The following is a 111,756-nucleotide window of genomic DNA, read 5'->3' as shown; positions in this document are numbered from 1 at the left end:
AAGCGCCTTTGTATAGGCTGTCGAGCAGATCGTTCCCCCGCTCTCCCCTTTCGTGAAAAACTCTTCTTCCGTAACGACCTTGGCCTCCGTATGATGCGCGATGAATTCCAGTTCAACATGTTCATACTTTGTGCGGAGGAAGCGTGTCATCCAGAAAAACACGCTGCGCGCCATATATTTTTCGAACTTCCCCATCGATGCGCTCGTATCCATCATCATGAGGACGACCGCTCTTGAATGGGGCCGCTTCACTTCATCCCACGTCTTGAACCGGAGATCATCATTATGGATAGGAGCAATCTCCGCTTTTCCCTTCATGGCGTTCCGTTTGATGGCACTTAGAATCGTCCGTTTCTTATCAATATTTCCAATCAGGCCTTTCTTGCGGATGTCGTTGAACACGATAGAGTCAATTGTCACATCCGCCTGTTCCTTCTGCTGCATCCTTGGCAGTTCGAGCTCTTTGAAGAGCACTTCTTCGAGCTCCGCGAGTGAAATTTCCGCTTCGTAATAATCGCTGCCCGCCTGGTCTCCCGCCTGCTTCCCCTGGCCCTGTCCTTGCCCTTTAGCACTGCCGTCTTTCGCGATCACGTCACCCACTTCGGAGGAACCGCCGCCTTGCCCGACATGTTTCCGCTTCTCATAATTGTATTTAATCTTATATTCATCCAATGAACGGATCGGGATTTTGACCTTTTTCCGGCCGTCCGACATAATGATGCTTTCTTCGCTGATGAGGTCCGGCAAATTGTTCTTGATCGCTTCCTTCACTTTTTCCAAGTGACGCTGCTGATCCGTATGCCCTTTCCGGTGAAGAGACCAGTTTTCCTGAGAGACGACAAAACTTTTCTGATTTTCGTTCATGCTCATCCTCACCCCATCCTTGTACCGATTGTTTCTTTCATCATATGCAATACGGAATCGGTTATTGACCAATTCTCTATAGTCAAAAAACAGGCGAAGGACACCGGTTCCGGCTCCCCCGCCTGTCACAATCACCTGTTCAGAAGGCTGCCGACATAGCGCAGCAAATCGTTCGCGGACGTTGAATTATATCCGTAATCATCAATAAGGCGGGCAACAACCTCATTGATCTTTTTCAATTGGGACTCATCCGGCGCTGCTTGAGACGTCGTGATCTTCACGACATCCTTCAAATCGGCGAACAGCTTCTTCTGGATGGCTTCCCGCAACCGCTCATGCGATTTATAATTGAACCGCTGACCTTTCCTAGCAAAAGCGGAAATCCGGATGAGGATCTCTTCGCGGAACGCCCGCTTCGCATTTTCCGAGATGCCGATCTGCTCCTCGATCGACCGCATCAGTTTCTCATCTGGACTCATCTCTTCCCCGGTAAGCGGATCGCGCAGTTTGTGCTTGTTGCAGAACGCCTCGACATTATCCAGATAATTGTCCATCAGCGTCTTCGCCGATTCCTCATAGGAATAGACGAATGCCTTCTGCACTTCCTTCTTCGCGATATCGTCATATTCCTTACGGGCAATTGAAATATAATTGAGGTACCTCTCCTTGTCTTCAGCTGAAATGGAAGCGTGCTGATCGAATCCGTCCTTCAGCGATCGAAGCACATCAAGCGCATTGATGGCGGGCACTTCTTTTCGGATGATGGCAGACGAGATCCGGTTGATGACATACCGCGGATCGATGCCGTCCATCCCTTCGTCCGGGAATTCCTTCTTCAGCTCCGCCAAGTCATTGAAACTGTAACCATCCACATTCTCCCCGTCGTACAGCCTCATCTTCTTGACGATATCAATGCCTTGCTTCTTTGACATTTTCAGCCGCGTCAGCACCGAGAAGATCGCCGCCACGCGGAGCGCATGCGGTGCGATATGGACGTGAGCCATGTCGCTGTCCTTGATCATCTTTTCGTAAATACTTTCTTCCTCGCTCACCTTCAAGTTGTACGGGATCGGAATGACGATGATCCTCGAATGGAGCGCCTCGTTTTTCTTATTGGAAATGAACGATCGGTATTCCGTCTCGTTTGTATGGGCGACGATCAATTCATCCGCACTGATCAGCGCGAAGCGGCCCGCCTTGAAATTCCCTTCCTGCGTCAATGACAACAAATGCCATAGGAACTTTTCGTCAAGTTTGAGCATTTCCTGAAATTCCATGATGCCGCGGTTCGCCTTGTTCAGTTCGCCGTCGAAGCGGTAGGCGCGCGGATCGGATTCCGATCCGAATTCCGCAATCGTTGAGAAGTCGATGCTTCCGGTCAGATCGGCGATGTCCTGCGACTTCGGATCAGACGGCGTAAAAGTTCCGATGCCGACCCGCTTATCTTCGGAGAAGAAGATCCGTTCGACGGGCATCTCTTCAATTTTACCTCCGTACTCCTTTTCAAGGCGCATCGTATTCAGCGGAGATAAGCTCCCTTCGATGCGGATGCCGAATTCCTCGTAAAAATCTTCTCGCAGATGATGCGGGATCAGATGCAGAGGATCCTCATGCATCGGGCAGCCTTTAATGGCATAGACCGCTCCTTCATCTGTCTGCGAATAGGCCTCAAGCCCGCGCTTAAGCATCGTCACGATCGTGGATTTCCCGCCGCTCACCGGTCCCATCAAGAGAAGAATCCGTTTCCGAACATCCAGGCGTTTTGCAGCTGGATGGAAGTACTCCTCCACGAGCCGCTCAATCGCTTCTTCCAAACCGAAAATGTCGTCATCGAAAAAATGATAATGCGTATGTCCGTCTTTCTTCGTGGAGCCAAAGCTTTCGATCATATGATAAACACGAGAATGTGCCGACTGGCCGACTTCCTTTCGCTCCCGAAGCAACTCCAAATACTCCGCAAACGTCCCTTCCCACTTCAACTGGTCCTCATTGTCGCGGGCCAGCTTCACTTTTTTCAAAATATCCATCCTGTTCCCCCCAGTTGGAGCATGATTTGAACTAGTCTATGCACCCGGCTTCGTAATGATGTTATGGATTTGGATTACCCTCAGCGTTTCGATTGTTTGACCTGGCTGACCCTGCGTTTTACAATGGACAAACCGCCAAGCAATAAGACGGAAAATCAGACATCAGGAGGATGCATCTTATGAAAAAACTTTTTATGCTGACAGCGGTCGCCCTAGTACTCGCGGCTTGCGGAAACGACAAGTCGGACACGCAGCCTGACACTGACAAGCCGGCTTCTACAACAACCGTGGATCCGGCAGCAGAACAGCAAAATACCGATAACAGCAACGCAGAAACTTCCGAGGCTGCTGATTCAAGCGAGAATGCCGGGACACAAGCAGAGGATATGAAGAATGATGAACTGGCTGATTATGAGGAATACAGCGTCCTCGCAGACCAGATCGACCTTTCCTCCTATCAAGCGGTCATCGAAACTGATAATCCCGGCACAAGGGTCATCCTTTTCGAAGACGCTGATGGCAGCAAGAAATTCAAGAGTGTCTATGTAAAACATGACAACCATCTGAAAATCATCGACTTGAAGGATGACGGTCTTCTATACAACGATCAATTGAATTGATGACAGCGCAAAAAAGCTTGAAACGGCGGATCAGTCAGATCCTGCCGTTTCAAGCTTTTTATTTGATTGCAATGCTGTATAGAAAAATGCACGCGGTGAAACCTATTCGTACCGAAAGGAGATGAAACACCGTATGTTGCCTTTAGAGACTGCTATTGAGGGAAGACAAGCACGTTTTGGTTCATTCCGCAGTTCCGTGGACGGCCTTGGCTACAAACTAGGTGGCGGCTGGGATTATGACGGCGGCTGTTTTGATACGATACTTCATAGGGAAGGCGGAGAAACAATCTATCTGCGTGTCCCATTTGAGGCCCGCCATGGCGAACTGGATGATGACAATGCACAAATCGTCTTTTCAACGCCCTATGTCATAAAACATGTTGTCCACATTGGGCTCGACATGGATGCAAGTTCGCTTGCTACTGCCTCTTTCAATCAGTTCCAGGAACCGATTGATAAAGACGCGTCCATACAGGACAAAAGCCGCTGGCAGGAAGCCGGCGAACAGGCAGTGGAGGAAATCATCCAGCTCCTGCAATAACTCCGCCGAACGTCTGAGAGGATAAGCTATCCGCTCTCAGACGTTTGTTTCCTTTTCAGCTACATACTCATCGTTGCCAGCCTTCATTCCGAACAGCAGCACAAGTACCGATGCAACCAGCAAGGTGATCAGCGAAATATCCCAGTTTCCAGTCATGTCATAAAGGGAGCCGAAGACGACCGGGCCAGCGGCTGCAAGCAGATAGCCGAGCGATTGCGCCATGCCCGATAGTTCCGCAGCCTGCATCGGAGTATGGGTCCGAAGGGTGAAGAACATCATCGCGAGTCCGAATGATGAGCCGCCTGCAATTCCTAGGGAGATCATCCAGACGACTACGAGTTCAGGCGGTCCGGCCAAAATCCCGAGAAACCCGATGAGATAAAGCAGGACCAGCCCTGCTACAAGCGGACGCTGTGTCTTCAGTTTGCCCGCCACGACAGGAATGATGAATGTCATCGGCAATTGGGCAAACTGCAGCAAGGAAAACAGCCATCCCGCCTGCCCTGCACTGATGCCGCTCGATTTCAGCACTTCCGGCAGCCACGCCGATAAGGTGTAAAACAGCAAGGACTGCAATCCCATGAAAAACATGACGCTCCACGCAACAGGTGATTTGAAGAGGGTCGACGATTTCTTTTGGAGATGCTTGGAGACAGGCGGCGCTGCTATTTTCTTCTTCCTGATCTGCGGCAGCCAGATAAATAAGGCCACAAGTGCAAGGACGGCCCATATGCCAAGTGCGCCTTGCCAGCCGAACTGCGTCTTTTCATAAATCGGTACGCTTAATCCGGATGCGATGGTTGCAGAGATATTCATTGATACGGAATAGATGCCCGTCATCAGGCCGATATGTAGCGGGAAGCTCATCTTAAGCAGCGCTGGAAGCAAAACATTGCCAAAGGATATGGCGACCCCGATCAAGAACGTGCCTATGAATAAAGTGGACGCCGGACCGATGGAGCGCAGGACGATGCCCCCTGTCAGCAGACAAAGTGCCAGGAACAATGTCAATTCCATCCCTAAACGGCTCGATACTCGGGGAGCGAATGGGGACACTAGCGCAAAGGCCAGAAGCGGGATTGTCGTGATCAAACCGGCTGTTACGCTCGAGATATCAAGCGCCTCTTGAATCGGAGCGATAATCGGACCAACAGAAGTAAGAGGAGAACGGAGAGTTGTGGCGATGAAAATGATGCCAATCAGCAATAACCAGCTGGGTCGCTCGAACGTAAGTTTTTTAGATATGCGTATTTCCGTCTCTTTCACTCGGTTCACCCTCTCATGTACTAATATCATTCAGTTGCTCTTTCAAGAATATCATAGTGAGGGGATTCAGAATAGGGCAATCCCCTCTTTTCTGCCTATCCGCAGACAGCAGCCAGAATAGTTTCCGATGTGCCATTGCCTCTCTCGATTAAGATGCATTCGGTCACTAATAACTTTCAGTCCTTAGTTTTGCAAATGTATATATTGTGATATACTCGATTTATTACTAGGTACTAATAGAAGGTAATAGACTTATACCAGTCCAGGAGGTCATTATGGAAGATTTACTGAAATTGAAGGGAAAGAATATCGTTGTCATGGGTGTAGCGAACGAGCGGAGCATCGCATGGGGGATTGCAAAGTCATTGTTTGAAGTAGGAGCGAATGTCATTTTCACATACCGGAAAGAACGCTCCCTCGCAAAGCTTGAAAAAGCACTTGAGAAAAATGGTCTCGAACCTAAAATGATCGTCCAGTGTGATGTCAATGAAGATGAAAGCGTCGAGCATGCTTTCACGCAAATCGGTGAGACGTTCGGCACAATCCACGGCGTCGTCCACTCGATTGCGTTCGCAAATTCGGAGGACCTGCATGATGACTACATCAACACCTCCCGTGACGGATATGCATTCGCCCAAGATTCCAGCTCCTACTCCCTTGTCGCGACGGCACGCGAAGCACGCCGCTACATGACCGAAGGCGGTTCTATCATCACGATGAGCTATCTAGGCGCAGAACGGGTCCTTGAAGGCTATAATGTGATGGGCGTCGCGAAAGCGGCACTGGAAGCATCCGTCCGTTATCTGGCGCTTGATCTTGGAAAAGACGGAATCCGCATCAACGCCATCTCAGCTGGCGCAGTACGCACTCTTTCCGCAAAAGGCGTGCCATCCTTCAACACCATTCTCGGCCAGATCGAGGAACGGGCTCCCCTGAAACGCAACATCACAAATGAAGAAGTCGCGAAAATGTCCATCGCCATGCTCAGCGACCTCTCAAGCGGCGTCACCGGCGAAATCGTCTATGTCGATGCGGGCTATAATATTATGGGATAAAGAAGCGCCAAGGCTGCCGCCTTGGCGTTTCTTTATCTTGTAATCAGCCAGCTGCCTGTTGACCGGGATCGTCTTAAATATGTCAGCAGAAATCCAGCCCTATCCCTACCTTTAGCCATTCAACCATGCGATAATTGAAGTTGTACGCTTGGAGGTGCAAACCATGAAGAAAAAGCCGATCTACGTGGAGATCCATATGGAGACCGATCTTCCTGCTATCTGGAACGCTTCGCAGGATCCTGCCCTGCACTCCCAGTGGGATCTCAGGTTCTCCTCCATCACCTACTTGCCAAAAGAGAACGGCAAGCCACAGTTGTTCACTTACCAGCGGAGCGTGCTCCCTTTCCTGACCGTGGAAGGTTGGGGGAAAAGCACAGGCTCGTCAAATAATAAGGATGGCACCCGTTCATCCGCACTTCATTTCGGGACAGACCAATGGTTTTCGCCGATCAAGGAAGGCAAAGGCTATTGGAAATACATCCCCGAGGAATCCGGCACGACATTTTTGACGCAATACGACTATGAGCCGAATTTTGGAAAGTTCGGCCGCTCGTTGGATGCACTTATATTCCGTCCCATTATGGGATGGGCGACCGCCTTGAGTTTTGACGTATTGAAGCGCTGGCTGGAACGGGGGGAAACCCCGGCGTCTCAATATTTGCGGTTTTTCACGTACTACGGACTCGCATTGCTTTTCGCCTTCGTCTGGCTTTACCAAGGCATTGTCCCGAAACTCGTCGCCCTCCATCCTAAAGAGCAATCGATGATCGGGATTGCGTTGCATTTGACAGAACACCAGGCGGCGTCCGCGGTTCTCTCTGTCGGCGTCCTTGAAGCTTTATTCGGTCTGCTGTGGCTCCTGTATAAGAGGAAAAAGCATTTGTTTGCCCTGCAGATGATCGTGTTTCCCATCTTGACTTCGGGCGCACTGCTGACCGAGCCGGGCATCGCCGCTCATCCTTTTAATCCAATCGTTTTGAATAGTACGCTGCTTGCCATTTCGATCATCGGTTATTTTCATGGCCGCGATGTTCCGACAGCGGCGTCCTGCAAGAGGAGGCGATGAATTATGTCCATTTATAAGGAAATCCTTGGCGAAGAGTATCATAGGCTGCATCCTGCCTTGCAGGAGAGGTACGCAATCGTTCCGGGCTCTCCCTTTCACGGAAAAGGTATGATGCGGGTGATCAAAGGCGGGCCAGCTTGGCTGTATCCACTGTTTCGCCTTGGTGTCCGCTGGAAACTTGTTTTTCCGGAACACGGGCGCAATGTCCCTTTTTCCATCCGGAATAAATACTTGATCAGCGCGCGTGGCGAGCAGCAGGTGCACTGGGAGAGGATTTTCCACTTTCCTTCTGAAAAGCGTTATTTCAATGCGCTGATGAGCAAGGATCCCGATCGCGCTGTCATCAAGGACTACCTCGGGGAACCGCCCTTGGTCTATTCGGATCTGCTCTTCTCTGTCACGGCAAGCGGCGGGCTGCGGATCGACTCGAAAGATCAGCGGTTCATCCTCGGGGGACGGGAAATTCCCCTTCCGTATTTCCTGCAAGGGCTTGCAACGGTCGTCGAGGAATATGACGATGAGAGGGATGTATACCTGATCCGGGTCCGCGTCCGCAATCCGCTGATCGGCCACGTCTTTTCATATGAAGGGGAGTTCGTAAGAGATGCGTAACTTTTTCATAGTCCACGCCGTATTGTTCATCACCATCGCACTGATCACCCCTGACCCGTGGCCAAGCTTGCTGCTGACAGCGGCCCAGATCGTATACGTGCCGACGATGCTGAAAATGCTGCTGCCATCTGACTGGTTCATGAAATGGTATCCGTTTCTAGCCGGCCCAGCTTATCTATCAGTTGCGGCTGTGCCTTTTCTGGATTCCTGGGCCTTGTGGATTCCTGCAACGGTCTATTTCCTGTTCACACTTGTGATTGCTTGGCTCGGCCTACGCCGTTTCCTGCAGCGCGGCTTTACAAATATTGAGGAGTTCGCGATCGACGCAGGCATGATGTACTTGGCAATGGGCGGCGCCTGGTATTTCGCCTATCTAATAGGCATGGACACCGGGTTTACACCATTACTCACATGGCTGACCGCCATCCATTTCCATTACTCAGCATTTTTGCTGCCGATTTTCATCGGATTTGCCGCCCGGACCAGGAAACCCGCGCGTTTCGCAGCGGTTGCGGCCATACTGCTGATTGCACCGCTTGTCACAGCTATCGGCATTACGTTTTCCCGGTACATCGAATTATTCTCGGTGCTGCTCTATATAGCAGGCCTGGCAGGAATCAACCTCATGGCTTGGAAGATCCCTCTGCAAGGAATCCAGAAATGGCTGATCCGCCTTTCTTTCGGATCGCTTGCCATCACGATCCTGTTTTCCCTTTTGTACGTACTGGGCAATAGTTTCGGGCTGCTGCGAATGACGATCGACGACATGCTGATGCTTCACGGCTTCTTGAATTGCGTCGTTTTTGCATTATGCGGTGTGATCGGCTGGGCCGTCAGTACACCCCCTCCCGTTTACCGTCCCCAGGCATTTCCAGTGAGCCGGATTCGCGGAAAACAGACTGCCGACCGGCTCGGGAAGCCTGGCAGCGGCCGCGGGCTCGTGGATGATATGGCTATATACCGTTTAGAGAAGTTGCATCCTGCCATCTCGGATTTCTATGAGAACACGACCGGGTACAGACTGTTCGCGACCGTGCGCTGGCATGCCTGGTTCAAGCCATTCGCCCATATCTATTCATTGATCAGCAGGAGGACCGAGCAGATCAATTTGCCGACTCACGGCAGACAGGTGGAAATGACGGGGGATGTTGTCATGCTCCCTGATAACCTGGATCACCGGGAACTCGTCAGGGCCTGGCTGCGGAAAGTCGATGACCGTTATGCGTTCATCGCCCTCTACTCCTATCATCATGACGCTGCCGGCACCCCGTATATGAATATCGCACTTCCGCTACCCTTTATGACGATGACCGGGATACTCGAGCTGAGGGACCTTCCGGACGGCCTTCTGTTGACAAGTGTTCGCACAGATCAAGATTCTGACGCGGGCGTATATATGAGTGGGAAGCGCGGCCATCTGTTCAAATTGCCGCTGTCTGAGCGATTTGTCGTCAAGGTGTCGGATGACGGGAGCCTTGAAGCGTCCCATCGCATGAAGATCTTCGCCATCCCCTTCTTGTCCATCAAATATCGGATCGTGAAAAAATAGAATCGGCGAGGTGCCTGGAGGGGGACAGGCACCTCGCTGATTCTTCACTTGAGCATCAGACCTTTATTCCCTTTTGAAAGGATTTTTTCGTAGTCGATATACTCGTATATATCACCTTCTATCAATTCGCTGAATGTAACCAATTCCCCGATTGTCAGATCCTCGATCGCCTTCTTTTCCGCTTCGCAATGAATGATGATTTTGCCGACGACTTCATGAGCATCCCGGAATGGCATCCCTTTCGCGACGAGGTAATCCGCTACTTCGGTCGCATTCAGGAAACCCCCTTTTATGGCGGCTTTCATATTGTCCGCATGGACGGTCATCGTCTCAACCATCCTCGCCATGATCTCCATGCAATCGAGCACCGTGTCGACCGCATCAAAAAACTGCTCCTTATCCTCCTGCATGTCTTTATTGTAGGTGAGCGGCAAACCTTTCAATGTCGTGAGGAGCGCAAAAAGCGAACCGTATACGCGTCCTGTCTTCCCTCTGATCAATTCTGCCGCATCCGGATTCTTTTTCTGAGGCATGATGCTGCTGCCTGTCGAATAGGCATCCGCCATCGTGATGAATTTGAATTCCTGGCTGCTCCAGAGAATCAATTCCTCGCTCAGGCGGCTCAGATGCATCATGATGATCGAGAAATCCGACATCAGTTCAAGCAAATAATCCCGGTCGCTCACTCCGTCAAGGAAATTATCCACCGGCTTTGCGAAGTGTAACAGCATCGTCGTTACATTCCGGTCGATCGCATGCGTCGTCCCGGCGAGCGCCCCGCAGCCGAGCGGGTTTTCGTCCAGGAGTTCAACCGCGTTCGCAATCCGGCGCTTGTCACGCTTGAACATCTGCCCGTAGGCGTCTAAATGATGGCCGAACGTCACGACCTGCGCTCTTTGCAGATGGGTGTAGCCCGGCATGATGGCATGATTCGCCTTTCCTTTTTCATGCAGTGCATCGATGAGCTCCTGCAAGCCGTCCATCACTTCAACCGATTTGTTTTTCGCATACAAGCGCATATCGACGGCGACCTGATCATTCCGGCTGCGTGCGGTATGCAGCTTCTTCCCCGTCTCGCCGATTCGCTCCGTGAGCTCCATTTCGATGAAAGAATGGATATCCTCATAGTCTCCATCCACTTGCAGAGCGCCAGTTTCAATATCGTGCAAGATGGAATCCAGTCCCGCCGCAAGCAACTCGCCCTCTTCCGGCGACAGAAGATCGCAGTGGACGAGCATCGTGACATGCGCAAGGCTTCCCGCAATATCCTCCCTGTACAGCCTGCGGTCGACTGGCAAAGATGTATTGAATTGTTCCATGATCTGATCGGCCCTGCTTGTGAAACGTCCGCCCCAAAGCTTCATAACTATCAGCTCCTATGTATAATTATTCATAAATACAGTATATAGATTCAACACAAGAGAAGCAAATGGTTCTTCCGATATTTTTCAGTTGCAAATTAGCAGTACTGGTGATATGCTAACCGGACTGACTATACGATAAATGAGGGATTGCGTTGTATACAACGATTCGGTCTGTACATGATATGAATAGATGCCAGGAGCTTTTTGACAGCCATATGTCAAGAAGCTCCTTTTTTCTTTCCTTGGGGAAAAATGAGCCGGAAGGAGATTTCTCATGACGACACATCAGACACAGCATAACCATTCGAGCGCTTCCATCGCCGCCATCTGGATCAGCTTGATGAGCAATATCGTGTTAACGGCACTTAAGATCATTGTCGGATTCTTGTTCCGGAGTCCAGTCCTTCTTGCGGACGGCTTCCATAATGCGGGCGACGTGGCAGCGTCTGCTGCGGCCCTCACTTCCATGAGGATTTCTAAACGCCCGGCAGATGAGGACCATCCGTATGGGCATGGGAAAGCGGAAGTGATCGGCTCCTGGATTGTCGCCTTCATCCTTGGGATTGCTGCCCTGTACATCGGATATGAATCGATTTCCACCTTTTTCGAAGAACCCGCCAAAGCGAGTGTCATCGCCCTGATCACCGCAGTCGTCTCGCTTGTATGGAAGTGGGTGCTGTATGGATATACGATGCGTGTCGGCAAAAGTGAGAACAGCAAAGGGCTGATTGCCACTGCGTATGACCATCTCGCGGATGTATACGCCTCGCTTGCCGCGGTTATAGGGATCGGGCTTGCGCTGATCGGGGATGCCTATGAAATCCCCTTCCTCGCATACGGCGATCCATTTGCTGGAGTTGTCGTCTCCGTGCTCGTGTTGCGGCTTGCCTATGAAATCGGAAAAGAGGCAATCGATATCCTTATGGAGAAAAACGTCAGCCATGAGCGGATCGTGGAATTTGAAGCACTGATCCGCACCTTTCCGGAAGTGAAGCGGATCGACCGCCTGCGTGCGCGGGAGCATGGCCATTATGTCCTCGTCGATATGCGCCTTGGCGTTCCTGGCAGCCTGACGATCCAGGAAGGCCACGATATCTCAAGCCATATCCGTGACTTGATATTGAAGGAACATGATGATGTAGATGAAGTGCTCGTCCACTTGAATCCATGGTATGCGGACGAAGAATAGACCCGGGATGGATCGGTAGGCTATACTAGATAGAGATAAAGGAGTGTCGAATATGCTGAAAGAAATGCTACAAGAACGCCTGTCTGCGGGTGATTCATTATTTCCGGTTGAAAAGGAATACGCAGAGAAGCACGGGCTTCTGCAATCGGGCAGGCAGCCAGCGGAAAAGGAACTAACGATTTCGGTAATTGACCGGTGCCTGAAAGAGACGGAAGAAGCGGCGGAGACAGATGCCCGGGAACTGGCAGACTCTCCCCTCTCCTATCTGAAAGGACATATGGAGGAATTCATTTATATCGATGCACCGGCGTTCGAAACCGTTCGCATGGATGGGCTTGCTCTGGAGGTCGATGATGTATTCAAGACATACACCGCCCTGTTTGGGCTCGGTGTCCAGAAAAAATGGACGGCATCCATTAAAAAATTTCTAGACCGTGCAGCGGGTGAACATCCATACAGCGCGGCATTCAGCCAAGATGGCGTCTGGGACATTAATCTTCCCCTCGACGGGCTTGAGGGCTTCTCGGAGAGCATGACGATCCAGGAAGCTGCGGAATTGACGCACCGGACCGTGTTCCAGCTGCTCGCATTCCTTGAGGCTGACGAGTGAGACAGGCTGGTGAACAGGAATTCATCTATACGTATATCAGGCATGTAGACGAACATGAAATCTGCCGGATGGAGATGCGCGCTTTTTTCGGATCCGATACGGATGGCAATGTGCTCAGAAGTGATGTCAAGGTTGATCCAAGCCGCAGTCCCTATATGAAAGAACGGCTTGCGCTCCTGTTTGAAACCGGCTCATGGGATGAAACCCTCAAAATTGCCGGATCAGTGCAGGTGGATGAAGCGTTCCGCGTGACATGCCTTAATACGATGGAGATCGGCAATACGCCCAAAATCCCGCATCCAAAACGGCGAAGGCTGGAGCGTGAAATCGGGGAGCGCATGGAGGGGGAAGCCGATCTGGTCAATCCAGTGAAGGAATTCGGCTTGCTGAAGCTTGACGGCATATGGCATTTCGGCCTGCTTGAAGTGAGTGAACCTGTCTGGGAACGCCATACAAAAAAGCCGCATATGTATTCAACCGCCCTTGGCACGCGCCTGGCGAGGACGGTCGCGAATATTGCCGCCCCCAATCCGGAAGGTGTGCGCGTCATCGATCCTTGCTGCGGCATCGGAACGGTCCTTGTGGAAGCGAGATCGATGGGCATCGACATCGTCGGCCGAGATCGCAACCCGCTTGTCTGCAAGGGGTCACGCAAGAATCTCGCCCATTTCGGCTACCACTGCGATGTGGTCCTCGGACCGATCGCTGAGATCACGGATACATATGATGCCGCCATCATTGACATGCCCTACAATTTGTTCACGCATATCACGGATGATGAACAACAGGATATTTTGACGGCAGCCCGCCGGATCACCGACCGCCTCGTCGTCGTATCGATCACCCCTGTCGACGATCAGCTCGCGCAAGCCGGATTCCGTATTGTCGACCGGGCCGTCGCACGGAAAGGGACATTTGAGCGCCATGTATTGCTATGTGAATGAGAAAAGCCATTCTCCGGGATACCGGGAATGGCTTTTTGGCTGCTTTCGGAACTAAATGCAGAGAGCTGATTGATTGCGTCGTTCTAGAAATTGCTCGATTTTCAGCAGATGTTGCTTTGTTTGGCGAGTGATTGCTTACTTTTTGCTGGGCATTGCTTCTTTCGGCAGGTCGGTAGCTTATTTTTTGCTAGGTGTTGCTTACTTCGGCTGCATGATTGCTTCCTTCCTAGGACGGCGCGGCTTATTGCGGCCGCGTGACTGGTCTTCGGACGGCGCGGCTTCTTGCGGGCCCGCGACTGCTTCTTCGGCGGGCATTGCTTCATTACGCCGCCTGATTGCTTGTTTCCTGATGCTCATTGCTTCTTTCTACTGCCCGGTTGCTTACTTTCGTCGCTTCCTTGCTCACTTTCGCCGCCTTGTTGCTTCATATGGCTGCATGATTGCTTCTTCGGGCGGCACTGCTTCGGGCGGCTGTACGATTGCTTCACTGGTCGTCATTGCTTCGTTTTGCTGCATGGTTGCTTACTCCAGCTGCTTATTGCTTACTTTCGTCGCCTTGTTGCTTACTTCGGCTGCCCCTTGCTTACTTTCGCCGCCTTGTTGCTTACTTCGGCTGCCCCTTGCTTACTTTCGCCGCCTTGTTGCTTCATATGGCTGCATGATTGCTTCTTCGGGCGGCGCTGCTTCAGGCATCTGCACGATTGCTTCTTCCGGTGAACATAGCTTCGTTTGTCTGCCTGGTTGCTTACTTCAGCTGCTCATTGCTTCTTTCTACTGCCCGGTTGCTTACTTTCGTCGCTTCCTTGCTCACTTCCACCGCCATGTTGCTTCATACGGCTGCATGATTGCTTCTTCGGGCGGCGCTGCTTCAGGCATCTGCACGATTGCTTCTTCCGGTGGCCATTGCTTCGTTTTGCTGCATGATTGCTTACTCCAGCTGCTCCTTGCTTACTATTGTCGCCTTGTTGCTACCTTCAGCTGCTTCTTGCTTACTTTCATTGCCATGTTGCTTCATACAGCCCCATGATTGCTTCATTGGCACACATTGCTCTCCATCCGCCCGCTCTCTTGCTTTTTTCCATCGTGTAATTGCTCGCTTCCACTACTTGCTTACTTCTCGGCACGCATTGCTCCATCCGGCTGCACGTTTCACAAGCATGAAAAAGGCCGCGCGCTGAAAGCGGCGGCCTTGCATGTTATTCGGAAATCTTGACCGTATAGTCCGCGAGGAGGCGAGCGCCGTAGCCAGTCGCAGATTTTGCGTAGTAGCCGGCTGCAGCGGATTTGTCCATCATGCCCGCCATGTCGACATGGAGCCATTTGCTGTTCTCCGGCACGAAGCGGCGGAGGAACAGGCCAGCCGTAATCGAGCCGGCGAAGCCGAGTGTGCTGATGTTGTTCATGTCTGCATAATCGCTTGCGAGTGATTTGTCATACGCATCGATAAGCGGCATCGGCCAGACGAAGTCGCCGTTCTGTTCACCAATTTCTTTCATGACGCGGGATAGTTCTTCGTCTCCGAATACTCCGCCGATCCCTGTGCCGAGCGCGTTGACGATGGCTCCAGTTAGCGTCGCGATATCGACGATGTACTCGGCATCAAGTTCACCTGCGCGGATCAGACCATCCGCTAAAATCAGGCGGCCTTCCGCATCCGTATTGCCGACTTGTACTGTTTTGCCGTTTTTGTATTCGATGACTTCACCCGGATAGACAGCCGTATTGTCCGGTGCGTTTTCAACGATCGGAATGAGTGCGACTACATTGACCGCCGCTTTGGATTCGACAAGAAGCTGCATTGCGCCTGCGACTGCAGCGGAGCCGCCCATATCCATCCGCATATCGCTCAGATCGCGGCCGCTTTTCAGGCTGATGCCGCCGGTGTCAAATGTGACGCCCTTACCGACAAGCGCAACAAGCGGCTTGGAAGTGTCGCCCTGGTACGAGATTTCCACAAAGGACGGGCTGTATTTGCTGCCGCGGCAAACCGTGAGGACGCCATTCATCTTCATCTCTTCCAACTGTTCTTTATAGTAGACTTTCACGTCAGCAGCTGTTCCTGCAAACTTCTCCTTCAATACTTCAGGATATGTCTCCGGGTTCAGTTCGCTGGACAGTTCATTCATCAGGTCACGGGAGAATGCCATCGCCGCTGCACGGATTTTACCGCTCTGTACGGCAGCATCTTCACCTTTGATGTTCAATTCTGTCGTGCCCTGTTCGTTTTCGGATTTGTACTTGCTGAATTGGTATCCTCCAAGGTCCCAGCCTTCCGCAAATGCTTCTGCTGCCTTGCTCGTGTCGACGGAAGCAAATGCTTCACCAAGTAAAGCACTGTCCAGTTCCGCGCTTTCAATCTTTTGGGAGCCGAGGTCTCTCGCAATATTTCCGGCAGCCGCCCGTACATCCTCAAGCGTCGCCTTTCCTTCTTTACCTTTTTTCAAGACGATGTATTGCTCGTCGTCGATCAGAAGAGAGCAATGTCCGCCTTTCTGACTGGACACAAATTGTTTTCTCGCTTCGCTGTTTTGAATTAATCCATCGTTCTCAAAAATGATTTTCACTGACATTCCAATTCCCCCAACTCTATTATTTCGAATCTAGAAATAGTTTATCATACTGCTGCCGAATTGGAAGTATTATTTCTTTTCTGCAAGCACTAAAAAGAAAGTCGCGAATGGGCCGAGCAGCAAAGAAAGCAGAAACCAGTTCAAGCCGCTCCGGTTCTTGCCTTGCGCAAGTCCCGCATTGATGAGTGCGAGGGTTCCCCACCCTACGAAATATTGTCCTTCCATGCCATCTCCTCCGTTCTATCTACATTTACGTCCTAAACAGCCATTTGGTTTCAACATTTCAGTACCTTGCATAGGATAATACCGTGTGATATAGTATTCATAACGCAGTACTGTTCAATGAATAATAGCGAAAGGAGCCTGACTATGAATATCCAATTCAAGAAAGGCGTGCTGAACTTATGCGTCCTCGTTCTGCTCGACAAACAAGACCGGTACGGATATGAACTTGTACAGAAGATTTCAGACCAGATCTCGATTTCAGAGGGATCTGTGTATCCCCTTCTGAGACGATTGACGAAAGAGGGATATTTTACAACTTATTTGCAGGAGTCGAATGAAGGGCCGCCCCGAAAATATTACCGGCTTACAGACCTTGGCAGAGCATATTTGGCTGAGCAGCTGGCCGAGTGGCGCGCATTCTCAAACGGAGTCAATACATTGATAGAGGAAGGTGCAGAGGATGAATGAAAATCGTTTTATCGCAGAATTGGAGCAAGCGCTTGAAAGGCTGCCTCTAGATGAAAAGCAGGATATCCTGCTCGATATCCGTGAGTTTTTCCAAAATGGACGTGAAGACGGAAAATCGGACGAGGAAATAGCGGCTTCTCTCGGAGAACCTGCCAAAATCGCAGCAGAGCTTCTGGATGCGTATCCAGCGGAAGAAAAGCAGGCGAAATCATCCGGTTCCTCTTCCGATCAGTTGCAGCGATTCACGATAGAAGACAACAGTTATACAAAAGTGGACATTGACGCAAAGAACGGGTCACTCATTTTGCTTCCCTCTTCTGACAATGTTACAAGGGTCGAGCTGTCCGGTCCGGCGGAAAAATTGGAGCTGACAGCGGAAACAATCGGAGATACGCTGACAATCCGGCTGAAGCACAAATTTCAGTGGTCTTCTCTCTTTACTTTCAATATAAAGGCGGTGGCGCTGCGCGTGTTCATTCCTAAAAAAGTATACCAGGCAATCGAACTCCGTACTGACAATGGACGCATCCAGGGACAGAAAATGCTGGCGAAATCATTTAGTAGCAAAACGGATAACGGGCGGATTGAGCTGTCCGAAATTGCCTCTGACAGCATGGCGGCGAAATCGGATAACGGACGGATCGAACTGGAGAAAGTTCAGACGGGCCGCTTGAAGGCAGAAACAGACAATGGCAGGATCACTTTGCGCTACGTGGAGGCGGATACCATTTATGCGGAATCTGATAATGGCCGCCTGCAATTCGAGGAGACGATGGCATCTCTCATGAAGGCGGTCACTGACAATGGACGCATCCTCCTGTCTACAGAGAACCTTGACAGGGAAATCGATTTTGAAACGGATAACGGGACAATAGAAATTACGACGAAAGAAATGCCGAAGAATGCCCAAATCCTAGCGAAGACGGGTCACGGCAGGATCAATGTATATGGAGAGCGGAACAGCCGTACGACATTCGGGCCGGGAGAACATACTGTGAAAGTGAAGACAGATAACGGACGGATCATCATCCGCTGAAAAAGGGGCTGCCGGATTCGGCACGCCCCTTCAGCTATTAACAGAATTCATCACTTTTGCGTCTTTCAAGTTCTCATAATTTGTTTCGCCGACCCGCTTCTTGATCTCCTCTTCGGACAGTGGCGGCGGTAATTGGTCTTCCGGGATGATTGGCTCTTCCGCGTAAAGCTCCATATTTTCATTTGCGGCATTTACAGCATTGATCTCCCTGCCGTACCGCTCGGATTCCTCAACGGACATCTTCGATTTGTTTTCATCCATTTCGGCATGCCTCCATTCTTTTACCTAGCTTTACCCTTCTTGAATGAGGGTCAAACCAATGAATATGATATAGTTATCCATACAACGAAACTATACAGGTGGTGACATGGTGCCGACGATATATATTGATGCAGATGGCTGTCCGGTCGTTAATGAGACAGTGAAAATCGCCAAGCAGTTTAAAATGGGGTGTGTCCTCATCTGTGATACGGCGCACGAAATGCAGCGGGATGGCGCAGAAACAGTCATCGTTTCAAAAGGAGCCGATGCAGTCGATTTTGTGCTTGTGAACCGAATGCAGGCAGGCGATGTCGTCATCACGCAGGATTACGGGCTGGCCGCAATGGCACTCGCCCGGAAAGGGCATCCGCTCGACCAGAACGGCAGGCTCTATACAGATGACAATATTGACCAGCTTTTGCTCGCACGGCATACCGCTAAAAAAATCCGGATGGCGGGCGGCCGCCTGAAAGGGCCGAAGAAAAGGTCTAAAGAGAATGATGAAAGATTCATATCAGCCCTCCGTGACCTATGCAGGAGACTGACTGAAACGTGAGCGATCAGCAAAAACAGGCGCTTCCTGCTGAAGCGCCTGTTTTGCCGTTTTCATAGTTTGTCCAGATTGACCATATAATTAATCGAGTCTCATGGAGTGATTTGGAATACGAGCACATCGGCATCCGTCAATGCCCGGAGGCTATGTCTTTCCTTCGGTTGCATATGAAGGATATTCGACGAGGTCACGATAGTTTCGGTCCCTTCCACCGTAAACAGCACCTCTCCGCTTCTCACCACGATGATCACTTCCCTTGCAGAATCATGTTCAGCAACTTCTTCGCCTTGGGACAGCTGGATATTCAACAAGTTCACATTCGCAAGTTTCATCACATTTCCGATTTGCCGGTTCGTCTCATCCAGTCTCCATGGTGTATCATGTATCTCCACTATACATCCCTCCCGTTGTTACAGCTATTGTACATGATATTCCGCTGCCATTCATATCTCCGGCTTCCATGTTTAGCAAGCGAGCTTTGAAGGGAAGACATAAAGAATGAGTACTAAATAAATCCGTTGGAGGTAACACATGCCGAAAATTCAATCTGTCAGCACGTTCCTGCCGCCTCATGAAGTGAAGCAAGAGGAGGCCGCAGCACTGACCCGCTCTTTATTCAGCGAGAAGTTCCGGGATATCGAGCGGCTCCTGCGTGTATTTGAAAACGGGGATATCGAGCAGCGCAATGTGTGCATGCCGCTCGATTGGTATGGGAAACATCATGATTTCGAGGAACGGAACCAGTTATATATTGAGCATGCGATCGAATTTGGCATCCAAGCGGTAGAGCGCTGCCTGGCGGCGGAAGGCATGCTTGATTCTCCGGTTGATGCGGAGCAGATCGACGCCATCATTTTCATATCGAGCACCGGCATCTCGACGCCAAGCATCGAGGCCCGGATCATGAACCGGCTGCCATTCAGGGATGATGTGAAGCGGATTCCCGTTTGGGGGCTTGGCTGCGCTGGAGGCGCTTCCGGACTGAGCCGGGCATATGATTATTGCCTCGCACATCCTGAAGCGAATGTGCTCGTCCTGTCCCTTGAGCTTTGCAGCCTGACATTCCAGAAAGACGATTATTCAAAGAGCAATCTTGTCGGCGTCTCCCTGTTTTCAGATGGCGTCGCTTGTGCGCTCGTATCAGGGGACCGCTCCTCCATCCGTTCATCCATCCCGAAGCCGTCCATCCTGGCGACCACATCCAAGCTGATGCCGGATTCGGAAGATGTCATGGGATGGGATATCCGCAACAACGGACTCTATGTCGTCTTTTCAAAGAGTATTCCGTCCATCATCACGGAATGGCTCGGCCCGTTTGTCCATCAGTTCCTGGAGACACAGGATCTCTCCATCCAGGACATCGAGCATTTCGTCGCTCATCCGGGCGGCAAGAAAGTGCTCCGCGCCTATGAGGAAGCTCTTCATTTCGACTCTTCGAAAACCGAGATTTCACGGGATGTCCTGCGGATGAATGGCAATATGTCATCACCTACTGTCCTGTATGTCCTGAAAGAATATATGGAGAAGGGCCCAGCCGCAGGCGACTATGGGCTGATGGCGGCGCTTGGCCCCGGATTCAGCGGTGAGCTTCTCCTGCTCCAGTGGGATTGAGGTGACCGGCATTGCTATTTTTTGTCGTCATCGGAATTGTTATTATCCAGAGGCTCGTCGAACTGCTCGTCGCGCGGCGCAATGAAAAATGGATGAAAAGCCAAGGAGCAATCGAAGCGGGCGCTTCCCATTACCGGTACATGGTATCGATGCATATCGCATTTTTTGTCTCGCTGCTTGCAGAAGTGCTCTTTTTCGACTTGCCCCTTTCACCGATCTGGCCTTTATGGCTTGGCATCTTCCTGCTCATGCAAATGATGCGCATCTGGTGTCTGTCGTCCCTCGGGAAGTATTGGAACACGAAGATCATTGTCCTGCCTGGAGCGAAAGTTGTCCGCAGAGGGCCTTACCGCTGGATCCGCCATCCGAATTACGTCATCGTGGCGACCGAGCTGCTCGTGCTTCCGCTCATCTTTAATGCCTGGTTCACGGCCGCCTTATTTTCCCTTCTTAACATCTGGATGATGTCTGTCCGGATACCGGAAGAGGAGCGGGCTCTTAAGGAAGTGACCGATTACCGGGAAGAATTCGGTCTGAAATGAAAAAGACGAAAGGACAATCGCTGTCCATTCGTCTTTTTTCATATGCGGGTTAATGTTTTCCCCAGGAATCCAAAGAGCACCGTTAACACCGGCGACAGCAGGCAAAAGAAGGCGAACGGCAGATAATCGAGCACCGGGACGCCGAGTGCACCGGCGATGAAGATGCCGCAGACGCTCCACGGCACAAGCGGATTGACGACCGTTCCGGCATCTTCCATGACGCGGCTCAAGTTTTTGCTGGCAAGCCCCACTTTTTCGTACTGCGGCCTGAAGGCTTGGCCCGTCAGAAGGATGGATAAGTATTGCTCCCCGATCAGCACATTGATGCCGATGGCGGTAAGTGCGGTCGCTGCGATGACTGAATGCGCCTTCTGCAAAAGACCGCTGACGAACTCGAGCAGCCGCTGGACGATGCCGAGCGTGAACAGCATTCCACCCATGGAAAGAGCGAGCAGGACAAGGCTGATGGTGAACATCATGCTGTCCATCCCGCCGCGGGATAACAGCGCATCGACGTCTGCAATTCCCGTCTCGGATGTAAACCCGGCAAACAGGATAGTGAACACGTCATTCACCGAATACGTGTGATGCAAATAGGACAGCAGGATGGCGGCAATCGAACTGATGGCGAGTGTCATCATCGCAGGCACTTTCATCATAGTCAGGACGAACAATACGGCGAGCGGGATGAGCGTATACCAATGGATCATCCCCGTCTCCAGCAGTCCGGCCTTAAACAGCTGGATCTTGTCAAAGCCTGCCGGTTCCGCTTCGGGCGACAGGATTGCAAACCCGATGAATGACAGGACGAATGCCGGCACGGTCGTCCACGCCATGTTCCGGATGTGCTCGAACAAGTCGACACCGACGATGGAAGAAGCAAGGTTGGTCGTATCGCTGAGCGGCGACATCTTATCGCCGAAAAACGCCCCCGAAACGATGGCGCCCGCCGTGATGGCGAGCGACAGGTCCATCACTTGCGCCATGCCGATGAACGCGACCCCGACAGTCGCCACAGTCGTCAAGGAACTACCGATCGAGATGCCGATCACCGAGGTGACCACAAAGACGATCGCGAAGAAAAATGCCGGTGTCACAAGCTGGAACCCTGCATAGATGAGGGTCGGAATCGTGCCGCCCATCATCCAGCTGCTGACGAGGAGCCCGATGAAGAAGAATAGGAATACGGCGCTCATGCCGGCTCCCGCCCCTTCGACCAGGCCTTTCTCCAGTTTCCGGTATGGAATCCTCCGGACTAGTCCGTAGCCGAACAGAAGCAGAATGGAGATCAGGATCGGGACGTGCGGAACGGCATCGAATTTGATGATGCTCAGGCAGATGATCAGAATGATGCCCGCCACTAGCAGAATGGATTCGGCTAGATTCGGTTTGTGGATCGCTTTAATCTGAAACATAAATGGTTCCCCCTCAGGCATGATGGACTTTCGGGATGCAAAAAACCCCTTGCATCCCTTGGACAAGGGACGAAGGAGTTCTCCGCGGTACCACCCTAGTTGACGGTGCTATGAACACCATCCGCTTTCACGTGCCAGGAACAGCCAGACGGTGTAGTTCATCCTGCCCCTGCCTGGATTTCCACCTGCCATCCAGTCTCTGTGTGCTGCCCAGGGCAAAACTATGCGTGCCGTCTTCCTAGCCTTATGTATGTTTTGTTAAGAATCTTATCATGTTTTAATGGGATGTCAAGAAATGATTATATCATGCCGCCAAGCGCGTATCCGGCGGCTGCGAGCACCACGCCTGTCACATATGTGCTTGCCAAATAGAGGAGTGCCCTCTTCTTGTCTCCGTTCCCCCATAGCTCCACTGCCTCTTTCGTCATCGTCGAGAATGTCGTTAACCCGCCGGCAAAACCGACAGCTGCAAAGGATACCATCGTTCCATGCCATCCCGAACCGAAGAAAAAACCGATGAGCAGCGAGCCAAGCAAGTTGACCGTCCATGTGCCGTACGGAATTCGTCTGCCTGCATTCAGCGCTCCTGAAGCCAAGTACCTAGCAATTGCACCACAAAATCCGCCTGCCATCACTGCGAGCACATCAGGAAACGCCATGCGGGCCTGCCTTCTTTCCAAAGCCGATGACAGCCGCTGCCACGCCGCCAGTGATGCTCGTCAGCACATACAACCCGGCCATGCTGTACGCCCCCGCCTGCAGCAGCTCAAGCGTTTCCATGCTGAGTGCTGAAAACGTAGTGAACGAGCCGATGAAACCCGTAGTGATCGCCGTATAAATGGTTTCATTTGCAAACAAGGCACGTGCCGTCTCCCTTGCCAGGAAACAGAGCAGGAACGTGCCGAGCAGATTTACAGAAAGTGTGCCGATTGGAAAAGGGATGAGATCCGCCATCCCGAAGCTGACGATGGACCGGCACAGCGCGCCGAGTGAACCCGCTGCTCCAACCGCGAGAATTTTTTTCATACTACTACCTCTTTCAGCAGCCGGCGCGTCAAGATCGTATCTAGTGATAGTTTCTTTACGGCGTCCCCGAACCGTATCTGAATGTCCGTGTCGCTGATCGTCTCGATTGTGCCTCGGCCAAACACCTTATGTGTGATAAGCATCCCTTCTGAAAGTTCGGACCGGTTTGCAATCCCGTCCGGGTCAAGCGGGATGGACAGATCGGCTTTGCGGATTTTTTCCATTTTTCCTCGCTCCTTCGGCTTCAGGATAATCCCCCGCACTTCATTGACAAACCTGGAATCCTCCTTTTGTTTTCCTTCCATGTTCCGGTACGACAGCAGCTCGAGCCGCTGCTTCGCCCGAGTCATGCCGACATAGAAAAGCCGGCGTGCCTCTTCCAGCAAGTCTGGATCGGTTTCATCCTCCTCAGACGGGATGATCCCTTTGACGAGATCAATCATGAAGACACGGCTGAATTCGAGCCCTTTTGCGCTATGGAAGGTGGACAGAGTGACGGCATTCGCTGGAGGGCTGAATTTCGCTTCCTTCACTGCCTGCTCGAGCTCTTTCAGCCTTTCCGCAAATTCCACCATCGTACGAAGCTGCGATGCGATCCCTTCCAGTGTATCCAGAATGCCAAGCAGCTGGTCGATCCGGTAGCCGAACTTGTCAGCACGGCTCCGAAGCGCTTCCTCATACTCCAGTTCGTACCGGATTACGCGGATCACTTGAGCGGGTCGCATGGACGGAATCCGCTTATACGTCTCCCTGTAATGCTCCAGCTTATCCATCTGGCTTTGTTTCAAGGAAGCCGAACGGATGAAACCGTCAAAGACATTTCCGGCCGTCTCTGAATGTCCATAATGCGTCAAAGCGGCTCGAGTAATGAACAGATTCATTTTCATGGCGATCTTCACAAAGATATCTTTCCGTTCCGTGTTGAAGCTGAGCCGCATGAAATTGAGGATATCTTCCACGACCCAGTGAGAAAAAAACCGATCATCCGCATCTTTCATATAAAACGGAATTCCTCTGCGATGCAGCTCATTGACATAAAGAGTGGAAGAGGCGTTATTCCTGAACAGGATTGCCACTTCATTCAGGTTTTGCTCATCAAGCACTTCATAGGTGACATACTCGAGCTGCTGCTTAGGTCCGTCAAATTGCTTGACGAGAATCGGGCCGGCTTCTTGATTGACCGTTCTCATCTCTTTCACATACCGCTTTTGATTGCGTTTGATAAACCGGGAAGCTGTTTCTACGATTTCCTTCGAAGATCGGTAGTTTTGCTCCATCATCAGCACGGAGGCATCCGGATAGACGTCTTTGAAATCCAGCAAATAATCGGGAGCTGCGCCGCGCCACGTATAAATGGATTGGTCATCATCCGCGACAACGCATAGATTCCCATGGTGTGCGACTAGATGCTCGACAATCCGGTGCTGGACAAGTGATGTATCCTGGCTTTCATCGGTCAAGATATAGTCATAATGACTTCGAAAACGGTCTGCCAATTCATCGTCTGTCCGCAAAGCCTGCTCGGCGATGGTCAGCATGTCGTCGAAGTCGACGAGGAGGCGTGCGGGAGTTCTGGATTTCGCCTGCTCGTATAGAAGAGCGATGGCTCCCGCCTTGTCAAATGGCCCCTTCACCGTCTCCCACTTTTTCAGGGGCACCATCGTGTTTTTCAAACAGCTGATGAAAGTGGTCAGGCTGCTAAGCTCATCTTCAGTTGCGTCTTCCTTCATTTCCCGTTTGTATAACTGCTTCAGCAAACCGGCTTTCGTGATGGCACCTGGGCCACCCTTACTTCCCTCAATCAACTCAAAAGCAGTGCCTTCCTTTTGCAAATACATTCGGGTGATCGTAAAAGCAAGGCTATGTATAGTCGAAAAGTCAATAGACGGCTGCCCTGGAAACAGGCGTTTGAAACGCTCTGCCATATCAGCGGCAGACGCTTTGCTGAACGTAATCGCCTTGATACGATGCGGTTTTATTCCCTTTTCCTCCAGTAAGTAGCCGATGCGCATCAGCATGGTCGTTGTTTTCCCTGAGCCGGGGCACGCCAGCAAAAGCAGCGGGCCTTCCGTCTTGAGAACCGCCTGGCGCTGCACATCATTCAGCTCGATTCCGAGTTCCTGTTTCTTTCGTTCAAAAAAGTCTTCCATACATGCGTTCTCCTTTTATGCCTGCACTGCTACCACCTTACCATAATCAGGGGCATGGAAAAACCCCTCGCACACAAGTGCCAGGGGCTCAATCACATGTTAAAATCCACCGGACTCCAACTTGTCATCCTTCAGATCGGTCTTTTCATCTTTGCTTCCCATATAAGCAGTGGAAGCGACTTCGTTCTTATGGCGCTGCTCATCCGAGAACTCAGTGCCCGTCATTTTCGGCGCATCGTCTTTTTTCCCGTTCTGCTGTTTGTTCTTGTTGCCGTTTGCCATGATTCCATCACTCCTTCATGGGTAGTCTATATAAGAATACCCGGATGAAGAAGGATTAATCATTTTGGAATGCCGATGGAATTGAATGGAAAGAAGCGGAATTCCACTTTGCCGACGACAGCGTCCTTGTCGATGCAGCCGATGATGCGGCTGTCTGTGCTGTTCCGCCGGTTATCACCGAGGACGAACAGCTGGCCTTCAGGGACGGTCACTTCGAAATCCTCTGTCAGTTTCTGGTCTTTGAAGATTTTATCCTTGTTTTGCTGGATATATGGCTCATCATAGGCTTTGCCATTAATGAAAAGCTGGTCGTCTTCCATTTTCACTGTATCTCCCGGCAATCCGATGACCCGCTTGATGTAATCCTCTTTCGTGCCGGGTGCGTGGAAAACAATGAGATCGAAATGATCGAGCTTGTGGATTTTCGAAACGACGACACGGTTATTCGATTCAAATGTCGGTTCCATGGATTGTCCTGATACGACGACTGGCGCAAACAGGAATTGGCGGACGATAAACACTATGATAAACGCGATCGCTAACGACTTGATCCACGACATGATTTCATTTTTTGTTTCTTTTTTCACAACGGGTTTCCTCCGTTTCGTATTCGTTCACAGTAAGTAGACATCAGGGACGCAAGAAAAGTTTCATTTCATAGTTGTTCAGGTAATTGTTTATATGCCATTTTCATAATAATTTCATGATGATCCGGATATGCTGCCAAAAGTTCATCCTGGGTGAAGAGCTCAAAGTCTTTAAAATCGAATCCCGGAGCGACCATGCAGCCGACGAGGGCAAATTCATCGTTATTGCCTAGGGAGGAACCGAAGATGGTGCCGCTCTCAACTACTGCTTGCGGCTGCTCTCCTTCATGAACGGAAAGGCCGAGCTTCACTTCAGTATATGTCCCCTTTTCATCAATCATATGCACAGTCAGCGGACTTCCTGCATGGTAATACCATACTTCGTCCGATTTCAAGCGATGGAAATGAGAGATATCGCCTGGCTGCAGGAGAAAGTAGATGCTCGTGTATAATCGTCGTGCCTGTCCATCCCTTTCCAAGTCCTCGCTTGAGGAATAGGTGCTGACATAGTATCCGCCTTCCGGATGCGGGCTCATGTTCAATTCCCGGATATAATAATTAGCGTCCTTGATCAAAGCTTTCCCTCCTCCAGATGCACCGTACAATTATACAGGCTGCAACGATACTGTCCCTCTTCCAAATGGACGATGGAGAGGGATGTGTTTTCAAATCCATGGCTGACGTCCAGGTCAGGCACAAGCCGCATCAGCAGGCGCTTGATGAACCCGCCGTGGCTGACGGCAAGCACCTTTTTGCCTGCATATTGCTCCTCGATCTCCCTGACGAACGCCAGTCCGCGCTCAACGACATCCGCTTCCTTTTCGCCTCCGAGGTCCAGTGTCCGCCACGACGGGCCCCATCTCTCCAGGCGTTCCGCTTCTGTCGTCCCTTCAATCTGTCCGCCGCTATTCTCGCGCAGCCGTTCATCTTCAATCAGGGGAATGCCGGGCATTTTCCTCGAGATGAGCTCAGCCGTCTGCCTTGCCCGTTTCATTGGACTAGTGAAAATTACGTCCCACTGCTCTTGTCCCAGGCGCCCGGCGACGCATTCCGCCATTCGCACGCCTTCTTCATCAAGCGGGATATCAGAGCTTCCCTGCACTCGCCCTTCCTTGTTCCATGTCGTCACACCATGGCGCACAAATCCGATCGTTGTCACGCATTTCCCACCCTTTTTGTTCAGACTACATACCCAAGACCGCGGAGCACATTGTCCATGAATGATTCGATATAGGTAAACACTTCGTCTCTCTCAGGCTCTTGATACAAATCATGGTAAAGCCGTTTCCATTCTTTATAATGGAATTCAGTGAGATCCTGTTTGAGGAGCCACTTCTTTGACGTCTCAATGTATGTGATCTTGTCCCGGCCGCCTGCGTGCAATAGGACAGGAATGTTTTGTATCGTCCTTTCCTGCATGGTGATCGATTTCATCTGGGCAAGCAGGTCGCGATACCACACAGCCGTCACGGCTGAACTATAATCACGGTCTTCGTTCGCTTCTATATATAATTCCGAATTTCTCGTAAGGAGCTCCGCCGCCATGCCATGATTCACTTTCATGGACGGTGACAGTTTTGTGAGCATCGCCTTGTATTTCGGCGGCTGATGGCGCAAAGCGAGCCATGGTGAGCTCAATATGCATCCTGCGCATTCCACCTTGCCGCCGCTGAGCAGCTGGATTGCGAGAGTCGCGCCCAGACCGTGGCCCAGGATGAAAAGCGGCAAGTTATCGAGCAATGCGACTTCCGCCATTCTCTTTATATGTTTATGGTACGCTTCGAACGCTTCATCATGGGTGCGGCGCCCGGTCCCTTCCCCATGTCCCGGCAGATCGCCTGTGACGACATGGAAACCGCTATTTCGCAGCTTTTGGGTGAGCCACGCATATCTCCGGTGATGTTCATATGCGCTATGAATGATCATGACAACCGCTTTCGGCTGTCCTTCCGCTTCCCATTTCCACATATGATGCCCTCCCTCTTCCGGCCGGACATTCATCCATCCTAAATCGATCCGACTTTGATACAATGAAAAAAGCAACTTTGATATAGTAGATTATACACGATTTTATTGGAAAGAGGGATGTTCATGATTTATCCATACAAAGATAAAACACCGAAAATCGATCCGACCGCTTATATCGCCGATTATGTGACCGTTACAGGAGATGTGTCAATCGGCGCACACTCTTCCATCTGGTTCGGTACCGTTATTCGAGGGGATGTCGCACCGACCATCATAGGCGAAAGGGTCAGCATCCAAGACCTCAGCTGCCTGCACCAAAGTCCCGGTAAAACGCTTTTGATCGAGGATGATGTGACAGTCGGCCATAAAGCGCTGCTGCATAGCTGCACGATCCGTAAAGGGGCGCTTGTCGGCATGGGAGCCATCATCCTGGACGGCGCCGAAGTCGGCGAGGGGGCTTTCATCGGAGCGGGAAGCCTTGTTCCGCCCGGGAAAAAAATTCCGCCGGGCTGCCTGGCACTTGGATCGCCTGCCAAAGTCGTCCGCGAGCTGAATGAAGCGGATCTGGAAGATATGAAACGGATTGTGGACAGTTATGTCGAAAAAGGAGCCATCTATAAAGAGATGCAAAAGTGAAGGCCATGAAGGAAAGCAGAGACGGAAATCCGCTCAGCTTTCCTTTTTGCCTGTCTCACTTCTCCGTGACAAACAGATATAGAATAGCCGACAAAATCGCAGCGCCGATCAGGCCCACTGCCAGCATGATCCAAACATTCATATCGACCACCAGATTATATACCCCCATTGTATGTACAATTCACTTCTTTTCTACCATACCAAAGCAGGTCGGACAAATCAAAAAAGGAGCCGGCCGCCAAGGGCTTAGGCTCCTTTTCCATCCATTCAATTTCAGCGGACGGCAAGTCCGGACTTTTCCAGGAGTGCTTCCGCTTTGTCCGTCTGTTCCCATGGCAGTTCGACATCTGTACGGCCGAAGTGGCCATATGCCGCTGTCTGCTTGTAGATCGGACGGCGAAGATCGAGCATCTTGATGATGCCGGCAGGACGCAGATCGAATAGCTCACGCACGAGATCGACCAATTTGCTTTCCTCGATTTTGCCTGTTCCGAATGTATCGACAGAAATGGAAACAGGCTGGGCAACGCCGATGGCATAAGCGAGCTGCACTTCACAGCGTTTCGCCAAACCGGAGGCTACGATGTTTTTCGCCACGTAGCGGGCTGCGTACGATGCGGAACGGTCCACTTTCGTCGCATCCTTCCCGGAGAAGGCGCCGCCGCCGTGCCGTGCGTATCCGCCGTACGTATCGACGATGATCTTGCGCCCGGTCAAGCCAGCATCACCCTGCGGCCCGCCGATGACGAAGCGGCCTGACGGGTTGATGAAGTACTTTGTCTGAGCGTCCAGCAAGTCAGCCGGGACCACTGCGTCGATGACATATTCTTTCATGTCACGCTTGATCTCCTCAAGTGTCGTGTCAGGGTGGTGCTGCGTCGAGATGACGATTGTATCAACGCGAAGAGGGTTGTTATTTTCATCATACTCGATTGTTACTTGCGTCTTGCCGTCTGGGCGCAAGTACGGAAGGATCTCCTCTTTGCGCACTTCCGCAAGGCGGCGGGATAATTTGTGCGCAAGGCTGATCGGCAAAGGCATCAGCTCAGGCGTCTCATCGCATGCGTACCCGAACATAAGCCCCTGGTCTCCCGCGCCGATCGCTTCAAGTTCCTGATCGGACATCAGCCCTTCCCTCGCTTCAAGCGCCTGGTTCACTCCTGCAGCGATATCCGGAGACTGCTCGTCGATCGAAGTGAGGACGGACGAAGTTTCCCAGTCGAAGCCGAACTTCGCACGCGTATACCCGATCTCCTTCACTGTATCTCTTACGACTTTCGGGATATCGACGTAGGTCGTTGTCGTAATCTCCCCGATCACGAGGACAAGTCCTGTCGTGATGGTCGTTTCGCATGCGACACGCGCATTCGGGTCTTCTTCTAAAATGGCATCCAGGATGGCATCCGAAATCTGGTCACACATTTTGTCCGGGTGTCCCTCTGTTACCGATTCCGATGTGAATAGTCGGCGGTTCGTCAATGTAATTTCCTCCTTAAACAACTTGCTCATATTGATACGGTACTCTATTTGTCCCAGTTTAATCCGCTCCCAGAGAGAGTCGATGTCAACATATACAAGGAATAAGGGTCTGACAATATAAAAAGCCCTTCTCTCACGTAATGCATACATGAGGAAAGGCATCATTTCAAAGCAGCACCTTTCACTCTTATCGTCCAAGGCATGCGCCTTGCTCCAGGTTGGCACCTTTTCGCGTCAAAAGCGCGCAGGTTGCCGGGTTTCGTAGGGCCTGTCCCTCCACCAGCTCGGGATAAGAGTATCCGTTCATTTATCAATGCTACGAAAAAACGAGCTTTTTGTCAAATCATTTCGATTGAAATCGCTTGAGTTTTTAATTAGTGTAGATTATTATTCTAAATGTGTTATACTAATCGAGAAAATAAGAAACCCACAATGTGGGACTACTATGTAAAGGACGGTACGTACAATATGATATCAGCGAAGATCGAAAACGGACTCAAGGAACTTCTCGCAGGGCCGAACGTGACGATCCAGCCTTCAGTTCCTGAACTTGTCGAAAAAGCGACAGCTCGCGGAGAAGCGGAATTATCGGCAGACGGCGCACTTAGAGCCCGCACTGGAAAGTATACTGGCCGTTCCCCTAAAGATAAGTTCATCGTCGAGGAAGTCACAACGAAAGATAAGATCGACTGGGGAAAGGTGAACCAACCGATTTCATCCGATATCTTCGACTCATTATACAAAAAAGTTATCGACCATCTCAACTCCAAAGACGAATTGTTCGTTTTCAAAGGATATGCAGGTGCGGATAAGGATTCCCAGCTCTCTTTGCAAGTAATCAATGAGTTCGCTTGGCAAAACCTCTTTGTCCATCAGCTTTTCATCCGTCCAACAGAAGAGGAACTGAAGACACATGAGGCACAGTTCACAATCCTGGCGGCACCAACATTCAAAGCGGACCCAGAAGTCGACGGCACTAATTCGGAAGCGTTCGTCCTCGTTTCCTTTGAACGCCGCATCGTTCTGATCGGCGGAACTGAATATGCAGGCGAGATGAAGAAATCGATCTTCTCCGTTATGAACTTCTTGCTCCCTGAGCGCGGCATCATGCCGATGCACTGCTCCGCAAACGTAGGAGAAGAAGGAGATGTCGCCTTGTTCTTCGGTCTTTCCGGAACAGGCAAAACGACACTTTCCGCAGACGCACAGCGCAAGCTGATCGGTGATGACGAGCATGGCTGGTCGGATAACGGCGTCTTCAACATCGAAGGCGGCTGCTATGCAAAATGTATCAACCTGTCCCCTGAAAAGGAACCGGAAATCTACGGAGCGATCCGTTTTGGCGCAGTGCTGGAAAATGTAGTGTTGGATGAAGAGACACGTGTGCCGGATTATGACGATAATTCATTGACGGAAAATACGCGTGCCGCGTACCCGATCAATTTCATCGACAATATCGTAGTGCCATCTGTTGCAGGGCATCCGAAGACGATCATCTTCCTGACAGCCGACGCATTCGGCGTATTGCCTCCAATTTCGAAATTATCGAAGGAACAGGCGATGTACCACTTCCTCAGCGGCTTCACTTCGAAGCTCGCTGGTACAGAAAGAGGCGTCACATCACCTGAAGCGACATTCTCAACTTGCTTCGGCGCTCCATTCCTTCCGCTCCCTGCAACTGTGTACGCAGAAATGCTTGGAGAAAAAATTGACAAGCATGACGCTCAGGTCTTCCTTGTGAACACAGGCTGGACGGGCGGCGAATACGGCGTAGGTGAGCGTATGTCACTTAAACATACTCGCACAATGGTCCGTGCCGCTCTAGCAGGCAAATTAAACGATGTAGAGACAGAGACAAACGAAGTCTTCGGCCTTGCGATGCCTAAAGTGATCGACGGAGTGCCGAGTGAAGTGCTGAATCCGCGGAATGCTTGGGCAGATCCGGCAGCCTATGACAAGAAAGCTGCTGAACTTGCAGATCTTTTCCGGAAGAACTTCGAGAAGTTCGACAATGTATCTGAAGAAATCATTGTAAAAGGCGGACCGGTTGCCTACTAACAAATAAAATCCAGGTGCGATCAGCGCCTGGATTTTTTATTTTTGCTGCTGTTTCATCCAATCACATAATTCCCTTACGATACGTGCATTTTCCGCTGCAGGGAAATGGTGGGTGTAATCGGGAAAATACCATGTTTCATATGTCTTTCCTTTATCACGGAGAGCATCTTCCAGCATGATGGCCTGCTCGAAGGACACATTTTCATCTTTCATTCCATGGATGATCAAGACGGGTGCATCGATTTCATCGACACGGAACAGGGCCGTCCGTTCCCGATATGCATCCGGCATATTGTTTGGAGTCCCGCCGATGACGCGTTTCATCATCCTGCGCATATCCTCACGTTCATTATACGTGAAGACGACATCTGATAATCCCGCCCATACTACCACCGAGGTGATGTCATCGCGCAAGATCGCCGTCCATAACGCCATAATGCCGCCTCGTGAAAAAGAATACAGATGGATGCGCTCCTTATCGAGTTTCGGATGCTGAAGCAGCACGTCAACCCCAAACACCGCATCTTGGCGGTCTGCTCCGGCGAATTCATCCCTGCCTTCCCCGCCCCGGTTGCCCCTGTAATATGGCGCAAATACTACAAAGCCTTGAGTCGCGAATTGTGCGACGCGCGCCGGCCTCACCATGCCAACATGCTGCATGCCGCCCCGCAAATAAAGGATTCCCTCATACTTTCCGTCAGCGACCGGTTCTGCCAGCAGCCCTTTCACTTTAAGGCCATCCGACATATATGTGATCTCCTCAAGACGGACGGCGGGATTAGGAGAAGGATACTGTTTTCGATGAACAATGCTTCCGTTATCAGGCATGGCGTTCCACCCACTTCCGGATTTCCTTCATGCCTTCATCTTTCATATGAAAGCTGAGTTCCGTGCATGCATCCAATTCCTCATCTGTCATCCAGACAGCGCCAGCGGTTTCAAACAGTTGCGGGTGTTCATTGATGGAAACGACATCACCCGTCAATACTGCCTTGCAGAAGGGCGTTTCTGTTTCCACGACATATTCCGCGAATTTCACCAGATTACTGATAGTGACGCCGGTCTCTTCGATTGTCTCCCGTATCGCCGCGTCTTCGATTGTTTCACCAAGTTCCGCCTTGCCTCCCGGGAACTCGATACCGCGCTCACGATGCCGGGTGAGGAGCCACTTCCCATCATGCTTCAGCGTGATGAGGACATGTCTGGCTTCCATCCCTTTCAAGTTTTCACCGAAGGTCAATTCGACATGGGCGCCTTTCAAATCGTTAAACGTAATCATTCCCTCACATCCTTTATATTAGTGTAGCGAAGGATGACTATTTTGGAAAGAATCCCGTCTCGCCGAATCATTGCAGTGGAGACGGCTTGAAAAAAGGCAGCTGCTCTACAAACTCCTTCGTTTCCTTGTCGCCGAATTCATGGATCAACGCATAGATTTTTGCAGTCCGGCGATCAATATCATGATTGTCGCGGTCAAAGTGATACGGCACATACGGCAGATGGGATCGAAGGAAATTCCGGAACTCCAGGCGGCTCATCTGCTCAAAAAGCTGTTCAAATACCGGTATATAATCTTTCGAGACTGCGACTTCGTATTCCCAAGGTGATGAGTATTTATCATTCAATATTTGTTGGTTGACGACCGACACGTACATTTTCACTTTTTCCTGTTCCATTGATATCATCCTTTTTCTCCGTAGTATGAGAAAGAATGTCCAGTTCATACTAAAACCCGATGAGCGGAATTTCGCCCATCGGGTCATTCAATGCATTATTCGGTTCCATTAGCAGCGCGTTCTACAGCAAGCGCCACATTTTGATGTACCATCGGATCAAGCGGATGCGGGACCAGATCTCCTGGTTTCGTCGTTTCCAGGATGGCAAGTGCCGCCGCGATGAGCATTGGATACGTTATATCGTTCGTACGGGCGTTAAGCGCACCTCTGAAAATGCCGGGAAAACCAAGGACGTTGTTCACTTGCCGTCCATCAGCTGCAAACGCTGCTCCAGCTTTCAAAGCGACTTCCGGCTGGATTTCAGCATTCGGATTTGAGAGGGCTAAAATAATTTGTCCCTTCCTTACCATCTCAGGTTTAATAAGACCTTCCACGCCTGTCGTCGCAATGACGATGTCGCATGTATCCATAATGTCCTGCACGGAATGCAGAGCTTTCCCTCCGAAACTCTCCAGCCTCTGCACGGCAACCGGATTCAAATCGGAGCCGTACATCTCCTTGACACCATAATTGATCAGCATACGGCTGATCGCAAGTCCTGCCGCTCCTAGACCGATTTGGCCTACGACCGAATTGGAAAGATCTACGCCAGATTGCCGGCATGCTGATAATACAGAAGCGAGTGTGACGACTGCTGTTCCATGCTGGTCATCATGCATGACCGGAATCGGTAATTCCTTCTTCAGCCTCTCCTCTATCTCGAAACAATGCGGGGACCCGATATCTTCGAGTAAGATTCCGCCAAACCCTTTATGGATATGCTTTACTGTTTCGACGACTTGATCGGGATCGCTCGTATCGAGCAAAATAGGAATGCCGCTGATGCCCGCGAATTGATCGAACAGGACCGCCTTGCCTTCCATTACCGGCATCCCCGCGACCGGTCCGATATTTCCAAGTCCTAAAATAGCAGTCCCGTCTGTGACGATGGCGACTGTATTAGGGATGCCTGTAAAGTAATTCGCCTGCTCAGGGTCTGCCTCGATCGCTTTACACACACTTGCGACACCGGGTGTGTACACTCTGCGCAGATCGCCAAGCGAGCGGATCTCCATATTGCGCTTCATATGGATCTTTCCGCCTTCATGGGCATGAAGAACATCGTCTGTCACGGCATGGACTTGTACTCCGCCGCCGATGGCATTAATCGCATCGACAATGCTATTCAGCTGCTTTTCGCTGATACATTGCACGGAGACGTCCCGGATCATTGAAAGTGTACCGACTTTTATCGTCTGAATATCCCCGATATCTCCATCCAGCTGGCCGATTGCGGTCGCCACTTTGGCAAAGCTGCCTGGGACGGATGGTGTCTCGATGATCAAATTACGTATGAATTGCACTTCTGCCATATTAATAACCTCCACTGGTCGAACGTAGTATTGCGAAACGCACTCTATATTCTACCTCTTTCCCATTTCGGATGCCATTCATTAGACAGTAAAAATGAGCATGGCTCCTTTTCAGGTTTACACATGCTCATTCCCTTTACGCTTTTATGTCTATCGCCAATCCTTTATGTGGATGGGCTGCCTGCTCCTGCGACATCGATTTCAGCATATCAACCGCAGCGCTTGCATCCATTGTCATGGATTTCTGCAACACGGATAACTGAACAGTCGACTGCAGACTTCTCAGCTGGCTCGACATGATCGAGTTGAGATCCACCTGCATCCCCCCTAACGATACTTATATCGGCAGCTGGATGGAAATCTGAAGACAATGCTTTATTTATTGTCTTCTCCGAGGAAAGCGTTCAGCATCCATTGATGTTTTTCAATGCTTTGATATGTTGCATTCAGCAAGTCCTCCGTCATGACGTCACCTGCATCCCCTGCAAGTTCCATCCCTTTTTTCAAAGAAGACATGATTGCGGTAAAATCATCGACCACTTTTTTGACCATTTGGCCTGCGCTCTCCGTTCCGTCCGCTTCTTTTACGACAGATAGCTCAAGATGCTCTTTCATTGTGGCAGACGGCTCTCCTCCAAGGGTCAGCATACGTTCTGCGATTTCATCCATCGTTGCTGTCGCCTCGTTATATAGCTCTTCGAACTTGGCATGCAATGTAAAAAACTCCCGTCCCTTGACGTACCAGTGGAAGTTGTGGAGTTTCGTATACATGACAGACCAGGTTGCGACCTGTTTATTCAGTTCCTCAAGAAGTTCTTTCGACATTTGCTCTCTCTCCTTACGAATCGCTCTAATAATGGGTAATGCGTGTCCCTGTTAATTTACCTCTAAAAGAAATAAACTAAACATACACGATGACAAGGAGAAATGATGATGAAATATATACTGATGGGAATCATCAAATTCTATCAGAAAGCCATATCGCCGCTGACACCTCCCTCATGCCGTTTCTACCCTACCTGTTCCCATTATGGGCTCGAGGCGATCCAGAAACATGGCGCAGTCAAAGGAAGCTGGCTGGCGGTCAAGCGCATTTCAAAGTGCCACCCTTTTCACGAAGGCGGCTATGATCCAGTGCCTGAGCCAAAAGAGAAATAAGAGAAACCGGCAAATTGCCGGTTTCTTTTTTTTATTGCTTGCATTATGGGAAACACTCTTGTATTATGAGAAAGCGAATCCAAACAGTAATCATTACTAAATAGAAAAGAGGCAATAGTATGAAGAGGCTTTTATTCCTGGCTATATCAGTCCTGCTAGTGCTTGCAGCGTGCGGAAAGCAGCAGAAATCTGAACAGGCCGGCAGCGAAGGAAAACTGGATATATATACGACCGTCTATCCCCTTCAATATTTCACAGAACGAATTGGCGGTGACCAAGTATCCGTACATACCATCTACCCGCCCGGCGCTGATTCCCATTCATTTGAACCGACCCAGAAGGACATGATCACCCTGGCTGATTCCGATATCTTCTTTTATATCGGGCTTGGTCTGGAAGGTTTTGTGGAAAACGCCAAGAAAACGCTAAAATCACAAAACGTTGAAATGGTCGCAACGGCGGATGGGATACCTGCCGATGAATTGCTGAGCGGCCACCATCATCATGACGGGGACGAAGGCGAAGAACATGGACATGGACATGAAAAAGAAGGAGGCGACCATGACCATGACCATGCCCACGGCGAAATCGACCCTCATATATGGGTTTCACCATCAAAAGGGATTGAACTGGCTGAAACGATCACCAATACATTGATCGAGAAACGGCCGCAGCAGAAAGAGATGTTCACGGATAACTTCCTTTCCCTTAAAAAGGATCTCGAAGGGCTTGATCAGCAATTCAAAGATATGACTGATCAGGCGGACCGGAAAACGTTTTTCATTTCCCATGCGTCGTTTGGCTATCTGGCTCACGATTATGGCCTTGACCAAGTGTCGATCGCAGGATTGAATTCTCAAAGTGAACCTTCCCAAAAAGAGCTTGCCAAAATAGTTGCCCAGGCGAAGAATGATCATGTGGATTATATCCTGTTCGAGCAGAATATCTCATCGAAACTGACGGAAGTGATACTGAAAGAGGTCGGTGCCCAGCCGCTGACACTTCACAATCTTGCCGTCCTCACGCCTGAAGATATCGCGGCAAAAGAGGACTATTTCACCTTGATGAAGCACAATATCGAAACACTCAAGACTGCATTACGCTCTAAATGATGCAAGAGAGGGAAAGGCCATGTGCCCTTCCCTCTTTTTTATAACCAATTCTGCAATTCACGGCGAACTAATTTGTTCGCGGCATTTCGGGGCAGTTCATCGACAAATACAAAACGCTTTGGCACCTTGTAGCGCCCCAGATGCTGACTGCAAAACTCCTGTAACTCCTGTTCTGTCACTGCATCCCCGCGCACGACAAACGCGACTGGCACACTGCCCCATTTGTCATCCGCCTGTCCGCAAACCCCCGCCTCCAGTACAGCTGGATGGCCGCATAGGGCGCTTTCGATTTCAGCAGGATAAATATTCTCCCCGCCTGAGATGATCAAATCAGAACGGCGGTCGACGATATACAGATACCCCTCTTCATCGAGATAGCCAAGGTCTCCGGTCGGCAGCCAACCATCGTTAGTCGGCGCAATTTCGGCCGCCCTGCCAATGTAGCCAGGAGTGACATGCGGGCCTTTGATCAGCACTTCGCCAATTTGTCCCGGCTCCTTCGCATCCTGGATGGAGATCTGGTTAAAGAATAGGGCTTTTCCGGCAGAGCCGATTTTCCGCAATGCATCCTCCGCTGAGAGCGTCGCTGTCTGGGAACTCGTTTCCGTCATGCCGTATGTCTGTAAAACAGGAATGTTGAGCCGGACTGCCCTTTCCAGCATCGGCGCCGGGATGGGCCCTCCTCCCGCCAGCATCGTCCGGAAGCGGGGAGGAATCGGCATTTCATCCTCTTCAAGCTGGCGCATGATGCGGTCCAGTGTGTGTGCGACGACTGACATGCGCGTGACACGGCCTTCCCGTATATCGCGGGCAGCCATGACTTCGTCGAATTTCTCATACAGCCTGACTTCCATGCCGTATATAACGGACCGGACGAGGATTGAGAAGCCGCTGATATGGAACAAAGGCATAGCACAAAGCCATGCATCCTCTTCATCCAACCCTAGATTCAGGACTGACGATATGGCATTGGATGTATGGTTACCCGCCGTTTGCCGGACCCCTTTCGGAAATCCTGTCGTCCCGGATGTATACATGATCGTGATGGTCCGATCTTCCTGCCACTCCCTATCTATCTCAACAGGCGCAGGAGCACTTGCCGCCAAGTCTGAAAACGTCAATACGATCGCAGGGCAAGCCGATAATAGACCCGTTAAGCTCCCTTCCGCAATGACTGTTTCGACATGTGCATCCCTGATCTGCCATGCAATTTCAGATTCCGATAATCTGCTGTTCAGCATGACGATTTCGACTCCAGCATACAGACATGCATGAATGACGAAGACCATTTCTGGAGTAGAGGGACCGAGTAACGCAACCCGATTTCCTTCCTCAAGTCCATTCGACCTTAATTTGGAAGCTAATTCAACAGCCTTCTCATGCAGCTGCCGGAAGGTCCAATATTCATCTCCATAGGATAAAGCGACTCGGCTTGGTGAAAGATTCGAACGCTGCCATAACCAATTCGGTATCATGCGCATCCCTCCTGTAAGGATCAATTCATTCCATATAAAAAGCTGCCATAGCAGGCAGCTTTTATTATTATGGGAAACGCGGGAACTGTCCGAAGTCCGGCTTTCGCTTTTCCTTGAACGCGTCTCTGCCTTCCTTCGCTTCTTCTGTCGTATAGTAGAGAAGTGTTGCATCCCCAGCCATTTGTTGAAGACCTGCAAGTCCATCTGTGTCAGCATTCATAGCCGCTTTGATGAAACGGAGTGCAGTCGGGCTCATCGCCAGCATTTCCTCGCACCATTGAACCGTTTCGTCTTCCAGCTGCTCGTATGGCACGACGGTATTGACCAATCCCATATCAAGCGCCTGCTGTGCGTCATACTGACGGCATAGGTACCAGATTTCACGGGCTTTTTTGTGGCCGATGATCCGAGCAAGGTAGCCGGAACCGTATCCTGCATCAAACGAGCCGACTCGCGGTCCCGTCTGGCCGAATCGAGCATTATCGGCAGCAATCGTCAAATCACAGACGACATGCAGAACATGTCCGCCCCCGATTGCGTAACCTGCGACCATCGCAACAACCGGTTTCGGAATGACACGGATCAAGCGTTGCAAATCAAGGACGTTCAGACGAGGAATTTCGTCTTCCCCTACATAGCCTCCATGGCCGCGGACGGATTGATCTCCTCCGGAACAGAATGCCTTCTCGCCCTCGCCTGTAAGAATGATGACACCGATGCTTTCATCATCACGTGCACGAGAGAACGCATCAATCATCTCCATCACAGTTTTCGGACGGAATGCGTTGCGTACTTCGGGCCGGTTAATTGTCACTTTTGCAATGCCATTGTACTTTTCGTACTTGATATCTTCATATGTACGGATTGTTTCCCATTGACGTGTCATATTGAACCTCCTCCTAATAATACTTCGTTAGCATATTCCTTTACCATTGTAGCAAATCGTTCTGGATTTTCCACGTGAATTGCATGGCCCGCGCCTGGAATGGTGACATGGTCCGCATTCAGTAGCTTTTCTTTCATTTCCCGGGCAATACTAACAAATTTCGTGTCCAGCTCTCCTGTCAACAGCAAAACTGGCAGCTGTAAACCGGAAAGGCTGTTCCAGTAGGACGGCTGACTGCCTGTCCCGATACCGATCAAGCTATTAGCAAGACCGCTTTCTTTCTGATGCAAACGTTCGAGCCGGATACTGGCCCGCTTCTCTTGCGGCAGTTTCTGCTGGGTAGCAAACAGAGGAATATTTTCCCAGTAATCAACAAAACATTCAATTCCTTCTTGCATGATCCGCTCTGCCAGCCTTCCGTCCGCTTCCCTTCGTGCTGAACGCTCCTCTTCTGTCCGAAGCCCCGGCGAAGAGCTTTCGAGGATCAGGGCGGCGATTTTCTGAGGATAGCTAGCCGCATAGCCAAGCGCAACCCGCCCGCCCATCGAATAGCCCAGCAGTCCAAATCGGCTTAGCCCTAAGCGTGAAAAAAGCTCATGCAGATCTTCGACTTGCTCCTCCATGTAGTATCTGCTCGGATCGTCAGGGCTTGCCGTTTCTCCGTGTCCTGTCAAATCGGCCATGACGAGATGAAAATCGTCCTTCAACAGCTCTGCTGTCTCTTCCCATGTAGCCGTACTGCCTGTAAAGCCATGGAGCAGCACGATTGTTTGCCGGCTTTTATCGCCAAGCTGCCTGACAGCTATGCTATTCCCTCTAATTTCATAGTGTTCCATCAAGATTCTCCAGCCCTTTCATGATAGCGTCCCAGTAGGCTTTATGCGTTTTGACATTCACTTGCCGGTCTGTGAACACTTCGATGATTCGGACTGGTTTCTCTTTCGGCTTCTGAAGTTCTGAGAGGAATGCTTCAGGTTCAGCGACCGCCTTGTATTGAGCGTCATACATGGCAGCGGTATTTTCGAATGTCAAACCGGTCGGTGTGCCAAACAGTTCCTCAAAATGGTCAGGGACAGAGGCTTGCGGCAAGTAGGAAAAGATGCCGCCGCCGTCATTATTCATCAGGATGATCGTCAAGTCGGTCTCCTGGAACCTTGAGACAAGAAGTCCATTCACATCATGGAGGAACGACAGATCACCGATCAGCAGGAAGGCAGGCCGCTTTCTGGCCGCCTGCATGCCAAAGGCGGACGAGACGACCCCGTCAATTCCATTAGCCCCTCTATTTGCAAAAATGCCGATGTCCCTTCCCGTCTTTCTGAAGAATGTATCGACGTCGCGGATCGGCATGCTGCTGCCGCTGAAGAGATCGCTGCCGCCGGGCAGTTGATCAAACAAGAGCTTGGCGAACATCCCTTCATCCCCCGGCTCCGTCACATATGCATCATGCGCCTTTTCCGCCACTTCATTCGCTCTTTCCCAGAGTGCCGCGTAGTTTCCTGGCTTGTTATATGGCCGCAAGCATAATACCGCTTCGGGCGATGATTGGACATGATGCGTCACAATACCGAGGGAATCGCGGAAAGCAGGAGATTCATCCACCGCAATGAACACGTCAGGCCGGACATTCTTCAGAAAAAGTGACAGTGGTTTGGAGACAGGCTGCGCTCCAAAACGGATGACGGTGTCCGGCTTAGCCCGCATGCGGAACTTGTCACTTTTCAGCAAAGCATCATAATGGTCGATGCAAATTGCCAGGCAGTCTTTCGGCACCCCGCTCCGCAGATTGGACAGTGGATCGCAGAGGACTGGCCAGCCGGTTGATTTGGCGAATTCCCAAAACAGCTTTTTATCCAGCCCCGGTGTCATTTCACCCGCGATAATAAGCCCTCTTTCAGAGCCTGCCAGCAGATGATTCAGCTCCATCTCAGTTTCTTTGGCGATCCCTAGTACTCCAGGCATCGACTTGTGGAAAGAGAGCGCCGGCATATCCGAATCGAAGTCGATCAACAATGGTTCCCTGAATGGGACATTGATATGAACAGGTCCTTTTGGTGCTGATTGGGCCATGGAAACTGCGCGGTTTACATGCCGCTCCAAGAAATCATCCACTGCCTCATTCTGCTCGGGCAGCGGAAAATCGACACTCCATTTCACATGATCGCCGAACATGCCGATCTGATGGATCGCCTGCGGAGCTCCGACTTCCCGGAGCTCATGCGGCCGATCTGCGGTCATGACGATGAGCGGCACTCTCGCGTAATACGCTTCCGTGACCGCCGGGTGATAGTTCGAAGCCGCCGTCCCGGATGTGCAAAGCAGGACAACCGGCTCCCCTGATGCTTTTGCAAGACCTAGTGCAAAATACGCCGCCGACCGCTCGTCCACTTGCATATACGTCTCCATTTCGCCGGATGACGCAAACGCATAAGCGAGCGGAGTCGAACGGGAGCCTGGGCTGATGACTGCCCGGACCGCACCAGAACGGATTAGGGAGCCTGTCAGCCGTTTCACATGATTCGTCAATATCCTACGTTCATCCATCAAGTCTGCCTCCAAGCGCCCTGAGGACAGGCCTGAATTTCACCCAAGTCTCTTCATATTCCGATCGGGGTTCTGAATCCGCCACTATGCCGCCTCCTGCGTATAGATAGGCAGTATCGCCTTTCAGAAGTGCAGACCGGATGCCGACAGCGAATTCCCCATTTCCGGACGCATCAGTCCAGCCGATCGGGGCGGCATAATATCCGCGGTCAATCCCTTCCTCTTCCCGGATCATCTCAAGCGCCACATCGGTAGGGACACCCCCAAGAGCAGGCGTCGGATGCAGCGACCTGACAAAGGAAAAGATGTCGGTATGCTCAGCCAAATCCCCTGATACAGGGGTGTAAAGATGCTGGATATCCCTGATTTTCAACAGCCGCGGCGTTTTAGGGATGGAGGTATTTCTTCCAAGCGAATGAAATACATCAGAGATCATGCTGACGACGCACTGATGCTCTTCCCTATTTTTCTTGTCATTCAGAAGGGCTTCCCCGAGTTCCTTGTCAAGAACCGCGGTCTCCCCCCGGCGGATCGAGCCTGCGATACAAGCAGAGTATGCCCGCCCGTCTTTTATCTGAATCAACCGTTCCGGCGTTGCGCCGAAAAAGAATGACTGGCCATTTTCCAATCCGAAATGATAACTTTCCCGCTGCTCATTCGTAATGGCGCTTAGGACAGCGGCCGCATTCGCATCGCTGGATAGTCCAAGTTTCAGCAAGCGTGCGATGACAACTTTACGTGCCCTTCCTAAGCGGATCTGTTCGGTGACCCGAGAAACGGCCTGCAAATATCGCTCTTTCCCGATTTCCAGCTTGGAGACGATTTCCGGTTTCCCGCCAAACTGGAATTCATGGACCTGTGCGAGATGGATCAGGCGGTCCCTTTCTTCCCGTAAACGGTCAAACTCCTGAGCGCTTTGCTCACTTCGGCCAATCATATTGATGGATACATAGGCCTTGCCTTCTTCCATCGACAATTGAAAAGTGGGCACAACAAAAAAAGCGGATGGGAATGAACTCCACATCTCTTCACCCACTTGAAGGGAATCATAGGAGAAACCGCCGAAAAGAACAGGGTCCCGGTCTTTCTCTTCCTTCACGAGCAGCGAACAGAGCCGGCTCCATTCCTCCGATATCTCATCATACCTGCCTGCGGACCGCTCCGACGTCAGAACGTGGGCATGTCCCAGACCCGCAAGCGTCAGACTCTGGTCAGCATTCTGCCAGTAGAACCGCTCGCCTTTATAATCGGATGCACCCGACTCAAAAAATGACAACGGGGACATTCCCCGGACTTCTATCGTTTCCGTAAAAAAACGGATTGGTTCTGAAATGATCGCTTTTTGACGTTCTCTTTGTTCAGTCAAATTCCGATTCATGATGTTCTCTCCTTACTATACAGTCAAACACCTAGGTTCTTTACCCTTTCCATTATACCGGAAACCGGAGGGAAAGGGACAAATAATGCAAAGTACATAGGCGGACGGCCCATTTTAGAGTACAATAGCAGTATGCGTTAATTTATATTTAAGGAGAGAATCAAATTGCAACAGACGATAAAAGCGGATACAGGATGGAGGATCTGGTGGCAGCTCACAAGGCCTCACACACTGACCGCCGCGTTCGCCCCCGTTTTCCTTGGGACGATGATTGCGGTCTCCTATGGTGCATTCCACGTCCCTCTATTCGTTGCCATGCTAGTCGCCAGCGTCCTGATCCAAATGGCGACTAATATGTTCAATGAGTACTATGATTACAAAAGAGGCCTGGACACGGAACACTCTGTCGGTATCGGGGGCACGATTGTCCGAAACGGTGTACAGCCGAGAACCGTGTTAGCCATCGCATTTTTGCTCTACGGCATTTCGATTTTGATCGGCGTCTACATTTGCATGGAAACATCTTGGACGCTCGCCGTTATCGGCCTCTTATGCATGATGGTCGGTTATTTTTATACAGGCGGACCCTATCCGATCGCCTACACTCCATTAGGTGAATTATTTTCAGGCGTGGTCATGGGAATGCTGCTTGTCTTGATCGCTTTTTATATCCAGACGGGAACGGTGACAGCTGATGCGGTTTACCTGTCTATTCCAAGCATGCTTCTCGTAGCAGGCATCATGATGTCCAACAATATTAGGGACATCGCCGGTGATACGGAAGGCGGGCGCAAAACACTGGCTATCTTAGTCGGACGCCAGCGGGCCATTACTATCCTTCTCGCGTTCTTCCTCATTTCCTATGGATGGATCACCGCTTTAGTGATCGCCGGACATGTGACCGCTTGGGCGCTGCTCGTATTCCTGAGCATCAAGAAACCGCTCCATGCGATCAAAGTATTCAGGACGCACGAGCAACCGCTGCAAGTGATGCCTGCGATGAAGGACACAGCTGTGACAAACACACTTTTTGCCCTTCTCCTGGCAGTCGGGATCCTGATTGGACATCTCATCAAATAATCTATATGCAAAAGGAGCCTGCGCCAGCAGGTTCCTTTTTAGGTTTAGCATATTCGGCTAAACGGGAATAGGACAGTAATCGATTATGAGAGATTGATGAAAGAGGCTGGAGTGAACATACTAAAGCCATTATGGACAAAGGATGTGGAATTCATGTTAGATGAGAGGCAAATGGGCATTTTAAAAAATGAATTGCTTTCCATAAAAGAGAACTTGGTGAAAACAGACGATGAGACGGAAACGAGAGAGAGCCAAACGGATACGGTAGGCGAACTGTCGGCATATGACAATCATCCGGCTGATTTGGGGACAGAGCTGTTTGAACGTCAAAAGGATATCGCGTTAAATGTGCATGCGGATGCAGAAATCGCAAAAGTGGATGATGCCCTGGATGCTATTAAGGATGGCTCATACGGAGTATGTAAAGTATGCGGTGAAGATATTCCCTTTGAACGCTTGGAAGCGATCCCATATACGACCGTCTGCATCGATCATACAACAGAACAGGAAGTGCCGACAGACCGGCCTTCCGAGAAGGATATCCTCATCATGGCAGAGCCTGATACTTTCGCAAACCGGCATAGCGATGATTCGATAGAAGACAGCAAAGACAGCTTCTCGGAGATTGCCCAGTCGGGGACATCCGAAACACCTTCTGACTTCTTTGGGGATCGGGACGATTACAATACATTGTATGAGGATGGAATAATAGACGGAGCCTCGGAAGAGTATGAAGAATTTACAGGAACCGATATTACCGGTGAAAACAGAGGATTTGTCCGCTCTTCAGAAGAAAAGGAATATGAAGAGGAACTGGATCAGGAAGGACTTGAATCTCCAATCGGCGATATCCCTTATCACGAGGGAGACAGCTATATTAACGATAAGGAAACAGAGTAATGCCTAAGCAAGGACCTGCCGCTTAGGCAATAAAGAGAAATAAAAAAAGCTGAACGGTTTATGCCGTTCAGCTTTTTTGGGATGACCCCTACGGGATTCGAACCCGTGTTACCGCCGTGAAAGGGCGGTGTCTTAACCGCTTGACCAAGGGGCCATATGGCGGAGAAGGAGGGATTCGAACCCTCGCGCCGCTTACGCGACCTACGCCCTTAGCAGGGGCGCCTCTTGAGCCTCTTGAGTACTTCCCCGTATTAAAAATGATGGCTCCGCAGGTAGGACTCGAACCTACGACCGATCGGTTAACAGCCGATTGCTCTACCACTGAGCTACTGCGGAATGGTGGGCCTAAGTGGACTCGAACCACCGACCTCACGCTTATCAGGCGTGCGCTCTAACCAGCTGAGCTATAGGCCCATTGGAGCGGGTGAAGGGAATCGAACCCTCATCATCAGCTTGGAAGGCTGAGGTTTTACCACTAAACTACACCCGCAGAAGAATGGCTCAGGACGGAATCGAACCGCCGACACAAGGATTTTCAGTCCTTTGCTCTACCGACTGAGCTACTGAGCCGTTTGTGCTGCATTTTCACTTCTATGTATAAAAGATGAAATGGCGGTCCCGACCGGGATCGAACCGGCGATCTCCTGCGTGACAGGCAGGCATGTTAACCGCTACACCACGGGACCATTTGGTTGCGGGGGCAGGATTTGAACCTGCGACCTTCGGGTTATGAGCCCGACGAGCTACCACTGCTCCACCCCGCGATAATAATATGAACTGCATGTAATTGCTAGCTTGATTGACAAGCACTTTCTTAGTATACCATATGCTGTTTCAAAAAGCAATATGGCGGAGGAAGAGGGATTCGAACCCCCGCGGGCTTTAACACCCCTGTCGGTTTTCAAGACCGATCCCTTCAGCCAGACTTGGGTATTCCTCCGTGATAATATTCAAATAGTGGTGGACCTTGCAGGACTCGAACCTGCGACCGGACGGTTATGAGCCGTCTGCTCTAACCAACTGAGCTAAAGGTCCTTTTGATAGCGGCGGAGGGAATCGAACCCACGACCTTACGGGTATGAACCGTACGCTCTAGCCAGCTGAGCTACGCCGCCGAAAGTACTTATAACTCTCAGTTATTATAAATGGTGGAGCCTAGCGGGATCGAACCGCTGACCTCCTGCGTGCAAGGCAGGCGCTCTCCCAGCTGAGCTAAGGCCCCATTTTGAAAGTGGTCGGGAAGACAGGATTCGAACCTGCGACCCCTTGGTCCCAAACCAAGTGCTCTACCAAGCTGAGCTACTTCCCGTAAAGTGATTGCTATGTAATGGCGCGCCCGGCAGAAGTCGAATCCACAACCTTCTGATCCGTAGTCAGACGCTCTATCCAATTGAGCTACGGGCGCTTGATCCTAACTGGTTCTGATGCCGAGGACCGGAATCGAACCGGTACGGTAGTCACCTACCGCAGGATTTTAAGTCCTGTGCGTCTGCCAGTTCCGCCACCCCGGCAAAATTGGAGCGGAAGACGGGATTCGAACCCGCGACCCCGACCTTGGCAAGGTCGTATTCTACCACTGAACTACTTCCGCGTATAAAGTGCGGGTGAAGGGAGTCGAACCCCCACGCCTTGCGGCACTAGATCCTAAGTCTAGCGTGTCTGCCAGTTCCACCACACCCGCATGATTAAAATGGTGAGCCATGCAGGATTCGAACCTGCGACCCTCTGATTAAAAGTCAGATGCTCTACCAACTGAGCTAATGGCTCTTAGTGGTGCCGGCGAAAGGACTTGAACCCTCAACCTACTGATTACAAGTCAGTTGCTCTACCAGTTGAGCTACACCGGCACATAAGATATATGGTGGAGGATGACGGGTTCGAACCGCCGACCCCCTGCTTGTAAGGCAGGTGCTCTCCCAGCTGAGCTAATCCTCCGTATATAAGCCTGGCGACGTCCTACTCTCACAGGGGGAAGCCCCCTACTACCATCGGCGCTGAAGAACTTAACTTCCGTGTTCGGTATGGGAACGGGTGTGACCTCTTCGCCATCATTACCAGACTTGTACTTCTTTTGAAGACATTACTTATTATATCATCTCTTTAGAGATTTACAAGCACTTTTTTTAGTGAAAAGAGCTTTTTTTGAATGAATTGCTCATTCAAAACCGGATAGAAGTGACATTGGGTAACGTAATCAACGTACTATTGTAACTGTCCAGCCTCAGCGGCCAGTCGCTCGGGTCACAAGCCGTCTCGGCTGCGCGGCAGAAAGCGCCGCTTCGCCAATCCGTCTTGTGCCTGTCGCGCCTTGGCGGCCGCTTCGGCATTTCTTGTGTCCAGCTTCAACTCCCAGTCGCTCGGGGTCATAAGCCATCCTGCTCCGGTGGCTTTCGCCACTTCCGCAGGCTGTCTTATGCCTGTCGCGCCTAAACGGTCGTCTCCGCTTTTCTTGGTTAAGTCCTCGATCGATTAGTATCCGTCAGCTGCACGTGTCGCCACGCTTCCACCCCGGACCTATCCACCTCATCATCTTTGAGGGATCTTACTTACAGAAGTAAAGGGAAATCTCATCTCGAGGGGGGCTTCATGCTTAGATGCTTTCAGCATTTATCCCGTCCACACATAGCTACCCAGCGATGCCCTTGGCAGAACAACTGGTACACCAGCGGTGTGTCCATCCCGGTCCTCTCGTACTAAGGACAGCTCCTCTCAAATTTCCTGCGCCCGCGACGGATAGGGACCGAACTGTCTCACGACGTTCTGAACCCAGCTCGCGTACCGCTTTAATGGGCGAACAGCCCAACCCTTGGGACCGACTACAGCCCCAGGATGCGATGAGCCGACATCGAGGTGCCAAACCTCCCCGTCGATGTGGACTCTTGGGGGAGATAAGCCTGTTATCCCCGGGGTAGCTTTTATCCGTTGAGCGATGGCCCTTCCATGCGGAACCACCGGATCACTAAGCCCGTCTTTCGACCCTGCTCGACTTGTAGGTCTCGCAGTCAAGCTCCCTTATGCCTTTGCACTCTGCGAATGATGTCCAACCATTCTGAGGGAACCTTTGGGCGCCTCCGTTACTCTTTAGGAGGCGACCGCCCCAGTCAAACTGCCCGCCTGACACTGTCTCCTGCCCGGATCACGGGCAAGGGTTAGAAGTCCAATACAGCCAGGGTAGTATCCCACGGGTGCCTCCACCGAAGCTGGCGCTCCGGCATCTTAGGCTCCTACCTATCCTGTACAGGCTGCACCGGAATTCAATATCAGGCTGCAGTAAAGCTCCACGGGGTCTTTCCGTCCTGTCGCGGGTAATGCGCATCTTCACGCATATTATAATTTCACCGAGTCTCTCGTTGAGACAGTGCCCAGATCGTTACGCCTTTCGTGCGGGTCGGAACTTACCCGACAAGGAATTTCGCTACCTTAGGACCGTTATAGTTACGGCCGCCGTTTACTGGGGCTTCAATTCGGAGCTTCGCTTGCGCTGACCCCTCCTCTTAACCTTCCAGCACCGGGCAGGCGTCAGCCCCTATACGTCACCTTACGGTTTTGCAGAGACCTGTGTTTTTGCTAAACAGTCGCCTGGGCCTATTCACTGCGGCTCTCTCGGGCTATTCACCCTACCAGAGCACCCCTTCTCCCGAAGTTACGGGGTCATTTTGCCGAGTTCCTTAACGAGAGTTCTCTCGATCACCTTAGGATTCTCTCCTCGCCTACCTGTGTCGGTTTGCGGTACGGGCACCTCCCGCCTCGCTAGAGGCTTTTCTTGGCAGTGTGAAATCAGGGACTCCGGGGACAATTCCCCTTGCCATCACAGCCCAGCGCATCTGGAATGGGATTTGCCTCATTCCACGCCTCACTGCTTGGACGCGCATGACCAACAGCGCGCTCACCCTATCCTACTGCGTCCCCCCATTGCTGATAACGGCGGGGAGGTGGTACAGGAATATCAACCTGTTGTCCATCGTCTACGCCTATCGGCCTCGACTTAGGTCCCGACTAACCCTGAGCGGACGAGCCTTCCTCAGGAAACCTTAGGCATTCGGTGGAAGGGATTCTCACCCTTCTTTCGCTACTCATACCGGCATTCTCACTTCCAAGCGCTCCACCAGTCCTTCCGGTCTGGCTTCGACGCCCTTGGAACGCTCTCCTACCACTGACACCATCGGTGTCAATCCGCAGTTTCGGTGATCCGTTTAGCCCCGGTACATTTTCGGCGCAGCGCCACTCGACCAGTGAGCTATTACGCACTCTTTAAATGGTGGCTGCTTCTAAGCCAACATCCTGGTTGTCTGGGCAGCGCCACATCCTTTTCCACTCAACGGATACTTGGGGACCTTAACTGGCGGTCTGGGCTGTTTCCCTCTCGACCACGGATCTTATCATCCGCAGTCTGACTCCCAAACAGAAGTCATCCGGCATTCGGAGTTTGTCTGAATTCGGTAACCCGGGATGGGCCCCTCGTCCAAACAGTGCTCTACCTCCGGGACTCTTACGTTTGAGGCTAGCCCTAAAGCTATTTCGGAGAGAACCAGCTATCTCCAGGTTCGATTGGAATTTCACCGCTACCCACACCTCATCCCCGCACTTTTCAACGTACGTGGGTTCGGGCCTCCAGTAAGTGTTACCTTACCTTCACCCTGGACATGGGTAGATCACCTGGTTTCGGGTCTACGACCCCATACTCATGCGCCCTATTCAGACTCGCTTTCGCTGCGGCTCCGCCTTCTCGGCTTAACCTCGCATGGAATCGTAACTCGCCGGTTCATTCTACAAAAGGCACGCCATCACCCATTAACGGGCTCTGACAACTTGTAGGCACACGGTTTCAGGTTCTCTTTCACTCCCCTTCCGGGGTGCTTTTCACCTTTCCCTCACGGTACTGGTTCACTATCGGTCACTAGGGAGTATTTAGCCTTGGGAGATGGTCCTCCCGGATTCCGACGGAATTTCACGTGTTCCGCCGTACTCAGGATCCACTCTGGAGAGGCTGGACTTTCGGCTACGGGGCTTTTACCCGCTCTGGCGGACCTTTCCAGGTCGCTTCGCCTAACCCAGCCCTTTGTAACTCCGTATAGAGTGTCCTACAACCCCAGGAAGCAAGCTTCCTGGTTTGGGCTCTTCCCGTTTCGCTCGCCGCTACTAAGGGAATCGATGTTTCTTTCTCTTCCTCCGGGTACTTAGATGTTTCAGTTCTCCGGGTGTGCCTCGCTCACGCTATGTATTCACGTGCAGCGTACTGCCCCATTACGGGCAGTGGGTTCCCCCATTCGGAAATCTTCGGCTCAAAGCTTACTTACAGCTCCCCGAAGCATATCGGTGTTAGTTCCGTCCTTCATCGGCTCCTAGTGCCAAGGCATCCGCCGTGCGCCCTTTCTAACTTAACCTTTTCGGCATCCTGCAAGAGGTGCCATGGTTTGAGTGGTGTATTTAGCGATAAACACAACCAGCTCGTTACAAAGTATTGCATGTTCAATCACTACGTGATCGACTCGGTTGATTACTTGTTACTTTCAATGTCGTTCTATCCAGTTTTCAATGAACAAGTCTGAAGATATTATTGTCCAGCTCCAAACACCAGCTCACGCGTCCGCTTCGGTCTTTCGGACGAAATGCAAGCATTTCACCTCAAGCCCTCCAGCTGCCGGTTGAGCTAACCGGTGTTTTCCGCTTTTCGATAAACCTTCAAAACTGAACGCAAAACGTCAACTTACAGATCGAAGATCTGTATTCCGTAATTATCCTTAGAAAGGAGGTGATCCAGCCGCACCTTCCGATACGGCTACCTTGTTACGACTTCACCCCAATCATCTGTCCCACCTTCGGCGGCTGGCTCCCGTAAGGGTTACCCCACCGACTTCGGGTGTTACAAACTCTCGTGGTGTGACGGGCGGTGTGTACAAGACCCGGGAACGTATTCACCGTGGCATGCTGATCCACGATTACTAGCGATTCCGGCTTCATGCAGGCGAGTTGCAGCCTGCAATCCGAACTGGGAACGGTTTTATGGGATTGGCTCCCCCTCGCGGGTTCGCAGCCCTTTGTACCGTCCATTGTAGCACGTGTGTAGCCCAGGTCATAAGGGGCATGATGATTTGACGTCATCCCCACCTTCCTCCGGTTTGTCACCGGCAGTCACCTTAGAGTGCCCAACTGAATGCTGGCAACTAAGATCAAGGGTTGCGCTCGTTGCGGGACTTAACCCAACATCTCACGACACGAGCTGACGACAACCATGCACCACCTGTCACCGCTGTCCCCGAAGGGAAAGGCATGTCTCCATGCCGGTCAGCGGGATGTCAAGACCTGGTAAGGTTCTTCGCGTTGCTTCGAATTAAACCACATGCTCCACCGCTTGTGCGGGTCCCCGTCAATTCCTTTGAGTTTCAGCCTTGCGGCCGTACTCCCCAGGCGGAGTGCTTAATGCGTTAGCTGCAGCACTAAGGGGCGGAAACCCCCTAACACTTAGCACTCATCGTTTACGGCGTGGACTACCAGGGTATCTAATCCTGTTTGCTCCCCACGCTTTCGCGCCTCAGCGTCAGTTACAGACCAGAAAGCCGCCTTCGCCACTGGTGTTCCTCCACATCTCTACGCATTTCACCGCTACACGTGGAATTCCGCTTTCCTCTTCTGCACTCAAGTCCCCCAGTTTCCAATGACCGTTCGCGGTTGAGCCGCGAGATTTCACATCAGACTTAAAGGACCGCCTGCGCGCGCTTTACGCCCAATAATTCCGGACAACGCTTGCCACCTACGTATTACCGCGGCTGCTGGCACGTAGTTAGCCGTGGCTTTCTGACGAGGTACCGTCAAGGTACGGGCAGTGACTCCCGTACGTGTTCTTCCCTCGCAACAGAACTTTACGACCCGAGAGCCTTCTTCGTTCACGCGGCGTTGCTCCATCAGACTTTCGTCCATTGTGGAAGATTCCCTACTGCTGCCTCCCGTAGGAGTCTGGGCCGTGTCTCAGTCCCAGTGTGGCCGATCACCCTCTCAGGTCGGCTACGCATCGTCGCCTTGGTAGGCCGTTACCCCACCAACTAGCTAATGCGCCGCGGGCCCATCCTGCAGTGACAGCCAAAGACCGTCTTTCAGAGTTCCTCCATGCGGAGGAACTGATTATTCGGTATTAGCCCCGGTTTCCCGGAGTTATCCCCATCTGCAGGGCAGGTTGCCCACGTGTTACTCACCCGTCCGCCGCTAAATCAAGGGAGCAAGCTCCCTGTCATTCGCTCGACTTGCATGTATTAGGCACGCCGCCAGCGTTCGTCCTGAGCCAGGATCAAACTCTCCATAAATCTGGCGCGCGATACGCGGCGGATTGCGTTGTCAGCTTCAGTCGCGCGGTCGGTCACGTACTGGTGTACGTTCCCTCCCTTGCTCCTTCGCTTCCTAGCACTCCACCACGTCTCGCACACCAGTCTGGCGGACCGATACGCAGCGCATTGCGTTGTCGACTTCATTCGTTCAGTCGGTCACGTGCCAAAGCACGCTCCCTCCTTCACTCAATCGTCTCCTAGCACTGCACTACGTCTCGGCCGCCAGATGCCTCTCTTGTAGGAGAAAGGTTGAAGAAATTCGAGTAGCTCGATTTCTTTGCTGGCATCTTTATGATGTCCATTGTTGTTGTTCGTCCGCCGACGGGGTCGGCTTCGGAACTTTATGTTGACGTTTTGCTGTTCAGTTTTCAAGGTTCATGTTCGCCGCCTCTCTTGGCGACTTTATTATCTTACCACTTGCTAACTTGGAAGTCAACTACTTTTTTTAATTTCTTTTTTCGTTTGACTTTCATGTTGTGCGCCTCTCAAGAGGACATGTACTAATATACAACATGTCCCCTGAAGAAATCAAGCGCTTTTTGAAAATAATTTTCCCTTTATCTTTTCACCGTCGATCACAAACAGCAAAATGCCCGCTATAACAATCATTCCGCCCGCTACCTGGCTGCCGCTGAGTGTTTCGTTGAATATAAAATATGCAAGGATTGCGGCGCCGACCGGTTCGAATAAGATAGCTATAGAGATTACATTGGTGCTGACATACTTCACCGCCCAATTGAAAAGCGAATGGCCGAACAGATTCGGCAGGAGGGCAAGCAGGAAGAACCACAGCCAGTCGGACGGCGCGTACGGTCCAAATGATTCGCCTTTGATGAGTACGTAGAAAAATAGTGTGATTGCGCTTATTGAGTATAGTACGAACGTATACGTAATAAGAGACACACGTTTCCTAACCTCTTGGCCGAATAACAGATACGCGGTAATGAACGCGCAGCCGGCAAGCGCTAGCATGTCACCGTAGAATGCAGTGCCGCTCACTTTGAAATCGCCCCAGCTGATGATGATGCTGCCTGTAATCGCAACAAGTGCTGACACGATCGTCTTGCCGGATAATTTCTCTTTAAAGAAGAAATAGGTTCCGGCGAAGGCGAAGATCGGCTGCAGCGTGACAAGGACTGTCGAGCTTGCGACCGATGTGTAGTTCAGCGATTCGAACCAGAGGATAAAATGCAACGCCAAGAATATGCCGCCAATTGCAGAAAACGTCCACTCTTTCCTGCTTAATGCCTTCACTTCTTTCCGGTATTTCCAGAAGAAGAGCGGAACCATGAGCACGACGGAGAAAAACATTCTATAAAAGGCGATGACCCCGGCATCTGCCGCGGCCAGTTTTACGAATATAGCGGACGAAGCGACAGACAGTACGCCGATGATAATCGGTATGTAAGGATTGATGCCCGGCTTTTCCATAATAGCGATGTCTCCTTTCCACTCAGGCCTGTATGTTACATCCTGAGTGTTTCAGGTTATAGATACTATGAAATTATATCATGGATTGCCGGGCAAACATATATAGGGGGATGGGATGCGTATGGAGTGGATATCGAATAGTGAGATGTATCCAGAAGTATTGATCAAGCTCGGGCTCGCGCTGATCTTGAGTTTAGTCATAGGGGTGGAAAGGGAAATAAAGAAGAAACCGATCGGCCTGAAGACCAGCGCCGTCATTGCGACGTTCAGCTGTCTGCTTACGATCGTTTCCATGGAATCCGCTTATCTTCTGCCTGCGCGGAATGATATCAATATCCAAATGGATCCATTACGCTTGGCTGCCCAAATTGTGAGCGGCATCGGTTTCCTTGGTGCCGGGGCGATTTTGCGCCGCGATAACGACAACATTACAGGTCTGACGACGGCCGCCATGATTTGGGGCGCGGCAAGCATTGGAATCGCAGTGGGGGCCGGGTTTTACTTGGAAGCAGCATTCGCGGTTGCTTGTATCTTGTTTGTCATCGAGATTGTAGCTCCGGGTCTTGATAAATACGGCCCCAAAAGAATTCGTTCTAAAGAAGCTGCTTTCATCGTCATCTTGAATGACAAGCATAAGATCGAGGAATTGGTGGAATTCCTAAAGAGAGAGGAAATGACGATTGAGAATTTGCGTATCAAGAAATTATCATCTGCAACCGGCGGAGAAAAACATGAGCTTGACTTCCGGTTAGCCGCTTTAACTAAGAAAGAGACCGCAGACTTATATATGGAACTGACCGAACTGGCATACATCGATTCAATCGAACTAGAAATCTTCCCATAATGGAGTGAATGCCCTTGAAAGAACTATTCGTTTTGCTAAAGAAAGGGAACAAATCTTCTTTCCTCGCAGCAGTCGTCAATGCCGTGATCGCGCTGATAAAAGGAACAGCCTTTCTCTTTACCGGAAATGTAGCCATGTTTGCGGAAACGATGCATTCATTCGGTGACGCCGCCAATCAATTCTTCGTGTTTTCCGGATCTGCGTTATCCAAAAAGAGTCCGACACCTAAATTCCCGAATGGTTTCGGCCGAGTCGTGAATCTGGTCTGCCTAGGCGCTGTCATCATCGTCGCCATCATGTCTTATGAAGCGATCAAAGAAGGATGGCATCACCTTACACACCCTACAGAAACGTCTGGCGTCTGGATCAACGTCACAGTTCTCGTCATTGCCACCGCCCTCGAGTTCTCTGTATTGTTGAAAGCATCCAAAGAGATCATGCATGATGCAGGCGAACCGAAGAGCGGTATTCCCGCCTTGCTTGCAAGTTTCAAGCACCTGAATAAAGCGAAGCCTGCGACAAAACTTGTTTTCATGGAAGACCTTGTCGCTTCTGTCGGCGGAATTTTCGCCTTCTCGGCCATTTTAATTGCCCACTTCACCGGCTTTCTCGCAGCTGAAGGCATTGTCTCAATCATGATTGGATTAATGATGTTTTATGTAGTCGGGCGTATATTCCTAGAAAATGCGCGGGGTGCCATCGGAGAAACGGATGAGGAAATGCTGAATCATATCGCATTCCTTGTCGCTGAAGATCCGGATGTAAAAGACTTGCAGAAAGTAGAGGTCCTGAAAGAAGGGGAATATTTGCATGTGGAGGTCATCGCTGAGATTGATCCCACGAAGACGGTCGCCTACGCGGATGATATACGCGATCGGCTGATGCTCCTGATCCTAAAACAAAAAGGGGTTCGGGAGGCGGTCATTTCCTTTGATGAAGATGACGGTATTCGCACTTGGAAAGGAATAAACCCAAAAGAGCCGCCCCGCGATATCAGCAGCAAGTTACCGAAATAACAAACGGAAAAAAGGACAGGAGGAGCTGATTCTGCTCATTCCCGTCCTTTTCTTATGCTTACAATGAAGCTTGAAGCAGCTTCACAACGCCATCGCGATCAAGCTTGGCAAACCTTCCAACCGGTCCGTTCGCCGCTGCTTTATCCGCCATGAGCTCAAGCTTCGAATCGTCAATCCCATAATCGCTAAGCTTGGATGGCGCGCCGATTTCTGTCCAGAACTCCCGCAGGCGATCAATGCCTTCCTGAGCAGTTTCCTCATCCGATCTTCCGCCCCGTTCCACGCCAAACACGTTTTCAGCGAGCCGCGCAAAACGGCCGGGATTCTGGTGGATGTTCTGCCGCATCCAGTGCGGGAATAAAATCGCAAGTCCGCCAGCGTGCGGGATGTCATATACCGCGGAAACCGCATGTTCAATATCATGCGTGCCCCAGTCTCCTCCCCCGTTGCCCATGCCGAGGAATCCATTCAGGCCCCAAGTGCCGGAGAGCAAGATGGTTTCGCGAAGCTCATAGTTCTCGAGGTCGTTTACCAGTTTTCCGCCGCTTTCCATAATGGTCCGGAGCGCCGCTTCACAAAGGCTGTCCTGCAGCGGCGTATTCATCTCATCATGGAAATACTGCTCAAAAATATGAGACATCATATCGACAATGCCATAGACTGTCTGATCTTTTGGCAATGAAATGGTGTAGGTCGGATCAAGGATCGAGAACTTCGGCATATTAAACGGGCAGCCCCATCCGTATTTCTCCATCGTCTCCTCGTTTGTGATGACCGAGCCCGCATTCATTTCGGAACCAGTGGCAGCGATCGTCAAAATAGTGCCGAATGGAAGAGCATCTTTCGGACTTTCTTTCCCAATGACGAAATCCCATGGATCTCCATCATATTTCGCAGCATTGACAATCAGTTTTGTGCAGTCAATGACCGATCCGCCGCCCACCGCGAGAACGAAATCGATAGCATGCTCTTTACATAAGTCAGCGCCTCTCCGTGCAGTGGACACCCGGGGATTCGGCTCGACGCCGGCCAGCTCATGGACTTCCATGCCGCCTTGCTTCAACTGCTCCATCACTTCATCATATAGGCCGTTCCGTTTTATGCTTCCGCCCCCATAGACGACAAGCACTTTGTTGCCGAACTTCGTGATTTCCTTGTTCAATGAGTCGATTTTCCCCTTGCCGAATATCAGTTTGACAGGGTTTTGAAATACAAATCCGTCCATCCTATTTCCTCCTTCACGTAATCTTCAAAGCAAGCGGAAAAAGGTATCCGCCATTACGGGGATACCTTCTGCCGCTGACCTTGCGTTTATTATGCCCAGCCGCGGAAACGGGATGCTTCAGCCGTTTTGCGGATACCGATCATATACGCTGCAAGGCGCATGTCAATATTGCGTGTAGTCGCGACATTATATACATTTTCAAATGCAGTGACCATTTTATCGGTCATCCGGTCGCGGACTTCTTCTTCTGTCCAGTAGTATCCCATATTGTTCTGAACCCATTCAAAATAGGATACAGTCACGCCGCCAGCACTGGCAAGGACGTCTGGTACGAGAAGAATTCCTCGTTCAGTGAGGATTTTTGTAGCTTCGGAAGTTGTAGGTCCGTTCGCCGCTTCGACGACGATGGACGCCTTGATATTATGGGCGTTCTTTTCAGTAATCTGGTTCTCAATTGCTGCAGGCACGAGGATATCGCAATCGAGCTCAAGCAATTCCTGGTTTGAGATCGTGTTCTCAAACAAAGTCGTGACGGTGCCGAAGCTGTCACGGCGATCCAGAAGATAATCGATATCGAGCCCGTCCGGATCATGAAGCGCTCCGTATGCGTCGGAGATACCGATGACTTTTGCACCTGCATCATGCAAGAATTTGGATAGGAAGCTTCCTGCATTCCCGAATCCTTGAATGACGACACGCGCGCCTTTCATGTCGATATCACGGCGTTTTGCCGCTTCGTTGATAATGATCGTCACACCTTCTGCAGTCGCGCGGTCACGGCCTTGTGATCCGCCAAGCACGATCGGCTTGCCTGTGATGAAACCAGGCGAGTTGAACTCGTCGATACGGCTGTATTCATCCATCATCCATGCCATGATCTGCGCGTTTGTGAAGACGTCTGGAGCCGGGATATCTTTCGTAGGTCCCATTACTTGGCTGAGGGCGCGTACATATCCGCGGCTCAAGCGCTCAAGTTCGCCCATTGACATTTCACGCGGATCACAGATGATACCGCCTTTACCTCCGCCATACGGAAGATCGACGATGCCCGCTTTCAATGTCATCCACATGGATAGCGCACGGACTTCATCAGCGCTGACTTCCGGATGGAAGCGCACGCCGCCCTTTGTAGGACCCACAGCATCGTTATGCTGGCCGCGGTAGCCTGTAAACACTTTCACTTTGCCGTCATCCATCTTAACAGGAATCCGGACTTCGACCATGCGGATCGGTTCTTTCAGTAGTTCATACATTCCTTCATCGTAGCCTAATTTGTCAAGTGCCTCTTTGATGACAACTTGTGTAGACGTGAACAGATTCAGGTTTTCAGTCATTGGTAAAGTTCGCCTCTTTGATTTCAATATTATGTTTCAACAACGCCCATATTGTAACATAGAGCTATTCACTTTTGTAGACAATCCTCGTTAACTTTCAAAAACTTTCTTGATGCGCTCGATCGCCCAGTCGAGTTCCTCTTTCGAGATCACAAGCGGAGGCGCAAAACGGATGACTGTGTCATGCGTCTCTTTGCAGAGCAAACCGAGTTCTTTCAGTTTCTCACAGTACGGACGTGCTTCCTCAGTGAGTTCCACGCCGATGAATAAACCGCGGCCGCGCACGTCTTTGATGGACGGGTGGTCGATCTTCTTCAGTTCCTCGATGAAGTATTCACCAAGTTTGAGCGACTGTTCCGCAAGCTTTTCGTCCTGAAGCACTTCGAGCGATGCGATGGATACTGCACAAGCCATCGGGTTTCCGCCGAATGTCGAGCCGTGTGAACCTGGGTTGAACACGCCAAGGATGTCTTTGTCAGCCACTACGCAAGAGATCGGGAATACCCCGCCGCCAAGCGCTTTTCCAAGGATGTACATATCCGGCTTGAATCCTTCCCAGTCTGATGCGAACATCTTGCCTGTCCGGCATAGGCCGGCTTGGATTTCGTCCGCGATGAATAGTACATTGTGTTTCTTGCAAAGTTCGTAAGCGGCTTTCATATAGCCTGCAGGCGGAATGATGATTCCTGCTTCCCCTTGGATCGGTTCAATCAGGAATGCGGCAGTATTCGGCGTGATCGCTTCTTCAAGCGCCTTGATATCGCCGTATGGCACAAGCTTGATGCCTGGAAGCATCGGGCCGAATCCGCGCTTATACTCCTCGTCGGACGAGAGGGAGACAGCTGTCATCGTACGGCCGTGGAAGTTTCCTTCGCATCCGATGATTTCCGCTTTGTCCTTTTCCACGCCTTTCACGTCATATGCCCAGCGGCGTGCCGCCTTCACTGCTGTTTCGACAGCTTCCGCCCCAGTATTCATCGGAAGGGCCATCTCTTTTCCAGTGAGTTCACAAACCAATTCATACCAAGGGCCAAGCTGGTCGTTATGGAACGCGCGGGATGTGAGCGTCACGCAATCTGCTTGCTTCTTAAGCGCATCGACGATCTTCGGATGGCGATGTCCCTGGTTGACAGCTGAATATGCGGAAAGCATATCCATATATTTATTACCTTCCGGATCCTTTACCCAAACCCCTTCCGCCTCGGAAATTACGATTGGCAGTGGATGATAGTTGTTCGCCCCATATTTTTCAGTTTGCGTGATGACTTTTTCACTGATTGTCATTAAAAATCCCTCCCTCATAATATGTAGATGGCAGGCCGGAAAGTCCCAGCCTGCCTATTGGAATAAAACTTACAGCGTTTCAGATGTCGTCTTGCCTTGCATATGAAGCTGCAAGTAGTCAGGGCCTCCGGCTTTCGAGTCAGTACCCGACATGTTGAAGCCGCCGAATGGCTGGTAGCCGACGATTGCACCTGTGCAGCCGCGGTTGAAGTACAAGTTTCCGACGTGGAAATCTTCGCGGGCCTGTTCGATGTGCTCACGGTTGTTCGTGATGACAGCGCCAGTCAAGCCGTAGATTGTGTTGTTCGCGATTTCGATCAATTCGTCGAAGTTCTTCGCTTTCGCAAGGCCGACGACTGGTCCGAAGATCTCTTCCTGCATGACGCGTGCGTCTGGCGCAAGGTCAGCGATGACAGTCGGAGCAACGAAGTAGCCTTTCGAGCTGTCGCCTTCGCCTCCAGCGATCAAACGGCCTTCTTTCTTGCCGATTTCGATATAGCTCATGATCTTGTCGAACGAATTCTGGTCGATGACAGGACCTGCGAAGTTGCTGTTGTCAGCTGGATCGCCGTATGTCAATTCCTTCGTCAATTCCTCTACGCGAGAAACGACTTGGTCGTACACGTCCTCGTGGATGACCGCACGGGAACATGCTGAACATTTCTGTCCGCTGAAGCCGAATGCAGATTTCACGATAGATTGAGCTGCAAGTTCCAAATCGCCTTCTTTGTCGACGACGATTGTATCTTTACCGCCCATTTCAGCGATGACACGCTTGAGCCAGATCTGGCCTTCATTCACTTTACCTGCACGTTCGTAGATGCGCATGCCCACTTCGCGGGAACCTGTAAAGGAGATGAAACGTGTGCGCGGGTGGTCAACCAAGTAGTCGCCGACTTCAGAGCCGGAGCCAGGGATATAGTTGACGACGCCGGCAGGCATGCCTGCCTCTTCAAGGACTTCCATGAACTTATACGCAACAACCGGAGTTGTGGAAGCCGGCTTGAGCAACACCGTGTTTCCTGTCACAAGCGCAGCAACTGTTGTACCTGCCATGATGGCTAGAGCAAAGTTCCAAGGAGAGATGACAACGCCGACTCCTAGTGGAATATAATCGAAGCGGTTGAATTCGCCAGGACGGCTCTCAACAGGCATGCCGTCTTTCAATTTAAGCATCTGGCGGCCATAGTATTCCATGAAGTCGATTGCTTCAGCTGTATCCGCATCCGCTTCGTTCCAAGGCTTCCCTGCTTCTTTTACGAGCAATGCAGAGAACTCATGCTTGCGGCGGCGTACGATTGCCGCGGATTTGAAAAGAACGTCTGCACGGAACTCAGGTTTCACTTTGCTCCATGTCTTGAATGTCTCGTCAGCTGTTTTCATCGCTTTTTCAGCAAGGTCACGGCTTGCTTTTGAAACGCGGCCGATGACTTCTTCTTTGTTTGCAGGATTTGTCGAGACGAGCTTGTCGTCAGTCATGATTCGCTCGCCGCCGATGATGAGCGGGTAGTCTTTGCCAAGATAGCCTTCCACTGTCTTAAGTGCCTCTTGGAACGCCTTTTTGTTTTCTTCTTGTGTAAAGTCGGTAAATGGTTCGTGTTTGTATGGAATCATTTGAAATCCTCCTTCTCCTATTAGACGCAAATATTATTTGCATTGTTACACTGATCACTCTTATAATAATGCAAGAGATTATTGCGTTTTTCAAGTGTTTTCTCTCAGAAAAATAATAAACTCAAATTGGATGGTGTTTGAGATGGAACAACGCGGAAATTCCCTCTCCCCTTTTTATCAATATGCGATCAATCATGCCGGTGTCGGCATCCACGCCATAGACAGAAACGGCAGAACAATCATCTACAATGAGAAGATGAAAGAGATTGAGGGGCTTGCGCTTGAAGATGTCGGCGACCGTTCCATATTGGAGCTCTTCAATTTCGAACAGGAAGAAAGCACGCTGCTGCAAGTGCTGCAAAGCGGCAAAGAGCAGCTCAATGTGAAACAGACATACTGGAACCGGAGCGGCATGGAGATCACGACAGTCAACAATACATATCCCGTCCTGGAAGACGGGGTGCTTGTCGGCGCCATTGAAATCTCACGGGACGTGACAGCAATCGAGAAGTTCATCCTTCATCCCCTCAGAAAGGACAGCAGCCCCGTCACTTTCAATCAGATTGTCGCTCACTCAGAGGCAATGAAATCAGTAGTGGCTGCGGCACGGAATGCGAGCAAGGCGCAATTGCCGGTTCTGCTGATCGGTGAGACGGGCACCGGGAAAGATCTTTTGGCCGAAAGCATCCATAATGAATTGTCACCTGCCGGCAGGCCGTTCTATACGCTCTTTTGCCAAAGCGCAAATGAAGAGCTGATCCAGAAACTGGGGACGGAACTAAAAGGCATCGACACATTCACTCTGTTTTGCGAGCGAATCGATCTGCTGCCGCTTCCCCTTCAGCAAAGCCTTTTCAATCTGCTGAAGCCTTCCATAAAAGATGGACGGCAATTTATCGCGAGCATCGGGGATGATCCTGTCGAGCTTGTCAATCAGGGGATCCTCATGAAGGATCTCTACTACTTTTTCGCCTCGTTCACGATCCGGATCCCTCCTCTTCGGAAGAGGAAGGAAGACATCGGGCCGTTTATCGATTCGTATTTTCAGAAGCGGAAAGAGCGTTTTGGCCATTCCCTTGATGGAGTGGATGAAAAAGTTTCCAGACTGTTCACCCGGTATGACTGGCCCGGCAATTTGCGGGAACTCGAATTCCTGCTTGATGAGACTTCATCGCTTGCGACGACGGAGGCTGAGATCACGTATGAGATGCTGCCCCTTCACTTTCGGATCAAGACAGAGGATATGCTCAACAAGCCGGTGCAGGCAGCCGACTTTATTGTTCAATCGAATAAGGATTTAATGCCTCTCGATCAATTTTTGCGTGAAGCGGAAGAGTACTATTTACAGAAAGCGATGGATCTGCACGAGGGAAACATTACGAAAACTGCAAATGCGCTAGGCATGAGCCGGCAAAACCTTCAATATCGTTTGCGGAAAATGAAAAAGTGAGAGGAAGGCAATCGCCTCCCTCTCACTTTTATTGGTAACCTGAACGTTCAATCCAGTCTTTCAACTTATCTTTTAGCGAGTTGAATCCTTCTGCATCATGTTCATTCACACGATCTTGCAGCGACTTGCGCTGCCTTGCCTGTTTCCGGCCGTTTTCCGACGCTTCCATCAAGGCCCGGATCGACAGGCTGATCTTTCCTGCCTTTTCATCCACTTCCAGCACTTTCACTTTTACGTCTTGCCCGACAGAAAGAAATTCATGGATGTCACGGACATACCCGTACGTAATTTCCGAAATATGGACGAGCCCCTGCGTCTCATCATCCAAAGCCACAAATGCGCCATACGGCTGAATTCCAGTCACTTTTCCAGAAAGTTCTTCCCCCACTTCATAATGTCTTGCCATTTGAAACAGCTCCCAATCTATTTTGGTATCGAATCTGCCTATACGGCCATCCGCAATTATATCATGCCGCCATGTTGAGAGCAAAAAATTGTCAAGTTTCTCACATCATTTTTTCCACTGCCGCAAACCGCTTGTCGATTTCCCGGTATATCATATCGTGTTTCAAAAACTCGTATGACGCAGAGTGCAGCCAGCCGGATCTTTCCATTTCCTCCACCACCGGCCGTATCAGATCCGCTGCAGGCGATCTTTCGCCGCGCATGGCAATTTTCATCCACGCATCCCGGTATGCCGGCTTCACATTAAGATCTTCTCCGAACACGACAAGATCGCCGTAGCCAAGCAGATTGATGAATGTCCAGACGTACGACATATAGAGAAAACTGCCCATCTCAGAGTTCCGGTCGATCAGCAGCAGAGTATCCTCCATCCTCCCGAAATACTCGACCAGCTCATCGAGCGATTCCTCTTGCGGCGAATTGACAAGCGTACGCATCTGTTCGTCCATCATTTCCAAAAAGATTCTCGCATTCGGATGCAAGGAAGCGACAAGTTCCTTGAAACGCGCATCGGCACGGAAATGCGGCGGCTCCCGCAGCAGCTCCCCGTCCTGCCCCCTGAATGTGATGCCTTGCGTCTCCATGCCTTTGACGAGCGCAATGGAGCTCTCCGGATAGTCCGCAAGATCGGTGCTGTCTCCTGCATATATGGCCGTGAACTCGCTGCCGCTTAGCGCAATAACATATGTATTCATCAAAGATATCATCTTTTCACTGTACTGTTCGATAAACTCAAGGCTGCCGTCAAAATCACTCGTCAGCGGGTCTTCGATAATGCGGTCTGCCAGCTCAGAGGGCAGGCGGAGGTCCTCAATCAGCCGATCCACTTGTTCTTCCGCCTCTTGCCTGTTGATCGGCTCGCCGCTCTCAAGCTGCCTTTCCAAGCCTTCCCTCATTTCCTCGAATTCATATATGGCAGGCCATCCATAGTAAGAGCTGTTACGGGTGCCGACTGTCTCCTGGACGTCTTGTAAGCCTGCCACTGCGAACCTTTGATCCGCTTCATCCTGGAAAGTCCTCCCGAGTCTTTCGATGAACCGCTCAGATGAACTGAGTTTATAGGCGTCGCTATTGAAGTAGGCGGACGCGAAGACGGCAAGGAGAACAGCGGCAGACAAACCCCAGGCGATCCATGCTTTTCTCTGCCTGGCGACCGGCTGCTGGGCTTGCTCCTGCTGAACCGGCCTACCCTCTCCTTCTAAACGGGATGCCGGCTTCAGCCGCTCGTAGGACAGACGGAGGAGCGACAGTTTTTTCGCCAGCTCTGTCTCGCCAAGCGCGCTTTTCGCCTGCTCGAGCGAAAAGACGGCTGTTTCCTCAGTGATTTCCAGTATTCGCGCTATGTGCTCCATGTCGAGATCGTGGAACGCCTCTAGGATGAGCGGCAATTTCAATTGCTCCGGCAGAAGCACAAGTTTCCGGTGAAGCGCATTGTCCTCGTCGAAACTAGACACCTCCTCCGGCACATCTAAAGCTTCTCTTCCATGCAGAATGCCGATCAGCCGTGCGAACAGCTCATCTTCGCCGGGCCGCATTCCGGCATCCCGCAGATCTCCAATCAGCCGGCTGATCAGAATGCCCGCCTCCTTGCGGGGAACTCCGTATTGAATCAAAAACCGCTCGTGACCGGGCATCTGTTGCTGGACCCATTCCTCAAAAGTCCTTTCTGTCTGCTCAGCATCCTTCAACACGATCCCCCCTTCCTGTCTTCCACTATACCAGCTGGCGGATACCGGCGATACCGGAATCCTCAGATTATTACATTCAAAAAGAAAGACACTTGCCGGAGCAAGTGCCTTCGCCATCATACGATGCATTTGGCCTCGAATTTGACGGCCAGTAATTTATAGGAAATCTGCACGCATTTCTCAATAGGGATCCATAGCTGGAAGGAATGCTCGTAGATGTCGCGTATCTGTTTTGCGAGATCGGTCGGATGATCCAATTCGAGCAATTGTGCCAAAACACCAGCGATTTCTTGTTCATACGCATCTTTTCCCGCTTCGAAGGGATCCCATTCTTCGAGCAATACTCGTGCTTTTTGATTCATTTCTAGTAGTTCCACGTCTCGTCACCTTGTTTTTCTTTTGTCCTGTTTATGATAGCATAGTATCGTGTCAGAAATAAAGATATGAAGGAGTTTTCGCTATGAGTATATTTGATACTGTCATCGACCGCAGAAATACCCGGTCGGTCAAGTGGGGAAGCATGGAGACGGTGTATGGAATCGACGATGCAACAGATGTCCTGCCGATGTGGATTGCGGATATGGATTTCGCCGCTCCGCAGCCCGTCATCGATGCAATGCAGGAAAGGCTCGACCATGGTGTCTTCGGCTATTCATACATATGCAGCGGCTGTAAGGACGCGGTTCGCGAGTGGCTGGAAGCGCGCCACGGCTGGAAAACCGAGAATGACTGGATGCTCTTCCATCACGGCGTCGTTCCCGCTATCGCAACTGTCGTTGAAACGTTTACGAAGAAAGACGACAAGATCCTGATCACCCCTCCCGTATACCCGCCGTTTTTCAACGTGCCTAGCCACCAGGACAAAGAAGTGATCGAATGCAGATTGAAAGAAAAAGAGGGCTCATACTCTATTGATTTTTCAGAATTCGAGAAGTGTTTACAACAAAATGTAAAGTTGTTCATTTTCTGCAATCCGCATAACCCTGGAGGCATCGTTTGGAAGGAAGAGGATCTTCGTGAAATCCTGCGGCTCTGCAAACAGTATGACGTGCTCGTTTTGTCGGATGAAATCCATGCCGATCTTGTTTTCCCGGGCAAACACCATACTCCGCTTGCGAAGGTCGCAGAGTCGGAAGGCGGACGCGTCATCACATGTGTCGCACCGACCAAGACGTTCAACCTTGCGGGCGTCCAGGCGGCTGTCATGATTGCGAAGGACGAGGATTTGCGTGAAGCCTTGCAGAAGAACGCGATGGCGCATGGCCAGATGGAATTGAACGCTTTTGCGGCTTCCTCATTGATGGCGGCATACAAAGAAGGCGGCCCGTGGCTCGATGAGCTGCTTGATGTCGTTTCTGGAAATATGGATTATGCGATCCGCGAACTCGAGAGCAACATCCCCGGCATCAAAGTCGCAAAACCGGATGCGACCTATCTGCTATGGGTGGATTACCGCGGAACAGGCCTCAAGGAGTCTGAAATTATGGAGCGTCTCCTGACGAAAGGGAAGCTCGGCCTTGAGCCAGGTTCGAAATATGGGGAAGCCGGCGAAGGATTCCTCCGAATGAACGTCGCCGCTCCGCGCTCCGTCGTCGAAGAAGGCGTCAAGCGCTTCATCCAGGCGATGGCGTGATAACCGAATGCAAAAAGCACCCTCACGAATGAGGGTGCTTTTCTTGTTCTCTTGCTTCGCGGCGTTCCCGCAGGATTCGTTCTTCGAGGGCTTTTGTCTCCGCCTCCTGCTTTTTGGACTTTTTACGGATGATGTAAAAGGTCCAGATGCAGAGCGCCATGAAAATAGCAAAGGAGATGGCCGCCGGTATATACTCGGATTTATCTTCCGGGAAGTAAAGGAACGGCATCAGGATCACGTTCATTCTTGCACACTTCCTTCATTAATGGATTGCGTTATTTTTGCAGAATCTCAATGGATTCGATTTTGATGTCTTCAAGCGGCTTGTCGCCCGCTGCTGTTTTCGCGCCGGCGATCTTGTCGACGACATCCATTCCTTCTACCACTTGGCCGAATACGGTATGGCGCTGATCGAGGTGAGGTGTACCGCCGTTTGCAGCATACGCCTCCGCGATTTCTTCAGGCCAGCCGCCTTCTTTGAATTGATTCACCGTACCCGGGGCTGTCTTCGCCTGGACGATGAAGAACTGGCTGCCGTTCGTATGCGGGCCTGCATTCGCCATGGAAAGCGCGCCGCGGATATTGAACAGATCCATCGTGAATTCATCTTCGAATGTATCTCCGTAAATGCTTTCGCCACCCATGCCAGTGCCTGTCGGGTCACCGCCCTGGATCATGAAGTCATTAATGACGCGGTGGAAGATGATTCCGTCATAATAGCCATTTTCCGCGTGGGTCAAAAAGTTCTCAACCGTCTTTGGAGCTTGCTCCTTGAACAGTTTGATTTTGATGGGGCCGAGCGTCGTGTTCATGACAACAAGCGCTTCGCCAGCCGCCACTTCTTTAGATAATTGTGGATACATCAATGGTTCCTCCTTTGTGGTCACGCCACCTTGCGCCATATTGCGGGTAGCGTTTTTGCCGGGATTATGGAGCCGGCATTATTCTGCCTGTCCCTTGCACGCATGCAGCGGAGCATGGACAGCAGGAACAGGAGCCCAGACATTATAAGCTTCCATACCAGTTCTCATACTTCCCTAGTCTACCATATCATCGACCGGGAATCGATTCTCTAAGCATGTTATTTCCTTCGGGACCCGAATTGTTTTATACTTATACATGATTATGCAAACGTTTAGTCCAAGCGGACAGCGGGAAACCTGTTGCTGATTGGAACTTTTCAAATTTGTCATCGAGAAAGCGGGTTTCCAATATGAATGCGCAAAAACGGAATTTTACGATCATCTGGTTCGCAAATCTGCTCGTCGCTGGCACGATGACGATGATTATGCCGTTCCTCTCTTTGTATATCGAGACATTCGGCGATCATTCGGAAGCGTATGTGCAAAAGTGGGCAGGCCTTATTTTCGGAGCCACGTTCATCACCGCTTTGATCATGTCGCCGATCTGGGGACGGATCGCCGACAAGTATGGGTTCAAGCCGATTTTGCTCATCAACGGGTTCGGAATCGCGGTATCCGTCTTCCTGATGGGATTTATCCATTCGGTTGAAGCTTTTTTTCTTTTACGGCTGATCAATGGCGTTGTAACGGGTTTCATCCCCACCTCTCTCGCCTTCATTTCCGCTTCCACTGCACGTGAAGAGGCCGGCAAGCAGCTTGGCACTCTGCAGATGGGCAGCGTTACAGGCACATTATTCGGGCCTGTTATAGGAGGTCTTCTTGCCGATGCATTCGGTTTCAAGTATACGTTCATCATCACCTCATCAGCAGTTGCCATTGCTGCCTTGATCGTCTTGTTCGGCATTAAGGAAGAGCGTAAAGTGAAAGATGTGAAGGCTGCCAATTACTCACGGAAAACAATTATCAGCGGCTTATTCCATCACCGGCTCATGCTCAATGTGATGATTGTGACGGCTTTGATCCAAATCGGCAATTTCAGCATCCAGCCGCTCTTGTCCCTATACGTTTCAGATTTGACCGGGGCTGCCAACGTCGCTTTCCTGGCAGGTTTGACGTTCAGCGCAGCCGGCGTCGGCAACCTGCTGTTCGCCAGGAAATGGGGGAAGCTCGGAGACGACATCGGATACGAGAAAGTGCTTGGCGTCCTGCTTTTGCTGTCATTCGTCTTTATCGTTCCGCAAGCGTTCGTGACGAATATTTGGCAGCTGATCATTTGCCGCCTCCTCTTCGGCATTTCGATGGGCGGCCTGATTCCGATCACTACGGCACTTGTCCGCCGGGAAGCCCCCGTCAATGTGCAAGGTGAAGTGATGGGCTACAACCAGAGTTTCCGGTTCCTCGGCAATATCATCGGTCCGATGTTCGGAGGGATTATCAGCGGATATATCGGTATTTCCTCTGTCTTCATCTTGACTGGCGTCCTGTTTTTACTAGGGTTCGCTTTCCTATATAATGCGAAACGGAAGCCGGTGCAGGATTTTGAAGACTTTCTGGCAGAGGGAGACAGCCAGCGGACAGCCGGTTCTTGAGAAATATCAAATTTTTATGATCATGGCACACGTTTCCTTATGGAAGTGTGCTATGATTTTTTTTTATACCTTTTCCCGAATGGAGGGCTTTGATTGAAACAGATTGCCGGCTTAGGATTGATTCTTCTTTGCATCCCCATATTGGCCGGTATCCAAAGCGCCATTGCGACAGAATTATCCGCTGCCCGGGCTTCGAAGGAACAGCTGCATGAATCGGTCGTTCTGACAGGAACGGAGGCTGCTGTGCCTGTCAGCATGAAAGATCGGGACGGCCTCGTTTTTGCGGAGGAATATACGGAATGGCGGCAGCCGTTGCAGCTGAACGAGATTCCCCTGTTTATCCAGCATCTCTTTATCGAAAGTGAGGATAAAGGTTTTTTTGACCACCGGGGGTATGATGTGACGGCGATCGCGCGGGCCTTCACGGTCAATGCGGCAGCAAGCGGAAGGCTGCAGGGCGGCTCTACGATCACCCAGCAAGTCGTCAGGATGAAGTATTTGACGACGGAAAAGACATATGAACGGAAATTCCGGGAACTCCTGTATGCGGCGGAGCTTGAGAAGCTTTCATCCAAAGAGGAGATTCTCGGCATGTATTTGAATGAAATGTATTTCGGCCATCAAGTGTACGGAATCGGGGCCGCTGCGACCTATTATTTCAGCCGGCCGCTCAGCGAGTTGAGCGAAGCGGAAATGGCTTTCATCGCAGCGATCCCGAATAACCCGACGCTCTATGACCCTCTCACCCACCCGGACCGCACCAAAAAGAGACAGGAACTGCTCTTATCTGTACTGGCTGAGTCCGGAGTGATCACGGACGAGGAAGCTGACATGATCAAACAAGTACCGATCACCTTGAAAATCAAGAAAAAGACAGGCGGATTTGACGCCTATGGATCTTATGTGCTGGCTGAACTGAAAGACTTGATCGGAAAAACGGAGGGATATGAGGAGCGGCTCAATAGGGCGACGGATGCTGAAGCCAAGAAGGCGGTGCAGGAAGAGCTTGCCAAGCGGAGCGGTGAAATCATCGCCAGCGGAATCATCATTGAAACGGCGCTCGACCGCGGAAAGCAGCAGAGCGATGAAAAGGCGCTGTCTTCCTGCCTTGGAAACGGAGAACTGCAAGCAGGCGGCGTCGTGATCGACAACAAGTCGCGCGAAATCGTGTCGCTCTTCCCTGGGAAAGGCTATCGGAAGGCTGATTTCAACCGGGCATACCAAGCATACCGGCAGCCTGGTTCTGCCATCAAACCGCTGCTTGTCTATGGACCGTATTTTGAGAGCGGACCGTACACGGCGAATACGCCGATTGACAGCGGGCCGATTTGCATTGGTTCATACTGTCCGGGCAATATCGGCGGTTACGTATATGGGGTGACGCCCGTCGTGGACGCATTCCGGCTCAGCCATAATACGGCAGCGGTCCGGGTGCTCCGAACCGTCGGCCTCGACAACGCTTTCAGCTATTTGGATCAGTTCGGTTTCAAAATGGTGGCCGAAGAAGACAGGACGTATTCCGCGGCACTTGGCGGTTTTGCGAAAGGGCTGACGCCGCTCGAGATGGCCTCCGCTTACACGAGCTTCATCGACGGCACCTACAAGCCTGCCCATGCAATCCGAACTGTAAAAAATACGGACGGAGACATTCTATATGAATGGAAAGAGGATGCCGTCCCTGTCTGGTCCCCTTCCACTGTGCAGACCATGCGCACGTTGCTTGAGCAGACAGTCGTGAACGGCACGGGCACTGGCATCGCGGCAACAGGAGGCTATACGGGGGCTAAAACCGGCACGACAAACCACTATAAAGACATTTGGGTCGCCGGCCTGAATGACCGCTATACGGCCGCGATATGGGTCGGAGTGGATCAGCCGAAACCTGTCAGATACGCAAGCGAACAAAAGCTGCATCTTCGGATGTTCAATCAGCTCATGCGCAAATAATGCCTGCCGCTTCATGTCTGCGGCAGGCTTGCGATGACACCGTTATACAATTTCAACACCGAATAGAGCACCGCGGAGAGCAGGACGCTCCAGACGAGGATTTCAAATGCGATCAGGCCGACCGTGCTAGCGAGCGTCATGAATCTGCTAAGTTTGTAGACGACGAAGACGAAATAGATCAGCGATGTCACTAGGAAGATGACCAGAAGGACGGCAATGTTCTGGATGCCGGCGACGGAAGCCAGCGCGCCGAAGAAATAGATGACATTGCCCCCTTTCGCTTCACTATACGACTCGCCTTTCGCATCTTTTGAAAAGAAGAGCATCGCTGTCTCATGGATTGTCTCCGCGATGAGCTTCAAAGCGGAAAACACCATGAAGAACAGAAGCGTGTACAGCAGCAGCAGGATGATCCGCAGCTCTGCGTCTGTCAGAAATTCGCGGAGCCCCGCGTATAGGCCGATTTCATCAAAGAAACTGACGGATATTCCGACAGTGAAGACACCGAACGTCAAACTGAACAGCACGATTGTGACGAACGGCAAATATCCGAACAAGTAAGGATTTTTCATGTTGCACCCCAAAAAGATTCTTTCATATATACTAGCGGATTTCACCCTGCATGCGCAACAGCACGCCGGATGTCTGCGATGCAAAAACACTTGATGTACGTTATACTTCTAATCATTGGACCGCAGTTTACTCACTTACTGGAAGGAGGATTTTCTTGGAATCCGTATTGTTGATTTTTCTGCCGATCGTGGCAGCCATTCTCGTTCCGATGCTGTTCCGAAACGTGAAACATATACATACTGGTTGGTTTGTCCTAGTGATTCCCGTTGTGTTATTCGCCTATTATGTGACGCTCATTCCGCTCACTATGGACGGCGGGCAGGCGGTATCTGAATTGCCATGGATTCCGTCCATGGGCATTTCGTTCGTCTCGTACATAGACGGTCTCAGCCTGCTGTTCACGCTGCTGATCACGGGCATCGGCTCTTTAGTTGTACTATACTCCATTTTCTATTTGGACAAGAACAAGGAGAAGTTAGGCAACTTTTATGTCTATCTTCTTCTTTTCATGAGCGCGATGCTGGGCGTTGTCCAATCCGATAACATCATTTCGCTCTATCTGTTCTGGGAGTTGACGTCGATTTCCTCGTTCCTGCTGATCGGCTACTGGTATAACCGGGACCGCTCGCGTTTCGGGGCGCTGAAATCGATGATGATCACCGTTTTCGGAGGCTTGATGATGCTTGGGGGGTTCGCTCTTCTCGGAATCATGGGGGATACGTTCTCCATCCGCGAATTGATCGATCAGGCTCCGGCGTTTGCGGGCCAGCATTATTTCACATGGGCGCTCGTGCTGATCCTCCTTGGAGCATTCACGAAATCGGCCCAGTTTCCGTTCTACATCTGGCTTCCGGATGCGATGGAGGCGCCTACACCTGTCAGTGCCTACTTGCACTCGGCGACGATGGTCAAGGCGGGACTGTATCTCGTCGCCCGCTTCACACCGATTTTTGCCGTTTCCGACCTATGGATCTGGCTCGTCACAGGCATCGGCCTTCTGACGCTGTTCTGGGGTTCCTTCTTCGCGGTGAAACAGACCGACTTGAAAGGGATCTTGGCCTTTTCGACGGTCAGCCAGCTCGGTCTTATCATGTCTCTGCTCGGCGCGGGTGCGATTGCGTTCCATGCTGATGATGCGATGTTCCGTTTCGCGACATTCGCGGCCATTTTCCATCTGATCAACCATGCGACCTTCAAAGGAAGCCTGTTCATGATTGCAGGGATTGTCGACCATGAGACCGGGACACGTGACATACGCAAGCTCGGCGGACTGATGAGCATCATGCCGGTCAGCTTCACGGTCGCGTTCATCAGTTCCATGTCGATGGCCGGACTGCCGCCGTTCAACGGCTTTTTGAGCAAGGAGATGTTCCTTGACTCCATGCTCGCCCTTCCGAATTTCGAGCTGTACAACTTCTCGACATGGGGCCCTGTGCTAGTCGTGGTCGCATGGATTGCGAGTGTGTTCACATTCGTCTACAGCTTCTATTTCGTCTTCAAGACATTCACCGGGAAGCGGAAACAGGAGAAGCTGCCGCTGGAGCCGCACGAAGCGCCTGCCGGCATGCTGATTGCCCCTGTGATTCTCGGCGCGCTTGTCGTAGCCATCTTTTTCATCCCGAACTTGGTCGCTAAATGGCTGATCAAGCCGGCGGTCGCGGCCATCCAGCCGCAGCTGTATGACAAGCCTTCGGATATCGATATCCACGTTGCGGCCTGGCACGGGTTCGACTCCCCTGCCCTTTGGCTGACGCTTGGTGTCATCGCAGTCGGTGCAATCCTATACGCAACGCTGCCTAAATGGCAGAAGCTCTACGATCTGCAGCCGGCCCGCCTGTCGCTGAATGTGTTTTACGACGGTCTTATGCGATTCAGCGAAAAAGGGATGAACCGTTTGTCACGCTCGTACATGACAGGGTTGATCCGCACCTACATGATTTACATGTTCGCGTTCATATCGGTCTTTGTGATCATCATCCTGTTCGTGAAGGATGCATTCAAAGTCGATATGGACAGCTTTGCGCCGGTCACGCTGTACAGCATTGTCAACGCCGTCATCCTGCTGCTCGCCGTGTTCTTCGTCATCTTCTCGAAAACACGCCTGGCCGCGATCATTTCGCTTGGCGCTGTCGGCTATTCGGTCGCTCTGTTCTTCGTCATCTTCAAAGCGCCTGACCTGGCTCTTACGCAGCTCGTCATCGAGACGGTATCAGTCGCCCTGTTCCTGCTTGCGTTCAAGCATTTGCCGAAGCTGAAGGACCACGGGGAGACCGCCAAGACGAAACTCGTCAACCTCATCGTCTCTTTAGGCGTCGGGGTCACGGTGACGCTTGTAGCGCTTTCCGCACACTCGCAGAAGCTGATTCCGTCCATCTCGCACTTCTATAAGGAGACGGTCCATTCGGAAGCGGGCGGCGGAAATATCGTCAACGTCATCCTCGTCGACTACCGTGGCTTTGATACCTTGTTTGAAATTGCGGTGTTGTCGATTGCAGGAATGGGCGTGCTCGGGATGATCAAATTACGCCTGTCAAAGAAAAGGAGGGCCACTGATGAAAACAAATGATGTCATTTTGCAGACGACGACTAAAGTGGTATTTTTCATCATCTTCCTTTTTGCGATCCATATCTTCTTTGCCGGCCATTATTCACCGGGCGGCGGATTTGTCGGCGGGTTGCTGACGACGGGCGCGCTTGTCCTTCTGCTGCTAGCTTTTGACCTTAAAACGGTGCAGCGTGCGCTCCCGTTCAACTTCATCATCGTCATCGGCGTCGGCCTCCTGCTCGCCCTATTCACGGCAGCCGGCTCGATTTTCGCTGATGTGCCTTTCTTCACCCACGCATTCAGCGATTTCACGCTGCCATTGTTCGGAGTCACCTCCCTGCATACGGCGATGCTGTTCGACGCTGGCGTGTATCTGGTCGTTGTCGGAGCGGCAATGACCATCATCCAATCGATCGGAGGGGATTCCTGATGGAACTGGTAATGGCCATTCTGATCGGCGTGCTGTTCACCGCCGCCGTCTATCTGATCCTGTCGAGAAGCTTGCTGAAGGTCATACTCGGTACAGGCCTGCTCAGCCATGGTGCCCATCTGCTCATCCTGACGATGGGCGGCCTTGGAGGTTCCGCTCCGCCGGTGCTTGCGGACGGCGTCACCGATTTTGTCGATCCGCTGCCTCAAGCGTTGATCCTGACCGCCATCGTCATCAGTTTTGGGGTGACGGCGTTCATCCTGGTGCTTGCCTACCGGACGTATGCGGTCCATAAGACGGATAATATGAATATGTTGAGAGGAAATGATGAACATGATTAACTTACTATTATTTCCGATCATCATTCCATTCTTTTTCGCCATTCTCTTGCTGTTCTTCAAGGATCAGGTGAAGACGCAGCGATTTCTTGCCGTCATCGGTCTTCTGGCAAGCCTTGCGTCTGCCCTGTACCTCGTCCTGACGGTGAAGACGGATGGCGTGCAATCGATCACACTCGGCAGCTGGCCGGCTCCGTTCGGCATCGCCATGGTGTCTGACATGCTGTCTGCCCTGCTTGTGACGACGACGATCCTTCTGACTTTGTTTGTCGTCATCTACAGCTTTGTCACAATCGGAGAAGAACGGGAACATTATTTCTACTACTCTGCCATCCTGTTCATGATCACCGGCATCAACGGCGCTTTCACGACAGGTGATATTTTCAACATGTTCGTCTTCTTCGAAGTGCTGCTGATCGCTTCCTATGTATTGATTGTGCTCGGCGGGGAGAAAAGGCAGCTGCGGGAATCTGTCAAATACATACTGATCAATGTCGTATCCTCTTCACTGTTTGTCATTACGATCGCGTATCTGTACTCGGTCGTCGGCACGCTGAACATGGCTGACATCGCAGTCAAGATCGCGGACATCGGCCAGCCCGGCATCATCACGGTCATTGCGGTGCTCCTGTTGATCGTATTCGGAATCAAAGGCTCCATCTTCCCGTTATATTTCTGGCTGCCAGGGTCGTATGCCGCGCCGCCCGTGCCGGTTCTCGCCCTGTTCGGGGCCTTGCTGACAAAAGTGGGCGTCTATGCAATCATACGGACGTACACGCTGTTCTTCACCCATGACATCGGCTTCACGCATGAGGTGCTGATGGTGCTGTCGATCCTTACGATCATCGCGGGCTGTATCGGTGCGCTTGCGTACTTCGATGTGAAGCAGATCATCATTTACAACATCGTCATCGCGGTCGGCGTCATCCTGTTCGGCGCTGCGCAGATGAATGAAGCCGGCGTTTCCGGCGCGGTGTTCTATCTGATCCATGACATGCTGATCAAGGCCGCCCTGTTCCTGCTGATCGGCATGGTGATCTATGTGACCGGCACGAGCGACTTAAGGAAGATGGGCGGCTTGATGAAGACGCATCCCGCTCTCGGATGGCTGTATCTCGTTGCCGCATTCGGCCTTGCGGGGATTCCGCCGCTATCCGGCTTCATCGGGAAATTGCAGATCGTCCGCGGGGCGTTCGAAGCGGATCATATGTGGGGAAGCATCATCATCCTCGCATCCAGCCTTATCGTCCTGCTGTCGGTCATCCGGATCTTCATCTACGCCTTCTGGGGAGAGCCGCAGGAATTGCCTATGGCCGCCCGGAAGCCATACCGGCATATGATGGTCCCGGCCGCTGTTCTTGTCGCTCTGACGGTACTATACGGCGTAGGAACAGAATGGCTCATCCCGTATGTGACGGATGCCACAGACGTATTATTGCAACCTTCCATCTATATAGATGCGGTATTAAAGGAGTGAATGGAAGTGGCCTTTCAAATATTGCTGAACGTATTCATCGCAGTCACCTGGATGTTCATGACTTCTTCCTTCACGCCGCGCACATTTGTCGTCGGCCTGCTGATCGGGGTGATCCTTCTCTTCCTGACGCGGCGCTTCTTCAAGGAGCGGCTATACTTCTCGCGGCTCTGGTCGTTCGTCAAGCTGACCATCCTGTTTCTGAAGGAATTGTTGCTCTCCAACATTTCGGTGCTGAAACTCGTCCTCAGCCCGAAACTGGATATCCAGCCGATGATCTTTGCCATGCCGACCGACCTGAAGGAAGACTGGGAGATCACCTTGCTGTCGAGCCTCATCACGCTGACGCCAGGCACGATTGTCATCAATGTATCCGATGACCAGCAGACGCTCTATATTCACGCCATCCATGTCGATGATGTGGATGAAGCGATCGATTCCATCAAGAATTCATTCGAAAAAGCGATCATGGAGGTGAGCCGCCCATGACGATGTTCATCTGGGTTTGTCTAATTCTAGTCGTGCTGTCCATGGGAGGGCTTATGTACCGGGTCTTCAAAGGGCCATCCGTTCCCGACCGGCTAATCGCGCTGGACGGCATCGGCGTCATGCTCATATCGGCCATCGCCCTTTTGTCCTTGCTGTTTGAAACGAAGTTCTTCATCGACGTCATCCTGCTGATTGCGATCATGTCGTTCATCGGAACCGTCTCGTTCTCGAAATTCATCGAAAGAGGGGAGATCATCGAACGTGAACGTACTCGTTAATATATTGATCATCGCTTGTATCGCTGTCGGCATCCTGTTCACCGTCGTCACGATGATCGGGATCCTGCGACTGCCGGATGCCTATACCCGGGCGCATGCCGCCTCGAAAAGTGCGACGCTTGGCGTCATGAGCATCTTGCTCGGCGTCTTCATCCACTTTTGGTACTATGAAGGCCACTTCAGCATCCAGCTCGTGCTGGGCATCGTGTTCCTGTTCATCACTTCGCCGATCGGCGGCCATCTGATGAGCCGGGCGGCCTATATGTCCGGAGTCAAACCGACCAAGCTGACTGTCGGCGACGACCTTGCGAAAGTTGTTGAGAAAGCAAAGTACGGAAAACCGGAAGATGAATAAATGAAAAAACGCGCGAGGCTTGTTATGGAGCCTTGCGCGTTTTTCATTAGTAATATGGATAATAAGGCGGGTAGCCATAGTATGGCGGGTACCCATAGTATGGATAGTAGCCTGGGCCTGGATAGCCGCCATATCCGCCGCGGTATCCGCCTCCATAGCCATATCCACCCGGGAAGACTGTATTGCCGAGAAAGCTTCCTACGAGACCTCCAAGGAAAGGCCCTCCAAATCCATAGCCGAAGCCGAATCCGCCCCGGTTGTATCCCCCGCCGTACCCATACCTATTTCGTGACATCGCCATCCCCCTTTCCCACTTATCCTATGCAGCAGGGCGAATGTGCAGAGGGATGAACGCCTATCTCTTATTCGGTATCCGTTTCCGACATCCTCTCAACCAAGGTCGCGAGCGTGCGCACCATGACGCCTGTCGCCCCTTTCGGCCCAAGGTCATGCGGCGCAGCGGCGTCGGATGTACCAGCGATATCGAGATGGATCCACGGAGTGTCTCCTACGAATTCGCCGACAAAGCCGCCGCCGAAGATCATATGGCCATCACGGCCGGGAGAGTTGTTCAAGTCGGCCACTTCGCTTTTACGGATCCGTTTTTTATCGTTTTCCGTGAGCGGCAGCCTCCAGACGAATTCGCCTGTCTCAAGGGACGCTTCCATGAAGGTCTCGAAGAATTCCTCATTGTTTGTAAGCGCGCCTGTTTTGTCATTTCCGAGCGCTACGATGACGCCGCCTGTCAGCGTCGCGACATCGACGATATAATTTGCACCGGACTGCTTGGCGTACGTGACCGCATCCGCCAGCACAAGACGGCCTTCCGCATCCGTATTCAAGACTTCGATCGTCTTTCCGCTTAACGACGTGATGACGTCGTCCGGCTTGAACGCATCTCCGGATACCATATTGTCGGTCGATCCGATGACAGCGATGACGTTCTTCTTCGGACGCAGCTCACCGATGATCTTCATCGCGCCGAGGACAGCCGCAGCGCCGCCCATATCGCCCTTCATGCCGACCATTCCTTCGCGCGGCTTAAGTGAATAGCCGCCCGTGTCGTATGTAACCCCTTTTCCGACGAGACCTACTACGTCTTTCCAGTCTTCCGTCGCCGCGTATTTCAGGACGATCATTTTCGGCTCTTCGACAGATCCCTTGTTGACTGCGAGGATCGCGCCCATGCCGAGCTCTTCCATCTCTTTCTTACCAAGCACTTCGAGTTCGAAGTCGTATTCTTCCGCAAGCTCTTTCGCATAGTCTGCGAGTTTTGTTGCAGTAAGGATATTCGGGGGTGTATTGACGAGATTCCGCGCTTCATTGACCGCATGCGCATACGCCTGGCCTACTTCGAACGCCGCTTTCACTTCGTCCTGGTCCGCCTTCGTGATGAACGTGAGGGCCTCAATCGCAAAATCCTTTTCGTTCGAGTCGGTCCGGTAGCCGTCAAACTTATACGTGCCAAGACCGATGCCTTCCGCAGCGGCATAGACGACATCTTCACAACCGAGTTCATCATTTGTAAACGGCGCTGACCAGATGGCGACCGACGTGTATTTGGAATTGCGGAGTTCCTTGCCGACAGCCGCGAATACGTGGCGAAGACGGTCTTCCGTCAATTCTTTCGGATTTCCGAGACCTGCAAACAGGACACGTTTGTAACCGCTTCCGGATAATGCCGGCATTTTGACAATCTTTTTGAATCCGGTATCGATATCCCCGGATTTCACCCATTCCATCGTCTCTGAATGGAATGATTCGGTGAAGCTGTCCCATCCTTCCACATTTTCTGGATGTTCCGGCATGCCCACAACAAGGACATCCGCATCCACTTTGTTCAATTCAGTTTCAAACAATACTTTTTCCACGTTAACTCCTCCTGACGTTTACTGCCCTTTCATTATAACGTACAATGCGCACGACATAAAATATAGTGAAGAAACAATGGAAATTTTCAGGTGCTCTGCAAGCAGCTTGTGGTATACTAAATTCAATGAACAGACGTATGCAATAGCCTGCAAGCAGGTTATTGAATGATGAAATCACCTTTTTATCAATCACCGGATTTCAGCTTTAGAAAAACTCGCGTGCCCCGCGGAAAGCGGGCGCAGAAGCGCAAGGCCGACGGATTCCATTCCAGGATACACACACTGTAATAAGTGATTAATCATTACGCATGTTCAATGTATATTCAATGAAGAGGGGCATAGAGTAATGGATATTTTGCAGAACACCCCGCTCATGGCGGCGTTGTTCGCCATTCTGTTTGCACAGTTCGTCAAAATCCCGATCCACTTCCTATTTACGAGAAAGCTGGATTGGAAGCTGATGACTTCGACGGGCGGCATGCCCAGTTCCCACTCCGCGGCGGTCTCCGCTCTGACGACAGCCATCGCTTATGAGACCGGGCTTGGTTCACCGCTATTCGCGGTATCCGCCATTTTTGCGGTCATCGTCATGTTCGATGCCTCGGGTGTCCGTTACCAGGCGGGCCAGCAAGCGCTGATCATCAACCAGATGCGGGCGGATTGGCAAGTGTTCATAACGGAAGTGAAAGGATGGCCTCAAAAAGACGGCCAACAAAAAATCCAGGAATTGAAGACACTGCTGGGCCATAAACGGAGCGAAGTCCTTGCCGGCTCCATTACCGGCATCCTGATTTCCATCGTCGCCTATACTGTGCTGAAGTAAAAAAGTTCACCGAACCAGAAGGAACGGTGAACTTTTTTGCTTGTATTAAAACATCTGATATCCTTGTTTCCGAAGAAGTTTCATGACAAATCCCGCAATGATGGCGCCGACCAGGCCGCTGGCGAGAATGACGATATCGACCGCATGCAAAGCCATGATCTTCTCACCCAGCATGCTGAACGCATGCGCCGGTTTTGTGAAGTATTCGTACACTCTTACATCATCGATGATGAGAACGACAACAATCGGATAAATGATTGCCATCAGCCATGTCATCCGAAGAAGCATATTCAATAAGAATCCGATCCCAAAGAACATGACGATGAACAATAGTACGGATAATAATGCTTGTGTAATAGAAATTGGTTCCACTTCGGCTACCTCCGTTTTCCATTTCTCATTGTACCTGAATGGAGCCGGCCTTTCAATAGTACGACGCCGGGTCACTGATTTGTCACTTCCTTGCGGCGTCTTTCATTGCTCAAAGAACAGCTTGTAGGACGTGTAGCCGAACCAATCACCCGGATTCATCTCTTTCATCGGATAAATTCCCGAGCCGATTGTCGTTTGCGCGATTTCCTTCAGCATGGCAGACGCTGCGTCATCTTCCAGCAGCTCGAACGGTGTTTTCCACGCGGCTTCCGCGATTTCCCGCTGATCGGGCTGAAGCGGCTGGTCATCGTGCGCAGGCGCCAGCAGGAAAATTGCCATATTATCGCTCGTCGCCCCATGCAGGACGCCGGTCCGAAAACCGAACATGCCCTTAAGCTTGCAATCGATGCCCGCTTCCTCCTTCACTTCGCGGATTGCCGCCTCGTCCGCCGTTTCCCCGCCTTCCACGAACCCTGCGGGGAACGACCACATGCCTTTCATGCCGCCGTATGTCTTCTTGACGACGAGCCATTCCCCTTTGCTGTTCACTACGAAACCTGAGGCGCCCAGCCATACGTTCCCCCGTTTGTTTGCCATGCGATATTCCCCCTTCTATGCAAAGAGGCACCCGCCGGCAATGGCAGGTGCCTCTTGAATCGTACCTTATTTCAATAGGTTGAACTTCCCTTTTTTCAATGTCAGGCCAAGTCCGCCGATCATGAACAAAGCACGGTTATCAACCATCTTCTTCATGAAGGATGCTTTCTTGCCTGTCATTTTCTTGCCGAATGCGACACCGATCGCGTCGTCGTCGCCAAGGGATGCAATGCTTCCCTTAAGATCCGGAACGAATGTGTGAGTCGGCTCGCCTTTCATAAGGGCGATCAAGTTGTTTGCGCACATATCCCCTTGCTGCATCGCAATCTGTGCAGTCGGCGGATACGGGCGGTTCGTCTCTTCGTTGATCATGAGTGCGCAGTCCCCGACGATGAATACGTCAGGATAGCCTGGCGCGCGAAGATCTGGATCGACTTTGACGCGTGCGCGCATGTTCTCGATGCCTGTCTCTTCAATCAAACGGTTGCCGCGGACACCTGCTGCCCATACAACTGTGCCGGCTTTGATGAATTCGAATTCCTCTTCGCCTTTTTTGATCTTGACGCCTTCAGGAGTCGCCTCCACGACAGGTGTGCCGATGGAGAATTCGATGCCTTTCGACTTCAGCTGACGGACCGCATAGTCGACAAGCTCAGGGTCGAATCCAGGCAATACCATTGGAGCCGCCTCTACGCAGACGACGCGGACCTTTTCTTTCGGCACGTCGAATTCTTTGCAGAGTTCAGGTACGCGGTTCCCTAGTTCCCCTAGGAATTCGATACCTGTGAATCCTGCGCCGCCAACGACGATTGTCAGGCGGCTGTCGTCTTTTTCTTCTTCAAGCGACCATGTCGCAAATTGGTATTCAATATGCTCGCGGATCTGACGCGCTGCATTGACGTTCGCAATGGAAAGCGCATATGTATCAAGACCCGTGATGCCGAATGTCTCCCCTTCGAAACCGAGGGCGATGACAAGATAATCATAACCTTGCGTACCGGCATCTGTCGTGACAACTTTGCCTTTGACATCGATGCCTGTGACTTCCGCTTTCACGAATTTCACTTTGCCGCTGTCGATCACTTTGCTGATATCATACCGGACTTGATCCGGAGACAACGTTCCTGCTGCCGCTTCATGGAGCCATGTCGATTCGTAGTGATAATCGTTCTTGTTGATCAAGACGATATCCGCTTCATCCGTACCAATCGATTTTTGCAAGTTGACGACTGTCGATAACCCGCCGTAACCCGCGCCTAGAACTACTATTGTCGGTCTTTTCACGAAAATCGAAACCACCTTTAGATTATTTTAGTGCCGGGTCCTTCGAAATCGGCTGAAGTGACGATTTTCACAGTCCTGGCATTTGTCCATTTTCGACAAACTTCTATACTTAATAGTAGCCCTTTTGATAGCCCTTTTCAACAGGTTAATTGAAATACCAAAGATTCAAAAATACTGAATCATAGAAAGCATGTTCCTTCCTTGCCGATTGCGAGTTTCCTAGGATGAAAACGCTTGCTTATGCAGCAGAAAAAAAGAGGGGCAAGCCGTCTTCAGCACTTGCTCCCCTGTCTTCTATTTATCAGTCGCAGGCCTGCGGGTTGCCTGTCTTCTTCGCCGTGCGGAATGAAGTGCCGCATCCGCATGAAGCGATCGCATTCGGATTTTCAATGGTGAAGCCGCCGCCCATGAGGGATTCTTTGTAATCGATCTTAGTCCCCTCCAGAATCGGTGCGTCTTCTTTTGACACTAGCACATTGATGCCGTGCTGAGTGAATGTATGATCATCCGCTCCCTGTTCCTCAGCGAAGCCAAGACCGTACGTCAGGCCGCTGCAGCCGCCTCCGTTGACCGAAACCCGGAGGAAAGAGCCTTCTTCCCCATTATGTTCCATCATCTTCTTCACCTGGAATGCGGCCGATTCAGTTACATCAACATATTGTGTCATTTCGATTCACCTTCCTGTTTTACAAATATCATATCAATGATTTTGGCATAGTTGCAAACATTGTTGATTACGGTTCAAAAGTTTTAGGGTATACTAGTACTATTAGTACGAAAGGGTGGTGCGAGATGGAGGTTAATCCGACTTACGTAAAGAAAATGGAGTGCCTGCACTGTAAGGAGAAATTTACTACAACCAAAGTGCGTTCCCGATTTGTCCGCACAATCAAGCATGAAACCGACTTCAAGCCCGTTTATGGCGATGAGACTATACATCCATACTATTATAACGTGACCGTCTGCCCGCATTGCGGATTTTCATTCACAGACGATTTTACCCCCTACTTCGGTCCTGGAGTGAAGGACGAAATTACCCATACGATCACATCGCTCTGGAGCGGCCGTTCGTTCGGAGACGAGAGGACGCTCGACGAGGCGATCGAGTCGTATAAGCTTGCGTATCTGAGCGCCAGCATTAAGAAGGAGAAAGCCTTGACAATGGCCGGCATTACGCTCCGCATCGCCTGGCTCTACCAAGACAAGGGGGATGCAGCGTCTGAACGGCGATTCAAGGCGATCGCCCGCGACCTCTATACGGAAGCATATATGCAAGGTGACTATGTCGGGACGCAGATGTCCGAAGTCCGCGTCATGTACATGATCGCCGAGCTGTCGTGGCAGATCGGAGACGAAGAGGCCGCGGTCCGCAACTTCTCCGGCGTCCTTGAAAGCCAGCGGAAGACAACCGATCAGAAAACCGTCCAGCTGGCGAAAGAACGCTGGCAGGAAATACGGGACCTCAAAGCCCATGCATAAGAAAAGCGGCCACTCTTGCGAGGCCGCTTTTTCTCATTCAGCCGCCTGCCGTGCGCGGACTTTCATCAAAATACTTGTTCTACCTCAACGACGCCAGGCACTTCTTCAAGCAAGGCCCGTTCGATTCCGGCTTTGAGGGTGATTGTCGAACTTGGGCACGTACCGCATGCGCCAAGCAGGCGAAGCTTCACGATGCCATCTTCCACATCGACAAGTTCACAGTCGCCTCCATCCCGCAATAGGAATGGACGCAATTTATTTAAGACTTCCTGTACAGAATCCATCATTGTTGCTTCAGTCATTGTAATAGTCCTCCCCTTTCATTATACTTATTATAAACTGGATTCAATAAAAAATCCAATGAAGAATCGGAGGGAATGTTTTGGCTGAACAGGAACAAGTGAAAATCGAGGTGTATGGGGCGGATGTGATCTGCGCAAGCTGCGTCAACGCACCTTCTTCCAAAGACACATATGAGTGGCTGCAGGCGGCAATCGACCGGAAATATCCTGGCTTCTCATATGAAATCGACTATATCGACATAGATTCGGACCATCTCGAAGGCGAACGTCAGGCAGTCGCGGAGCAAGTGCGGAACGATGAATACTTCTATCCGCTCGTCCGCATCCAGGGCCAGATGGTCGCAGAAGGATACGTCCAGCTGAAGCCCGTCTTCGCGGAGCTCGAAAAACACGGATTCACGCCGCAGGATTGATTGATAAAGGGATGAGCTAACTGAAAACACAGCTTACCCTGACTTGCAGTGAGCGATGGACAGGTCGAAGTAAGCAATGTGGATGTATTTTGAAGCAAGGCATGCCTCGTAGGAAGCAATGCGGCCGCTAGAGTGAGCAATGCTCGTCCATATGTAAGCAAGACGGTGGTGTTTGTAAGCAAGGCATGCCAGAAAGTAAGCAATGGCAGCGGATGATTAATAGCGGCACCGACTGAAGTAGGCAATGAAGCGGCCGATCGAAGCAACGGTGCTAGAATATAAGCAAGGCGGCCGCCGAAGTGAGCAATGCTCGTCCATATGTAAGCAAGGCGACCGGGTTTCTAAGCAAGGCATGCCGGAAAGTAAGCAATGACAGCGGCGCCGGCTGAAGTTAGCAATGAAGCGGCCGAACGAAGCAACGGTGCTAGAATATAAGCAATGCGGCCGCCAAAGTGAGCAATGCTCGTCCATATGTAAGCAACAAGCCCGCCATTAGAAGCAATACCCGCCAAAATAGAAGCAATGCGGCCGGGCGTAATCCGCATTCACGAAGCCTGCCCCGCGCAAAAAGCCATTTCCCGTCATATAGGGAAATGGCTTTTGACTTTTCATCAAAATCAACCGTTATGCCACTTATACATCCACAGCACGCCGGATTTCAAAAGGCGGGCGATGCGGCCGGTGACGGTGCGGTCTGCGAGGTAGGCGAAGCCTTGCTTTTTGCCGAGGGAGCCCATGAAGCCTTTGAGTTTGATCTCCGGCATTTCCTTCGGCAGCTCTTCTCCCGCCCATCCTATGCGCAGCACTTTGACGATCTGCTCTGCCTGTTCTTCGGCGAGCTGGGCGCTTGGCGCGTGCGGTAGGGATGCGTTGTCACCGACAACATAGACGCTTGGGTGGGTCGGAATCTGGTGGTACTGGTTCAGGACAATGCGGCCGGAGCGGTCCTGCTCGGCGTCCATCTTCTCGACGACGGCGACAGGGCGGATGCCCGCTGTCCAGACGACCGCGTCCACATCGATTTTGTCCTCATGATTGTAAAGGGCATGGTTCTCGACTTTCGTGATGTTTGAATTGGCGATGACTTCGACGTCATGCTTTTCAAACCAGCTTTTCACGTAGTTGCTGAGTCGTTCCGGGAAATCCTTCAGGATACGCGAACCCCGGTCGAAAAGCTTGATCTTAAGGTCCGGCCGGCTTTCCCGCAGCTCACTCGCAAGTTCGATGCCGCTGAGCCCTGCGCCGACGATGCCGACAGTCGCACCGCCGCCCAGGCCGAGCAGTTTCTTGTACGTGACCCGGGACTTGCCGATCGTCTGGATGCTGTACGTGTTCTCCGCAGCTCCCGGGACGTTGTGGTAGTTGTCTTCGCAGCCAAGACCGACGACGAGCTCATCGTATTCGATCTCCTGCCCATCTTTTAAGAAGACTAGCTTCTCGTCCATTTCGATCTGTTCGATTTCGCCTTCGATGATGCGAAGCCGTTCATGTTCCGGCAGGGCGACACGGACTTCGGAATCCGGTACGGTGCCCGCAGCCAGTGCATAAAATTCGGTTTTCAGACTATGGAATGGTGTCCGGTCAATCAATATGATTTCCATGTCATCCGGAAGTTCCTTGTTGAGCAGGCGCAGCAAGATGCGCATGTTGCCGTAGCCCGCTCCCAGTAAGACTAATTTTTTCATACAAATCTCCTTCACTTTTCGGTTCCCGTTATTTTTCCATCCTATTATAACAGTTTGTGATGACTTTCACAATAAGACTTGAAAATTGACGTCTCCCTGAAAAAAGAGTAGGATGCATCGTAGGTGAGGTGAACGCCGTGAATCCGATCGTTGAATTTTGCATGAGCAATCTTGCAAGCGGTTCACAGGAAACATTGGAAGTCCTCGAGAAGGACCCGAATATCGATGTGCTTGAGTATGGCTGCCTTAGCTATTGCACCTTGTGTGCCGATACGCTGTACGCTCTCGTCAACGGTGAGGTTGTCGAAGCGGACACGCCTGAAGAGCTCACAAAGCGCATTTACCAATACATCGAAGAGAATCCATTATTTTAACGAGAAAAGCTAACCTAATTGAGGTTAGCTTTTTTATTCCCATAATGAAAGATCGGCAAACTGATACGTCGGCTTCTCCTCTGCTTCCCGGATGAGCTCGGCCGGCGTGACGCCGCCTTCGACATAGGCGGTATGGATGCCGAAACGGATGCCCGCCATGATGTCCGTGTCGTAATTGTCTCCGACCAGGATCATTTCGTCTTTCTTCGCGCACGCACGTTCCTGGATGAAGTGCAGCATATGCGGCTCCGGTTTGCCGACTGACACGGCGCTTTTGCCGGACGCTGCTTCGAGCAGCTGCACAAAGGATCCATTGCCTGGCACGAGGCCTCTCTCTGCGGGGAATGCCTTGTCCAAATTCGTCGCAATGAATTTCGCGCCCGCTCGGATGGCGAGGCATGCCCGGGCGAGCTTGTCATACGTGATGCTGCGGTCGATGCCGACAACTACGATATCGGGGTCCTGGTCGACGATCCGGTGCCCTGCCGACCATAACGCCTCGCGCAGCCCCTCTTCGCCGATCATCATGATATCCGATTCCCCGAAATGCTCTTTGCAGTAGGCAGCCGCCGCCACAGCCGAAGTCATCACATGTTTAGCGTCGGACTCGATGCCAAGCAGACTGAGTTTCTCAAGGAGACGCTCCGTCGTCATCGAAGAATTGTTCGTGATGAAATAAGGGGAGATCCCTTTGCCTTGAAGCCGCCCAATGAGCTCGACAGCTTGCGGGATCGGCTCATCGCCCCGGTAGACCGTGCCATCCAGGTCAAAACAGACCGTTTTGTACTGATCCATTATTCATTCTCCGGAAGGAATGCGGAAACGGGGCCGAGTTCATTCTCCAAGTAAGCACGGACCTGGCCAGGGAATGCTTTCAGGGCACTCTCCGCCCCTCTCAGGACTTTTACCGCTTCACTGCGATCCACCTTTACGAAATCCCGCACAATCATCTTGCGCAAGCCGACAACCGTTCGCAGCGGTGTTGCCATTTCAGGTGTGATCACTTTCTCGTCCTCCAAAATGTCGACGATATCCTCGTAACTTCCCGGATCCCGCATGATGAAACCGTCGATCATCGAGTTGCCGACGTCAATTATCGATTCCACGATCCCTTGCGAAAGCCGCTCGAGTGCGAGGGCATGGATTTCGTCCTGCTCCCACTCCTTCTGGCCCTCGAACAGGTCCATCAATTTCTCCATATAGTGAAGCGTTTCATGTATTTTCGTCCTGTCAATAAAGTACATATACTGTTCCTCCATCGTCCTCAATGTCCACTCCATCATACCACAAGCCCAAAGCAAAGACGCATGTGATGGTTACACATGCGCCTGCTTCGTGTCTTCCGTTTCTGTTTCCGTTTCCATTTCCTGCTTTTTGATCTTGCCCGTCTTTTTCAAGACGAAGTAGGCACAGCCAAAATTGCAGTACTCATACAGATAGTCTTGAAGTGTACTGATTTTCGTCTCATAGGTCGCTTTCGGATTCTTATCGTCGAAAAACCCTTTCAGACGGAGCTGGCCATAGCCCCAGTCGCCCAAAATATAGTCATATTTCGTAAGGACATCACTGAAACGGGCTTTCAGCACCGTTTCGTTATATCCGCTGCGATGGTCCGTCACCAGTTCATACGTATATTGATCAATGATTATCATCATTTCACCGCCATTCAGCTTGTGACCGTGGCTGTCAGCATTTCATCACCGATCCGCTGTTTCTCCTTCGCTGCCGCATTCACCTGCTCATCGGCATGGTAGCTCGAGCGGACAAGAGGGCCCGCCTCACAGTGCGAGAACCCTTTGGACATCGCGATTTTGCGAAGCTCTCCAAATTCCTGCGGCGTGTAATACTTCTGCACCTTCAAATGTTTCTTCGTCGGCTGCAAATACTGGCCGATCGTCATGATGTCGACATTGTGTGCACGAAGATCATCCATCGTCTCCACGATTTCCTCGAACGTCTCCCCTAGGCCAAGCATGAGGGATGACTTCGTCGGGATCTCAGGATACATCTTTTTCGCGCGCGCCAGCAATTCAAGTGAACGGTCGTATGTCGCCCGTGCACGGACCCTTGGCGTCAAGCGGCGGACCGTTTCGATATTATGGTTGAGGATATCCGGCTTCGCGTCCATCAAGCGCTGCAGGTTCTCTTCGCTGCCTCCCATATCGGACGGCAGGACTTCCACTGTCGTGAACGGATTTTTCCGGCGGATCGCGCGGATCGTTTCCGCGAACACTTCAGAGCCGCCATCTTTCAGATCATCCCGTGCGACTGCTGTCACGACGACATGCTTAAGGTTCATCAGTTCCACGGAATCCGCAACGCGTTCCGGTTCCGCGAGATCCAGCTCATTCGGAAGACCCGTCTTCACCGCGCAGAAGCGGCACGCACGCGTACAGACCGCGCCGAGGATCATGAATGTCGCAGTGCGGCGTTCGCCCCAGCATTCATGGATATTCGGGCAGCGGGCTTCTTCGCATACCGTATGCAGATTCTTCTCCCGCATGAGTTTTTTCAGATCCGTATAGTTGTCATTCGTGTTCAATTTGATTTTCAGCCAATCCGGCTTGCGGACATGTTCGTTCCGCTTTCCTGTTTCTGGTCTGCAAGACAAGGTTACCGACTCCATTCTTTTCTCTATCGTATACTTGTCAATATAACATAAATTTAGTATTCCAACAACCTGCCGCCCCCTTGTTTTCCGCCTTCTGAAAAGCAAAAAGGCGGGGGATTGATCCCCCGCCCTGCTTGATCAGGCGCGTTGCCTGGATTTCTTGACTGCGTAGAAAATACTCGCTCCGAGTCCTCCCCAGATGATGAGGATTCCGAGGATCATCATAAAGATCGCATCTCCGCTCATCGTAGATCCCCCTTATCGATTATCATAGTCCGTTGCATCGAGCGCTTTCCGGTTCCATTTGAAGAATGTGAAGATGATTGCCATGACGATCGCGAACAGCGCAACCGACCAGCCGCCTGCCATGATGAAGGCATCTGAATATCCTTCGTAGTTGCCTGTGCCGCCTTCGCCGGTCTCGTGCAATTTCATCAGGTTGACCCGCAGAAGGTCGATCATCATATACCCAAGCACAATCGGTGTGATGAAGAGCAGGCAGATCTTCCATAGCCAGCCCACACTGATATCCGAAATTTCATTGGCATGGACTTTGAAGACATCGAGCTTGCGGAACACCCATCCGATCAGGATGACTTCCACGAGGCCGATTGCCGCCACGCCGAACTGGTTGATGAAATAATCTGCTACGTCGAGGAAATAAAGTCCTCCGTTTGTTGCGAACAGCAAAGAGATGAGCGCTGCGAGACCGCCTCCCAATGCTACCGCTTTGCGGCGGGAGATATTGAACTTCTCCGAAAGGCCTGCCACGTACGTCTCACAGATCGAGACGAGCGACGTCAAGCCTGCCAGCACTAGTGACAGGAAGAACAAGGCCCCGAAGATCCCGCCGAGGGCCGGAATCTGGTTGATGATCTGCGGGAAGACCGCAAACGCAAGCCCTACGCCTGCCGTAGCGACTTCACTGACAGGCACATTGGCCTGCGTCGCCATGAATCCGAGCGCCGCGAAGATCCCGATCCCTGCGAGAAGTTCAAAACCTGAGTTCGCGAACCCGGTGATGAACGCGTTATTAGTGATGTCCGACTTCTTCGGCAAGTAACTCGAATACGTAATCATGATCGCAAAGGCGATCGATAGACTGAAGAAGATATGGCCATAAGCTGCCACCCACACTTTCGAGTTTGCGAGCTGGCTCAGATCAGGCTTGAAAAACGCCTCAAGTCCAAGCGCCGCCCCGTCCAGCGTGAGAGCACGCACGACGACGAGCAAGAACACGACAATCAGTGTCGGGATGAAAATCCGGTTCGCCAGCTCGATGCCTCGCTTGACGCCGGAGAACAAGATGATGAGCGCGATGGCCCATACGAGAACGAGCGGAATCAGGACGCCCGGCACAAGCCCTCCGATATCTCCAGGATTTTCTGCCAGGTGCAAGACCTTATTATAGAGGAACCCTGTCGTATCGTCCCCCCACGCCTTGGTGAATGAATAGATTGTGTACTTCATCGCCCATGCGATGATGACCGCATAGTACGTCGAGATGACGAAGGAGACGAAAATCCCCCACCAGCCGATCCACTCCGCCTTCTTGCCGCTCATGCGGAAGAAAGAGAGCGGTGCAGAACCGCGATACTTGTGGCCGATTGTGAATTCCATGATCAGGATCGGGATTCCGGCTGTCAGCAATGCGAATAAGTATGGTATAAAAAATGCCCCTCCGCCGTTTTCATACGCTACGTACGGAAAACGCCAGATGTTGCCGAGCCCGACTGCCGAACCGACCGCTGCCATGATAAAACCGGCTCTCGTCCCCCATTGTGAACGCTGTTCCATATAGTTTTCCCCCTTTCCCTTCCCTCCCTTTTAAAAGGGAGCAAAAGTTATATGTTTTCAGATTACTATATAATCTTAGTGTCTAGTATATACATCGTTTAAATTATTGTCAAAACAATATTTAATTCGACAATAAAGTTTTTTAAAAGAAAAAGGATGGCAGATTTGCCATCCTTTCGTCCATTCTATCAACTTTGCCGGACTGCCTCCGCTGAGCCCGTTTTCCTGCTTCTGGCAGCCCAGAAGGTGAACAGCATAGCGACGATGAATACAATCCCGGCAAGCCCGAACCAGACAGTGCCTGTCAGGCCAAGGATCAAATAACCGGCAGCCGCTATGCTTGCCGCAATCAATGCATACGGCAGCTGTGTCGAAACGTGGTCCATATGATTGCAGCCTGCCCCTGTCGAAGAGAGGATTGTCGTGTCGGATATCGGGGAACAATGATCTCCGAATACTGCTCCTGCAAGCACCGCAGACAGCGCCGGCAATAACAATTCAGGTTCCGCATTCAGCATGATCGTGCCTGCGATCGGCAAGAGGATGCCGAACGACCCCCAGGAAGTGCCTGTCGCAAATGCCATCAGGCCGGCAAGGACGAACATGAGGACCGGTATGAACGTGACCGGGATGTTCGATTCGCTGACCACCCTGGAAAGGAATTGGCCCGTCTCCAGAATGTCGATCAAATGCGTGAGCGACCACGCGAAAATCAAAATCAAAACCGCAGGCATCATCGCCTTCAACCCGCTGATGAACGCTTTTCCGACGAGGCCGGCTGATGCCGTCTCATTCTTCTTCATCTGCGTGCCATAGAGGATGACAGCGATCAGGATACCCGCAATTCCGCCGGTCACCAGCGATTTTGGCACATCCGTATTCTCGAAGATCGACCAGATGCTCGCCGATCCGCCGATCGTATACCCTGTATAGATCATCATCCCGAACGTCACCGCGACGAGCGTGATGATCGGCGCAATCAGGTCGCGCACTTTCCCGAACGGATGGACCGGGAACTCATCTTTGAGCTGGCCGGGAATGTCTTTTGATGCATCGTACAATTCACCCGTCTGCTCCGCGCGTTCTTCGTGTTTCTTCATTGTGAAGAAATCGATGTTCGTCCAGGCGAAGAAAATGACCATGGCAAGCGTGACAATCGCATAGAAGTTCATCGGCACCATGAGCATAAATGCAGACAGCGGCGAATAATTCAGCGCGGCCGTCGAACCGAGGATCAGGGCCAGCTGGCCGATCAGGAATGCGCCCCAGCTCGAGATCGGCGAGATGACGCAGACCGGAGCGGATGTCGAGTCGATGAAATACGCAAGTTTCGCCCGGGAGATTTGATGGCGGTCCGTGATCGGACGCGCAATCTGGCCGACCGCAAGCGCATTGAAATAATCATCGACGAAAATCAGGATGCCGACGATGAACGTCAGCAATTTCGCGCCCCGTTTTGTGCGGATGCGCTTCACCGCCCACTCCGCGAACGCCCGGCTGCCGCCGGACAGGCTGACAAGCGCCGTGATGACGCCGAGCATCAGAATGAAGAGCATGATGAAAATATTATACGTATTCCATTCGCCATCCGACCAGAAGGACACGATCATCCCCGACCATAGCTGCCGGAGCGTCTCCCCTGGTGAAAATGACGCGACGAGCAAAGCAGCCGCCACAATCCCGCTGCCGAGCGACAGCAAAACCCTTTTCGTCACCAGTACCATCAAAATCGCGATGAGCGGCGGTACAATCGATACCCATGTTCCAATCATACTAACTCCTCCTATTCATCCGAGGATCTGTAGAAGAAAATGAAAAGCCGATACCCCGTCGCACTATGCGACCTGGTATCGGCTGTCTACTGTTCGTCTGTTGGATAAAACGTTCGTTATCTAACGTACGATGTGTAGCTCATCATGCGCAAATGCATGACAGTGCCATCCCTGTTCGGAATGACCCCAGCTTGAAGGGCCTGACAACCCATTCAGCTTCGGCAATGCTTCCTTTTACATGCGGTCAACGGCGTCACCCTCGCGCATGCGACTCATAAGCATCGCAGCCTCTACCTAATCGATGTTCCTCTGTTGTGTATAAGATTATCAAGCTTTTACGGAGAAATCAAGGGGTTGCAGTAAACGCGGAAAGTTCTTGCAACTTGGCTGGGGGGAGTTGGTTGGGAGGACGGCTGTTTATAGGCAGATAGGCAGAGGCTGTTTATGGCTGATGAGCGACCGTTTACGACCCGCGCACGCCCATTTAGCCAGGCGAGCGACCGTTTATGGCTGTCGAACGACCGTTTAGCCAGAGGAACGACCGTTTACGACCGGCGTGCGCCCGTTTAGCCAGAGGAACGACCGTTTACGACCCGCGAACGCCCGTTTAGCCAGAGGAACGACCGTTTACGACCAACGAACGCCCGTTTAGCCAGAGGAACGACCGTTTACGACCCGCGAACGCCTGTTTAGCCAGATGAACGACCGTTTACGACCGATGAACGCCCATTTAGCCAGAGGAACGATCGTTTACAGAAATCAAGCACCTATATCCCCTGCATCAAAGCAGCCATTCCACGTCCTCATCATGTTAATCACGTCCCCCCCAAAAAACCGCCAGCCTCTTGTGGCCGGCGGTTCCCTATCTATTGTCCGCCTTTCAGCGGCATGGGGACTTCGATTTGCGGCGGGTTGCCTCCGCCTTGATTGTAAATCTGCGGGATCGGGCTTTGGATCATGCCGAAGGCGACGAGGATCTTCTGTTCGACTGTGCTCGTTCGAGTCGCGAGGGGAACGATGATCTGCACGTTGACTTTGACGATGATGTTCACTTCGACAATGGCGTTGTTGATGCCGAATTCTTCCACGCTCGATTCGACGTCGGTGTGCACGTTGCCGATGACGTGGAAGCGGATGGGGATTTTCGGCCCGAGGTTTCCGAGCAGCGGGATGTTGGTCGCTTGGCCGACGGGCACATAGAAAACGACGCCGCCGTGGCTTTCCATCGCTTTCGGGTCATATTCGACGTTTTCACCCATGGGCAGCAAGTCGAGATTGCCGCCCTCCGCCAATTCCAGATGCGTCTCGACCAGGCTGTGGATTTCAGCCATTGTCCGGTTAATGATTTCCGTATCGAATTGGGTCGTCACCATGACGCCTGTTTCGTTTGGAACATTTTTGATGACATCATTGGCGTTGTACACTTCCGTACTCCGCGATTTGATCGCTTGGGTGATGACATATGCGGCAATCCGTTCCGTCTCCATTTCCGCGTATCGTATGTAAATGGGGGTCAGCTGAGAATTGATGTAATATAAAAACAACGCAATGGATAGCAGGAACGCAGGCAGAAGAAGCGGGGGGATCCATCGCCTTTTCTTCCTGTTCCGCTGTTTTGACTTGCGCGGGGCTTGACCGTAGAATTTCAATACGACTCCTCCTGCTACAAAATATGCAGAAGAAAGGCCGTTTTATACCATCAATTCCCCGCCAGCCGAGCTTTCCCGTACCATGCGGCGACATCCCGGATCAACTCGGGCATGATGTATTCCTTCGGCGCTTCCTGCAGCTGCGGAAAGAAAAAGCCGAACGTGAACATGTCGAGCGTCACAAGCCGGTACAGCTTTGAATCGTCAGCCGCTTCTCCGCGGATGACAAGCTGTCCATCCACCATCTCCAGCTGCTCCCAGATGAGCGAGCCCATGATCGTTCCGCGGAAACCGAGACCTTTGATTTCGGAAGGCGGCCATTCGGGATTCAGCGACAATTCATATACTTCTTTCAGCTGCGCGCCTGTCAATGTAACGACGCACGGGTTGATCGGATGCGGCAGAATGGAATGCAGATCGCCTTTCGTCACCCATCCTTCCTGCAGCCCGCCGAGGAAGATACCCGCATTGAATAGAGCGCAATCCGCCTCGGTGTAGGCGATCAACGCTTCTCCGAAAAACGTTGACAGCCCGCTGTTGCCGAACAATTCGTTTGGCAACGCCTCGGTACTGTAGAAGACACGATCTTTCAGCGCCTCTTTTCCCCGGCGCATCAGTTCAGCGGCCGTTTCGGTGTCTCCCTCTTCCCTCGGCAGCTCCGCAGCTGGCAAAACAGCTGCTTGCAGCGACGTGCGTGCTCCGCTTTCATCGAATTCAGCAGTCACATGTCCGGCATAATCGCCGAATTTCCCGGTCGCCGCGAGCAGCGTGCCGTTCGCCCATTCCCCTTCCGGAAATAAATGATGGGTATGCCCTCCTAAAATCAGATCGATGGCATCCGTCAGGCCCGCCAGCTTCCTGTCTTCATGCATGCCGAGATGCGATAGGCACACGACAAAATCCGTTCGCTCCCGCAGTTCCTCCGCCAGTTCAACGAGCAGGCCAAGCGGTTCCTCGATGCGCCAGCCGAGCTGTGAATAGAAGGCCGTATAGACGGCAGTGGCACCGATGACGCCGATGCGCAGTCCGCTGCGCGCCTCATATATTTTATACAGGTCTGCCCATTTCGGCAGCGTGCCGTCCACTTCCCGCAAATTGGCGACAATGACGTCAAACGCCGCCCCCGCATACAAGGTGCCAAGCGCGTTTTTGGACAGTGTTATCCCTTCGTTGTTGCCGATGGTCACCGCATCATAGCCCGCCCGGTTGAGCAAAGCGACATTCCCTTTGCCGGACGTCCCTTCCGTGAACGGATGGGACCTGTCGACGTGATCGCCGATGTCGAATAGAAAACAGGCATCCCCGTCAGCGAGATGCCTTTCTTTTGATTCGATGAAAAACCGTTCGATCTGCGGCCAGTTGCCAAAATGGCTATGAATGTCATTTGTGTGATAAATATGGAGTTCCCTCTTCTTCATGTCATCCCCAAATCCCTTCATAGATCGATCTGAGTCCGAATAATAGGAGCATGATCCGCAAAACTGTGACAAGCGTATCTGAGTTCATCTTCTTGTTCAGCATGGATCCGATCGTCCCGCCGATATACGCGCCTGGAATGACCGGCAGCGTATACAGCCACGGCACATTCCCGAGGGAAATATGGGTGACCGAGTTGACGAGCGCAGACAGGAAAACCATGAGCATCGATGTGCCGACCGCAACATGCGGCGGGAACAGGAACAGGAGGATCATCGCAGGGACGATCATCGTGCCGCCGCCGATGCCGAACAGTCCGGACGTGAAACCGATGACGAACGTCAACACGAGCGCGAACCAGATCGGGTAGCCGTACACATGCGACTCGCCTTGCGGATCGATGAATACGCGTTCCTTGCCGTGATCGACGAACCAGTGGATCGGTTTCAAATATTTCCGTGCGAGCAGAAGCACCGACAGGACGATAAGCAAAATGCCAAAGTATAGATTGAATGATTGCAAGCCGAGGCTTTTATTGAAAAATGCGCCGATCAGCGTCCCCGGCACGGTGCCAGCGAAGAAGATCAATCCACTCTTATAATCGACCGTTTTCATCTTCATATGCGAAATGGTCGATGATAATCCGTTGAATACCATCATGATGACCGATAAGCCGACGACGCTCTGCGGCGTGATGCCAGGAATCCAGCCGAGATCGATGCCGATCAAGAGAGTGAGCGGGACGAGGATCGTTCCGCCGCCGAGCCCGACGATCGAGCCGAGAATTCCGGCCGTGGCTCCGATAATTGCGAGCAGTACATAGGCCATCATCCTTCGTCACTTCCAAACAGGTCGAGCTGGCGCGAAGAGAGTCCGTCCTGCCCGATGCCGAGCATCTGTTCAAACCGTTTCGCATTTTCCGCTGCATGGCCCCCGGAATTATTATTGAAGACGATATAAACACGCTCGGATGCTGCTTCGAGCGTGTTTGCCGCTTCTTCGATCTCCTTCAGCTCATCATCCGAATAGTTATAGAGATAGCGGACTTTGCGCCACTCCTTGCTGTCGCCTGTCGTATTGACCCAGCCCGCGGTATTGCGGCCGTGCAGCCGCAAGAATGCTTTATCGGGACGGGTCGCGACTGCGAAGAGCGGGATGCTCCCTGTTCCTGCCTGCGGTTCATCGGCCGCTGCGTGGATGGCGCCGAGCTCCCTCAGGAATTCGAATGTCTTGCCCCTATATTCCGGTGCATACCAGCTTTCATGGCGGAATTCGACCGCCACGTCGTAACCTTCCAGCTGGCTGCATATGTATCTGATCTCTTCGACGTTCGAGCGTGTGCAGTCAAACCATGGCGGGAATTGCGCCAGCACCATGGCCAGCCTCCCTTCCTCCTCTAGCGGTCCGATCGACAGGCGGAATGCCTCGAACATTTCCTCCTTCGATGCGAAGGGGATTTTGCCGCGCTGGTGCCCTGTCATCCCTTGATATGCCTTCACGATGAACTGGAAGCCAGGCGGCGTTTCGCGGATCCATTTACGGATATTCCGCTCTGGCTGGATCGCATAGAAACTTGAATCGAGTTCGACGATCGGAAAGTGGGAACTGTAATCGATCAGCTTTGCGTTCGCTTTCGTCTTCTCGGTATACAGGTCAGGATGGTCGCCCCATCCCGTCAGTCCGACTTGAATCATTCCCCTCTCTCCTTTCTGCAAAAATCAATATACTCCATCATAGCATATGCATCTGTGGCCTGTTTGCCAGTTTGCCTAGTCTTCTTCTCATTCCCGCTTGGCTGCTGATGAAACGAAAGGCTTGATGGAGCGTCTGAAGATGTGAAAAACGCTCTTTATGTAGATAAAGAAAAGAGCCACGCAAATCCGCGTGGCTCTTACCTTTAGAATGATTTATCCGATGGAACCTTCCATTTCGAACTTGATCAAGCGGTTCATCTCAACCGCATATTCCATTGGAAGTTCTTTCGTGAACGGCTCGATGAAGCCCATGACGATCATTTCAGTCGCTTCCTGCTCTGGAATTCCGCGGCTCATCAAGTAGAAGAGCTGCTCTTCCGATACTTTGGAAACTTTCGCTTCGTGTTCAAGCGAGATGTTGTCGTTCAAGATTTCATTGTATGGAATCGTGTCGGATGTCGACAGTTTGTCCATGATCAATGTATCACATTCGATGTTCGCACGAGCGCCTTCCGCGCGGCGTCCGAAGTGGACGATTCCGCGGTATGTCACTTTTCCGCCATGCTGGGAAATGGACTTCGATACGATCGTGGACGATGTGTTCGGTGCAAGGTGCATCATTTTCGCGCCTGCGTCCTGGTGCTGGCCTTTTCCTGCGAGTGCGATGGAAAGCGTCATGCCGCGAGCGCCTTCGCCCTTCAGGATACAAGCCGGGTATTTCATCGTCAATTTCGAACCGATGTTGCCGTCGATCCATTCCATTGTCGCATTCGCTTCGCAGACCGCGCGCTTCGTGACAAGGTTGTAGACGTTGTTCGCCCAGTTCTGGATCGTTGTGTAACGGCAATATGCGTCTTTCTTGATGATGATCTCAACGACCGCACTGTGAAGTGAGTTCGTTGTGTAGACCGGTGCTGTACAGCCTTCCACGTAGTGGACGCTCGCCCCTTCGTCTACGATGATCAATGTACGCTCGAACTGCCCCATGTTTTCGGAATTGATCCGGAAGTAGGCTTGCAGCGGCGTATCGACTTTCACGCCTGGCGGCACATAGATGAATGATCCGCCTGACCAGACCGCGGAGTTGAGCGCCGCGAACTTGTTGTCGGAATTCGGGATGACCGTGCCCCAGTATTTCTTGAAGAGCTCTTCGTTTTCACGAAGTGCGGAATCTGTGTCTTTGAAGACGATTCCCATCTCTTCGAGGTCTTCTTTCATATTATGGTAGACGACTTCGGACTCGTATTGAGCCGATACGCCTGCGAGGTATTTCTGTTCCGCTTCAGGGATACCGAGCTTATCAAACGTACGCTTGATCTCTTCAGGCACTTCATCCCAAGAGCGTTCAGTCGCTTCGGACGGTTTGACGTAGTAAGTGATCTCGTCGAAGTTCAAGGAATTCAAGTCGCCGCCCCATTGTGGCATCGGCTTGCTATAGAAGAGTTCCAGGGATTTCAGACGGTAGTCGAGCATCCACTGGGGTTCTTCCTTCATCCGTGAGATTTCTTCCACGATTTCTTTCGTCAACCCGCGCTCCGAACGGAAAACAGAAACGTCTTTGTCATGGAAACCATATTTGTAATCGCCGATTTCCGGCATTTTCTTCGCCATTTGTATTCCTCCGTTCCTTATAATGCGTGCGGATCGTTCTTAGTCTTCCTGCTCCGCGCCGACTCCCTTTTCCATCGCTTTCCATGCGAGTGTGGCACATTTGATGCGGGCCGGGAATTTGGCGACGCCTTGGAGGGCTTCGATATCGCCGAGGTCGACGGAGTCGTCGATCTCCTTGCCGAGCATCATGTCAGAGAAGAGATGGGCATAATGTGCCGCGTCTTCGATCTTTTTGCCTTTGATGAGCTGGGTCATCATGGAGGCGGATGCCATGGAGATCGAGCAGCCTTCCCCTTCAAATTTCGCGTCGCGGACGATCCCGTCCTCGACTTGCATCGTCAGATGGATGACGTCGCCGCATGTCGGATTGTTCATGTCGATGGTGACTGTATTGTTTTCAAGGACGCCTTTGTTTCTAGGGTTCTTGTAATGATCCATGATGACTGAGCGGTAGAGCTGATCTAGTTTTGAGTTCATCATTACGCGAAATACTCCTTTGCCATGCGGAGTCCTTCAACGAGCCGGTCCACATCATCTTCGTTGTTATAAATATAGAAGCTTGCGCGTGCGGTCGCGGAGACATCGAGCCATTTCATAAGCGGCTGCGCGCAATGGTGGCCCGCCCGCACCGCGACACCGTTCATGTCGAGGACGGTCGCGAGGTCATGCGGATGGACGCCGTCGATATTGAACGTGACGATGCCTGCGCGTTTTCCCGGATCCCGCGTGCCGTAGATCTGAAGGCCGTCGATTTCGGACATGCGCTCCATCGCCATGTTCGCAAGCTGCTGCTCGTGCTGTTCGATCCGGTCGAGGCCGATCGAGCGCAAGTAGTCGATGGCGGCGCCAAGACCGATTGCGCCTGCAATGATTGGCGTTCCCGCTTCGAACTTCCAAGGAAGCTCTTTCCACGTAGAATCATACAGGCCGACGAAATCGATCATCTCCCCGCCGAATTCGACAGGCTCCATCTGCTCGAGCAGCTCTTTCTTGCCGTACAGGACACCGATGCCGGTCGGGCCGCACATCTTATGTCCGGAGAATGCAAGGAAATCACAGTCGAGATCCTGCACATCCAGCTTGAGATGAGGTGCCGCCTGCGCGCCGTCGACAACCATGACAGCGCCGTTAGCATGCGCAATTTCGGTAATCTCTTTGATCGGATTCATCGTTCCGAGCACGTTCGACACGTACATGATGGAAACGATCTTCGTCCGGTCCGTCACCACTTCCCGGACTGCATCAAGCGAAAGCGTGCCGTCTTCTTCAAGGTTGACGTATTTCAAGACGGCGCCTTTCTCTTTTGCAAGCTGCTGCCACGGAATGATGTTCGCGTGGTGCTCCATATACGTGATGACAATTTCATCGCCTTCTTCGATATTCGCCCGTCCGTAGCTTTGCGCGACCCAGTTCAGGCCTGTCGTCGCGCCTCGCACGAAGAGGACTTCTTTCGTCGATTTGGCATTGATGAATTCACGGACTTTCTCGCGCGCGCCTTCATAGCCTTCCGTCGCCCGGTTTCCAAGCGAGTGGACGCCGCGGTGCACGTTCGAGTTATCATAGCGATAATATTTATCGAGTGCCTCGATCACTTGCTTCGGCTTCTGGGAAGTCGCAGCACTGTCGAGGTAAACGAGCGGATAGCCGTTGATCTCTTGGTCAAGTATCGGAAAATCATTGCGTATGTCTTTGCTGAGCATTAGCGCACTTTCCTTTCAATGACCTCCGTCAATTGCTTCTTGACGCCTTCGATCGGCAAGCTGTTGACGACCGGCGCAAGGAATCCATGGATGACGAGGCGTTCTGCTTCCTGTTTCGAAATTCCGCGGCTCATCAAATAGAAGAGCTGAAGCGGATCGACGCGTCCGACTGATGCTGCGTGGCCTGCCGTCACATCGTCCTCGTCGATCAACAGGATCGGGTTCGCGTCGCCGCGAGCCTTTTCGCTCAGCATGAGGACACGTGACTCTTGCACAGCGTCAGAGCGTGTCGCGCCTTTTGCGATGCGTCCGATGCCGTTGAAGATGGAGGAAGACGCATCCTTCATGACACCATGTTTCAAGATGAAGGCCTGCGTATCAAGGCCCCAGTGGACAATCTCGGATGTAAAGTTCTGCTTCTGGCTTCCGCGTCCGACGACGACGGATTTCATATCGCAAGAAGAGCCGTTGCCGACAAGATGCGTGATGTTCTCTGAAATCGTGTCGCTGTCGTTCATGAGGCCGAGCGCCCATTCGATGCGGCTGCCAGGACCTGCAACACCGCGCCGGTTCACGTATGTCGTGAATCCTTTCGCGAGCACATCCACCGCGCCGTATTCCACTTTGGCGTTTTCGCCTGTGAACACTTCGGCGATGATGTTCGCTTGTCCTTTCGCTTCCTCGACTGTCGACTGGTAGTTCTCGACATATGTGAGCGAGCTGTTCGCTTCTGCGACAATCAATGTATGGTTGAAGAGGGAAGCCTCTTCGTTGTCATGCAGGTAGATGACCTGGACCGGCTCTTCGATTTCCACATCTTTCGGAACGTATACGAAGACTCCGCCGTTCATCAGCGCCGCGTGAAGTGCTGTCAGCTTATGCTCATCGACTTTCACGCCATCCGTCATGAGATACTTCTGCACTAATTCGCCGTGCTCGCGCGTCGCCGTGAAGATATCCGTCAAGATGACACCCTTCGACTTCAAGTCTTCGGAGAGCGAGACGTATGCCGGCGTATTGTTATGCTGCACGTAGATGTTCTTCTGTTCTTCCACATTGACGAGCGCCTTCACTTCTTCAGGAAGCTGGCTTAGCGAAGCGAATGTCTCCGATTCCACTGCATGAACCGGGAAATTCGTGAAATTCCACTTATCAATTTTCGTCTTATCTGGTGTCGGCATTGGAAGCTGTTCCACTTTTTCAAGAGCGTCTGAACGGAACCCAGCCATCCACTCGGCTTCATTCACGTCTTTGGAGTAAGAGCGGACGTCCTGTTCGGTCAATGCCATTTTCGTTTCAACCGTCATTCTGAGTCGTCCCCCTTCTTATGCTTCTTGTCCTACTGTTTCGTCTTCGATGCCAAGCTCCTCTTTCACCCAGTCATATCCGTTCTCTTCAAGCTTCTTCGCAAGCTCTTTACCGCCGGATTTGACGACGCGTCCTTGCATCATGACGTGGACGAAGTCTGGCGTAATGTAGTTGAGGAGACGCTGGTAGTGCGTGATGATCATGCAGCCGAAGCCTTCTCCGCGCATTTCATTGACACCTTTCGAAACGATTTTAAGCGCATCGATATCTAGACCCGAGTCAATTTCGTCAAGGATCGCGAATGCCGGCTTCAGCATCATAAGCTGAAGAATTTCGTTGCGCTTCTTCTCTCCGCCTGAGAAGCCTTCGTTCAGGTAGCGTGTCGCCATATCCTGATCCATTTCGAGAAGGTCCATCGTGTTGTCAAGTTCACGGATGAACTTCATGAGGGACACTTCATCGCCCTCGCCGCGGCGCGCATTGATCGCAGAGCGGATGAAGTCGGCGTTTGTCACGCCGGAGATTTCGCTCGGGTACTGCATCGCAAGGAACAATCCAGCCTGCGCGCGCTCGTCGACTTCCATCTCGAGGACGTCTTTCCCGTCGAGTGTCACGCTGCCTGAAGTCACTTCATATTTAGGGTGGCCCATGATTGCAGACGCGAGCGTCGATTTACCTGTTCCGTTCGGTCCCATGATCGCATGGATCTCACCTGTATTGATCGTCAAATTGACACCTTTCAATATTTCCTTGCCTTCAATTTCGACATGAAGGTCCTTAATCTCCAAAGTTGCCATTCCACTACCTCCAATATGATAAAGATGAACGGTTGATCCATTCTCAATTAAGTTTCATTCTAATCTTATCGCATCTAGAGCAGGGTTGCAAATCATTAAGAATGATTATAATCTATCTGCGCATATTTGCTTATGTTTCCCGAATTCCCGCATTCCAATTCTTTGCTTCCATCAATTCTTCCTAAGCGCGGTTTCATTTTCATTTACAGATCAAGGAGTGAGAATTACAAACAAAAAAGGGCCTGCAAGCGGCTTTCCGCCGTGCAGTGCCCTTTTCCCCTTATTTCGCGCCAGGCGTGAAACGGTCGACAATCATTGCAAGCGCTCCGTCGCCGGTGACGTTCGTCGCCGTGCCGAAGCTGTCCTGCGCCATATAAAGCGCGATCATCAGCGCAATCATCGACGGATCGAAATGCAGCATGGAAGCCAGCAGTCCGGTTGCCGCAACGACCGCGCCGCCCGGTACGCCGGGAGCCGCGATCATCGTCACGCCGAGCATGAGGATGAACTGGAAGTAGCTTCCGAAATCGATCGGCATGCCGTTCATCAGCAGCACCCCGATCGAGCAGGAGACGAGTGTGATCGTGCTTCCCGACAGATGGATCGTCGCAAACAGCGGGATTGTGAAATCGGTCACCCGCTCGGAAGCGCCCGTCTTCTTCGCCTGGCGGAGCGTCACCGGAATGGTCGCCGCAGACGACTGGGTGCCGATCGCCGTCATATAGGCCGGCGCCATCGTCTTCATTAGATAAAACGGATTCTTTTTATTCAACGAACCGGCGACTGTGTATTGCAGCGTCAGCATGATCAGATGCAGGATGATGATCATGACGAACACAACGGCGAACACCGACAGCACTTTCGCGACTTCGCCGGTATATGTCATGTTCAGGAAAATCCCGAAAATATGGATCGGGAGCAGCGGGATGATGATGAAGGAGATCACTTTTTCGATGATCAGATTGAATTCTTCAAAGAACGTGAGCATCGTCTTGCTGCCGATCGCCGCCATGCCGATCCCGAGCACGAACGCGAGCAGTAGCGCCGTCATGACGCCCATGACGGGATCCATCTCGATGTCGAAGAAACTCGTCAGCGCTTCACGGCTCCCTTCGATCTTTTCCACCCCGGTGTTGATGAAATTCGGCAAGATCATCCGCGCTGCAAAAAAGGCGAGGACGCCCGCAATGATCGTGGATATGTATGCAAAAACAGTCGCTAGGCCAAGGAGTTTGCCGGATCCCTTGCCAAGTTTCGCGATTCCCGGTGCGATGAATGCCAGGATGATGAGCGGCACGACAAAGTTCAGGAAGCCTCCGAAAATCATGTTGAACGTCGCGAACACACGCCCGAATCCTTCCGCGAATCCCTCGTGCAGCTTCGGCAGCGCCCAGCCAAGCAGGACGGCTAGGCCTATGGCGATCAGGATGCGCCAGATCAATCCTATTTTCCTCATACCCTATTCCCCTTCCAATTCAATGATATTTTTTAGATACTTTACCATAGAAAAGTGAGACAGGATATGCAGATTTAAATTTTCTATCTAGTAAATAAATTCTTCCCGGCAATCCCCTTCAGGTTTGCCGTTGCATATTATAATTCTAACTGTTATATTATGAGTATAACAAATAGAACGAAGGAGCTGAAGTTGATGTGTTGATACAACTGGACTTGGAATCAGACGAACCGATTTATGTACAGCTCCGCAACCAGATTGTCCAGGGGATTGCAAAAAGAGAGCTGCATCCAGGCGAAGCGCTGCCGTCAGTCCGCAGTTTTGCCGCCGACCTCGGCATTAACCTCCATACAGTCAATAAAGCGTATCAGCAGCTGAAGCAGGAAGGATTTCTACTCATTCACCGCCAAAAGGGCGTTGTCGTCAATCCGGACGGTGTGCCCCGTGCGGATGAGGCCTATCTGAACCAGCTCGAAACTGTCCTGAAGCCCCTCGCAGCCGAAGCTTTCTGCAGAGGGATCGGCGAAGCTGATTTCGCCCGGCTGCTTCGCGGTCTGTACAGCCAATTTGAAGAAAAAGGAGACGGGTTCTGATGGAATTCAATTTACCGCTTTTCTTATTCATAATGCTCATCCCGATCTATGCTGCTACGATTTTCATTCCCTACTGGACGAGACGAACAGAAAGCTTCGGCGTCTCGATACCGGAAGAGATCTACAAAAGTGATCGGCTAGTGCGCATGCGCAGGCAGTATGCAGGCGTCACCATACTTTTCAGCGTCATCACAAGCGCCGTGTTCCTGCTCCTCGGAAATGGAAGCAGACAGGACGAACAGACGATCAGCATATGGTTTTCCGTCCTGGTCGCAGCTTATATCGCGGGTAGTTTCCTGATCTATCTCTTGTTTCACAGAAAGATGAAAACGTTAAAACAACACCATCCCGAGTGGAAGGGCAGCAGGCAAATCACGGTCACGGATACCCGTTTCCGCAGCCAGAAATTGGCGGTCTCTTCGATTTGGTTCATCATCCCTTTCGTTATTACGATCGCCACGCTTCTGTTTGCGTTACTGAACTACGGAAAAATCCCTGATCAGATCCCTATGCAATATGATTTCAGCGGCAACATCACTTCATGGGCGGAGAAATCGTATAAATCTGTTTTGCTCATGCCTGTCATGCAGCTGTACCTGCTGCTTCTGTTCCTGTTCATCAATTTCGCGATCGCAAAATCAAAATTGCAAGTTGACGCATCCAGGCCCGAAGAATCCTTCCAGCAAGTCGCCAAGTTCAGAAAAAGATGGTCCGGCTATCTTCTGTTGAGCAGCATTCTGTTGACACTGCTGTTCTCTTTCATTACCATTTCGATGGTATATCCTCTTCCTGCTGCGTGGCTGCTGTATCTTCCGCTAGTCCTGGTCGTCTTTATGACGGGGGGCGCCATCTTTCTGTCGGTCACAACCGGACAGGGCGGCAGCCGGATCAAGACGCAAGGGTCCGGCAGAAAAGGGGAGGTCATCGACCGGGACGATGACCAGTACTGGAAACTCGGCGTCTTCTACTATAACCGGCAAGACCCTTCCGTCTTTCTCGAGAAACGGTTCGGCGTCGGCTGGACCAATAACTGGGCCCATCCGCTTTCCTGGGTGTTCATCATCGTCGTTATCGGACTTGCGGTCTTGCTCCCTTTCCTTTTCACGTAAAAAGCTGCCTGGACAGATGTGACTGTCCGGGCAGCTTTTTTCCTTCACTTTGCTGTCACGGGGACAACAGAGCCTTTCCATTCATTCATGATGAAGTCCTGGATCTCTTTGGATTTCAGCACCTCGACGAGCGCTTTGATGGACTCTTTGTTCTCATCACCTTTTTTGACAGCGATGATGTTGACGTACGGTGAATCCTGCGCTTCTAGTGCGATTGCGTCTTTCTGCGGATCCAGCCCCGCGTCGATCGCATAGTTGGAATTGATGAGGAGCGCATCTCCCTCGTCATTGTTGTAGAGCTGCGGCATGAGCGCCGGCTCGTAGTTCGCATCGAATTCGATGTTCTTCGGATTTTCCGTGATATCTTTGACTTCCGCTTTCACTTTATCTACATTCTCATCAAGTTTGATAAGCCCTTTTTCTTCAAGCATCGCAAGCACGCGGCCATGGTCGGTCACCGAGTTGCTCATCAGGATTGTCGCACCGTCCGGTAGTTCGTCGAGTGATTTGTATTTTTTCGAGTAGACGCCGATCGGTTCGATATGGATGGAACCTGCGTTGACGAAATCATAGCCGAAATCATTGATCTGCTCTTCCATGTAGGGGATATGCTGGAAGTAGTTTGCGTCAAGGTCACCGGAATCCAGGTCTTTATTCGGCAGGACGTAATCCTGATACGTGCGGATGTCGAGCTTGTAGCCTTTCTTCTCAAGAAGCGGCGCCGCCTCTTTCAGGATGAATGAATGCGGTGTATTGGATGCGCCGATGACGATCGTCTTATCGTCCGCGTTCTCCTTGTCTTTTGATCCGCACGCAGCAAGCGCCAGCACTAGTAATGCGGTGAGAAATGCGAGTGTCAGTTTTTTCATGTGTCTCTCTCCTTTGGTGTTTGTTTTTATTCAAAAGGGCTGTGCCCGATTTTATCGTTTGTCCAGTTTCTTCACTGCCGTATCCCCGATGAACTGGAGGATGAACACGATGATGAGGACGATGACGGTCGCGACGAAGGTCACATCGCCGCGGTTGCGCTGGAATCCGTCCAGATAGGCGAGATTCCCTAACCCCCCTGCACCGATGACGCCCGCCATCGCCGTGTAGCCAACGAGGGCGATCGCCGTGACGGTGATGCCGGAGATGAGTGCGGGCATTGATTCAGGAAGAAGCACTTTGAAGATGATGGTCCGCGTCTTCGCACCCATTGAACGGGCCGCTTCGATGACTCCCTTATCGATTTCCTGCAAGGCGATGAGCACCATGCGGCCGTAAAACGGCGCCGCCCCGACGATCAAGGCGGGCAGTGCTGCATCCGGCCCGATGACTTTGCCGATGAGCAATTTCGTCAGCGGGAACAGCAGGATGATCAGGATCAGGAACGGGATCGACCGGAAGACGTTGACAAGCGCGCCGGTCACCGCGTTAACGATCCGGTTGGCCCACAGCTGGCCGCTGCTCGTCAAGAACAGAACGAGGCCGAGAAGGATGCCAATGACGAGCGTGAAGACGGTCGAAATGGCAGTCATATAGACCGTTTCCGCTGTCGCTTCCCACATCTTCGTCCAGTCGACGTTCGGGAACAACTCACTCATGGCCGATCACCTCCGCTTGTACGCCTTCCTCTTTCAAAAATCGGATCGCTTCCGGCACGGCATCCCCTGTGAACTGCAGCAGAAGCGTACCGTACGCGCCGCCCTGCGTATGCGAGATATTCCCCTGGACAATATTGACGTCGATTCCGTATTTGCGGATGACGCTGGAGAGCACCGGCTGCTCGGTCTTTTCGCCGATGAACACAAGCTTGACGAGTGTGCCCCCCGGGATCTCCTCCCGGATATGGCTCAATGTCTGCTCCGCGCCAGCGCTCTCGGTCACCTGGGAGATGAACCGCTTCGTGATGGCCGCTTTCGGATGCTGGAAGACATTCAAAACGCGTCCCGCTTCGACGACTTTGCCCGCCTCCATGACTGCGACCTGATGGCAGATTTTCCGGATGACATGCATCTCATGCGTGATCATGACAATCGTCAGTCCGAGCCGCTCATTGATATCCGTCAAGAGGTCCAGGATCTGATCGGTCGTTTCCGGATCCAGCGCGGATGTCGCTTCGTCACATAACAGCATGTCCGGCTCATTCGCCAGCGCCCGGGCAATCCCGACCCGCTGCTTCTGGCCCCCCGACAGCTCAGACGGATAGGCGTCTTCCCTGCCGCGCAAGCCGACAAGATCGATCAGCTCGTCCACCCGGCGCTCCCTCTCCTTGCGAGGCATGCCTGCGATCTCGAGCGGAAAAGCGATATTCGCTTTCACCGTCCGCGACCACAGCAAGTTGAAATGCTGGAAGATCATACTCACTTTCTGCCGGACCTCCCGCAGCTCCTTCGCCGTGATGGAGGCGATCTCCTTGCCCGCAATCTGGATGGATCCGCTCGTCGGCTGCTCCAGCCCATTCAATAACCGGATCAGCGTACTCTTTCCGGCACCGCTGTATCCGATGATGCCATAAATCTCGCCCGGCTGGATGGCAAGCGAAACGCCATCGACCGCCAGGGTACTCGAGTTTTGTTTGCCATACCGCTTCGTAACGTCCGTTAACCGGATCATGCCGTTCACCTCTCTCATTGTTGTCGATTCTAGTAGTCGCTCTTCGCGGCAAAATAAAAAGCCTTTCCGCAGACAAGCAGAAAGGCAATACGCATCACAAATATACGTGTTTCCGATCTCTCATCTTCCAAAGCAAACGCTTTGCGTGATTTGGCACCATTTCACTTCCGTGACGGTTGCCGGGCTTCATAGGGCACTTCCCTCCACCTCTCTCAATAAGAGCGACATATTCAGTTATCGGTTGATTGGTAACAGTTATACCATGCTTTCATTTCGGGTGTCAACTTAATTTTTCAAGCAAGTACGGCACCGACTGGAATGCATAAATCTTCTTCGCCAGCTCCCCGTCCTTCTGGATCAGCAGGCACGGCACGCTCTCGATCTCATAATCGGCCGCCACGCTCTCCACAAAGTTCAAATCCGCTTTGCCGATCTTCAGCTCCGGTTTCATCGCCGTCACGACCTCCAGCATTTTAGAAGCCACCTGGCATGTCCCGCACAGCGGCGTATACAAATAATAGGCGATGTCCGGATGAACAGACCGCATCTCCTCCCACTGCTCCCGCGTCCACTGCTCCACGTCACGTCCTCCTCTGTCTGTCAAATGTGTTTTTTAGTATAGCAGTTCAGCGGGCAAACATGAAATGAACCGGCGGGGTGGAACGGTATGAACGGTTTAGCAGGGCGGGCGACCGATTAGACGCCGGAACGATCGGTTTATGTCCCGTGAACGCCTATTTACCAGTCCGAACGCCCGTTTACAGACCTCGAACGCCTATTTGCCAGTCCGAACGCCCGTTTACAGACCTCGAACGCCTATTTACCAGCCCGAACGCCCGTTTACAGACCTCGAACGCCTATTTACCAACTGGAACGCCCATTTTCGGCCGGCGGACGCCTATTTCCGTTATCAGCCAACCCCCATCAATAAAGCAAATCCGTCCGGACCGCAAACCCCTCCGCCATCAAAATGATGGCGAGGGCACGGTACGGGGTCGTTTCAACTTGGCGGTAGGCGCGTTCGGTGTGGAGGTGGATCGCTTCGGGCCAGGTGCGTGTGAAGAGCGCCCGCAGTTCGTCGCCGGAGTCGTCGGCGTCGACGAAGACGTAGATATCGTGCTGTTCGTAGGGGGCGATGAGTTCTTCCAGTTTGTACGGGCTGACGGTGCCGTTTGTGCAGACGATGTCTACGGGTTCCGCCAGCACGGATAGCAGCCGTTTGCGGTCGGAACCGCCTTCCACAAAGATCACTCTGCTGTCGTCCATATGCCTTGCTCCTCTCCGGCGCCATAAGAAAAAAGCGCCGGAATGTCCGACGCCTTCATCTCAATTACTCGCCAACTGTCATTTTGTCGTAGTCTTCCGCAGACATGAGCGCTTCAAGCTCGGATTCGTCGGATGCTTCGACGACGACCATCCAAGCGCCTTCATACGGAGATTCGTTCACAAGTTCCGGGCTGTCTTCGAGGTCTTCGTTGACTTCGACGACTTTACCACTGATCGGTGCGTATAGTTCGGAAACCGTCTTGACGGATTCCACGCTGCCGAATGGCTCATCCGCTTTCAGTTCGTCTCCCACTTGTGGAAGTTCGACGAATACGATGTCGCCAAGTTCAGATTGTGCGAAGTGTGTGATGCCGATGCGGTACTTGCCGCTTTCGTCCTTCACCCATTCGTGTTCTTCAGAATAACGTAGATTTGTAGGTGTGCTCATCCCATAACCCTCCATATAGATACATGTTTTCTTCTCTTCAATTTTGACATATCTTCTGCGTAAAGACAAGGAAGTTAATCGCGTGACCATGTCTCTTCATAGGCGTCTTCACGGAAGCCGACGGTCGCCCGCGCGCCGTCTGTCGCGATCGGCCGCTTGATGAGCATGCCGTCTGATACAAGCAGGCGGATCTTCTCCTCTTCCGTCATGCCCGGCAGTTTGTCCTTCAATCCGAGCTCCCTGTATTTCATGCCGCTCGTGTTGAAAAACTTCTTCAGGTCAAGTCCCGACTGGCGGACCAGTTCTTTCAGCTCCTCTTCGGATGGCGGATTCTCGGCGATGTTGATGTCGT

The 111,756-nt window shown here is 51.7% G+C and carries 113 protein-coding genes, 20 tRNA genes, 3 rRNA genes and 3 riboswitches (2 of these 139 running past the window's edge); of the genes, 41 read left to right on the top strand and 95 right to left on the bottom strand.

Annotation, left to right across the window (positions count from 1 at the left end):
* Both yhbH and ACZ5FK_RS16050 read right to left on the bottom strand, forming a co-directional pair.
* Window positions 1-870, bottom strand: the 5' portion of a protein-coding gene (gene yhbH / locus ACZ5FK_RS16055; RefSeq protein WP_464805841.1) for a sporulation protein YhbH. 300 nt of this gene lie to the left of the window's left edge; 870 of the gene's 1,170 nt are visible here — the first part of the coding sequence; its start codon is at window positions 868-870; its stop codon lies beyond the left edge, outside the window.
* 125 nt (window positions 871-995) lie between these two features.
* The gene (locus ACZ5FK_RS16050; protein ID WP_464805840.1) at window positions 996-2,891 is read right to left on the bottom strand and encodes a PrkA family serine protein kinase; all 1,896 of its coding nucleotides are present in this window, start codon (window positions 2,889-2,891) and stop codon (window positions 996-998) included.
* 179 nt (window positions 2,892-3,070) lie between these two features.
* Here ACZ5FK_RS16050 and ACZ5FK_RS16045 point away from each other — a divergent pair, with 179 nt between their 5' ends.
* Together ACZ5FK_RS16045 and ACZ5FK_RS16040 are read left to right on the top strand one after the other, a co-directional pair.
* Window positions 3,071-3,511: a hypothetical protein gene (locus ACZ5FK_RS16045; protein ID WP_464805839.1), complete on the top strand. Its 441-nt coding sequence runs from the start codon at window positions 3,071-3,073 to the stop codon at window positions 3,509-3,511.
* 133 nt (window positions 3,512-3,644) lie between these two features.
* A complete protein-coding gene (locus ACZ5FK_RS16040) occupies window positions 3,645-4,052 on the top strand; it encodes a YugN family protein (protein ID WP_464805838.1) in 408 nt (135 codons plus the stop codon).
* A gap of 36 nt (window positions 4,053-4,088) precedes the next feature.
* Here ACZ5FK_RS16040 and ACZ5FK_RS16035 read toward each other — a convergent pair whose 3' ends face one another.
* Window positions 4,089-5,348: a CynX/NimT family MFS transporter gene (locus ACZ5FK_RS16035; protein WP_464805837.1), complete on the bottom strand. Its 1,260-nt coding sequence runs from the start codon at window positions 5,346-5,348 to the stop codon at window positions 4,089-4,091.
* 245 nt (window positions 5,349-5,593) lie between these two features.
* Here ACZ5FK_RS16035 and fabI point away from each other — a divergent pair, with 245 nt between their 5' ends.
* The 4 genes from fabI (at window position 5,594) to ACZ5FK_RS16015 (ending at window position 9,600) form a co-directional block, all read left to right on the top strand.
* Window positions 5,594-6,373, top strand: a complete 780-nt coding sequence (gene fabI / locus ACZ5FK_RS16030) for an enoyl-ACP reductase FabI (RefSeq protein ID WP_464805836.1) — start codon at window positions 5,594-5,596, stop codon at window positions 6,371-6,373.
* A 163-nt stretch (window positions 6,374-6,536) separates the two neighbouring features.
* Window positions 6,537-7,439, top strand: coding sequence for a DoxX-like family protein (locus ACZ5FK_RS16025; protein WP_464805835.1), 903 nt, complete (start codon window positions 6,537-6,539; stop codon window positions 7,437-7,439).
* Between the two features lie 3 nt (window positions 7,440-7,442).
* Window positions 7,443-8,051, top strand: a complete 609-nt coding sequence (locus tag ACZ5FK_RS16020) for a DUF4166 domain-containing protein (RefSeq protein ID WP_464805834.1) — start codon at window positions 7,443-7,445, stop codon at window positions 8,049-8,051.
* Window positions 8,044-9,600, top strand: coding sequence for a YndJ family protein (locus tag ACZ5FK_RS16015; RefSeq protein WP_464805833.1), 1,557 nt, complete (start codon window positions 8,044-8,046; stop codon window positions 9,598-9,600). The genes ACZ5FK_RS16020 and ACZ5FK_RS16015 overlap by 8 nt, the downstream gene beginning before the upstream one ends.
* 44 nt (window positions 9,601-9,644) lie before the next feature.
* Here ACZ5FK_RS16015 and argH read toward each other — a convergent pair whose 3' ends face one another.
* The gene (gene argH, locus ACZ5FK_RS16010; protein WP_464805832.1) at window positions 9,645-10,964 is read right to left on the bottom strand and encodes an argininosuccinate lyase; all 1,320 of its coding nucleotides are present in this window, start codon (window positions 10,962-10,964) and stop codon (window positions 9,645-9,647) included.
* 274 nt (window positions 10,965-11,238) lie between these two features.
* On the opposite strand from argH, the gene ACZ5FK_RS16005 reads away from it, so the two are divergent.
* The 4 genes from ACZ5FK_RS16005 to ACZ5FK_RS15990 all read left to right on the top strand — a co-directional run bounded on the left by ACZ5FK_RS16005 (window position 11,239) and on the right by ACZ5FK_RS15990 (window position 14,734).
* On the top strand, window positions 11,239-12,153 hold the full coding sequence (locus ACZ5FK_RS16005) for a cation diffusion facilitator family transporter (protein ID WP_464805831.1): 915 nt from the start codon (window positions 11,239-11,241) through the stop codon (window positions 12,151-12,153).
* Between the two features lie 52 nt (window positions 12,154-12,205).
* The gene (locus ACZ5FK_RS16000) at window positions 12,206-12,763 is read left to right on the top strand and encodes a hypothetical protein (protein WP_464805830.1); all 558 of its coding nucleotides are present in this window, start codon (window positions 12,206-12,208) and stop codon (window positions 12,761-12,763) included.
* On the top strand, window positions 12,760-13,707 hold the full coding sequence (locus ACZ5FK_RS15995) for a TRM11 family SAM-dependent methyltransferase (RefSeq protein ID WP_464805829.1): 948 nt from the start codon (window positions 12,760-12,762) through the stop codon (window positions 13,705-13,707). Before ACZ5FK_RS16000 ends, ACZ5FK_RS15995 begins: the two co-directional genes overlap by 4 nt.
* 73 nt (window positions 13,708-13,780) lie before the next feature.
* On the top strand, window positions 13,781-14,734 hold the full coding sequence (locus tag ACZ5FK_RS15990; protein WP_464805828.1) for a hypothetical protein: 954 nt from the start codon (window positions 13,781-13,783) through the stop codon (window positions 14,732-14,734).
* Between the two features lie 169 nt (window positions 14,735-14,903).
* Here ACZ5FK_RS15990 and ACZ5FK_RS15985 read toward each other — a convergent pair whose 3' ends face one another.
* Together ACZ5FK_RS15985 and ACZ5FK_RS15980 are read right to left on the bottom strand one after the other, a co-directional pair.
* Window positions 14,904-16,277, bottom strand: coding sequence for a leucyl aminopeptidase family protein (locus ACZ5FK_RS15985; RefSeq protein ID WP_464805827.1), 1,374 nt, complete (start codon window positions 16,275-16,277; stop codon window positions 14,904-14,906).
* Between the two features lie 69 nt (window positions 16,278-16,346).
* On the bottom strand, window positions 16,347-16,502 hold the full coding sequence (locus tag ACZ5FK_RS15980) for a hypothetical protein (RefSeq protein ID WP_464805826.1): 156 nt from the start codon (window positions 16,500-16,502) through the stop codon (window positions 16,347-16,349).
* A 144-nt stretch (window positions 16,503-16,646) separates the two neighbouring features.
* Here ACZ5FK_RS15980 and ACZ5FK_RS15975 point away from each other — a divergent pair, with 144 nt between their 5' ends.
* Both ACZ5FK_RS15975 and ACZ5FK_RS15970 read left to right on the top strand, forming a co-directional pair.
* Entirely contained in the window at window positions 16,647-16,970 is a 324-nt protein-coding gene (locus tag ACZ5FK_RS15975) for a PadR family transcriptional regulator (RefSeq protein WP_464805825.1), read from the top strand.
* The gene (locus ACZ5FK_RS15970) at window positions 16,963-18,006 is read left to right on the top strand and encodes a DUF4097 family beta strand repeat-containing protein (RefSeq protein WP_464805824.1); all 1,044 of its coding nucleotides are present in this window, start codon (window positions 16,963-16,965) and stop codon (window positions 18,004-18,006) included. Before ACZ5FK_RS15975 ends, ACZ5FK_RS15970 begins: the two co-directional genes overlap by 8 nt.
* Window positions 18,007-18,036: 30 nt before the next feature.
* Here the strand turns inward: ACZ5FK_RS15970 and ACZ5FK_RS15965 are convergent, their stop codons facing one another.
* Window positions 18,037-18,267: a hypothetical protein gene (locus ACZ5FK_RS15965; protein ID WP_464805823.1), complete on the bottom strand. Its 231-nt coding sequence runs from the start codon at window positions 18,265-18,267 to the stop codon at window positions 18,037-18,039.
* A gap of 109 nt (window positions 18,268-18,376) precedes the next feature.
* On the opposite strand from ACZ5FK_RS15965, the gene ACZ5FK_RS15960 reads away from it, so the two are divergent.
* Window positions 18,377-18,823, top strand: coding sequence for a YaiI/YqxD family protein (locus ACZ5FK_RS15960; protein ID WP_464805822.1), 447 nt, complete (start codon window positions 18,377-18,379; stop codon window positions 18,821-18,823).
* 89 nt (window positions 18,824-18,912) lie between these two features.
* On the opposite strand, the gene ACZ5FK_RS15955 is transcribed toward ACZ5FK_RS15960, so the two are convergent.
* A complete protein-coding gene (locus ACZ5FK_RS15955) occupies window positions 18,913-19,212 on the bottom strand; it encodes a cupin domain-containing protein (protein ID WP_464805821.1) in 300 nt (99 codons plus the stop codon).
* A gap of 139 nt (window positions 19,213-19,351) precedes the next feature.
* Between ACZ5FK_RS15955 and ACZ5FK_RS15950 the strand changes: the two genes are divergently transcribed.
* Window positions 19,352-20,431 (top strand): type III polyketide synthase, encoded by a 1,080-nt coding sequence (locus tag ACZ5FK_RS15950; RefSeq protein ID WP_464805820.1) that lies wholly within the window; start codon window positions 19,352-19,354, stop codon window positions 20,429-20,431.
* Between the two features lie 11 nt (window positions 20,432-20,442).
* Window positions 20,443-20,973, top strand: coding sequence for an isoprenylcysteine carboxyl methyltransferase family protein (locus tag ACZ5FK_RS15945; RefSeq protein ID WP_464805819.1), 531 nt, complete (start codon window positions 20,443-20,445; stop codon window positions 20,971-20,973).
* Between the two features lie 38 nt (window positions 20,974-21,011).
* Here ACZ5FK_RS15945 and nhaC read toward each other — a convergent pair whose 3' ends face one another.
* The 9 genes from nhaC to ACZ5FK_RS15900 form a co-directional block, all read right to left on the bottom strand.
* Entirely contained in the window at window positions 21,012-22,388 is a 1,377-nt protein-coding gene (nhaC, locus tag ACZ5FK_RS15940) for a Na+/H+ antiporter NhaC (RefSeq protein ID WP_464805818.1), read from the bottom strand.
* A gap of 299 nt (window positions 22,389-22,687) precedes the next feature.
* Entirely contained in the window at window positions 22,688-23,047 is a 360-nt protein-coding gene (locus ACZ5FK_RS15935; protein WP_464805817.1) for a fluoride efflux transporter FluC, read from the bottom strand.
* Window positions 23,034-23,414, bottom strand: coding sequence for a fluoride efflux transporter FluC (locus tag ACZ5FK_RS15930; protein WP_464805816.1), 381 nt, complete (start codon window positions 23,412-23,414; stop codon window positions 23,034-23,036). The genes ACZ5FK_RS15935 and ACZ5FK_RS15930 overlap by 14 nt, the downstream gene beginning before the upstream one ends.
* Window positions 23,411-25,564 carry an ATP-dependent helicase gene (locus tag ACZ5FK_RS15925; RefSeq protein WP_464805815.1) on the bottom strand — a complete coding sequence of 718 codons (2,154 nt, stop codon included), beginning with the start codon at window positions 25,562-25,564 and terminating at the stop codon, window positions 23,411-23,413. The genes ACZ5FK_RS15930 and ACZ5FK_RS15925 overlap by 4 nt, the downstream gene beginning before the upstream one ends.
* A 99-nt stretch (window positions 25,565-25,663) precedes the next feature.
* Window positions 25,664-25,846 (bottom strand): hypothetical protein, encoded by a 183-nt coding sequence (locus tag ACZ5FK_RS15920; protein ID WP_464805814.1) that lies wholly within the window; start codon window positions 25,844-25,846, stop codon window positions 25,664-25,666.
* Between the two features lie 59 nt (window positions 25,847-25,905).
* A complete protein-coding gene (gene lepB / locus ACZ5FK_RS15915; RefSeq protein WP_464805813.1) occupies window positions 25,906-26,433 on the bottom strand; it encodes a signal peptidase I in 528 nt (175 codons plus the stop codon).
* A gap of 68 nt (window positions 26,434-26,501) precedes the next feature.
* On the bottom strand, window positions 26,502-26,969 hold the full coding sequence (locus ACZ5FK_RS15910; RefSeq protein WP_464807457.1) for a cupin domain-containing protein: 468 nt from the start codon (window positions 26,967-26,969) through the stop codon (window positions 26,502-26,504).
* A 35-nt stretch (window positions 26,970-27,004) separates the two neighbouring features.
* Complete coding sequence (locus ACZ5FK_RS15905; protein ID WP_464805812.1) at window positions 27,005-27,592, bottom strand: histidine phosphatase family protein; 588 nt, start codon at window positions 27,590-27,592, stop codon at window positions 27,005-27,007.
* A 20-nt stretch (window positions 27,593-27,612) separates the two neighbouring features.
* Window positions 27,613-28,401 (bottom strand): alpha/beta hydrolase, encoded by a 789-nt coding sequence (locus tag ACZ5FK_RS15900; protein WP_464805811.1) that lies wholly within the window; start codon window positions 28,399-28,401, stop codon window positions 27,613-27,615.
* Between the two features lie 123 nt (window positions 28,402-28,524).
* On the opposite strand from ACZ5FK_RS15900, the gene ACZ5FK_RS15895 reads away from it, so the two are divergent.
* Entirely contained in the window at window positions 28,525-29,037 is a 513-nt protein-coding gene (locus tag ACZ5FK_RS15895; protein ID WP_464805810.1) for a gamma carbonic anhydrase, read from the top strand.
* A gap of 273 nt (window positions 29,038-29,310) precedes the next feature.
* On the opposite strand, the gene metK is transcribed toward ACZ5FK_RS15895, so the two are convergent.
* Entirely contained in the window at window positions 29,311-30,459 is a 1,149-nt protein-coding gene (gene metK / locus ACZ5FK_RS15890) for a methionine adenosyltransferase (RefSeq protein WP_464807456.1), read from the bottom strand.
* Between the two features lie 241 nt (window positions 30,460-30,700).
* A riboswitch (SAM riboswitch) is annotated at window positions 30,701-30,812 on the bottom strand.
* A 172-nt stretch (window positions 30,813-30,984) separates the two neighbouring features.
* Between metK and pckA the strand changes: the two genes are divergently transcribed.
* The gene (gene pckA, locus ACZ5FK_RS15885; RefSeq protein ID WP_464807455.1) at window positions 30,985-32,574 is read left to right on the top strand and encodes a phosphoenolpyruvate carboxykinase (ATP); all 1,590 of its coding nucleotides are present in this window, start codon (window positions 30,985-30,987) and stop codon (window positions 32,572-32,574) included.
* Window positions 32,575-32,610: 36 nt separating this feature from the next.
* On the opposite strand, the gene ACZ5FK_RS15880 is transcribed toward pckA, so the two are convergent.
* From ACZ5FK_RS15880 to ACZ5FK_RS15855, 6 genes are all read right to left on the bottom strand, one after another.
* On the bottom strand, window positions 32,611-33,402 hold the full coding sequence (locus ACZ5FK_RS15880; protein ID WP_464805809.1) for an alpha/beta hydrolase family protein: 792 nt from the start codon (window positions 33,400-33,402) through the stop codon (window positions 32,611-32,613).
* Window positions 33,395-33,853, bottom strand: coding sequence for an NUDIX domain-containing protein (locus ACZ5FK_RS15875; RefSeq protein WP_464805808.1), 459 nt, complete (start codon window positions 33,851-33,853; stop codon window positions 33,395-33,397). The genes ACZ5FK_RS15880 and ACZ5FK_RS15875 overlap by 8 nt, the downstream gene beginning before the upstream one ends.
* Before the next feature lie 67 nt (window positions 33,854-33,920).
* On the bottom strand, window positions 33,921-34,250 hold the full coding sequence (locus ACZ5FK_RS15870; protein WP_464805807.1) for a transposase: 330 nt from the start codon (window positions 34,248-34,250) through the stop codon (window positions 33,921-33,923).
* A gap of 95 nt (window positions 34,251-34,345) precedes the next feature.
* Window positions 34,346-35,662 (bottom strand): NAD-dependent malic enzyme, encoded by a 1,317-nt coding sequence (locus ACZ5FK_RS15865; protein WP_464805806.1) that lies wholly within the window; start codon window positions 35,660-35,662, stop codon window positions 34,346-34,348.
* Between the two features lie 136 nt (window positions 35,663-35,798).
* Entirely contained in the window at window positions 35,799-35,984 is a 186-nt protein-coding gene (locus ACZ5FK_RS15860) for a YjfB family protein (RefSeq protein WP_464805805.1), read from the bottom strand.
* Window positions 35,985-36,037: 53 nt separating this feature from the next.
* Window positions 36,038-36,487, bottom strand: a complete 450-nt coding sequence (locus ACZ5FK_RS15855; protein WP_464805804.1) for a Dps family protein — start codon at window positions 36,485-36,487, stop codon at window positions 36,038-36,040.
* Between the two features lie 108 nt (window positions 36,488-36,595).
* Between ACZ5FK_RS15855 and yidD the strand changes: the two genes are divergently transcribed.
* Both yidD and ACZ5FK_RS15845 read left to right on the top strand, forming a co-directional pair.
* Window positions 36,596-36,820, top strand: coding sequence for a membrane protein insertion efficiency factor YidD (gene yidD / locus ACZ5FK_RS15850; RefSeq protein ID WP_464805803.1), 225 nt, complete (start codon window positions 36,596-36,598; stop codon window positions 36,818-36,820).
* A 119-nt stretch (window positions 36,821-36,939) separates the two neighbouring features.
* Entirely contained in the window at window positions 36,940-37,932 is a 993-nt protein-coding gene (locus tag ACZ5FK_RS15845) for a metal ABC transporter solute-binding protein, Zn/Mn family (protein WP_464805802.1), read from the top strand.
* A gap of 38 nt (window positions 37,933-37,970) precedes the next feature.
* Here the strand turns inward: ACZ5FK_RS15845 and ACZ5FK_RS15840 are convergent, their stop codons facing one another.
* From ACZ5FK_RS15840 to ACZ5FK_RS15820, 5 genes are all read right to left on the bottom strand, one after another.
* Complete coding sequence (locus ACZ5FK_RS15840; RefSeq protein ID WP_464805801.1) at window positions 37,971-39,407, bottom strand: o-succinylbenzoate--CoA ligase; 1,437 nt, start codon at window positions 39,405-39,407, stop codon at window positions 37,971-37,973.
* Window positions 39,408-39,474: 67 nt separating this feature from the next.
* Window positions 39,475-40,293 carry a 1,4-dihydroxy-2-naphthoyl-CoA synthase gene (gene menB / locus ACZ5FK_RS15835; protein ID WP_464805800.1) on the bottom strand — a complete coding sequence of 273 codons (819 nt, stop codon included), beginning with the start codon at window positions 40,291-40,293 and terminating at the stop codon, window positions 39,475-39,477.
* Window positions 40,290-41,129: a 2-succinyl-6-hydroxy-2,4-cyclohexadiene-1-carboxylate synthase gene (gene menH, locus ACZ5FK_RS15830; protein WP_464805799.1), complete on the bottom strand. Its 840-nt coding sequence runs from the start codon at window positions 41,127-41,129 to the stop codon at window positions 40,290-40,292. The genes menB and menH overlap by 4 nt, the downstream gene beginning before the upstream one ends.
* A complete protein-coding gene (menD, locus tag ACZ5FK_RS15825) occupies window positions 41,116-42,837 on the bottom strand; it encodes a 2-succinyl-5-enolpyruvyl-6-hydroxy-3-cyclohexene-1-carboxylic-acid synthase (RefSeq protein ID WP_464805798.1) in 1,722 nt (573 codons plus the stop codon). The genes menH and menD overlap by 14 nt, the downstream gene beginning before the upstream one ends.
* Window positions 42,830-44,215 (bottom strand): isochorismate synthase, encoded by a 1,386-nt coding sequence (locus tag ACZ5FK_RS15820; RefSeq protein ID WP_464805797.1) that lies wholly within the window; start codon window positions 44,213-44,215, stop codon window positions 42,830-42,832. Before ACZ5FK_RS15820 ends, menD begins: the two co-directional genes overlap by 8 nt.
* 165 nt (window positions 44,216-44,380) lie before the next feature.
* On the opposite strand from ACZ5FK_RS15820, the gene ACZ5FK_RS15815 reads away from it, so the two are divergent.
* Window positions 44,381-45,295: a 1,4-dihydroxy-2-naphthoate polyprenyltransferase gene (locus ACZ5FK_RS15815; RefSeq protein WP_464805796.1), complete on the top strand. Its 915-nt coding sequence runs from the start codon at window positions 44,381-44,383 to the stop codon at window positions 45,293-45,295.
* Between the two features lie 153 nt (window positions 45,296-45,448).
* Window positions 45,449-46,195: a TraR/DksA C4-type zinc finger protein gene (locus tag ACZ5FK_RS15810; protein WP_464805795.1), complete on the top strand. Its 747-nt coding sequence runs from the start codon at window positions 45,449-45,451 to the stop codon at window positions 46,193-46,195.
* A gap of 82 nt (window positions 46,196-46,277) precedes the next feature.
* On the opposite strand, the gene ACZ5FK_RS15805 is transcribed toward ACZ5FK_RS15810, so the two are convergent.
* From ACZ5FK_RS15805 to ACZ5FK_RS15700, 22 genes are all read right to left on the bottom strand, one after another.
* Window positions 46,278-46,349 (bottom strand) — tRNA-Glu (locus ACZ5FK_RS15805).
* A 3-nt stretch (window positions 46,350-46,352) separates the two neighbouring features.
* Window positions 46,353-46,443 (bottom strand) — tRNA-Ser (locus ACZ5FK_RS15800).
* A gap of 13 nt (window positions 46,444-46,456) precedes the next feature.
* Window positions 46,457-46,531: transfer RNA gene (locus ACZ5FK_RS15795), tRNA-Asn, on the bottom strand.
* A gap of 1 nt (window position 46,532) precedes the next feature.
* A tRNA-Ile gene (locus tag ACZ5FK_RS15790) sits at window positions 46,533-46,609 on the bottom strand.
* Between the two features lie 2 nt (window positions 46,610-46,611).
* A tRNA-Gly gene (locus ACZ5FK_RS15785) sits at window positions 46,612-46,685 on the bottom strand.
* Window positions 46,686-46,692: 7 nt separating this feature from the next.
* Window positions 46,693-46,765: transfer RNA gene (locus ACZ5FK_RS15780), tRNA-Phe, on the bottom strand.
* Window positions 46,766-46,805: 40 nt separating this feature from the next.
* Window positions 46,806-46,881: transfer RNA gene (locus ACZ5FK_RS15775), tRNA-Asp, on the bottom strand.
* A 3-nt stretch (window positions 46,882-46,884) separates the two neighbouring features.
* Window positions 46,885-46,959: transfer RNA gene (locus ACZ5FK_RS15770), tRNA-Met, on the bottom strand.
* A gap of 83 nt (window positions 46,960-47,042) precedes the next feature.
* A tRNA-Ser gene (locus ACZ5FK_RS15765) sits at window positions 47,043-47,135 on the bottom strand.
* An 18-nt stretch (window positions 47,136-47,153) separates the two neighbouring features.
* Window positions 47,154-47,230, bottom strand: a tRNA-Ile gene (locus tag ACZ5FK_RS15760).
* Between the two features lie 6 nt (window positions 47,231-47,236).
* Window positions 47,237-47,310: transfer RNA gene (locus ACZ5FK_RS15755), tRNA-Met, on the bottom strand.
* Window positions 47,311-47,341: 31 nt separating this feature from the next.
* Window positions 47,342-47,417: transfer RNA gene (locus tag ACZ5FK_RS15750), tRNA-Ala, on the bottom strand.
* Between the two features lie 10 nt (window positions 47,418-47,427).
* Window positions 47,428-47,504 (bottom strand) — tRNA-Pro (locus ACZ5FK_RS15745).
* A gap of 19 nt (window positions 47,505-47,523) precedes the next feature.
* Window positions 47,524-47,600: transfer RNA gene (locus ACZ5FK_RS15740), tRNA-Arg, on the bottom strand.
* A gap of 20 nt (window positions 47,601-47,620) precedes the next feature.
* Window positions 47,621-47,706 (bottom strand) — tRNA-Leu (locus ACZ5FK_RS15735).
* 5 nt (window positions 47,707-47,711) lie between these two features.
* Window positions 47,712-47,786: transfer RNA gene (locus tag ACZ5FK_RS15730), tRNA-Gly, on the bottom strand.
* Between the two features lie 8 nt (window positions 47,787-47,794).
* Window positions 47,795-47,876 (bottom strand) — tRNA-Leu (locus tag ACZ5FK_RS15725).
* A 10-nt stretch (window positions 47,877-47,886) separates the two neighbouring features.
* Window positions 47,887-47,962 (bottom strand) — tRNA-Lys (locus ACZ5FK_RS15720).
* A 4-nt stretch (window positions 47,963-47,966) separates the two neighbouring features.
* Window positions 47,967-48,042, bottom strand: a tRNA-Thr gene (locus ACZ5FK_RS15715).
* Between the two features lie 12 nt (window positions 48,043-48,054).
* Window positions 48,055-48,130, bottom strand: a tRNA-Val gene (locus ACZ5FK_RS15710).
* Between the two features lie 8 nt (window positions 48,131-48,138).
* Window positions 48,139-48,254, bottom strand: a 5S ribosomal RNA gene (gene rrf / locus ACZ5FK_RS15705).
* Window positions 48,255-48,644: 390 nt separating this feature from the next.
* Window positions 48,645-51,579 (bottom strand): 23S ribosomal RNA (locus ACZ5FK_RS15700).
* 30 nt (window positions 51,580-51,609) lie between these two features.
* Here ACZ5FK_RS15700 and ACZ5FK_RS15695 point away from each other — a divergent pair.
* A complete protein-coding gene (locus tag ACZ5FK_RS15695) occupies window positions 51,610-51,744 on the top strand; it encodes a hypothetical protein (protein ID WP_464804638.1) in 135 nt (44 codons plus the stop codon).
* 196 nt (window positions 51,745-51,940) lie between these two features.
* Here ACZ5FK_RS15695 and ACZ5FK_RS15690 read toward each other — a convergent pair.
* Together ACZ5FK_RS15690 and ACZ5FK_RS15685 are read right to left on the bottom strand one after the other, a co-directional pair.
* A 16S ribosomal RNA gene (locus ACZ5FK_RS15690) occupies window positions 51,941-53,493 on the bottom strand.
* Together the 16S, 23S and 5S rRNA genes with 20 tRNA genes alongside form the textbook arrangement of a ribosomal RNA operon.
* A gap of 549 nt (window positions 53,494-54,042) precedes the next feature.
* Window positions 54,043-54,945, bottom strand: coding sequence for a DMT family transporter (locus ACZ5FK_RS15685; protein ID WP_464805794.1), 903 nt, complete (start codon window positions 54,943-54,945; stop codon window positions 54,043-54,045).
* Window positions 54,946-55,066: 121 nt separating this feature from the next.
* On the opposite strand from ACZ5FK_RS15685, the gene ACZ5FK_RS15680 reads away from it, so the two are divergent.
* Window positions 55,067-55,789, top strand: a complete 723-nt coding sequence (locus ACZ5FK_RS15680) for an MgtC/SapB family protein (protein ID WP_464805793.1) — start codon at window positions 55,067-55,069, stop codon at window positions 55,787-55,789.
* A 14-nt stretch (window positions 55,790-55,803) separates the two neighbouring features.
* On the top strand, window positions 55,804-56,805 hold the full coding sequence (locus tag ACZ5FK_RS15675; RefSeq protein WP_464805792.1) for a cation diffusion facilitator family transporter: 1,002 nt from the start codon (window positions 55,804-55,806) through the stop codon (window positions 56,803-56,805).
* 58 nt (window positions 56,806-56,863) lie between these two features.
* On the opposite strand, the gene ACZ5FK_RS15670 is transcribed toward ACZ5FK_RS15675, so the two are convergent.
* From ACZ5FK_RS15670 to pruA, 4 genes are all read right to left on the bottom strand, one after another.
* On the bottom strand, window positions 56,864-58,030 hold the full coding sequence (locus ACZ5FK_RS15670) for an iron-containing alcohol dehydrogenase (protein ID WP_464805791.1): 1,167 nt from the start codon (window positions 58,028-58,030) through the stop codon (window positions 56,864-56,866).
* A gap of 89 nt (window positions 58,031-58,119) precedes the next feature.
* Window positions 58,120-59,364 carry a Glu/Leu/Phe/Val family dehydrogenase gene (locus tag ACZ5FK_RS15665; protein ID WP_464805790.1) on the bottom strand — a complete coding sequence of 415 codons (1,245 nt, stop codon included), beginning with the start codon at window positions 59,362-59,364 and terminating at the stop codon, window positions 58,120-58,122.
* 90 nt (window positions 59,365-59,454) lie between these two features.
* Window positions 59,455-60,648: an ornithine--oxo-acid transaminase gene (locus tag ACZ5FK_RS15660; protein WP_464805789.1), complete on the bottom strand. Its 1,194-nt coding sequence runs from the start codon at window positions 60,646-60,648 to the stop codon at window positions 59,455-59,457.
* Between the two features lie 69 nt (window positions 60,649-60,717).
* On the bottom strand, window positions 60,718-62,262 hold the full coding sequence (pruA, locus tag ACZ5FK_RS15655; RefSeq protein ID WP_464805788.1) for an L-glutamate gamma-semialdehyde dehydrogenase: 1,545 nt from the start codon (window positions 62,260-62,262) through the stop codon (window positions 60,718-60,720).
* Between the two features lie 142 nt (window positions 62,263-62,404).
* Between pruA and ACZ5FK_RS15650 the strand changes: the two genes are divergently transcribed.
* Entirely contained in the window at window positions 62,405-63,712 is a 1,308-nt protein-coding gene (locus tag ACZ5FK_RS15650) for a sigma 54-interacting transcriptional regulator (protein WP_464805787.1), read from the top strand.
* Between the two features lie 28 nt (window positions 63,713-63,740).
* Here ACZ5FK_RS15650 and yugI read toward each other — a convergent pair whose 3' ends face one another.
* The 3 genes from yugI to ACZ5FK_RS15635 all read right to left on the bottom strand — a co-directional run bounded on the left by yugI (window position 63,741) and on the right by ACZ5FK_RS15635 (window position 66,242).
* The gene (yugI, locus tag ACZ5FK_RS15645; RefSeq protein ID WP_464805786.1) at window positions 63,741-64,118 is read right to left on the bottom strand and encodes a S1 domain-containing post-transcriptional regulator GSP13; all 378 of its coding nucleotides are present in this window, start codon (window positions 64,116-64,118) and stop codon (window positions 63,741-63,743) included.
* A 100-nt stretch (window positions 64,119-64,218) separates the two neighbouring features.
* A complete protein-coding gene (locus ACZ5FK_RS15640; RefSeq protein WP_464805785.1) occupies window positions 64,219-65,865 on the bottom strand; it encodes a sigma-70 RNA polymerase sigma factor region 4 domain-containing protein in 1,647 nt (548 codons plus the stop codon).
* 116 nt (window positions 65,866-65,981) lie between these two features.
* The gene (locus ACZ5FK_RS15635) at window positions 65,982-66,242 is read right to left on the bottom strand and encodes a DUF1871 family protein (protein WP_464805784.1); all 261 of its coding nucleotides are present in this window, start codon (window positions 66,240-66,242) and stop codon (window positions 65,982-65,984) included.
* An 83-nt stretch (window positions 66,243-66,325) separates the two neighbouring features.
* Here ACZ5FK_RS15635 and ACZ5FK_RS15630 point away from each other — a divergent pair, with 83 nt between their 5' ends.
* Entirely contained in the window at window positions 66,326-67,498 is a 1,173-nt protein-coding gene (locus ACZ5FK_RS15630; protein ID WP_464805783.1) for a MalY/PatB family protein, read from the top strand.
* Window positions 67,499-67,520: 22 nt separating this feature from the next.
* On the opposite strand, the gene ACZ5FK_RS15625 is transcribed toward ACZ5FK_RS15630, so the two are convergent.
* Entirely contained in the window at window positions 67,521-67,742 is a 222-nt protein-coding gene (locus ACZ5FK_RS15625; protein WP_464805782.1) for a hypothetical protein, read from the bottom strand.
* A gap of 31 nt (window positions 67,743-67,773) precedes the next feature.
* A complete protein-coding gene (locus ACZ5FK_RS15620) occupies window positions 67,774-68,361 on the bottom strand; it encodes a peptidylprolyl isomerase (RefSeq protein WP_464805781.1) in 588 nt (195 codons plus the stop codon).
* A 350-nt stretch (window positions 68,362-68,711) separates the two neighbouring features.
* Here ACZ5FK_RS15620 and ACZ5FK_RS15615 point away from each other — a divergent pair, with 350 nt between their 5' ends.
* Both ACZ5FK_RS15615 and ACZ5FK_RS15610 read left to right on the top strand, forming a co-directional pair.
* Window positions 68,712-69,950, top strand: coding sequence for an MFS transporter (locus ACZ5FK_RS15615; RefSeq protein ID WP_464805780.1), 1,239 nt, complete (start codon window positions 68,712-68,714; stop codon window positions 69,948-69,950).
* Window positions 69,951-70,043: 93 nt separating this feature from the next.
* On the top strand, window positions 70,044-71,897 hold the full coding sequence (locus ACZ5FK_RS15610) for a transglycosylase domain-containing protein (protein ID WP_464805779.1): 1,854 nt from the start codon (window positions 70,044-70,046) through the stop codon (window positions 71,895-71,897).
* A gap of 11 nt (window positions 71,898-71,908) precedes the next feature.
* On the opposite strand, the gene ACZ5FK_RS15605 is transcribed toward ACZ5FK_RS15610, so the two are convergent.
* Window positions 71,909-72,469 carry a DUF5366 family protein gene (locus ACZ5FK_RS15605; protein ID WP_464805778.1) on the bottom strand — a complete coding sequence of 187 codons (561 nt, stop codon included), beginning with the start codon at window positions 72,467-72,469 and terminating at the stop codon, window positions 71,909-71,911.
* 155 nt (window positions 72,470-72,624) lie between these two features.
* On the opposite strand from ACZ5FK_RS15605, the gene ACZ5FK_RS15600 reads away from it, so the two are divergent.
* The 7 genes from ACZ5FK_RS15600 to mnhG are packed head-to-tail and all read left to right on the top strand — an operon-like array spanning window position 72,625 to window position 78,379.
* On the top strand, window positions 72,625-75,036 hold the full coding sequence (locus ACZ5FK_RS15600) for a Na+/H+ antiporter subunit A (protein ID WP_464805777.1): 2,412 nt from the start codon (window positions 72,625-72,627) through the stop codon (window positions 75,034-75,036).
* Entirely contained in the window at window positions 75,023-75,445 is a 423-nt protein-coding gene (locus tag ACZ5FK_RS15595; RefSeq protein ID WP_464805776.1) for a Na(+)/H(+) antiporter subunit B, read from the top strand. Before ACZ5FK_RS15600 ends, ACZ5FK_RS15595 begins: the two co-directional genes overlap by 14 nt.
* Window positions 75,445-75,786, top strand: a complete 342-nt coding sequence (locus ACZ5FK_RS15590) for a Na(+)/H(+) antiporter subunit C (RefSeq protein ID WP_464805775.1) — start codon at window positions 75,445-75,447, stop codon at window positions 75,784-75,786. Before ACZ5FK_RS15595 ends, ACZ5FK_RS15590 begins: the two co-directional genes overlap by 1 nt.
* Window positions 75,779-77,260, top strand: coding sequence for a Na+/H+ antiporter subunit D (locus ACZ5FK_RS15585; RefSeq protein ID WP_464805774.1), 1,482 nt, complete (start codon window positions 75,779-75,781; stop codon window positions 77,258-77,260). The genes ACZ5FK_RS15590 and ACZ5FK_RS15585 overlap by 8 nt, the downstream gene beginning before the upstream one ends.
* 6 nt (window positions 77,261-77,266) lie before the next feature.
* A complete protein-coding gene (locus ACZ5FK_RS15580) occupies window positions 77,267-77,746 on the top strand; it encodes a Na+/H+ antiporter subunit E (RefSeq protein WP_464805773.1) in 480 nt (159 codons plus the stop codon).
* The gene (locus tag ACZ5FK_RS15575) at window positions 77,743-78,024 is read left to right on the top strand and encodes a Na(+)/H(+) antiporter subunit F1 (protein WP_464805772.1); all 282 of its coding nucleotides are present in this window, start codon (window positions 77,743-77,745) and stop codon (window positions 78,022-78,024) included. The genes ACZ5FK_RS15580 and ACZ5FK_RS15575 overlap by 4 nt, the downstream gene beginning before the upstream one ends.
* Window positions 78,008-78,379 (top strand): monovalent cation/H(+) antiporter subunit G, encoded by a 372-nt coding sequence (mnhG, locus tag ACZ5FK_RS15570; protein WP_464805771.1) that lies wholly within the window; start codon window positions 78,008-78,010, stop codon window positions 78,377-78,379. Before ACZ5FK_RS15575 ends, mnhG begins: the two co-directional genes overlap by 17 nt.
* Window positions 78,380-78,425: 46 nt before the next feature.
* Here the strand turns inward: mnhG and ACZ5FK_RS15565 are convergent, their stop codons facing one another.
* Window positions 78,426-78,674: a hypothetical protein gene (locus ACZ5FK_RS15565; RefSeq protein ID WP_464805770.1), complete on the bottom strand. Its 249-nt coding sequence runs from the start codon at window positions 78,672-78,674 to the stop codon at window positions 78,426-78,428.
* Window positions 78,675-78,741: 67 nt separating this feature from the next.
* A complete protein-coding gene (locus ACZ5FK_RS15560) occupies window positions 78,742-80,187 on the bottom strand; it encodes a leucyl aminopeptidase (RefSeq protein ID WP_464807454.1) in 1,446 nt (481 codons plus the stop codon).
* A gap of 409 nt (window positions 80,188-80,596) precedes the next feature.
* On the opposite strand from ACZ5FK_RS15560, the gene ACZ5FK_RS15555 reads away from it, so the two are divergent.
* Window positions 80,597-81,073: a divergent PAP2 family protein gene (locus ACZ5FK_RS15555; protein WP_464805769.1), complete on the top strand. Its 477-nt coding sequence runs from the start codon at window positions 80,597-80,599 to the stop codon at window positions 81,071-81,073.
* Between the two features lie 45 nt (window positions 81,074-81,118).
* Here the strand turns inward: ACZ5FK_RS15555 and ACZ5FK_RS15550 are convergent, their stop codons facing one another.
* From ACZ5FK_RS15550 to ACZ5FK_RS15535, 4 genes are all read right to left on the bottom strand, one after another.
* A complete protein-coding gene (locus ACZ5FK_RS15550; RefSeq protein WP_464807453.1) occupies window positions 81,119-81,391 on the bottom strand; it encodes a YuiB family protein in 273 nt (90 codons plus the stop codon).
* 156 nt (window positions 81,392-81,547) lie between these two features.
* A complete protein-coding gene (locus ACZ5FK_RS15545; RefSeq protein WP_464805768.1) occupies window positions 81,548-82,042 on the bottom strand; it encodes an NUDIX domain-containing protein in 495 nt (164 codons plus the stop codon).
* Between the two features lie 66 nt (window positions 82,043-82,108).
* Entirely contained in the window at window positions 82,109-83,326 is a 1,218-nt protein-coding gene (locus ACZ5FK_RS15540; RefSeq protein ID WP_464805767.1) for an NAD(P)/FAD-dependent oxidoreductase, read from the bottom strand.
* Between the two features lie 301 nt (window positions 83,327-83,627).
* Window positions 83,628-83,993, bottom strand: coding sequence for a HesB/IscA family protein (locus ACZ5FK_RS15535; RefSeq protein WP_464805766.1), 366 nt, complete (start codon window positions 83,991-83,993; stop codon window positions 83,628-83,630).
* A gap of 125 nt (window positions 83,994-84,118) precedes the next feature.
* On the opposite strand from ACZ5FK_RS15535, the gene ACZ5FK_RS15530 reads away from it, so the two are divergent.
* Complete coding sequence (locus tag ACZ5FK_RS15530; protein WP_464805765.1) at window positions 84,119-84,805, top strand: DUF2225 domain-containing protein; 687 nt, start codon at window positions 84,119-84,121, stop codon at window positions 84,803-84,805.
* 65 nt (window positions 84,806-84,870) lie between these two features.
* Here ACZ5FK_RS15530 and ACZ5FK_RS15525 read toward each other — a convergent pair whose 3' ends face one another.
* Complete coding sequence (locus ACZ5FK_RS15525; RefSeq protein WP_464805764.1) at window positions 84,871-85,107, bottom strand: NifU family protein; 237 nt, start codon at window positions 85,105-85,107, stop codon at window positions 84,871-84,873.
* An 80-nt stretch (window positions 85,108-85,187) separates the two neighbouring features.
* On the opposite strand from ACZ5FK_RS15525, the gene ACZ5FK_RS15520 reads away from it, so the two are divergent.
* Window positions 85,188-85,520, top strand: coding sequence for a YuzD family protein (locus ACZ5FK_RS15520; RefSeq protein WP_464805763.1), 333 nt, complete (start codon window positions 85,188-85,190; stop codon window positions 85,518-85,520).
* A 617-nt stretch (window positions 85,521-86,137) separates the two neighbouring features.
* On the opposite strand, the gene ACZ5FK_RS15515 is transcribed toward ACZ5FK_RS15520, so the two are convergent.
* Complete coding sequence (locus tag ACZ5FK_RS15515) at window positions 86,138-87,205, bottom strand: NAD(P)/FAD-dependent oxidoreductase (RefSeq protein WP_464805762.1); 1,068 nt, start codon at window positions 87,203-87,205, stop codon at window positions 86,138-86,140.
* 137 nt (window positions 87,206-87,342) lie between these two features.
* On the opposite strand from ACZ5FK_RS15515, the gene ACZ5FK_RS15510 reads away from it, so the two are divergent.
* Complete coding sequence (locus tag ACZ5FK_RS15510) at window positions 87,343-87,579, top strand: YuzB family protein (protein WP_464805761.1); 237 nt, start codon at window positions 87,343-87,345, stop codon at window positions 87,577-87,579.
* 33 nt (window positions 87,580-87,612) lie between these two features.
* Here the strand turns inward: ACZ5FK_RS15510 and ACZ5FK_RS15505 are convergent, their stop codons facing one another.
* The 17 genes from ACZ5FK_RS15505 to ACZ5FK_RS15425 form a co-directional block, all read right to left on the bottom strand.
* Window positions 87,613-88,374 (bottom strand): TIGR01457 family HAD-type hydrolase, encoded by a 762-nt coding sequence (locus tag ACZ5FK_RS15505; protein WP_464805760.1) that lies wholly within the window; start codon window positions 88,372-88,374, stop codon window positions 87,613-87,615.
* Entirely contained in the window at window positions 88,374-88,823 is a 450-nt protein-coding gene (locus ACZ5FK_RS15500) for a DUF86 domain-containing protein (RefSeq protein ID WP_464805759.1), read from the bottom strand. Before ACZ5FK_RS15500 ends, ACZ5FK_RS15505 begins: the two co-directional genes overlap by 1 nt.
* 72 nt (window positions 88,824-88,895) lie before the next feature.
* Window positions 88,896-89,231 carry a YutD family protein gene (locus ACZ5FK_RS15495; RefSeq protein WP_464805758.1) on the bottom strand — a complete coding sequence of 112 codons (336 nt, stop codon included), beginning with the start codon at window positions 89,229-89,231 and terminating at the stop codon, window positions 88,896-88,898.
* A 14-nt stretch (window positions 89,232-89,245) separates the two neighbouring features.
* Window positions 89,246-90,205, bottom strand: a complete 960-nt coding sequence (gene lipA, locus ACZ5FK_RS15490) for a lipoyl synthase (protein WP_464805757.1) — start codon at window positions 90,203-90,205, stop codon at window positions 89,246-89,248.
* Window positions 90,206-90,328: 123 nt separating this feature from the next.
* On the bottom strand, window positions 90,329-90,436 hold the full coding sequence (locus ACZ5FK_RS15485; RefSeq protein WP_464805756.1) for a methionine/alanine import family NSS transporter small subunit: 108 nt from the start codon (window positions 90,434-90,436) through the stop codon (window positions 90,329-90,331).
* A 12-nt stretch (window positions 90,437-90,448) separates the two neighbouring features.
* On the bottom strand, window positions 90,449-91,987 hold the full coding sequence (locus tag ACZ5FK_RS15480; RefSeq protein WP_464805755.1) for a sodium-dependent transporter: 1,539 nt from the start codon (window positions 91,985-91,987) through the stop codon (window positions 90,449-90,451).
* 188 nt (window positions 91,988-92,175) lie between these two features.
* Window positions 92,176-93,759 carry a Na+/H+ antiporter NhaC family protein gene (locus tag ACZ5FK_RS15475; protein WP_464805754.1) on the bottom strand — a complete coding sequence of 528 codons (1,584 nt, stop codon included), beginning with the start codon at window positions 93,757-93,759 and terminating at the stop codon, window positions 92,176-92,178.
* 127 nt (window positions 93,760-93,886) lie between these two features.
* A riboswitch (Lysine riboswitch) is annotated at window positions 93,887-94,060 on the bottom strand.
* A gap of 565 nt (window positions 94,061-94,625) precedes the next feature.
* Window positions 94,626-95,408: a sporulation protein YunB gene (yunB, locus tag ACZ5FK_RS15470; RefSeq protein WP_464805753.1), complete on the bottom strand. Its 783-nt coding sequence runs from the start codon at window positions 95,406-95,408 to the stop codon at window positions 94,626-94,628.
* A 50-nt stretch (window positions 95,409-95,458) separates the two neighbouring features.
* Entirely contained in the window at window positions 95,459-96,826 is a 1,368-nt protein-coding gene (locus tag ACZ5FK_RS15465) for a bifunctional metallophosphatase/5'-nucleotidase (RefSeq protein WP_464805752.1), read from the bottom strand.
* A 1-nt stretch (window position 96,827) separates the two neighbouring features.
* Window positions 96,828-97,652 carry a sulfite exporter TauE/SafE family protein gene (locus ACZ5FK_RS15460; RefSeq protein WP_464807452.1) on the bottom strand — a complete coding sequence of 275 codons (825 nt, stop codon included), beginning with the start codon at window positions 97,650-97,652 and terminating at the stop codon, window positions 96,828-96,830.
* Window positions 97,652-98,518: a DUF72 domain-containing protein gene (locus ACZ5FK_RS15455; RefSeq protein ID WP_464805751.1), complete on the bottom strand. Its 867-nt coding sequence runs from the start codon at window positions 98,516-98,518 to the stop codon at window positions 97,652-97,654. The genes ACZ5FK_RS15460 and ACZ5FK_RS15455 overlap by 1 nt, the downstream gene beginning before the upstream one ends.
* 213 nt (window positions 98,519-98,731) lie before the next feature.
* The gene (gene sufB, locus ACZ5FK_RS15450; protein WP_464805750.1) at window positions 98,732-100,129 is read right to left on the bottom strand and encodes a Fe-S cluster assembly protein SufB; all 1,398 of its coding nucleotides are present in this window, start codon (window positions 100,127-100,129) and stop codon (window positions 98,732-98,734) included.
* A 39-nt stretch (window positions 100,130-100,168) separates the two neighbouring features.
* Entirely contained in the window at window positions 100,169-100,609 is a 441-nt protein-coding gene (sufU, locus tag ACZ5FK_RS15445) for a Fe-S cluster assembly sulfur transfer protein SufU (protein ID WP_464805749.1), read from the bottom strand.
* Window positions 100,609-101,829, bottom strand: coding sequence for a cysteine desulfurase (locus ACZ5FK_RS15440; RefSeq protein WP_464805748.1), 1,221 nt, complete (start codon window positions 101,827-101,829; stop codon window positions 100,609-100,611). The genes sufU and ACZ5FK_RS15440 overlap by 1 nt, the downstream gene beginning before the upstream one ends.
* A complete protein-coding gene (sufD, locus tag ACZ5FK_RS15435) occupies window positions 101,829-103,136 on the bottom strand; it encodes a Fe-S cluster assembly protein SufD (protein ID WP_464805747.1) in 1,308 nt (435 codons plus the stop codon). The genes ACZ5FK_RS15440 and sufD overlap by 1 nt, the downstream gene beginning before the upstream one ends.
* 18 nt (window positions 103,137-103,154) lie before the next feature.
* A complete protein-coding gene (sufC, locus tag ACZ5FK_RS15430; RefSeq protein WP_464805746.1) occupies window positions 103,155-103,934 on the bottom strand; it encodes a Fe-S cluster assembly ATPase SufC in 780 nt (259 codons plus the stop codon).
* Window positions 103,935-104,214: 280 nt separating this feature from the next.
* Entirely contained in the window at window positions 104,215-105,390 is a 1,176-nt protein-coding gene (locus ACZ5FK_RS15425) for a dicarboxylate/amino acid:cation symporter (RefSeq protein WP_464805745.1), read from the bottom strand.
* A 197-nt stretch (window positions 105,391-105,587) separates the two neighbouring features.
* Here ACZ5FK_RS15425 and ACZ5FK_RS15420 point away from each other — a divergent pair, with 197 nt between their 5' ends.
* Together ACZ5FK_RS15420 and ACZ5FK_RS15415 are read left to right on the top strand one after the other, a co-directional pair.
* Window positions 105,588-105,983 carry a GntR family transcriptional regulator gene (locus tag ACZ5FK_RS15420; RefSeq protein ID WP_464805744.1) on the top strand — a complete coding sequence of 132 codons (396 nt, stop codon included), beginning with the start codon at window positions 105,588-105,590 and terminating at the stop codon, window positions 105,981-105,983.
* Window positions 105,983-107,092 (top strand): DUF1648 domain-containing protein, encoded by a 1,110-nt coding sequence (locus ACZ5FK_RS15415; protein WP_464805743.1) that lies wholly within the window; start codon window positions 105,983-105,985, stop codon window positions 107,090-107,092. The genes ACZ5FK_RS15420 and ACZ5FK_RS15415 overlap by 1 nt, the downstream gene beginning before the upstream one ends.
* Before the next feature lie 44 nt (window positions 107,093-107,136).
* Here ACZ5FK_RS15415 and ACZ5FK_RS15410 read toward each other — a convergent pair whose 3' ends face one another.
* From ACZ5FK_RS15410 to ACZ5FK_RS15380, 7 genes are all read right to left on the bottom strand, one after another.
* Entirely contained in the window at window positions 107,137-107,961 is an 825-nt protein-coding gene (locus ACZ5FK_RS15410) for a MetQ/NlpA family ABC transporter substrate-binding protein (protein WP_464805742.1), read from the bottom strand.
* A 51-nt stretch (window positions 107,962-108,012) separates the two neighbouring features.
* Entirely contained in the window at window positions 108,013-108,678 is a 666-nt protein-coding gene (locus ACZ5FK_RS15405) for a methionine ABC transporter permease (protein ID WP_464805741.1), read from the bottom strand.
* Window positions 108,671-109,690 (bottom strand): methionine ABC transporter ATP-binding protein, encoded by a 1,020-nt coding sequence (locus tag ACZ5FK_RS15400; protein ID WP_464805740.1) that lies wholly within the window; start codon window positions 109,688-109,690, stop codon window positions 108,671-108,673. The genes ACZ5FK_RS15405 and ACZ5FK_RS15400 overlap by 8 nt, the downstream gene beginning before the upstream one ends.
* 117 nt (window positions 109,691-109,807) lie before the next feature.
* Window positions 109,808-109,912, bottom strand: a riboswitch (SAM riboswitch).
* A 58-nt stretch (window positions 109,913-109,970) separates the two neighbouring features.
* Window positions 109,971-110,270 carry a thioredoxin family protein gene (locus ACZ5FK_RS15395; RefSeq protein ID WP_464805739.1) on the bottom strand — a complete coding sequence of 100 codons (300 nt, stop codon included), beginning with the start codon at window positions 110,268-110,270 and terminating at the stop codon, window positions 109,971-109,973.
* A 344-nt stretch (window positions 110,271-110,614) separates the two neighbouring features.
* On the bottom strand, window positions 110,615-110,956 hold the full coding sequence (locus ACZ5FK_RS15390; RefSeq protein WP_464805738.1) for a toprim domain-containing protein: 342 nt from the start codon (window positions 110,954-110,956) through the stop codon (window positions 110,615-110,617).
* A gap of 64 nt (window positions 110,957-111,020) precedes the next feature.
* Window positions 111,021-111,404 (bottom strand): glycine cleavage system protein GcvH, encoded by a 384-nt coding sequence (gene gcvH, locus ACZ5FK_RS15385; RefSeq protein ID WP_464805737.1) that lies wholly within the window; start codon window positions 111,402-111,404, stop codon window positions 111,021-111,023.
* Window positions 111,405-111,478: 74 nt separating this feature from the next.
* Window positions 111,479-111,756, bottom strand: partial view of an arsenate reductase family protein gene (locus tag ACZ5FK_RS15380; RefSeq protein ID WP_464805736.1) — the 3' portion only. The gene runs 82 nt beyond the window's last position; the window shows 278 of its 360 coding nt (coding positions 83-360); its start codon lies beyond the right edge, outside the window — the gene reads right to left on this strand; its stop codon occupies window positions 111,479-111,481.

It is taken from the genome of Sporosarcina sp. GTC18466, from assembly GCF_055389225.1.
Note: the sequence above shows the minus strand (reverse complement) of the source record. Positions and strands in the feature narration are given on the sequence as shown.

Bases quoted from the DNA above. Each gene is read 5' to 3' on its own strand.
- ACZ5FK_RS15860 (WP_464805805.1), bottom strand. From the start codon at position 35,984: ATGCAGGTGGATCTCAACTCGATCATGTCGAGCCAGCTGAGAAGTCTG.
- ACZ5FK_RS15895 (WP_464805810.1), top strand. From the start codon at position 28,525: ATGATTTATCCATACAAAGATAAAACACCGAAAATCGATCCGACCGCT.
- ACZ5FK_RS15560 (WP_464807454.1), bottom strand. From the start codon at position 80,187: ATGCCGGAACATCCAGAAAATGTGGAAGGATGGGACAGCTTCACCGAA.
- ACZ5FK_RS15685 (WP_464805794.1), bottom strand. From the start codon at position 54,945: ATGGAAAAGCCGGGCATCAATCCTTACATACCGATTATCATCGGCGTA.
- ACZ5FK_RS15930 (WP_464805816.1), bottom strand. From the start codon at position 23,414: ATGAAAAAAATTCTCGCGGTTGGAGCAGCGGGTTCACTCGGCGCGCTG.
- ACZ5FK_RS15920 (WP_464805814.1), bottom strand. From the start codon at position 25,846: ATGGCAAACGGCAACAAGAACAAACAGCAGAACGGGAAAAAAGACGAT.
- ACZ5FK_RS15970 (WP_464805824.1), top strand. From the start codon at position 16,963: ATGAATGAAAATCGTTTTATCGCAGAATTGGAGCAAGCGCTTGAAAGG.
- ACZ5FK_RS15595 (WP_464805776.1), top strand. From the start codon at position 75,023: ATGAAAACAAATGATGTCATTTTGCAGACGACGACTAAAGTGGTATTT.
- ACZ5FK_RS15475 (WP_464805754.1), bottom strand. From the start codon at position 93,759: ATGATTGGAACATGGGTATCGATTGTACCGCCGCTCATCGCGATTTTG.
- fabI (WP_464805836.1), top strand. From the start codon at position 5,594: ATGGAAGATTTACTGAAATTGAAGGGAAAGAATATCGTTGTCATGGGT.
- ACZ5FK_RS15505 (WP_464805760.1), bottom strand. From the start codon at position 88,374: ATGGATCAGTACAAAACGGTCTGTTTTGACCTGGATGGCACGGTCTAC.
- ACZ5FK_RS15530 (WP_464805765.1), top strand. From the start codon at position 84,119: ATGGAGGTTAATCCGACTTACGTAAAGAAAATGGAGTGCCTGCACTGT.
- ACZ5FK_RS15985 (WP_464805827.1), bottom strand. From the start codon at position 16,277: ATGTCAGTGAAAATCATTTTTGAGAACGATGGATTAATTCAAAACAGC.
- menH (WP_464805799.1), bottom strand. From the start codon at position 41,129: ATGGAACACTATGAAATTAGAGGGAATAGCATAGCTGTCAGGCAGCTT.
- ACZ5FK_RS15875 (WP_464805808.1), bottom strand. From the start codon at position 33,853: ATGATTACGTTTAACGATTTGAAAGGCGCCCATGTCGAATTGACCTTC.
- ACZ5FK_RS15545 (WP_464805768.1), bottom strand. From the start codon at position 82,042: ATGGCAAACAAACGGGGGAACGTATGGCTGGGCGCCTCAGGTTTCGTA.
- ACZ5FK_RS15820 (WP_464805797.1), bottom strand. From the start codon at position 44,215: ATGAATCGGAATTTGACTGAACAAAGAGAACGTCAAAAAGCGATCATT.
- ACZ5FK_RS15630 (WP_464805783.1), top strand. From the start codon at position 66,326: ATGAGTATATTTGATACTGTCATCGACCGCAGAAATACCCGGTCGGTC.
- sufB (WP_464805750.1), bottom strand. From the start codon at position 100,129: ATGGCGAAGAAAATGCCGGAAATCGGCGATTACAAATATGGTTTCCAT.
- ACZ5FK_RS15590 (WP_464805775.1), top strand. From the start codon at position 75,445: ATGGAACTGGTAATGGCCATTCTGATCGGCGTGCTGTTCACCGCCGCC.
- ACZ5FK_RS15535 (WP_464805766.1), bottom strand. From the start codon at position 83,993: ATGACACAATATGTTGATGTAACTGAATCGGCCGCATTCCAGGTGAAG.
- ACZ5FK_RS15465 (WP_464805752.1), bottom strand. From the start codon at position 96,826: ATGAAGAAGAGGGAACTCCATATTTATCACACAAATGACATTCATAGC.
- ACZ5FK_RS15625 (WP_464805782.1), bottom strand. From the start codon at position 67,742: ATGAACGTGATCCTGATGCCGTTCCTTTACTTCCCGGAAGATAAATCC.
- ACZ5FK_RS15870 (WP_464805807.1), bottom strand. From the start codon at position 34,250: ATGGAACAGGAAAAAGTGAAAATGTACGTGTCGGTCGTCAACCAACAA.
- ACZ5FK_RS15555 (WP_464805769.1), top strand. From the start codon at position 80,597: ATGGATATTTTGCAGAACACCCCGCTCATGGCGGCGTTGTTCGCCATT.
- sufD (WP_464805747.1), bottom strand. From the start codon at position 103,136: ATGACGGTTGAAACGAAAATGGCATTGACCGAACAGGACGTCCGCTCT.
- ACZ5FK_RS16040 (WP_464805838.1), top strand. From the start codon at position 3,645: ATGTTGCCTTTAGAGACTGCTATTGAGGGAAGACAAGCACGTTTTGGT.
- metK (WP_464807456.1), bottom strand. From the start codon at position 30,459: ATGTGTGACCAGATTTCGGATGCCATCCTGGATGCCATTTTAGAAGAA.
- ACZ5FK_RS16025 (WP_464805835.1), top strand. From the start codon at position 6,537: ATGAAGAAAAAGCCGATCTACGTGGAGATCCATATGGAGACCGATCTT.
- ACZ5FK_RS15455 (WP_464805751.1), bottom strand. From the start codon at position 98,518: ATGATTCAAGTCGGACTGACGGGATGGGGCGACCATCCTGACCTGTAT.
- ACZ5FK_RS15665 (WP_464805790.1), bottom strand. From the start codon at position 59,364: ATGACTGAAAACCTGAATCTGTTCACGTCTACACAAGTTGTCATCAAA.
- nhaC (WP_464805818.1), bottom strand. From the start codon at position 22,388: ATGTTTCAGATTAAAGCGATCCACAAACCGAATCTAGCCGAATCCATT.
- ACZ5FK_RS15565 (WP_464805770.1), bottom strand. From the start codon at position 78,674: ATGTCACGAAATAGGTATGGGTACGGCGGGGGATACAACCGGGGCGGA.
- ACZ5FK_RS15575 (WP_464805772.1), top strand. From the start codon at position 77,743: ATGACGATGTTCATCTGGGTTTGTCTAATTCTAGTCGTGCTGTCCATG.
- ACZ5FK_RS15515 (WP_464805762.1), bottom strand. From the start codon at position 87,205: ATGAAAAAATTAGTCTTACTGGGAGCGGGCTACGGCAACATGCGCATC.
- yidD (WP_464805803.1), top strand. From the start codon at position 36,596: ATGAAATATATACTGATGGGAATCATCAAATTCTATCAGAAAGCCATA.
- menD (WP_464805798.1), bottom strand. From the start codon at position 42,837: ATGGATGAACGTAGGATATTGACGAATCATGTGAAACGGCTGACAGGC.
- ACZ5FK_RS15500 (WP_464805759.1), bottom strand. From the start codon at position 88,823: ATGTACTTTATTGACAGGACGAAAATACATGAAACGCTTCACTATATG.
- sufU (WP_464805749.1), bottom strand. From the start codon at position 100,609: ATGATGAACTCAAAACTAGATCAGCTCTACCGCTCAGTCATCATGGAT.
- ACZ5FK_RS15620 (WP_464805781.1), bottom strand. From the start codon at position 68,361: ATGTATCCACAATTATCTAAAGAAGTGGCGGCTGGCGAAGCGCTTGTT.
- gcvH (WP_464805737.1), bottom strand. From the start codon at position 111,404: ATGAGCACACCTACAAATCTACGTTATTCTGAAGAACACGAATGGGTG.
- yugI (WP_464805786.1), bottom strand. From the start codon at position 64,118: ATGGCAAGACATTATGAAGTGGGGGAAGAACTTTCTGGAAAAGTGACT.
- ACZ5FK_RS15840 (WP_464805801.1), bottom strand. From the start codon at position 39,407: ATGATACCGAATTGGTTATGGCAGCGTTCGAATCTTTCACCAAGCCGA.
- ACZ5FK_RS15605 (WP_464805778.1), bottom strand. From the start codon at position 72,469: ATGAAAAATCCTTACTTGTTCGGATATTTGCCGTTCGTCACAATCGTG.
- ACZ5FK_RS15975 (WP_464805825.1), top strand. From the start codon at position 16,647: ATGAATATCCAATTCAAGAAAGGCGTGCTGAACTTATGCGTCCTCGTT.
- ACZ5FK_RS15950 (WP_464805820.1), top strand. From the start codon at position 19,352: ATGCCGAAAATTCAATCTGTCAGCACGTTCCTGCCGCCTCATGAAGTG.
- ACZ5FK_RS15415 (WP_464805743.1), top strand. From the start codon at position 105,983: ATGGAATTCAATTTACCGCTTTTCTTATTCATAATGCTCATCCCGATC.
- ACZ5FK_RS15390 (WP_464805738.1), bottom strand. From the start codon at position 110,956: ATGGACGACAGCAGAGTGATCTTTGTGGAAGGCGGTTCCGACCGCAAA.
- ACZ5FK_RS16020 (WP_464805834.1), top strand. From the start codon at position 7,443: ATGTCCATTTATAAGGAAATCCTTGGCGAAGAGTATCATAGGCTGCAT.
- ACZ5FK_RS15440 (WP_464805748.1), bottom strand. From the start codon at position 101,829: ATGCTCAGCAAAGACATACGCAATGATTTTCCGATACTTGACCAAGAG.
- ACZ5FK_RS15585 (WP_464805774.1), top strand. From the start codon at position 75,779: ATGATTAACTTACTATTATTTCCGATCATCATTCCATTCTTTTTCGCC.
- ACZ5FK_RS15400 (WP_464805740.1), bottom strand. From the start codon at position 109,690: ATGATCCGGTTAACGGACGTTACGAAGCGGTATGGCAAACAAAACTCG.
- ACZ5FK_RS15495 (WP_464805758.1), bottom strand. From the start codon at position 89,231: ATGATAATCATTGATCAATATACGTATGAACTGGTGACGGACCATCGC.
- pruA (WP_464805788.1), bottom strand. From the start codon at position 62,262: ATGATTCCATACAAACACGAACCATTTACCGACTTTACACAAGAAGAA.
- ACZ5FK_RS15650 (WP_464805787.1), top strand. From the start codon at position 62,405: ATGGAACAACGCGGAAATTCCCTCTCCCCTTTTTATCAATATGCGATC.
- ACZ5FK_RS15925 (WP_464805815.1), bottom strand. From the start codon at position 25,564: ATGGAAGACTTTTTTGAACGAAAGAAACAGGAACTCGGAATCGAGCTG.
- ACZ5FK_RS15405 (WP_464805741.1), bottom strand. From the start codon at position 108,678: ATGAGTGAGTTGTTCCCGAACGTCGACTGGACGAAGATGTGGGAAGCG.
- ACZ5FK_RS15900 (WP_464805811.1), bottom strand. From the start codon at position 28,401: ATGTGGAAATGGGAAGCGGAAGGACAGCCGAAAGCGGTTGTCATGATC.
- ACZ5FK_RS15425 (WP_464805745.1), bottom strand. From the start codon at position 105,390: ATGAGGAAAATAGGATTGATCTGGCGCATCCTGATCGCCATAGGCCTA.
- sufC (WP_464805746.1), bottom strand. From the start codon at position 103,934: ATGGCAACTTTGGAGATTAAGGACCTTCATGTCGAAATTGAAGGCAAG.
- ACZ5FK_RS15980 (WP_464805826.1), bottom strand. From the start codon at position 16,502: ATGGAAGGACAATATTTCGTAGGGTGGGGAACCCTCGCACTCATCAAT.
- ACZ5FK_RS15550 (WP_464807453.1), bottom strand. From the start codon at position 81,391: ATGTTCTTTGGGATCGGATTCTTATTGAATATGCTTCTTCGGATGACA.
- ACZ5FK_RS16005 (WP_464805831.1), top strand. From the start codon at position 11,239: ATGACGACACATCAGACACAGCATAACCATTCGAGCGCTTCCATCGCC.
- ACZ5FK_RS15965 (WP_464805823.1), bottom strand. From the start codon at position 18,267: ATGGATGAAAACAAATCGAAGATGTCCGTTGAGGAATCCGAGCGGTAC.
- ACZ5FK_RS15485 (WP_464805756.1), bottom strand. From the start codon at position 90,436: ATGAGCGGAGATGCGATCTTTATGATGATCCTCGGAATCCTCATCATC.
- ACZ5FK_RS16045 (WP_464805839.1), top strand. From the start codon at position 3,071: ATGAAAAAACTTTTTATGCTGACAGCGGTCGCCCTAGTACTCGCGGCT.
- ACZ5FK_RS15670 (WP_464805791.1), bottom strand. From the start codon at position 58,030: ATGGACGGATTTGTATTTCAAAACCCTGTCAAACTGATATTCGGCAAG.
- ACZ5FK_RS15810 (WP_464805795.1), top strand. From the start codon at position 45,449: ATGTTAGATGAGAGGCAAATGGGCATTTTAAAAAATGAATTGCTTTCC.
- lipA (WP_464805757.1), bottom strand. From the start codon at position 90,205: ATGGAGTCGGTAACCTTGTCTTGCAGACCAGAAACAGGAAAGCGGAAC.
- ACZ5FK_RS15615 (WP_464805780.1), top strand. From the start codon at position 68,712: ATGAATGCGCAAAAACGGAATTTTACGATCATCTGGTTCGCAAATCTG.
- ACZ5FK_RS15480 (WP_464805755.1), bottom strand. From the start codon at position 91,987: ATGGAACAGCGTTCACAATGGGGGACGAGAGCCGGTTTTATCATGGCA.
- ACZ5FK_RS15935 (WP_464805817.1), bottom strand. From the start codon at position 23,047: ATGGCGTTTCCTGATGTGCTCGCAGTGATGGCAGGCGGATTTTGTGGT.
- ACZ5FK_RS16015 (WP_464805833.1), top strand. From the start codon at position 8,044: ATGCGTAACTTTTTCATAGTCCACGCCGTATTGTTCATCACCATCGCA.
- ACZ5FK_RS15855 (WP_464805804.1), bottom strand. From the start codon at position 36,487: ATGTCGAAAGAACTTCTTGAGGAACTGAATAAACAGGTCGCAACCTGG.
- pckA (WP_464807455.1), top strand. From the start codon at position 30,985: ATGATATCAGCGAAGATCGAAAACGGACTCAAGGAACTTCTCGCAGGG.
- ACZ5FK_RS15865 (WP_464805806.1), bottom strand. From the start codon at position 35,662: ATGGCAGAAGTGCAATTCATACGTAATTTGATCATCGAGACACCATCC.
- ACZ5FK_RS15680 (WP_464805793.1), top strand. From the start codon at position 55,067: ATGGAGTGGATATCGAATAGTGAGATGTATCCAGAAGTATTGATCAAG.
- ACZ5FK_RS16035 (WP_464805837.1), bottom strand. From the start codon at position 5,348: ATGATATTAGTACATGAGAGGGTGAACCGAGTGAAAGAGACGGAAATA.
- menB (WP_464805800.1), bottom strand. From the start codon at position 40,293: ATGACACGTCAATGGGAAACAATCCGTACATATGAAGATATCAAGTAC.
- ACZ5FK_RS15880 (WP_464805809.1), bottom strand. From the start codon at position 33,402: ATGCCTGATAACGGAAGCATTGTTCATCGAAAACAGTATCCTTCTCCT.
- ACZ5FK_RS15525 (WP_464805764.1), bottom strand. From the start codon at position 85,107: ATGACTGAAGCAACAATGATGGATTCTGTACAGGAAGTCTTAAATAAA.
- ACZ5FK_RS16050 (WP_464805840.1), bottom strand. From the start codon at position 2,891: ATGGATATTTTGAAAAAAGTGAAGCTGGCCCGCGACAATGAGGACCAG.
- ACZ5FK_RS15660 (WP_464805789.1), bottom strand. From the start codon at position 60,648: ATGACAATCAGTGAAAAAGTCATCACGCAAACTGAAAAATATGGGGCG.
- ACZ5FK_RS15910 (WP_464807457.1), bottom strand. From the start codon at position 26,969: ATGAGCCCGCATCCGGAAGGCGGATACTATGTCAGCACCTATTCCTCA.
- ACZ5FK_RS15410 (WP_464805742.1), bottom strand. From the start codon at position 107,961: ATGAAAAAACTGACACTCGCATTTCTCACCGCATTACTAGTGCTGGCG.
- argH (WP_464805832.1), bottom strand. From the start codon at position 10,964: ATGAAGCTTTGGGGCGGACGTTTCACAAGCAGGGCCGATCAGATCATG.
- ACZ5FK_RS15845 (WP_464805802.1), top strand. From the start codon at position 36,940: ATGAAGAGGCTTTTATTCCTGGCTATATCAGTCCTGCTAGTGCTTGCA.
- ACZ5FK_RS15460 (WP_464807452.1), bottom strand. From the start codon at position 97,652: ATGGCCTATGTACTGCTCGCAATTATCGGAGCCACGGCCGGAATTCTC.
- ACZ5FK_RS16000 (WP_464805830.1), top strand. From the start codon at position 12,206: ATGCTGAAAGAAATGCTACAAGAACGCCTGTCTGCGGGTGATTCATTA.